Origin of the sequence: Burkholderia sp. AU45388 (genome assembly GCF_030481585.1) — a bacterium.
GTDB classification, from domain to species: domain Bacteria; phylum Pseudomonadota; class Gammaproteobacteria; order Burkholderiales; family Burkholderiaceae; genus Burkholderia; species Burkholderia sola.
Map to the genome: position 1 here is coordinate 1 of NZ_JAUJPV010000024.1, position 112,944 is coordinate 112,944.

The following is a 112,944-nucleotide window of genomic DNA, read 5'->3' on the forward strand; positions in this document are numbered from 1 at the left end:
CGAACGGCGACAGGTACGGGTTCGTGTAGCCCAGGCCCACCACGAAGCCGACCACGACCTGGTTGTTGTCCATGTGATACAGGAACGAGCCGCCGTACGTGTCCGACTTCAGCGGCCAGCCGGCCGTATGGATCACGAGGCCCGGCTTGTGCTTGGCCGGATCGATTTCCCACAGTTCCTTGATGCCGATCCCGTACGCCTGCGGATCGGCGTTCGCGTCGAGCTTGAACTTCGAGATCAGTTGACGACCGAGATGGCCGCGGCAACCTTCGGCGAACAGCGTGTACTTCGCGTGCAGCTCCATGCCGAGCTGGAAGTTCTCGGTCGGCTCGCCGTCCTTGCCCACGCCCATGTTGCCGGTCGCGACGCCCTTCACGGAACCGTCGTCGTTGTAGAGAATCTCGGCAGCGGGGAAGCCGGGGAAGATCTCCACGCCGAGCGCCTCGGCCTGCTGGCCGAGCCAGCGGGTCACGTTGCCCAGCGAGATCACGTAGTTGCCGTGGTTCTTGAAGTTGTCCGGCAGCGCCCAGTTCGGCGTGGTGACGGCGCTCTTCTCGGACAGGAACAGGAAGCGGTCTTCGCTCACCTCGACGTCGAGCGGCGCGCTGCGTTCCTTCCAGTCGGGAAACAGCTCGGTGATCGCGCGCGGGTCCATCACCGCGCCCGACAGGATGTGCGCGCCGATCTCGGAACCCTTCTCGAGCACGCACACGCCGATCTCGGTGCCTTTCTCGGCGGCCAGCTGCTTGAGCCGGATCGCCGCCGACAGCCCGGCGGGGCCGCCGCCGACGATCACGACGTCGTATTCCATCGATTCGCGCGGGCCGTATTGCTCGATGAGGCTTGCGGGGGTCATTGGCGTTCCTCTAACCGTTAGAATGCTTTTATTCGGGAGCGTATTGTCTGCGAAACGAAACGCTTGCCGCAACAACATGCAAGTAGATTAGCACGATCGTTCTATTTTTTGTGCTAGGGTAATGCCGCCCGGGCTGTGCCGCCCGGGCTGGCGCAACGACATCGAAAGGGGATGTGCAAATGGGTCGATCGATCAATCTGGAAGGCAAGGTCGCGCTGGTCACCGGCGCGTCGAGCGGCCTCGGGCAGCGTTTTGCGCAAGTGCTGTCGCAGGCGGGCGCGAAGGTCGTGCTCGCGAGCCGCCGCGTCGAGCGCCTGAAGGAGTTGCGCGCGGAGATCGAGGCGGCGGGCGGCGCCGCGCACGTCGTGTCGCTCGACGTGACGGACGTGCAGAGCATCAAGGCGGCCGTCGCGCATGCGGAGACGGAAGCCGGCACGATCGACATCCTCGTGAACAATTCGGGCGTGTCGACGATGCAGAAGCTCGTCGACATCACGCCGGCGGATTTCGAGTTCGTGTTCGATACGAACACGCGCGGCGCATTTTTCGTCGCGCAGGAAGTCGCGAAGCGGATGATCATGCGCGCGAACGGCGGCGGCAACGGCAAGCCGCCGTGCCGGATCATCAACATCGCGTCGGTGGCCGGGCTGCGCGTGTTCCCGCAGATCGGGCTGTACGCGATGAGCAAGGCCGCGGTCGTGCAGATGACGCGCGCGATGGCGCTGGAGTGGGGGCGCCACGGGATCAACGTGAACGCGATCTGTCCGGGCTATATCGATACCGAAATCAATCATTACCTGTGGGAAACCGAGCAGGGCCAGAAGCTGCAGTCGATGCTGCCGCGCCGGCGCGTCGGCAAGCCGCAGGATCTCGACGGGCTGTTGTTGCTGCTCGCGGCCGACGAGTCGCAGTTCATCAATGGCTCGATCATCTCCGCGGACGACGGCTTCGGCCTTGCGTGAGCGGATGACATTTCGCAACAAAGAAGACTGCAATGAGTGCAACTAGCGATTACTCCCCTGTTTTTGAGATGTCGATGCCGATCCGCTGGGGCGACATGGACGCATTCGGCCATGTGAACAACACGGTCTATTTCCGCTACATGGAGCAGGCGCGGATCTCGTGGTTCGAGCAGCTCGGCATTGCGGGCGGCAACGGCGAAGGGCAGGGGCCCGTCATCGTCACCGCGTCGATGGAGTTCCTCAAGCAGCTGCACTATCCGGGCGACGTGATCGCGAGGATGTCGGCCGCGAAGCCGGGCCGAAGCAGTTTCGACACCGGGTTCGAGCTCACGCGCGCGGACGATCCGCAGCATGTCTATGCACGCGGCAACGCACGTTGCGTGTGGGTCGACTACGCGCTCGGCAAGTCGGTGCCGCTGCCGCCCTTGCTGCGCGACACGATCGAGCACGCGCTGGCGACGAAAGTCGGCTGAGCGTGCATATCGACAGGCGGCGCGCACCGGGTCGCCGGTGGCGCGCCGGGCCGGTGGTGTCCGTCAATCGGCCGCCGTGTGCGGCCGATCGTCATTCGCGCGCCGCGACGCAAGGCGCGTTCACTGCCCGAGCAGGCGCTGCAGCAGCTCCGGCGTATTGTTCGTTCCGTATTTGCGCATCAGCCGCGCGCGGTAGATGTCGACCGTGCGCGAGCTGATGTCGAGCACGCGTCCGATCTGCTTGCTGGTCTTGCCGGTCGCGAGCTGCGCGGCGATCTCGCGCTCGCGCGGGGTCAGTTCGACCGCGACGCGGCGCGTCGCGCTCAAATCCTCGAAGGTCCAGACGCCGGCCGCGAGCGGCTCGGTGCGGTCGAGCGCGCGGCCCGTCACGTGGCACCAGAACAGTTCGCCGTCCGCGCGCTTCATGATTCTGTCATCCGAATAGACGCCGTTCGCGACCATCACGCGTGCGATGCGCTCGCCGATTCGCTGGAATTCGTCCGTGGACGGGTAGAGCACCGCATACGATTGTCCGATCAGGTCGGCCCGCGCGCAGCGAAAGATCGACGCGAGTGCGTCGTTGCAGTCCTCGATCACGCGGTCGCGCGACAGCACGAGGCCGAGCGGCGCGAGGTGGAAGGCGGTCTGGTAATCGAGATCGGGCATGGCGCGGGGGGCGGAGGGAAATGCTTATGTATTTTTGCGTATTGTGCCGCATCCGCGCCGCATCGTACCCTTTCAGGCATCTCGCGGCGTTCGTCGCGACATAAAAAGCGCGCCTCGACGCAGGCATCGCCGCGCATGCATAGAATGGTGCGGCGGGCTTGCGCCACGTGGCGCGTGAACCGGTTTTGCTGGTTTCCATAGAGGAAGGGACAACTGATGAACAAAGTCTATCCAAGCGCGGCTGCCGCGCTGGAGGGGATCGTCCGCGACGGACAGACCTTCGCGGTGGGCGGCTTCGGCCTGTGCGGCATTCCCGAGGCGCTGATCGCGGCGTTGCGCGATTCGGGCGTCAAGGGCATCACCTGCATCAGCAACAATGCGGGCGTCGACGGTTTCGGCCTCGGCCTGCTGCTGGAAACGCGCCAGATCAAGAAGATGATCTCGTCGTACGTCGGCGAGAACAAGGAGTTCGAGCGCCAGTACCTGGCCGGCGAACTCGAGCTCGAATTCACGCCGCAGGGCACGCTCGCCGAGAAGCTGCGCGCGGGCGGCGCGGGCATCCCCGCGTTCTTCACGAATACCGGCTACGGCACCGTGATCGCGGAAGGCAAGGAAACGCGCCAGTTCGGCGATCGCCACTACGTGCTCGAGCCGTCGCTGACGGCCGACGTCGCGCTCGTCAAGGCGTGGAAGGCCGACAAGTCCGGCAACCTCATTTACCGCCGCACCGCGCGCAACTTCAACCCGATGTGCGCGATGGCCGGCAAGATCACCGTGGTGGAGGTCGAGGAGATCGTCGAGAACGGCACGCTCGATCCGGATCAGGTTCATACGCCGGGGATCTTCGTGCAGCGCATCGTGCTGAATGCGACGCCGGAAAAACGCATCGAACAACGCGTCGTACGCGCGAAAGGAGACTGACATGGCCTGGAATCGTGACCAGATGGCCGCGCGCGCGGCGAAGGAACTGCAGGACGGCTTCTACGTGAACCTCGGCATCGGCCTGCCGACGCTCGTCGCGAACCACGTGCCGGACGGCGTCGAGGTGTGGCTGCAGTCGGAGAACGGCCTGCTCGGCATCGGCCCGTCGCCGACCGAAGACGAAGTCGACGCCGATCTGATCAACGCCGGCAAGCAGACCGTCACGACGCTGCCCGGTTCGTCGATCTTCTCGTCGGCCGATTCGTTCGCGATGATCCGCGGCGGCCACATCAACCTCGCGATCCTCGGCGCGATGCAGGTCAGCAAGCAGGGCGACCTCGCGAACTGGATGATCCCCGGCAAGATGATCAAGGGGATGGGCGGCGCGATGGACCTCGTCGCGGGGGTGGGGCGTGTCGTCGTGCTGATGGAGCATGTCGCGAAGGGCGACCAGCACAAGATCCTCGAGGCATGCAACCTGCCGCTCACGGGTGTCGGCGTGGTCGACCTGATCATCACCGATCTCGGCGTGATCGAAGTGACGCCGTCCGGGTTGAAGGTGCTCGAACTCGCCGACGGCGTGAGCGTCGACGAGATCCAGGCGAAGACGGGCGCGCCGCTCGACGTCAGCGCCGTGGCCTGAGCACTACCCTGGTGCATGACCTCGACGCCCCGCGTTCCCGACGGAACGCGGGGCGTTTTGTCATGCACGCACGTGTCACGCAATCGCGCCGCCGCCGTCGATCAGTACCGTCGAGCCGGTTGCATAAGGCGTGGCCGCCAGATACAGGATCGCGTTCGCGACATCCTCCGGCTGGCCGACCCTGCGCGCCGGAAGCCGCTGGGCGGCGCCCGCGTACATCGCGTCGCGGGCGTCGGGTGCGAGCTTGTCCCACAGCGGCGTCGCGATCAGGCCCGGCGACACGGTATTCACGCGAACCGGCGCCAGTTCGAGCGCCAGCCCGCGGGCGAGCGCCTCGAGCGCCGCGTTGATCGCGCCTTGCAGGACGGACGACGCGCTCGGCCGCCCGCTGAGGAAACCCGACACGAACGTCAGGGAGCCGCCTGGCGCGATATCGATCGCGCGGGCGATGCGATAGGCGCCCCAGAACTTGCTGTCCATCGCTGCCTGCGCGTCGGCCAGCGGCAACGCCCGGACCGGGCCCGTGGCCGTCTTCGCGGCTGAAATCACGACGTGGTCGAACCGGCCGGCGCGCGCGCAGAACGCGTCGACGTCCGCCGTATCGGTGATGTCGAGCGCTGCGGTCCGCACCTGCGCGCCCGGGATGGCGTCGACGTCGAACCTGGCCGGGTCGCGCGACGCGATCGTCAGATGCGCGCCGCGCCGCGCGAATGCCGTGGCGGTGGCGGCGCCGATGCCGGAGCTTCCGCCGACGACGAGTACGTTCTTTCCGTGGAGCGGATCGTTCATGGAAGTCATCTCCTGGATGATGAGTTAAACGGAATGAGCTGAGCGGAATCCGGTTAGATCGTTTCGGTCTCGCGCAGCGTCGACGGGCTGTGCAGCGCGAAGCGCGCGATGTCGTCCTTGCGCATGAAAGCGACTCCCGGGTGTGATCGAGCGTAGTGCAGGAAGGCGTCCCACGCGCGGACCATCTGCGGCGTGCCGCTGATCCGGTCGTGCGCGCTGATCGACATCAGTCTGCGCCGCTGTCCGGCTTCCGCGTACAACTGGTCGAAATCGAGCTTGATCTGCTCGAGGAACATCGTCGGCGAGTAGTTGCGGCCTTCGATCAGCAGGATGTCGTTGTTGCGCAGCGTGTACGGGACCACCGCGAAATCGCGACCGCCGACGAGCTCGATGAACGGTTCGTCGCGACTGACGTCGTCGATGTGATACAGGTAGCCGAGTTCCTGCAGCAGCGACAGCGTATGCGGCCCGCGCCGCAGCCAGTTGCAGTTGTAGCCGGTCGGGCGCTGGCCGGTCACCGCTTCGACCATGTCGCGCGCTTCGGTCAGGAAGCGGCGCTCGTCGTCGCGGCTCATCGTGAATTGCGCGCGCCACGTCGGGCCGTGCGCGGCGGCTTCGTGGCCGCGCGACACGATCTCGCGCGCCAGTTCGGGGTGCCGGCGCGCGGCTTCCCCGATCATGTGCGACGTCACTTTCACGCCGTGCCGGTCCCACAGATCGAGCAGCCGCGGAATGCCTTCCCGGTAGCCATACGCAAACCAGGTGGCCGAGGCGAGATCGACCGGCACCGACGGCGGGAACGCGACGGCCGGAAACGGGCTGTCCGCCCCCGTGGGCGGTTGACCGCCCGCCTCGAACTGCATCGAGATCGAGATCACGAGCCGCGCGCCGTTCGGCCAGAACGGCGTGGCGCCCGGTGTCGCGGGCGCCGGCGTCGGCGCGGCGGTGGCCGCCACGGACGTGCCCGCGGCCAGCGCGACGCCGGCCGCGAGCCCGGCGCCGGCCTGGGCCAGGAACGTGCGGCGCGGCAGAGGCGTCGCGGAAGTGTCGTTATCGTGAGTCATCGTTCCCTCCGTCAGCCGACGAGCCCGAGCTGACGCATCAGCGTCAGGTTGTCCTCGATGTGCCAGTTTTCGGCGATCCGGCCGTGGTCGATCCGATAGATATCGGTCGCGATGAAGTCGATCGCCTGCCCGCGCCCGGCCGTTCCGTTGAACGCCCCGGTGAAATGCCCGCGGAAATGCAGGTGCACGACGACCCGGTCGCCGGCGACGATCATCTGTTCGATGTCGCAGCGCAAGTCGGGGATCGCGCCGCGCATCGTGCTCGAGGCCGCGAGCGGCCCCGGTACGCCTTGTTCGCGGTCGGGCGGCAGCGTGCGGTCGGTGAAGTCGTCTGCGAGCGCGGCGCGGGCGAGCGCGGGGTCGCCGGTATTCCAGAAGCTGCCGTAGCGGCGCGCGGCCAGCACTTGTGCGCGGGCCTGCGCGGCCGGCAAGCCTGCCGCGACGGTCAGGGTGTGCGGCGCGACGAGATCGGCGGCATGGGCGGCGGCGGGCCAGAGCGCCACGACGCAAGCGGCTGCCGCGAATGCGTGCGCGACGGGGCGGGTGGCCGAACGAAGGCGGATCGACATGGTTTCGAGGGTCCTGTGAAAGCGTCAGGCGACGACGCGGAACAGGTATGGTAGGTTTCCGTTCTGAATGCAAATACGGGCAAAATGCGAATGGATTATTCGAAAAAAGGAAAGGTTGGGGTGAGGCGAGCGCTATGACGCTGATCGACGATTTCCCGGCGCTCGATACCTTCGCGCGGATCGTGTCCGCCGGCAGCCTGTCGGCGGCGGCGCGCGAGCTCGACCTGTCGTTGTCCGTCGTCAGCAAGCGGCTCGCGCATCTCGAGTCGCGGCTCGGCGTGCGCCTGCTGCACCGGACGACGCGGCAGCAAACGCTCACCGACGACGGCGCGCAGTTTCACGCGCAGGTGCTGCGCATCCTCGCCGAGATCGAGCATGCGGAAACGCTGATGCGCGATCGCCGTGGCACGGTCAGCGGCGTGCTGCGCGTGACGGCGCCTGGCGAGCTCGGCCGCCTGCGGATCGCGCCGCTTGTAGCGGCCTTTCAGCAGCGACATCCTCAACTGACCGTGCAATTGATGCTGACCGATACGGTCGTCGACCTGCTCGCATCCGACATCGACGTCGCCGTGCGGATCGGCAATCTTGCCGATTCGACGATGATCGCGCGCGAGCTGGCGCCGAATCATCGCGTGCTGTGCGCGGCGCCCGGCTATCTCGCGGCGCACGGGGCGCCGGCCCATCCGGCCGAGCTTCGTGCGCATCGATGCATCGTGATGGGCGACCAGCCGCGTGCCGAATGGCGGTTCGACGGCACGCAAGGCGGCGTGGCGGTCGAGGTGACGGCCGCGCTGCTGACCAACGACGGCGGCGCGGCGCGCACGCTGGCGCTCGAGGGCGCGGGTATTGCGCTGAAGTCGATCTGGGACGTCGGCGCCGATCTCGACGCCGGCCGGCTCGTACGCGTGCTGCCGGCCTTCGCGGCGTCCGCCGCGCCGCTGCATGCCGTCTATCCCGGCGGCCGTCACGTGCCGTTGCGCGTGCGGACGTTCGTCGATTTCCTGCGCGAGCAGTTGCGTGACGCGTGGCGCCGCCACGACTGAACCCGTTCCGGGTAGCGGGCCGGGTGCGTGGCGCCCCGTCATTCCGAAGCGGTTTACAATCGTTTGCATCGGGCGCCGCAAGCGTTGCCCCGCGCGTCGCCCCCCGTTCGACAGGATGCCAACGATGCCAACGACCCCAGCGAATCCCCCGGTTCCCCGCCAGCGGCGCGTGCAGTGCGCGAGCACGGCCGGCCTCCACCACGTCGCCTATACCGAGTGGGGCGACCCCGCGAATTCGCGCGTGCTCGTCTGCGTGCACGGCCTGACCCGCTCGGGCCGCGATTTCGACCGGCTGGCCGCCGCACTGTCCGATACGTATCGCGTCGTCTGCCCCGATGTCGCGGGGCGCGGCCGGTCGGACCGGCTGGCCGATCCGCGGCTCTATGCGATTCCGCAGTACGTGGCCGACATGGTGACGCTGATTGCCCGGCTCGACGTCGAATCGGTCGACTGGTTCGGCACGTCGATGGGCGGCCTGATCGGCATGGCGCTCGCCGGGCTGCCCGGTTCGCCGCTGCGCCGGATGATCGTCAACGACGTCGGCCCGCGCATCGAGCCCGATTCGCTGACGCGCATCGGCGAGTACCTCGGCGTGCAGCCGCGCTTTGCGACCGAGCAGGAGGGCGTCGACTATCTGACGTCGCTATCGCTGCCGTTCGGTGCGCTGAGCGCCGACGAGTGGCGCGAGATCAACGGGCCGTTGCTGCACGAACTGCCCGAAGGCGGCTGGACGATGCGCTACGATCCGCGCATCGCCGAGCCGTTCAAGGCGACGACGCCCGAACTGGCCGCGCTCGGCGAGGCCGCGCTGTGGCGCGCGATCGAGACGACGGACGCGACGCTGCTCGTCGTGCGCGGGGAGACGTCCGACCTGCTGTCGCGCGAGACGGCGGCCGAAATGGTCCGTCGCGGCCGGCATGTGACGCAGGTCGAGATTCCGGGTGCGGGCCACGCGCCGGCGTTCGTCAGCGCGGACCAGATTGCGCTCGCGCGGCGGTTTTTCGTCGAAGGCGACGCATAAACGCGTCATAATATGCAGTTCGGCGGCCCGCGGGCCGTGCCGCCGCCCGAATTCCTACCCATCACGACCGGAACATTCCATGGCAGTCATTCGTCACCACGTCGGGGCCCGTCTCTCCGAAACCGCGATCCACAACGGTACCGTGTATCTGGCCGGCCAGATCGCCGAAGACACCACGCAGGACATCCGCGGCCAGACGCGCGAAGTGCTCGGCCACATCGACCGCCTGCTCGCCGAAGCGAACAGCGACAAGGCGCATCTGCTGTCGGTGCAGATCTACATTTCGGATCTCGCAAACTTCGAAGGCATGAATGCCGAGTGGGACGCATGGGTCGCGCCGGGCAACACGCCGCCGCGCGCGACCGTCGAGGCGAAGCTCGCGGATCCGGCGCTGCTCGTCGAGATCGTGGTCGTCGCCGCGCAGCGGAGCTGAGCGTTATCCGACGATGACCGTAATCCGGCAGGCCGTGCAATGACCGAATCCGTTTCCGCTTCTCCCGTCGCGGCGCCGTCGTTCGACGACGTGCTCGCGTTCGTGCGCGAGCGGGCCGGCGACGCGCGCCTGTCGTCGGGCGAGCTGCTCGCCGATCACTCGGCCGGCACCGCGGCGATCATGCGCACGCTGAACGTCGATCCGCACGCGATGCAGGCCGCCGCGCTGTTCGTGCTGACGCCGCACCTGAGCGATCCCGAGCGCGAGCTGACCGAGCGTTTCGGCGACGAAGTCGCGCGGCTCGTGTCCGACGTGCGCAAGCTGTTGCGGCTCGGCACCGTCAGCCTGCGCGCCGCGCAGAACGCCGCGAGGCCCGACTCCGGGCGCGACGCGGCCGAAGAGCGGCGCACGCAGATCGAGGCGCTGCGCAAGATGCTGCTCGCCTTCGCGCAGGACATCCGCGTGGTGCTGATCCGGCTCGCGTCGCGGTTGCAGTCGCTGCGCTACTACGCGGCCGCGAAGCTGGATCCGCCGCCCGACGTCGCGCGCGAGACGCTCGAGATCTATGCGCCGCTCGCGAACCGTCTCGGTATCTGGCAACTGAAGTGGGAGCTCGAGGATCTCGCGTTCCGCTTCGAGGATCCCGTCACCTACAAGCGGATCGCGAAGCTTCTCGACGAGAAGCGCATCGAGCGCGAGGCGTACGTCACGCAGGCGATCGCGCGGCTGCAGCACGAGCTCGCGCAAGCGCACATCCAGGCCGACGTCAGCGGCCGGCCGAAGCATATCTACAGCATCTGGCGCAAGATGCGCGGCAAGGAGCTCGATTTCTCCGAGCTGTACGACGTGCGCGCATTCCGCGTGATCGTGCCCGACATCAAGGATTGCTACGCGGTGCTCGGCATCGTGCATCACCTGTGGCAGCCGGTGCCGAAGGAGTTCGACGACTACATCTCGCGGCCGAAGCCGAACGGCTACAAGTCGCTGCATACGGTCGTGATCGGCGACGACGGCCGCGCGTTCGAAGTGCAGATCCGCACGCAGGAGATGCATCGTTTCGCCGAGTACGGCGTCGCCGCGCACTGGCGCTACAAGGAGGCCGGCGCGCGCGGCTATGGCGGCCAGTTCTCGGCGAGTGACAAGTACGACGAGAAGATCGCGTGGCTGCGCCAGTTGCTCGCATGGAAGGACGACGTCGAGGACGGCACCGAGGTATCGGGCGACCAGGCGTGGGCGCAATTGCGCGAGACGTCGCTCGACGACGACCACATCTACGTGCTGACGCCGCAGGCGCGCGTGATCGCGCTGCCGCAGGGCGCGACGCCGGTCGATTTCGCGTATCACCTGCACAGCGAGCTCGGCCATCGCTGCCGCGGCGCGCGCGTCGACGGCGCGATGGTGCCGCTGAACACGTCGCTCGCGAACGGCCAGACGGTCGAGATCGTCGCGGTGAAGGAAGGCGGACCGTCGCGCGACTGGCTGAACCTGCAGCTCGGCTACCTGAAGAGTTCGCGCGCGCGGCAGAAGGTCCGCGCGTGGTTCAACTCGATCGAGCAGGAAGAAAACGTCGCGCACGGCCGCGCGCTCGTCGAAAAGACGCTGCAGCGCGAGGGCAAGACGTCGGTCAACCTCGACAACCTCGCCGCGAAGCTCGGCTTCAAGTCGCCCGAGGAACTGTTCTCGGTCGTTGGCAAGGAAGAATTCAGCCTGCGCAACGTCGAGCACGCGCTGTCCGACGCGCCGCCGCCGGAACCGGCGCCCGAGGCGCCGGCTGATTTCGAGAAGCGCAGCAGCGGCGCGAGCGTCGCGCACGGCGCGTCGACCGGCGTGCTGGTGGTCGGCGTCGACGCGCTGCTGACGCAACTGGCGCGCTGCTGCCGTCCGGCGCCGCCCGATCCGATCAGCGGTTTCGTCACGCGCGGCAAGGGGATGTCGATCCATCGCACCGACTGCCCGACGTTTCGCCGGATGGTCGAGCGCGCGCCGGAACGCGTGCTGCAGACGACCTGGTCGGCCGACGTGCTGGGCGGGCGCGGCGCATCCGTCTATCCGGTCGACCTGATGATCGAGGCGAGCGACCGGCAAGGGTTGCTGCGCGATATCTCCGAAGTGTTCGCGCGCGAAAAGATCAACGTCGTGGGCGTGAAGACGCAAAGCCGCCGCAATGCGGCATTCATGCAGTTCACGGTCGAGGTGTCGAATTCGGCGCAGGTGCAGCGCGCGTGCACGCTGCTCGGCGAGGTGCAGGGCGTCGTGCGGGCAGAGCGGAAATCCTGATGGGGTTGGATCCGCGTCGTTTTGCTGCGACCGCATAAAACACTTGCCAAGCCCGTAACCACTCCATATAATCTTAGCTTCTCTAGGCTCGTAGCTCAGTTGGTTAGAGCACCACCTTGACATGGTGGGGGTCGTTGGTTCGAATCCAATCGAGCCTACCAACGAATTGAGAATGCCCGGCCTCCGGGTGTTCAATGCAGTACACAACTCAACGCGAACAAGGCGAATACGGTTATGACACCGCGAACGTTGACCGAAACCACTTCGGAGCGACGCTAGTCGAGGAACGTTTTCGCCCTTTCAGTTTGAGTGAAGTATCGAATGCGGCCCCTCGAAAGCGGGGCCGCATTTTTTTTGTCGCGAATTTTTGACGCGTGAGTTTGATCTCGCGTACCTGGTCTGCCGCCCACTGTCGGCATCACGGAGATTGCTATGGTTTCGATACGCTTGCCTGACGGCTCAGTTCGACAATACGAGCATCCGGTGACAGTTGCCGAGGTTGCAGCCTCGATCGGTCCCGGCTTGGCGAAGGCTGCGCTGGGTGGCAAGCTCGATGGCGAGCTCGTGGATACGTCGACGGTGATCGACCGCGACGCATCGCTCGCGATCGTCACGGACAAGGATGCCGACGGCCTCGACATCATCCGCCACTCGACCGCTCACTTGCTCGCGTATGCGGTGAAGGAACTGTATCCGGACGCGCAGGTGACGATCGGCCCGGTAATCGACAACGGTTTCTATTACGACTTCTCGTACAACCGCCCGTTTACGCCGGAAGATCTCGAAAAGATCGAAAAGCGCATGCAGGAACTCGCGAAGAAGGACGAGCCGGTCACGCGCCGTGTCGTGTCGCGCGACGAGGCGGCCGGTTATTTCCGCAGCATCGGCGAGAAATACAAGGCCGAGATCATCGAATCGATTCCGCAAAGCGACGAAATCAAGTTGTACTCGCACGGCGGCTTCACCGATCTGTGCCGCGGTCCGCACGTGCCGTCCACCGGCAAGCTGAAGGTCTTCAAGCTGATGAAGGTCGCAGGCGCGTACTGGCGCGGCGATTCGAAGAACGAGCAGCTGCAGCGCATCTACGGCACGGCCTGGACGAAGAAGGAAGACCAGGATCAGTACCTGCACATGCTCGAGGAAGCGGAAAAGCGCGACCACCGCAAGCTGGGCAAGCAGCTCGACCTGTTCCACATGCAGGAAGAGTCGCCGGGCATGGTGTTCTGGCATCCGAAGGGCTGGGCGCTGTGGCAGCAGGTCGAGCAGTACATGCGCCGCCGCGTCAACGACGCCGGCTACCTCGAGATCAAGACGCCGATGATCATGGACCGCTCGCTGTGGGAGGCGTCGGGCCACTGGCAGAACTATCGCGAGAACATGTTCACGACGGAGTCGGAGAAGCGCGACTACGCGATCAAGCCGATGAACTGCCCGGGCCACGTCCAGGTGTTCAAGCACGGCCTGCGCTCGTATCGCGACCTGCCGCTGCGTTACGCGGAATTCGGCTCGTGCCACCGCAACGAGGCGTCGGGCGCGCTGCACGGCCTGATGCGCGTGCGCGGCTTCGTGCAGGACGACGCGCACATTTTCTGTACGGAAGACCAGTTCATCTCGGAATCGATCGCGTTCAACACGCTGGCCATGAGCGTGTACAAGGACTTCGGTTTCGATCACATCGACATCAAGCTGTCGCTGCGCCCCGACCAGCGTGCGGGCACGGACGAAACGTGGGATCGCGCCGAGCAGGGCTTGCGCGATGCGCTGACGGCCTGCGGCCTCACGTGGGAAGAATTGCCGGGCGAGGGTGCGTTCTACGGCCCGAAGATCGAGTACCACATCAAGGACGCGCTCGGCCGCTCGTGGCAGTGCGGCACGCTGCAGCTCGACATGGTGCTGCCGGAGCGCCTCGGTGCCGAGTACGTGGCGGAGGACAACAGCCGCCGCCGGCCGGTGATGCTGCACCGTGCGATCGTCGGGTCGATGGAGCGTTTCCTCGGCATTTTGATCGAGCACCACGCTGGTGCAATGCCGGTCTGGCTCGCGCCGTACCAGGCAATTGTGCTCAATATCGCCGCAAGTCAGGCGGAATATGCGCAGGCTCTGACCCAAACGTTGCAAAAACAAGGGGTTAGAGTGGCGGCCGATTTGCGCAACGAGAAGATTAGCTATAAAATACGCGAGCACACGCTGGAAAAGGTGCCTTATCTCCTCGTCGTGGGCGATAAGGAGCGTGATGCGCAAACGGTAGCCGTGCGTGCCCGTGGCGGCGTCGAACTTGGCGTAATGCCGGTCGAAGCCTTCGTTGAGCGTTTGCAGGAAGACCTGCGCTCGTTCAAGTAACCGCCCTGGCAGCGCGGCTCGTTTTTTTAATTTTTAGAGGAAACGTAACATCGCTACTGATAAGTCGTCGCACCGCATCAACGGTGAAATCACTGCGCCGGAAGTGCGCCTGGTCGGGATCGAGAACGAACCGCTCGGTATCGTAAAACTCGCTGACGCTTTCCGTAAATCGGAAGAACTGGATGTTGACCTGGTGGAGATCGCGCCGCAAGCGGTGCCGCCGGTTTGCCGTCTGATGGATTACGGCAAGTTCAAGTACCAGGAATCGAAGAAGCAGCACGAAGCGAAGCTGAAGCAGAAGGTCATCCAGGTGAAGGAAGTCAAGTTCCGCCCGGGTACCGATGACGGGGATTACAACGTCAAGCTCCGCAATCTCGTGCGCTTCCTCGAAGAGGGCGACAAGACGAAGATCACGTTGCGTTTCCGCGGCCGCGAAATGGCTCACCAGGAAATCGGTATGCGGATGCTGGAGCGTCTGCGCACGGATCTCGAGGAAGTCGGCCAAGTCGAGCAGATGCCGAAGATGGAAGGGCGCCAGATGATCATGGTGCTCTCGCCGAAGAAAAAGAAGTAACGGGCCCGCGCGCATCGCGCGCAGGTTCGACAGTGGTTCGGCGCGTTGCCCGGTCAGGGCGGCGCGCCAACGATGACGGCGGCTGCGCAAGCGGGCCGCCGTACACAAGTGGACTGGGTTTCGAAGGGCGGGTCAAGGGCGCAAGCCAACCGCACACCCATCGCCATCTAATAAACTGGAGTTGTTCGTCATGCCTAAGATGAAGACCAAGAAGAGCGCTGCAAAGCGCTTCGTGGTGCGTCCGGGCGGTACCGTCAAGCGCGGTCAAGCCTTCAAGCGTCACATCCTGACCAAGAAAACCACGAAGAACAAGCGCCATCTGCGCGGCGCAACGGCAGTTCACGATTCCGATCTGAACTCCGTCCGCGCGATGCTCCCGTTCGCGTAACCCCTCAACTGATACTCCAAGGAGAGAAACATGCCTCGAGTCAAACGTGGGGTAACCGCACGGGCCCGCCACAAGAAGATCATCAACCTGGCCAAGGGTTATCGCGGCCGCCGCAATAACGTCTACCGCATCGCCAAGCAGGCGGTGATGCGCGCTGGTCAGTACGCGTACCGCGATCGCCGCAACAAGAAGCGTGTGTTCCGCGCACTGTGGATCACGCGTATCAACGCGGCAGTTCGCCAGCACGACATGACCTACAGCGTGTTCATCAACGGCCTGAAGAAGGCGTCGATCGAACTCGACCGTAAGGTGCTGGCCGATATGGCGGTGTTCGACAAGGCTGCTTTTGCTGCGATCGTCAAGCAGGTGAAAGCCGCCGTTGCAGCCTAATTGCGAAATTAGCACTGCGTGGTTAGTTGCAGCGAGGTTCCGGTAGTCTCGGCCGCTGCAGCGAAAACGGGGCTCTTCCGAGCCCCTTTTTTGTTTGGCGAGGCCATTTCGCTCGCCAAGACCGAATGACGTTGGAAATGATGGGATCTATGGATCTGGACCAGATTGTCGCCGACGCGCAGCAGTCCTTCGAACAGGCTGCCGACATCACCACGCTCGAAAACGAGAAAGCCCGATTTCTCGGCAAATCGGGTGCGCTGACCGAGTTGCTCAAGGGCCTCGGCAAGCTCGATCCCGAAGCACGCAAGACCGAAGGCGCACGCATCAACGTCGCGAAGCAGCAGGTCGAAACCGCGCTCACCGCCCGTCGTCAGGCACTGGCCGACGCGCTGCTGAATCAGCGCCTCACCGCCGAAGCGATCGACGTGACGTTGCCGGGCCGCGGCGCCGGTGCAGGCAGCCTGCACCCGGTGATGCGCACGTGGGAGCGTGTCGAACAGATTTTCGGCTCGATCGGGTTCGATGTGGCCGACGGCCCCGAAATCGAGACCGACTGGTACAACTTCACGTCACTGAACAGCCCGGAGAACCATCCGGCGCGTTCGATGCAGGACACCTTCTACGTCGAAGGCAAGGATGCCGACGGCCGCCAGCTGCTGCTGCGCACGCACACGAGCCCGATGCAGGTGCGTTATGCGCGCATGAACCGTCCGCCGATCAAGGTGATCGCGCCGGGCCGCACGTATCGCGTCGACAGCGATGCGACCCACTCGCCGATGTTCAATCAGGTCGAGGGGCTGTGGATCGACGAAAACATCAGCTTTGCCGACCTCAAGGGCGTCTATACCGACTTCCTGAAAAAATTCTTCGAGCGCGACGACATCCTCGTGCGCTTCCGTCCGTCGTATTTCCCGTTCACGGAACCGTCGGCCGAGATCGACATGATGTTCGAGCAAGGCAAGAACGCCGGCAAGTGGCTCGAAATTTCCGGCTCGGGGCAGGTGCATCCGACCGTGATCCGCAACATGGGCCTCGACCCCGAGCGCTACATCGGTTTCGCGTTCGGCAGCGGCCTCGAGCGCCTGACGATGCTGCGCTACGGCGTCCAGGATCTGCGGCTGTTCTTCGAGAACGACCTGCGTTTCCTGCGCCAGTTCGCGTAACGCCGCTCGCCGCGCCGACCTGTGCCCGCGCACGCCCCGACGGACGTTTCCGCGGGGCCCGGGCGTCGATCTAACCTGTTTCGAACGTAGACATCCATGCAATTCCCTGAATCCTGGTTGAGAACCTTTGTCGACCCGCAGCTGACGACCGACGAGCTGTCGCACGCGCTGACGATGGCGGGGCTCGAAGTCGAATCGCTGAGCAAGGCTGCGCCGCCGACGTCGAAGATCGTCGTCGGCCGCGTGCTCGAAGTCGTCAAGCATCCGGATGCGGACAAGCTCAATGTCTGCCAGGTCGACGCCGGCACCGGCGCGACGCTGAACATCGTCTGCGGCGCGCCGAACGTGGCGCCCGGCATCAAGGTGCCGGTCGCGCTGGTCGGCGCGGAATTGCCGCCGGCGGAAGAGGGCGGCAAGCCGTTCGCGATCAAGCTGTCGAAGCTGCGCGGAGTGGAGAGCCAGGGGATGCTGTGCTCGGCGCGCGAGCTGAAATTGTCCGAGGATCACAGCGGGCTGCTGATCCTGCCGGAAGACACGCCGGTCGGCCAGGACATCCGCGAGACCCTCAATCTCGACGACACGATCTTCGAAATCAAGCTGACGCCGAACAAGGCCGACTGCCTGTCGGTGTTCGGTATCGCGCGCGAGACGGCCGCAATCACCGGCGCACCGCTGACGCCGGTCGACATCCGCCCGGTGAACGTCGAGCTCGACGACACGCTGCCGGTGCGCATCGCCGCGCCCGATCTGTGCGGCCGCTTCTCGGGGCGCGTGATCCGCGGCGTGAACGCGCATGCGAAGACGCCGCAGTGGATGGTGGAGCGCCTCGAGCGCTCGGGCCAGCGCAGCGTGTCCGCGCTCGTCGACATCTCGAACTACGTGATGTTCGAACTCGGCCGTCCGTCGCACGTGTTCGATCTCGACAAGATCCACGGCGGCATCGAGGTGCGCTGGGGCAAGCGCGGCGAATCGCTGAAGCTGCTCAACGGCAACACGGTCGAACTCGACGAAACGGTTGGCGTGATTGCGGACGATCGTCAGGTCGAAAGCCTGGCCGGCATCATGGGCGGCGACAGCACGGCCGTCACGCTCGATACGACCAACATCTATCTGGAAGCCGCGTTCTGGTGGCCGGACAGCATCCGCGGCCGCGCGCGCAAGTACAACTTCTCGACCGATGCGGCCCATCGCTTCGAGCGCGGCGTCGATTACGCGACGACCGTCGAGCACGTCGAGCGCATCACGCAACTGATCCTCGAGATCTGCGGCGGCAAGGCCGGCCCGGTCGACGATCAGGCGGTGAACCTGCCGCAGCGCGCGCCGGTGAAGATGCGCGTGTCGCGCGCGAACCGCATCATCGGCGTGAAGATCGACGCCGACGAGATCGCGAACATCTTCACGCGTCTCGGCCTGCCGTTCGAGCGTGAAGACGACGCGTTCCTCGTCACGCCGCCGTCGCACCGCTTCGACATCGAGATCGAGGAAGACCTGATCGAGGAAGTGGCGCGTATCTACGGCTTCGAGAAGATCCCGGCGCGGCCGCCGGTCGCGACGAGCGAAATGCGCGCGACCCACGAGACGCGGCGTTCGATCCACGACATCCGTCACGCGCTCGCCGCGCGCGACTACGCGGAAACGGTCAACTTCAGCTTCGTCGATGCGGAGTGGGAGCAGGATTTCGCGGGCAACGACCACCCGATCCGGCTGCTGAACCCGATCGCGAGCCAGCTGTCGGTCATGCGCACGACGCTGTTCGGCAGCCTGATCGCCGTGCTGCGTCACAACCTGAACCGGCGCGCCGATCGCGTGCGCGTGTTCGAATCGGGGCGCGTGTTCGTCGCCGATCCGTCGGTGAAGGCCGGTGAACTGGCGGTCGAAGGTCATGCGCAGCCGAAGCGCGTCGGCGCGCTGGCGTACGGTCCGGCATTCGACGAGCAGTGGGGCGTCGCGACCCGCGCGGTCGATTTCTTCGACGTGAAGGGCGATCTCGAGGCGTTGCTCGCGCCGGCGGCCGCGCGTTTCGTGAAGGCCGAGCATCCGGCCCTTCATCCGGGCCGCAGCGCACGCATCGAGGTCGATGGTTGCGCGGTCGGCTGGATCGGCGAGCTGCACCCGCGCCTGATGCAGAAGTACGAGCTGCCGCACGCGCCGGTGATGTTCGAAATCGACGCGGATGCGCTCACGGCACGTGCGCTGCCCGCGCCGACCGACGTGTCGAAATTCCCGCCGGTCCGTCGCGATATCGCCGTTGTCGTCGATCAGGCGGTCGAGGTTCAGGCACTTTTCGACGAAATGAAGAAGGCGCTGGCCGACGACGCCTGCCGATTCGTTCAGAAGGTTGTACTCTTCGACGAATTTCGTGCAAAATCAAATACTTCCGGTGGTCTTGCCGCGAACGAGAAGAGCCTTGCCTTCCGCGTGACGTTGCAGGACGCGGCTGGCACGCTGCAGGACGAGGTCGTCGATCAGGCGATCCAGACGCTGGTCGAGCGCATGGCTCGTGCTGGTGCGCGCCTGCGCGGCTAAGGAGAAGGCCCGCCCGCTCGCGGGCGGCTTTTTTCCATCGTAAGTTTTGATTCAACGCGCTGTATGGCAGATATGAACGACATGACCTCGAGTGAATTCGAAGCCCTCCTGACGGCGCAACGCAGCGCCATGAACCGCGACGCTTCGGCGCCGGCGTCCACCGAGACGCCGACGCTGACGAAGGCGGAACTGGCGGAGCTGCTGTTCGACAGCGTCGGGCTGAACAAGCGTGAAGCGAAGGACATGGTCGAGGCGTTTTTCGAAGTGATCCGCGATGCGCTCGAAAACGGCGAAAGCGTCAAGCTGTCGGGATTCGGCAATTTCCAGCTGCGCGACAAGCCGCAGCGTCCGGGCCGCAATCCGAAGACGGGCGAGGCGATTCCGATCGCGGCCCGCCGGGTGGTAACCTTCCACGCGAGCCAGAAGCTGAAGGCGCTGGTCGAAAACGGCGCGGAGTAAGACGCGCGCCGACGCCCCGCGCGGCCGCCGCGCACCCTTACCGACGGTTAACCGACGATGACCACCACGGTTGAGAAAGTCGTCTTGCCTCCGATTCCCGCGAAGCGCTACTTCACGATCGGCGAAGTCAGCGAGCTGTGCGGGGTCAAACCGCATGTGCTGCGTTACTGGGAACAGGAATTCACGCAGCTGCGGCCGGTGAAGCGGCGCGGCAATCGGCGGTATTACCAGCATCACGAAGTGCTGCTGATCCGGCGGATTCGCGAGTTGCTGTACGAGCAGGGATTCACGATCAACGGCGCGCGCAACCGGCTCGATTCGCCGGGCAGCGAGCGGGCCGCGGCGGAGCCGGTCGAATCCGATGTGCAGGCCGCCGAGGCGCGCGGCGCGGCCAAGTCGGGCGCCAACGTCGATGTGACCGCGTTGCGGCAGGCGTTGCTGGACGTGATCGACGGCCTGAAACACGGCTGAGCGCACGGCGTGCAGAATGCCTGGGAAAGCCCGGTTGGCGACCGCCACCGGGCTTTTTTCATGCGGATCGTGCCTGCGGATCAGCGCGATGCGAGCGGATTCTTCTGGCCCATGTCGACGACCAGCGTGCCGTCCGGCAGCATCCGCACCGAGCCCTGCGCGACCTGGTTGCGGTACCCGTACAGGTCGAACCGCATCGGGCCGGCCTCGGCCGAATTCCGGATCAGCGCGCGCACGTTCAGTTCGAGCACGTTGAACATCTTCATGTCGCCGCCTTCCATCCACATGTAGCTCGGCGCATCGATCTGCGGCCGCTTCGGCGCGGGCGCGCCCGCGGCGCGCCGGAACGTGAGGCGCAATCCGTCGCGCTCGACCGTCGCCTGGCTGAGCTTGCCGTTCAGCACGGGGGGCGGGAACACGGTGTACTGGTCGAGCACGAGCGTGTCGCCGCGCAATTCCGCGCCGCGCCGCCGCAGCGGTGTCAGCGACGAGAGCTCGATGCCGAGCGAGCGCAGCAGCGTCGCCTGCGGGATGCCGAGCACCGACACCTGCGACGGCTTGAATGCGAGGTGGCGGTCGTCGAGCACCGTCAGCGAGCCCTTCATGTCGGTCGGCAGCCAGACGCCCGGCACGTGATTCCACAGCTTGATGCCGCCCCGGACGCGCAGGTTCTGCCCGTCCGCGCTCAGTTGCAGGTCGTTCAGCGAACGCGGCGAATAGTCGAGCAGGTAGTCGTTGAAGAGCGCCGACATCGCCTTCCACGACTCGACGACCGTGCCGCCGAGAATGCGGATGTCGTACTGGTTCGGATCGTCGAGATCGACGGGTTCGCCGGCGCGCTTCGACACGAGTTCCACGTCGAGATCCTCGACATGAAAGCCGATATCGCCGGACAGGTTGAAGTCGACGTTGCGCAGATGGATCGTCGGGTTGCGGTTCGACACGTGCCGTTCGTTGAACGGCGTCGTCGACGTGCGCCGCATCGCGACCTTCTGCATGCCGGGCCGTGCGGCGTCCGCCGCGAGCGCGTACGCTTCCCAGTGCTGGCGCACGTCGCGCAGCGCACTTTGCTGCGCGGCGAGGAAGCTGTCGTTCAGGCGCGCGGCCGCGTTGCCGAGCAGCGCGCCGCTGGCCGGGCCCGCATACGAAGGCATCCGGATCGCCATCGCGCCGCTTTCGTCGAAGTTGAAGTAGCCGGCCGATACCTGGTCGCGATAGTGATACAGGTCGAACACGAACGTCTGGTCGCGCTTCGACGTGTCGAGCGGACCGATCAGGATGTCCGCGTTCATCGGCATCGAGCGCATAAACTTCACGTCGCCGCCGCGGATATACATGGCCTGCTGCGGCGCGTTCGCGGGCATCGCGAAGCCGGCATGCGTGCCGTCGTCGAGCGTCAGGTCGAGGCCCGCCGGCGTCACGCGCAAGGCGGTGATCGCGAGCTTCAGGCGCGGCGGCGGCATCAGCTTGTCGACCGCCATCACGAGATCGTCGCCGGCGAGTTGCGCGATCGGCGTCTGCACCTTCAGCAGATCGGCCATTTTCACGTTGGCCGCGCGCATCACCGGCTGCGCGTCGAGGCCCGACACGCGTACGCCGGTCGGGTGGAACACGAGCTGGCTGCCGTCGCGGATCGCGAGCGTGCCGGTCAGCGAGAACGGTACCCAGCCGTCGCGCTGCATCTCGCCTTGCAGATGGATCACGCCGTCGCCGGCCGATACCGCGAGCTTGCGCAGCGGCGCGTTGCGATAACCGAAGATGTAGGTGTTGAAGAGGGCGGTCAGCTTCGCGTTGTCGAGCGTGACCGTGCCTTCGTGCACGTCGATCTCGAAGCTCGTCGGATCGTCGAACACGATCGGTGCGCCGGCCTGCGTGGGCACGAGCGTGGCCGACAACTGATGAATGAAGAAGCCGAGATTGTTGACGACGCGGAAATCGACGTCGCGCAGGAACGTCATTGCGCCGTTCTGGCCCGAGTCGCGCAGCGTGAACGGGCGCGGCTGCGTGAGGCTGATCGACGCGAGCGACGGCACGGTGCGCGCGATTTGTTGCTCGCGCGCGAGGCGCTCGGCCTTCGTGCGCTCGATCTTCGTCGATGCGATGGACGTGTTGCTGTCGCGCTGCGCGGCCGATTCCGCGCAGCCGGCACACAGCAGCGCGAGCGCCAGCGCGCCGCAGCCGACCACGCGGGAGGTCGTGTGGGATCGCGGGGCGGCTCTGCGTCCCAAGCCGGCAACCCGGTCGAAAATTGCCAAAGGCGAGCGATGGCCGCGCCGGACCGCATTCCGCATCGTCTGTCTCCATGTCTTGTCTTGTCTTGATCGACGGCGGCGCGCGCCACTGCACGGCGCGAGCGTCGATGCCGTGCAGTGTGTCATAGCGCGCTAGAGCGGCGTTACCAAACAACGGGCGCCCGCGCGCGACGCGTCCGCGGGCTGTCTGGCAATGGATTCGTGGTGGATCGGCGGCCGGATCAAACGGTCGTTTGGTTTGTCCGGACGCCGGCCGGCGTCTTTCGATGCGCTGCTGAAAACCCACGGCCGGCGTTGGCCGTGCCGGTTTCACCGGATGCCGAAGCGGCGCGGCCCCGGGCATCGACGGATACGATCGGCCATGGCGGCGAGGTAAGATCGGCATCAGTGGCGGGATCGACATCACAATACGGCAGCCATCACGGGGAAGCGCCATGGACCTGAAGGAAGTCGATGTACTGGGTGCGGGGGTGGGCGATCACTGGTACTACGCGTCGAAGGCGAGCGCCATTCGCCGGTTCCTGGGCGCGTCGGGCGCGAACCGGATACTTGACGTCGGTGCGGGCTCGGGCTTTTTCTCGAAGCATTTGCTCGAGCGCACGCCGGCGACGGAAGCATGGTGTGTCGATACGAGCTACGCCGACGACAGCGACGGCGAGGCGGCCGGCAAGCCGATCCACTATCGGCGCTCCGTCGATCGATTCGACGCCGATCTCGTGTTGCTGATGGACGTGCTCGAGCATGTCGACGACGACGTCGGGCTGCTGACGCAGTATGTGAATGGCGCGCCTTCGGGCAGCCGGTTCCTGATCACGGTGCCCGCGTTCCAGTTCCTGTGGAGCGGCCACGACGATTTTCTCGAGCACAAGCGCAGGTACACGCTCGGCGGCCTCGAGGACGTGGTCCAGTGCGCGGGGCTCGACGTCGAGCACGGCGCCTATTATTTCGGCCTCACGTTTCCGCTCGCGGCCGCACTGCGGCTGGGTGAGCGGGCGCGTTCGCATCCGCGCGAGCCTGCGTCGCAATTGCGCCGTCATCATCCGTTCGTCAATGGCTTGCTCAAGACGATCTGCCGCATCGAGCTGCCGATGTTCCGCTTCAACCGCGTCGCGGGCCTGACGGTCATCTGCGTTGCGCGCAAGCGGTGACGGCGACGCGGGAGCGGTGCCGCAGATTGCTTGCATCGCTGCGATCGCGCCAAAAAATTTCACGAGAACATGCACAAAATGCATGCGACCCGTTCTAAATCGGGAAACTGTCTGTTATAATTTTTTTCTTTCGGGGCGTAGCGCAGCCTGGTAGCGTACCTGCATGGGGTGCAGGTGGTCGGAGGTTCAAATCCTCTCGCCCCGACCAGACAAGAACCCGCGTCAGTTCAAGCTGACGCGGGTTTTTTCTTGGCCGTCGCTTTTTTGCACATCGCAGCGCGGCCCCGGTAAAATGCAAGGTTGATCCACGGAAAGCGCCGTGATTTAGCGGAAGAGGATTCCCCGAACATGACTGATCTTCGTCTTACCATGCGGTTCGCTGCAGTGCTCGCCACCGGCGCGCTCGTCGCCGGTTGCGGTACGTCGTCGCCCACGAAAGTGGACTACAAGAGCGATTCGAAATCGAAGGAAGCGTCGCTCGCAGTGCCGCCCAACATGCTCGACGAGACGGCCGATCAGCGTTCGCTGCCGCCCCAGGGCGGCGCGACTTCCCTGTCCGCGCTCAAGCAGGTCCAGCAGGCCGCGCCGGCGCTGGACACCGTCGCGCCGGCCGTGGCCGGCATGCATATCCAGCGCGACGGCACCGAAAGCTGGCTCGTGATCGACGGCAAGCAACCGGCCGCCATCTGGCCGCAGGTTCGCCGTTTCTGGCAGGAGCAGGGCTTCCTGCTCGTCGTCGACCAGCGCGACAAGGGCGTGATGGAAACCGACTGGAACGAAACCCATCCGCAGATCAACGACGGCCTGATTCGCAGCGTGATCTCGAAGGCGATGGGCAATTCGTACGTGACGGCCGAGCGCAACAAGTACCGTACGCGTCTCGACTCGGCGCCGAACGGCGGCACCTACGTGTTCATCAGCCAGAAGGGGATGCGCGAGGCGATCACCGGCGCGAACAACGATTCGAGCAAGTGGGAGCCGAAGCCGAACGATCCGGCGCTCGAGACGGAATACCTGAAGCGGCTGATGGCCGTGCTCGCGCAGAACGAGCAGCGCGCGAAGAATGGCGAGCCGCCGATCGCGAACATCAAGGACAACGCGGTGCCGAAGGACAAGAAGGCCGATGCCGACGCGTCGTCGAAGGCCGCTGCGGCAATCGCCGCGCAGAACGTGTCGCGCACGTCGGCGCAAGGCAACGACGCGGCTGAAGCGGCCGTGCCGTCCGAAGTCACGCTCGGCGAGCCGTACGACCGGTCGTGGCTGCACGTCGGTCTCGCGCTCGATCGCGCGAACTTCACGGTCGACGATCGCGATCGCTCGAAGGGCCTGTATTTCGTGCGCTATGTCGATCCGAAGGATCTGAGCTCGGCCGAGCAGGGCTTCTGGAGCCAGCTGTTCCACGGCAAGAAGGAAAAGCAGGCGAAGCAGTATCGCGTCAACGTGAAGGCGCTCACGGCCGACCAGACGCGCGTCGCGGTTGTCGACGATGCGGGTGCGATCGACACGTCGTCGCCGGCTCGCCAGATCATGGGGTTGCTCGTGAATCAGCTCCGCTGATCCCGGCGTTTCCCGCACCCTCGAAAAGCCCGCCTTCGGCGGGCTTTTTTCATGGTCGCTCGGCAGCGTGGGCGATTGTGCGGGTGGTTCGGCTTAGCCTCGTGACGTTACGTAACGTCCGGGCGTTACGACGACAGAACACGTGTCACATTGTCGCCGATCTTAAAAATTGTCCTTTCAAATCAACGGAATGTCGCGCATGTCACGCCTGGCACGCAACCTGCTTTATAGGTTTGAATCGCTAGAACAGGGAGGTGGGCGTCAGCGTCCGGAGCGTGCGTCGCGTGCGCCGAACAACGGTCTCGACGCTTTCATATGCGGACGCGACAAGCGTCCGCGCAACAGATGACGATCCGCGCCAGCGTGCGGATCTCGATGGCCCCGTCGCCTATCCTCGTAGGGCGACGGTTTCGCCCGCGCTTCTCTGAAGCGCGGGCTATTTTTTTGGCGCCATCGTCATGCCCTATCGGCGGAGCCGATGCGGGCTACGGGATTCGCGTATTCTCGGACTTTTTGGGATGACGGAGGCGGGAATGGCGGAAATTGCAGTCGTGGCGCTGATCGTGGCGAAACCCGGCGCGGAGGAAAAACTGCGCACCGCGCTCGAGGGAATCGTCGAGCCGACCCGCAACGAAGCCGGCGCATTACAGTACGACCTGCACCGGGATCTGAAGGAGCCCGAGCGGTTCGTATTCGTCGAGCGTTGGGAGAGCGAGGAGGCGTTGGCTGCTCATGCGCGTTCCGCGCATATTCTCGCTTATCGCGAAGCGGCCGCGGACTGGATCGAGCGTTCCGAAATCCGCGTGCTGTCGAAGCTCGTCTGAGCGTGAGCCGGGCGGGGCGACCGGACGTGTCCGGTCGCGGCAGCGCGTCAGTGCGACGTGCCGGGTACGTCCAGGATCAGGATGATCGTCCAGTCGGCGTCGCCGTCATGGTGATACTGGCGCTCGGCAACGATGAACGGTTGCTGCTTGCCTTGCGGGCCGAGGAACAGCACGTCGCCCTCCATCGGCAGGCACTCGATCGGCGGCAGCGCGAGGAACGCGTCCGCCGAGCCGCGGGGCATCAGTTGCTTGATCTGGCGAGTGGCGGCTTCGGTCCACTCGATGTCGAGTTGAATGTTGCTCATGCTGTCCTCCGCACCGGGGTGCGCACGGGTGGAAAATTTCGGTGCGCGACTTTAGCACAGCGCGCAGGCGCCGCAACCAAAAAAGCCGAACCCGGTTGCCCGGATTCGGCTTTTCGCTGGTGCGGTGCCGCCGAACTTACTGGCTGGCAGCGTCTGCAGCCTTCGCCTTCTTGGCGGCCTTCTTTGCTGCTGCCTTGTGATGCGCGCCCTTCTTGCCGTGGTGATGCTCTTCCTGCGCCGCCGGCTGAGCCGCTTCGGCCGCTTGTTGCTGTTGCAGCGCTTGTGCGCGCTGCTCGATCTCGGCAATCTTCGCCGGATCGGTGATGGTTTGGATCTGCGTGCTCTCTTGCGCATACGCTGCGCCAGTCAGCGCCGACATCGCTACCAGGATAGCCAGGGACGTCTTCTTCATTGCTTTACCTCCGCTAAGTGGTGATGAACCCGAGTGTTGCCGTTTCGTCTGGCGACTGCAGTCGAGTGCGTGTCGAGTGTAACAAAAGTGACGGATCAATGTGCACCGGATCGTCGCACGACGCAAGGCCCCGTTGAAGTCGCGCAACACTTCGCGCACGTCGTCACGCGTCTGCCATCCGGGGCGGTGGCGCGATTTTCGCGCCGGTTTTCTCGGTGTCGTCAAAACCAGCCGAGCCAGCGATACACGTGGAATTGCGCGATTCCCACCAGCTCGTGCAGCGCCTGGTTGGCGTTGACCACATTGCGCCAGCGCGGCAGCCAGCCCGTCTGCGCGCGTCGGAGATTCGCATAAACGGGCTGTGGGTCGATGCCGAAACGGCGGAAATCGAGCAGGGCCCGGCGCATCTGATACGACGACGTGACGAGAATGCGCGCGTCGTCATACTGTGAGCGTAGTATAGATGCGGTGAATTTCGCGTTTTCGTAGGTCGTGCGGCTGTTCGGTTCGAGCACGAGGTCGGCGGGCGCCACGCCTTGCGCGACGAGCTGGCGCCCATAGACGGCCGCCTCCGTGTCGCCGTGATGTTGCGGGTCGCCGCCCGACATCACGACGGTGCAGCGCGCGGCTTGCTGCCGGCACGTGCGATAGAGCGCCGCGACCTTGCGGATGCGCGCAGCGCCGTCGGGCGGTGGTTGCAATCCGGTGTCGGTGCGGTGCGTGCCGGCGCCGATGAGGATCAGCGTGGTGCGCCCATGCATGTCGGGGCGCTCGACCGGCGTGACGCCGGCCTCGGTCCAGGCGATCAGCGGCGCCGCGAGCCAGCCCGTCGCGAGCAGCCAGAACAGCGCCGCGGCGGCGATCGAAATGGCTCGACGCTGCTTGCGGCAGAGCATGAAAGCGGTGAAGAGAAGTACAAATGAATCGAACAGAATCAATTTGATTGGGGTATGGTGTCTTTTTATGGACGGCTGACGATACGGCCCTGACGCGATGCCGAACAACGTCGGCCTCCAGAACCGGTGGCGGTTTCGGCGGGCGGAGACCCCGCCCGGCGCGCCGCTTCGCATTGTCGCTGCACTTTAAGAAAGAATCGAGATGGCCACGTATTCCAACGAAGCGGTGCTCGACGCATTGAGACGAGTGCAGTACCGCCAGGTACCGTGGGCACGCCGCCCGGGCGTGTTCGAGTATCTCCGGTCGCTCGGGCTGATGGACACGGTCAGGCAGAAGACCGTCGCCCCCGCACCGGGCTTTCATGCCCCGGTCGACATTGCCATACTGACCGACAGCGGTCGAGCCGAATTCTCGCGCCTCGAGCAGGCCGAGAAATTACTTTCCTGGACTGATCGCCGCATGGACGACTACGCGTTGAGCGAAGCGAGCGCCGTGGCGATTCTCGAAAGCCGCCTGTAGCGGGCTTCATCCCTCCCAACACCACGTAGCTGCGATGCAAAAAAAAGCCCGTATCGCGAGGATACGGGCGTACCGGATACTTTTGCTGCTGCCACGCTGTGCTCATGGCAACGATGTGACTCGCCGCATGCGGCGCAGTTCCCCGATGCGGGCACTTTCTTTGGCGAAATCTCGAAACCGGCAGGACTACGGATGACGCGACATGCCCGGCGGCTGTGAGCCGATCCGCGCCCGCGCGTTGCTGGCGATGTCGCCGCGCAAGTCGCCGCGCGGCACGGTTTGCCGGCTGGCCGGGTTGGCGGCCGGGGGCTGGCGGAGGCTGTTGCGGTGATCCTGCTGGCGATGGGGCGGCTTCACGCGATCGTCGGCATGGGTCGGAGCGGCGAGCGCCACGGAAACGACAATGCCGCATGCAGCGAGCAGTGACATTGTTTTCATGGCGGGGCTCCCTCTCAAGCCGTCCGTGCGGCCTGTTGATATGACGCTAAGGTAAGCGTGGGAGTGCAGGCTTGCTGTAAATATTGGTAAATAGATGTTTCGCGGCGCGACAACGGTAATCGACGGCAATGCATGCGACGCAACCAGGTCGCATCGCAGAAAGACGGCGGGCGGCCGAAGCCGCCCGATCGAGCATTCGTTACGCCATCTTGACGGGCGCGCGCCAGGATTCCGGATTGGTCCAGAAGGCGCCGCGCAGCCGGTCGCGGCTCGGCGGGGCGGGCGGCTTCGCCGCGCTTGCGCCGATGCGTCCGCGCAGCGAGATTTGCCGGCCGCTCGTGCCGAGTCGTTTCACGATTTCGGCGAGCGTGCCGTCAGCCTGCCATTCGTCGAAGCGGCGGCGGCAGGTCGGCGGGGACGGATAGCGGCCCGGCAGTTTCGACCAGCCTTCACCCGTCGACAGCACCCACAGCACGGCGTTGACCACCGACCGGGCTTCCACGCGGGGACGGCCGCGCCGCTCACTGCGCGCGGGCTCCGAGCAAAACAGACCCTCGACCAGCGCCCACTCGTTATCTCTCAAATCGTCGAACAGCATCATGTCCTCACCTCAGCGAAGCTAACTCCGGTGCGCTGCCCTGCGCCGCGCACTCTTCAAGCACTCGATCGTCGAGTGCCGGGTGGGGGCGTCCGGTTGGCCGGCAGCGGCGTTTCTGCTCTTCCGTCCGACGTAACCTGCACCCTGTGCGCAAGGTAATGCACGAAGCGTGCCATGTCGGAGGTGAATCCCTCGAGAGCCGCTTGGCAGCGAGCTAACGGCTAAGTCAGCTAGGGGCGTATAAGACGCCAAAATAACCCGTCAGCAAATCGGGACAATCACCAATCTTGTGCAATTCGCCCATGTCACGTGCGTTTGCGAATCTATTGCACCGCAGCGAAACATGGACGGCGGGGGCCGGATTCGCTCACCCCGGACGGCGTCGCACATTAGAATCACGCATCGATATCGGCGATTGATGAGGTCGGGACATGAACGTTACGCTGCGCCAGCTTCGCGTGTTCATCGAGGTCGCGCGGCTCAAGAGCTTCAGTCGGGCGGGGGACGAGATCGGGCTTACGCAGTCCGCGGTCAGCCGTTGCGTGCGTGAGCTCGAGGCCGAACTCGGGTTGAAGCTGATCGACCGGACGACCCGCGACGTGCAACTGACCGACGTCGGCGGAAACCTGATCGCGAGCGTGTCGCGCCTGCTCGACGATCTCGACGACACGCTGCGCGAGATTCGCGAGATTGGCGAGCAGCGTCGCGGGCGCGTGATCGTCGCGGCAAGCCCGACGATCGCATGCAGGTTGATGCCGCGCGTGGTGGCGTCGTGCGAGCGCCAGTTCCCGTTCGTGACGCTCGGCCTGCGCGACGACGTACAGAGCGACGTGCTGCGCAAGGTGAAGTCGAGCGAAGCCGACTTCGGCGTCGTGATCGGGCCGCTGACGGTCGGCGATCTCGTCTGCGAGCCGCTGATGACCGATTCGTTCTGCCTCGTCGCGCGCGCCGACCATCCGCTCGCGGCGCGGGCCGAGGTGCCGTGGACGGCCCTGGACGGCGAGCGCCTGGTGCTGCTCGATCATGCGTCGGGCAGCCGGCCGCTGATCGATGCGGCGCTGGCCACGCATCGCGTCAACGCGACGGTCATGCAGGAGCTCGGGCATTCGGCGACCGTGTTCGGGCTGGTCGAGGCCGGTGTGGGCGTGAGCGTGCAGCCGTGGCTGTCGCTGCCGCTACCCGCCGGCTCGACGCTCGTCGCGCGGCCGCTCACGCCGCGCACCGAACGCACCGTCGAGCTGGTGCGCCGCCGCGACCGGTCGTTGTCGCCCGCCGCGCAGGCGATCTGGGAGCTGGTGCGGCAGATGCCGGCGCGGGCCGAGGATCTCGACTGACGCGCATCGGCGTGCGCTGGTCCGGCTTGCCGGCCGGTACACTACGCGGATCGTGTTCCTCGGTGGTGGCTCTCGATGACGCATTCCGAAGGTTCTTTCCCGGCGAACGACGTGCCGGCGGCGCGCACCGCGGTGCACGCGCTGCGCCCGTCGCTGATCCGCGAGGTCGCGAACGCCGGCTTCGGCGTGCCGGACATGCTGCCGTTCTGGTTCGGCGAATCCGATCGCGTGACGCCGGCCTTCATCCGCGACGCCGCGGCGGCGGCGCTGCGCGATGGTGCGACGTTCTACACGCACAATCTCGGCACCGCGCCGCTGCGCGACGCGATCGCGGCCTACGTCGGCGCGCGTCACGGCGCGACGGCGGCCGACACGGTAGCCGTGACGAGTTCGGGCGTGAGTGCGCTGATGCTGGCCGCCCAGATGCTGGTCGGGCCGGGCGAGCGTGTCGTCGCGGTCACGCCGCTGTGGCCCAATCTCGTGGAGATTCCCAAGATTCTCGGCGCGCAGGTCGATTGCGTGCCGCTCGACTACGGCGACGCGGGCTGGCAGCTCGATGTCGGTCGGCTGCTCGCGGCGCTGACACCCGATACGCGGATGCTGCTGATCAACTCGCCGAACAACCCGACCGGCTGGACGATGTCGCGCGACGATCAGCAGGCCGTGCTCGCCCATTGCCGTCGTCACGGCATCTGGCTGGTCGCCGACGAGGTGTATGAGCGGCTTGCATTCGACGAGGGCGGCGCGCCGTCGTTTCTCGACATCGCGTCTCGCGACGAGCGCGTCGTGGTCGTGAATTCATTCTCGAAAGCATGGGCGATGACGGGCTGGCGGCTCGGATGGCTGATTGCGCCGGCGTCGGTGATGGGCGATTTGTCGAAGCTCGTCGAATACAACACGTCGTGTGCGCCGGGCTTCGTGCAGGCAGCGGCCGAGGTCGCGTTGCGCGACGGCGAGCCGTTCGTGCGGTCGTTCGTCATGGCGCTGCGCGATGCGCGCGACCACCTGGTCGCCGCGCTGCGGACGCTGCCGGGCGTCGAGGTGCCGCCTCCGCCGGGCGCGATGTACCTGTTCCTGCGGCTGCCGGGCGCGGCCGACAGCCTCGCGTTCTGCAAGACGCTGGTGCGCGACGCGGGGCTCGGCCTGGCGCCCGGGCGCGCGTTCGGCCCGGAGGGAGAAGGGTTCGTGCGCTGGTGTTATGCGTGCGATCCGGCGCGGCTCGACGCGGGCGTCGAGCGGCTGCGCCGGTTCCTGGCGCATGGCGCGGGCGTCCGCTGAAGCGGGGACGGAGCGGGCGCGCCGGCCGGGCGGCGGCCTGTTCCGCTCATCTTTACGCACCGGGCAATTTTGCGTAATATGGCGCTCAGTCACGCGGTTCCGTCGTTGAGCCGTGCTGTTCCGTCCGGTTTGGGCCTGGCCTGAAGTTGTTGGTTCGCCGCCCCCGGTTCGTGCTCCCATCAATATGACCGATCAGAATCGGGCGAGCGCGTCTTCCGTTCCTTTCGTCTGTTTGTTGATCCGGTTCGTTTGACCACAGGGTCTGGCCTAGCTGCATGAATACCCAAGAGGCGAAGATCGTCCTCGAGACTGCTTTGATCTGCGCGCAGGAACCGCTGAAGCTCGGCGATTTGCGCAAGCTCTTTGCCGACGGCGTGTCGGCTGACACGGTCCGCACGTTGCTCGAAGATCTGAAACAGGATTGGTCCGGTCGCGGTGTCGAACTGGTGGCGCTGGCGACCGGATGGCGCTTTCAGAGCAAGCCGGCGATGCGTCATTATCTGGATCGCCTGCATCCCGAGAAGCCGCCGAAATATTCGCGCGCGGTGCTCGAAACGCTCGCGATCATCGCGTACCGGCAGCCCGTCACGCGCGGCGACATCGAAGAGATTCGCGGCGTCACGGTCAATACGCAAGTGGTCAAGCAACTCGAGGACCGCGGCTGGATCGAGGTGATCGGTCATCGCGACGTGCCGGGGCGTCCGGCGCTGTATGCGACGACCAAGCAGTTTCTCGACGATCTCGGCCTGAAGGCGCTCGACGACCTGCCTGCGCTCGAAGAGCCGGCCGCGAACATCGAGGCCGCGCTGCTCGCGCAGCAGGCGATGGATTTCGATGGCGACATGCCGGCGGCCGACGTGCCGCAGGCGCTGGCGGATGAAGCGCCCGCCGGCGAGTCGGCCGAAGAAGGGGCCGACGTCGCGTCGACGCAGGAAATTCCGAGTCGCGATACGCTCGATGCTGATCGTGGGCAAGCGGAGCAGACGGAACGGGTGGGCACCGAAGCAGTGCCGACCGATGTGCAGCCCGAGCCGCAGCGTGCGGATTGGAGCGAGGAAGATCGCAAGCCGGCCGCCGAAGCGGCTGCCGGAGACGGGGCGGAAGCGGCCGGCGACATGTCCGGCGAGGCCGATCAGGCCGACGCCTCCCGTGCCCGTCCTGCGGACGACGAGACGCTGGACGACACGTCCGACAGTCTCGCGGATGCCGTACGAAGCGCCAGTGCGCCCATCGGCGCCGACGCGCTTCCGGACGACGAAGCAGAACCCGAACAGCGTCGCGCCTGATCGCGGCCAACTTCTTGCCGCGCCCGCGCCGGGCGCGAGACCTGACATTTTGAGGTTGTTTTGACAGATATCCACGATATTGAATCGTCCGCGCCTGCCGTGCAGGCAGCGCGTGCCGACGATGCGCCGGAGCAGGATGCTTCGGCCGCGGGTGGCGACGAGCGTCCCCGCCGCGGTCTGCGGCGCGGCCCGCGTAGCCTGATCGCGCGGCGTCGCGCGGCGGCCAAGTCGAAGGGCGCCGAAGGCGAGCAGCCGGGCGCCGAGGGTGCGGAGGCGCAGCCGGCCGACGCTGCCGACGCGCAGCCGGCCCGTGCGCCGCGCAAGGAAGGCGCGGCCAAGGGCGGTCGCAAGCCGGCCGCCAAGCGCGAAGGCGCGGCCAAGGGCGGGCAGGGCGGCCAGGGCCGTCGCGGTGCGCCGAAGGCCGAAGGCGGCCCGGCGAAGGCAGCGGACGGCGATGCGTCCCAGGACGAACTGTTCGCATACGTGACGTCGCCCGCCTTCGACGCGGACAACTCCGCGGGGGGGGGCGGCGTACGTGCGCCGATGCTGCGCCGCGGCCGCGCCCAGCCCGCGAACAAGCGCGTGCTGTCGCCGGACGACGACGCGCCGAAGCTCCACAAGGTGCTGGCGGAAGCGGGCATGGGTTCGCGCCGCGAAATGGAAGAGCTGATCGTCGCCGGCCGCGTGTCGGTAAACGGCGAGCCCGCGCACATCGGCCAGCGGATCATGCCGACCGACCAGGTGCGGATCAACGGCAAGCCGGTCAAGCGCAAGCTGCCGAACAAGCCGCCGCGCGTGCTGCTGTATCACAAGCCGACGGGCGAGATCGTCAGCCACGCGGATCCGGAAGGCCGTCCGTCGGTGTTCGACCGTCTGCCGCCGATGAAGACGGCGAAATGGCTTGCAGTGGGCCGTCTCGACTTCAATACCGAAGGTCTGTTGATGCTGACGACCTCGGGTGATCTCGCGAACCGCTTCATGCATCCGCGTTACAGCGTCGAGCGCGAGTACGCGGTGCGTGTGGTCGGCGAGCTGGCCGAAGGCATGCGGCAGAAGCTGCTGCACGGCGTCGAGCTCGACGACGGTCCGGCGAATTTCCTGCGCATCCGCGATGGCGGCGGCGAAGGCACGAACCACTGGTATCACGTCGCGCTGGCCGAGGGCCGCAACCGCGAAGTGCGCCGGATGTTCGAGGCGGTCGGCCTGATGGTGAGCCGGCTGATCCGTACGCGTCACGGCCCGATTCCGCTGCCGCGCGGCCTGAAGCGTGGCCGTTGGGAAGAGCTCGACGACGCGCAGGTGCGCAAGCTGATGGCGACCGTCGGCCTGAAGGCCCCGACCGAGGAAAAGGGCAAGCGCGGCGGCGCCGGTCCGACCGAGCGTCGCCAGCCCGATCCGATGGAGACGTCGATGGGCTTCATCAGTCGCGAGCCGGTGCTGACGACGCATGGGCAACTCGACCAGCCGCGTCGCGGCGGTGGCCGACGCGGCGGGCCGGGCCTGCCGGGCCTGAGCGGCTACGGCAGCCTGCCGGTCACGCCGTCGGGTTACGGCAATCGCCCGGGCGGGGGCCGTGATGGCAACCGCGCGGGCGGCGGTCGCGATGTCGACGGCAATCGCGCGTCATATGGCGCAGGCCCGAAGCGCGATGGCGCGGGCGGCAAGCGCGGCGGCAGCAAGGGCGGCGGCAATCGCAATCCGAACGGCAATCGTGGCGAAGGCGCCGGCAACGGCGGCCCGCGCGGCGGTCAGCGTCCGCAGCGCAGTCGTACGCGCAGCCGCTGAGCGTCTATTAATTGATTGGCGTGCGGCGGCGCTACGCCGCCGATTCGTCGGCTGGCCGGCGTCCGGCCGGTCGGGGCGATCGGCGCATTGCGTTGGCGGGTTTGGCTGCATCCATGTCGCGTGCCGCGACAGCGATGATCACCGGTGCGGTAGGGTGTTACCGGTCGATCGGGCAGCTCGATTTCGCATTTTCGGTCCGTAAAGGCCGCCGGCGCGCTGCTGTTACCGGCTGGCTTGGCGTTTGCGCCAAAAATCGCTATAATCGCGGAGTCGCTGGGCGTACGGATTCAATGTGCGGCTCAGGTGCGACCACCAGTAAGAAGATGGGCGTTCCGCCCATTTTTTTTTGCTGAAACGGTTTGGCATCTCGGGTAGCGCTTCCTGCGCCGGCTAAGGCGCGCGCCCGCGGGTGAATCGCGAGCGGCGGGCGCGAACACCTGAGAGGACACTGTGCAACTGACGGAACTGATAGAAACCACGGTCACCGGGCTCGGCTACGAGCTGGTGGAACTCGAGCGCACCGGGCGCGGCATGCTTTGCATCTATATCGATCAGCCTGCCGGCATCTCGCTCGAAGATTGCGAAAAGGTTACGCGTCAGCTCCAGCACGTCTTGACGGTCGAAAACATCGATTACGAACGGCTCGAAGTCTCGTCCCCGGGGCTCGACCGCCCGTTGAAGAAGCTGGCCGACTTCGAGCGCTTCGCCGGCAGCGAAGTTTCCGTGACCTTGAAAAAGCCGCTGGACGGGCGCAAGACGTACCGGGGCATTCTGCACGCGCCGAACGGCGAAACGATCGGTTTGGAATTTGAGGGGAAGAAGGGCGAGGCAGCCATGCTGGATTTCACGCTGGCCGATATCGACAAAGCCCGCCTGATTCCGCAAGTTGACTTTAGGAGCCGCAAATAATGAGTCGCGAAGTGTTGATGCTGGTGGATGCGCTGGCGCGCGAGAAAAACGTCGACAAGGATGTGGTGCTGGGCGCCCTCGAGGCTGCGCTCGCGTCCGCTTCCAAGAAGCTGTTCGACGAAGGCGCCGAAATCCGCGTCCATATCGATCGCGAAAGCGGCGAGCACGAAACCTTCCGTCGCTGGCTCGTCGTGCCCGACGAGGCAGGCTTGCAGGAGCCGGATCGCGAGATCCTGCTGTTCGAAGCACGTGAGCAGAATCCCGACGTCGAAGTCGGCGAGTATGTCGAGGAACCCGTTCCGTCGATCGAATTCGGTCGCATCGGCGCGCAGGCCGCGAAGCAGGTGATCCTGCAGAAGGTGCGCGACGCGGAGCGCGAGCAGATCCTGAACGACTACCTCGAGCGTGGCGAAAAGATCATGACGGGCACGGTGAAGCGCCTAGACAAGGGCAACTTCATCGTCGAATCGGGTCGTGTCGAGGCGCTGCTGCGCCGCGACCAGTTGATCCCGAAGGAAAACCTGCGCGTGGGCGACCGCGTGCGTGCATATATCGCGAAGGTCGACCGCACCGCGCGCGGCCCGCAAATCGAACTCTCGCGCACGGCGCCCGAGTTCCTGATGAAGCTGTTCGAGATGGAAGTGCCGGAAATCGAGCAGGGCCTGCTCGAGATCAAGGCGGCCGCCCGCGACCCGGGCGTGCGCGCGAAGATCGGCGTCATCGCGTACGACAAGCGGATCGATCCGATCGGCACCTGCGTCGGCATCCGCGGTTCCCGCGTGCAGGCCGTGCGCAACGAGCTCGGTGGCGAAAACATCGACATCGTGCTATGGTCGGAAGATCCCGCCCAGTTCGTGATCGGCGCGCTCGCGCCGGCAGCCGTCCAGTCGATCGTCGTCGATGAAGAAAAGCATTCGATGGACGTCGTCGTCGACGAGAACGAGCTGGCTGTCGCGATCGGCCGCAGCGGTCAGAACGTGCGCCTTGCCGGCGAACTGACCGGCTGGCAGATCAACATCATGACGCCGGATGAATCCGCGCTGAAGCAGGGCGAAGAGCGCGACCGGCTGCGTGCGCTGTTCATGGCGCGTCTCGACGTCGACGAAGAAGTTGCCGACATCCTGATCGACGAAGGCTTCACGAGCCTCGAAGAAATCGCGTACGTGCCGCTCAACGAAATGCTCGAAATCGAGGCGTTCGACGAGGACACCGTGCACGAACTGCGCAACCGCGCACGCGACGCGCTGTTGACGATGGCCATCGCGAACGAAGAAAAGGTCGAGAACGCAGCGCTGGATCTCAAGAGCCTCGACGGCATCACGCCGGAGCTGCTCGCGAAGCTGGCCGAACACGGCGTGCAGACGCGCGACGATCTCGCCGAACTGGCTGTAGATGAACTGGTCGACATGACCGGAATGGAAGAGGATGCCGCTAAGGCGTTGATCATGAAAGCACGTGAACATTGGTTCCAGTGAGAAATGACCATGGCGCACTGATTTGATGGCGGCCGTATGGCCTGACCCGATGCTAACCGCAAGGAATCGGTCCTTGCACTAAGAGGAATGAATGGCGAGTAACAACGTAGCCCAATTTGCCGCGGAACTGAAAATGCCTGCTGGTGTGCTGCTCGAACAGCTGCAGGCAGCGGGCGTCCAGAAAGCGAGTGAAGACGATGCGCTGTCCGAAGCGGACAAGGCGCGTCTGCTCGATCATTTGCGCAAGTCGCACGGCGCAACCGACGGCGACAAGCGCAAGATCACGCTGACCCGCAAGCATACGTCGGAGATCAAGCAATCTGACGCGACGGGCAAGGCTCGCACCATTCAGGTCGAGGTCCGCAAGAAGCGTACGTTCGTCAAGCGCGACGACGTGGCAGAAGGTGCGGAACCGGGTCAGGCGCAGGTCGCCGAAGCGGACGACGATGCAGAACTGAAGCGTCGCGAGGAAGAGGCGCGCCGCGAGGCCGAGCTGCTCGAGAAGCAGGCGCAGGAACTGCGCGAGCGCCAGGAACGCCTGGAGCGCGAGGAAGCCGAACGCCGTGCCCGCGAGGAAGCGGCCGAGGCCGAGCGCCGTCGCGCCGAGGAAGAAGCGGCGACGAAGCGTGCCGCCGCGGAAGCCGCCGCGGCCCAGCAGCAGGCGGCAGCGCAGCAGGCTGCTGCTGCCGAGCAGGAAACGGCGCCGACGCAGTCCGCGCAGGACGAAGCACGCGCGGCCGCCGAACGCGCGGCCCAGCGCGAAGCGGCGAAGAAGGCCGAGGACGCTGCCCGCGAGGCAGCCGACAAGGCGCGCGCCGAGCAGGAAGAGATCAGCAAGCGTCGCGCGGCGGCGGAAGCCGAAGCACGCGCGATCCGCGAAATGATGAACACGCCGCGCAAGGCCGTGGTCAAGGCAGTCGAGCCGCCGAAGCCGGTCGAGCCGCCGAAGCCGGCTGAAGCGAAGGGCACGCTGCACAAGCCGGCGAAGCCGGAGGGTGCGCAGGCGCGTCCGGCCGTGAAGAAGCCGGCCGGTGCGGCGGCTCCGGCTACCACGCAGGCGCCGGCAGGTGCGGGTGACCGCAACAAGAAGCCGGGCGCAGGCAAGGGCGGCTGGCAGGACGACGCATCGAAGCGCCGCGGCATCAAGACGCGCGGCGACTCGAGCGGCGGCGTCGACCGCGGCTGGCGCGGCGGCCCGAAGGGTCGCGGCCGTCACCAGGACAGCTCGACGTTCCAGGCGCCGACCGAACCGATCGTTCGCGAAGTGCACGTGCCGGAAACCGTGTCGGTTGCCGATCTCGCGCACAAGATGTCGATCAAGGCCTCCGAAGTCATCAAGGTGATGATGAAGATGGGCCAGATGGTCACGATCAACCAGGTGCTGGACCAGGAAACGGCGATGATCATCGTCGAGGAATTGGGCCACCGCGCGGTTGCGGCGAAGCTGGACGATCCGGAAGCGCTGCTCGTCGAAGGCGAAACCGGTACCGATGCGGAGCAATTGCCGCGTCCGCCGGTCGTCACGGTGATGGGTCACGTCGACCACGGCAAGACCTCGCTGCTCGACCACATCCGCCGCGCGAAGGTTGCAGCGGGCGAAGCGGGCGGCATTACGCAGCACATCGGCGCTTACCATGTCGAAACGCCGCGCGGCGTCATCACGTTCCTCGATACGCCGGGTCACGAAGCGTTCACGGCAATGCGTGCACGCGGCGCTAAGGCGACGGACATCGTGGTGCTGGTGGTGGCAGCCGACGACGGCGTGATGCCGCAGACGAAGGAAGCGATCGCCCACGCGAAGGCGGGTGGCGTGCCGATCGTCGTCGCGATCAACAAGATCGACAAGCCGGACGCGAACCCCGATCGCGTCAAGCAGGAGCTGGTCGCGGAAGGCGTCGTGCCGGAAGAGTACGGTGGCGATTCGCCGTTCGTGCCGGTGTCGGCCAAGACGGGTGCGGGCATCGACGATCTGCTCGAGAACGTGCTGCTGCAGGCCGAAGTGCTGGAACTGAAGGCGCCGGTCGAAGCGCCGGCCAAGGGCATCGTGATCGAAGCGAAGCTCGACAAGGGTAAAGGCCCGGTCGCGACGATCCTCGTGCAGTCCGGTACGCTGAACCGCGGCGACATCGTGCTGGCGGGTACGGCCTACGGCCGCGTCCGTGCGATGCTCGACGAGAACGGCAAGCCGACGAAGGAAGCCGGCCCGTCGATCCCGGTCGAAATCCAGGGTCTGTCGGAAGTGCCGGGTGCGGGCGAGGAAGTGATCGTGCTGCCGGACGAGCGCAAGGCGCGTGAAATCGCGCTGTTCCGTCAGGGCAAGTTCCGCGACGTGAAGCTCGCGAAGCAGCAGGCCGCGAAGCTGGAAAGCATGCTCGAGCAGATGGGCGAAGGCGAAGTGCAGAACCTGCCGCTCATCATCAAGGCCGACGTGCAGGGTTCGCAGGAAGCGCTCGTGCAGTCGCTGCTCAAGTTGTCGACCGACGAAGTGCGCGTGCAGATCGTGCACAGCGCGGTGGGCGGCATCAGCGAAAACGACGTCAACCTCGCGACGGCATCGAAGGCGGTCATCATCGGCTTCAACACGCGTGCGGATGCTCAGGCACGCAAGCTGGCCGAGGCGAACGGCATCGATATCCGCTACTACAACATCATCTACGACGCAGTGGATGAGGTGAAGGCGGCGATGTCGGGCATGCTGGCGCCGGAGAAGCGCGAGGTCATCACCGGCATGGTCGAGGTGCGTCAGGTGTTCAAGGTACCGAAGATCGGCACGGTCGCCGGCTGTATGGTGACGGACGGTATCGTCAAGCGCTCGTCGTCGGTGCGCGTGCTGCGCAACAACGTCGTGATCTTCACGGGTGAACTCGAATCGCTGAAGCGCTTCAAGGACGACGTGAAGGAAGTGAAGCAAGGCTTCGAGTGCGGTATGTCGGTGAAGAACTTCAACGACATCGTCGAAGGCGACCAGTTCGAAGTCTTCGAAGTGACCGAAGTCGCGCGTACGCTGTAATCGTCGCGCATCGGCTCATGGGCGGGGCAGGCTTGGGCCTGTCCCGCCCATTTTCATGGTGGCGTGCCGAAAACGGCCGCTGCTTCATCCTGATAAACGGATCACGGATCGATCATGTCCAGGAAACGTACTTCCCCCAATCGCAACGTTCAGATCGCCGACCAGATTCAGCGCGATCTGTCCGAACTCATCATGCGCGAGGTCAAGGATCCGCGCATTGGCATCGTGACCATCCAGAGCGTGGAACTCACGCCGGACTATGCGCACGCGAAGGTCTACTTCACGGCGCTCACCGGCGATCCTGAAAAGACGCAGGAGGCGCTGAACCATGCGTCGGGTCACCTGCACAACCTGCTGTTCAAGCGCCTGCACATCCATACGGTGCCGACGCTGCATTTCCACTACGACCAGACGATCGAGAAGGCCGTCGAAATGTCGCGCCTGATCAAGGAAGCGAACTCGACGCGTGCGAAGGACGACGACGAGGCCGACGCGCCTGCCAAGGACGACTGAGCTCGACGGGCCTATGACGAATGCAGCACCCCAACGTCCGCGCGTGCCCCGGCGCGTGCTGGACGGCGTTCTCCTGCTGGACAAGCCGGTCGGCCTGTCCAGCAACGATGCGCTGATTCGCGCGAAGCGCCTGCTTCTCGCGAAGAAGGCCGGCCATACCGGCACGCTCGATCCGCTGGCTTCGGGTCTGCTGCCGTTGTGTTTCGGCGAAGCGACCAAGTTTTCGCAGGATCTGCTCGACGCCGACAAGACCTATGAAGCGACGATGCGTCTCGGGCAGCGCACGGCCACCGGCGACGCGGAAGGCGACGTGATCGACTCGCGGCCGGTCGAATGCGATCGTGCGGCGGTGGAAGCCGCGCTCGTACGCTTCACCGGCGACATCGTGCAGATCCCGCCGATGTATTCGGCGCTCAAGCGCGACGGCAAGCCGCTGTATGAATACGCACGCGCGGGCCAGACCGTCGAGCGGGAAGGTCGCAACGTGACGATCCACTTGCTCGAACTGCTCGCCTGCGAGCTGCCCGACGTGACGTTTCGCGTGACCTGCAGCAAAGGCACGTATGTGCGTACGCTGGCCGAGGATATCGGCGAGACGCTGGGTTGCGGCGCGCATCTGACGATGCTGCGTCGCACGGGCGTCGGCGCGCTGACGCTCGAGCATGCGGTGACGCTCGATGCGCTGTCGGACGCTGCTGAATCGGCGCGCGATGCGTGGCTGCAGCCGGTCGATGCGCTGCTGTCGACGTTTCCGCTGGTGCGCCTCGACGAAGCCGCCGCGAAGCGCTTTCTCCACGGGCAACGCCTCCCGCTGTCGGCGCTTGATTCGATCGATGCGGCGGAAGGGGAGCGCGTGCGCGTGTACGACACAACGCGGTTGCTCGGCGTCGCGCGCAAGGCGAACGGCGTGCTCGCACCGGAACGGCTCGTCGTGACGGCTGAGTGATGCGAGGTGCGCAAGCGCCGTCGTCGAAACGAAAAACCCCGGTCGAAATCGACCGGGTTTTTTGTTGGGTGCGTTGCCTTGAACGTGGCGCTCAGTGTGCGGCCGATGCCGCCGCACCCGCATCGCCGCCGCCCGCGCGTTCGGGCTTCGTGATCCAGATCAGTCCGATCAGCAGCACGAAGATCGCCGCAGAAATGTAGAACAGATCGTTCACGCCGAGCTGCGCGGCCTGCTGCGTGGCCATGTTGTTGATCAGGCCGTGTGCCTGCTCCCGCGTGAGCCCGAGATTGCCCATCTGGGTGACGGCCTGGTTGAACGTCGGGTTGTACGGGTTCGCCTGCTCGACCAGTTGCGCGTGATGGAAGTTGTTCCGATGATCCCACGCGGTCTGGAAGATCGACGTGCCGATGCCGCCGCACATGATCCGCACGAAGTTCGACAGGCCGGACGCTGCGGGAATACGGTGGCCGGGCAGGCCGGACAGCGTGATCGATACCAGCGGGATGAAGAAGCCGGCCATCGCGATGCCTTGCACGAGCGTCGGCAGCGTCAGCGACCATTCGTCGACGCCGGTCGTGTAGCGCGACCGCATCCAGAAGCACAGCGCGAACGTGAGGAACGATGCCGTCGAGATGAAGCGCGGATCGGTGCGCGGCAGATACTTCCCGGTGAGTGGCGACAACAGGATGGCGAACAACCCGACCGGCGCCATCACGAGGCCGGCGTCGGTCGCGGTGTAGCCGATCTGCGTCTGCAGCCACAGCGGCAACAGTACGAGGTTGCCGAAGTACAGGCCGTATCCGATCGACAGCGCGATCGTCCCGCCGGTGAAGTTCCGCATGCGGAACAGCGACAGGTCGACGACCGGGTGCTCGGCGGTCAGCTCCCAGATCACGAAGAACGCGAAAGCAATGACAGCGGTCAGCGCGAGCACGACGATCGTCGTCGACGCGAACCAGTCCAGGTCCTTGCCCTTGTCGAGCATGATCTGCAGCGAGCCGACCCAGACGACCAGCAGCGCGAGGCCCACGCCGTCGATCGGCGCACGGCGCACGGCCGACTCCCGACTGCGGTAGATCACCCACGTCGCGGCGGCGGCGGCGATGCCAACCGGGATGTTGACGTAGAAGATCCACGGCCACGAATAGTTGTCCGAGATCCAGCCGCCGAGAATCGGGCCCGCGACGGGGGCGATCAGCGTCGTCATCGCCCATAGTGCGAGCGCCATCGGCGCCTTCGCGCGCGGATAGCTCGATAGCAGGAGCGCTTGCGACAGCGGAATCATCGGGCCCGCGACGGCGCCCTGGAGCACGCGCGACGCGAGCAGGAACGGCAGGCTCGGCGCCAGCCCGCACATCCACGACGAGATGACGAACAGGATGATCGATGCGAGGAACAGACGGACTTGCCCGAAACGATCGGTCAGCCAGCCGGTCAACGGCACCGAGATTGCGTTCGCGACCGCGAACGACGTGATGACCCACGTGCCCTGGTCGGACGACACGCCGAGGTCGCCCGAGATGGTCGGGATCGCGACGTTCGCGATGGACGTGTCGAGCACGTTCATGAACACCGCGAGCGATACCGCGATCGTCCCGAGCAGGAGTTGCCCGCCCTGCAGGGGCGGGTGGGAGACAGGAGCCTGTGCCATGTCGGTTGTCTTTCCGAAGTCGGAACGGTTACATCATTTTCGCGGCGCTGCCTTGCTTCGCCGCGACCGGCGTCGATGCATTGCCGCCGGCGTTCTCGGCGATGATGCGCGCGATTTCGGCGTCGGCTTCGTCGCCGTATTTCGCGAATACATTGGTCTCGTAGACGGTGTTCGGCGCGTTGACGAGCTGGTCGCCGCGTTCGTCCTTGATGTCCACGTCGACCTGCATCGACAGGCCGATGCGCAGCGGATGCTTGTCGAGTTCCTTCGGGTCGAGCTCGATTCGCACCGGCAGGCGCTGCACGACCTTGATCCAGTTGCCGGTCGCGTTCTGCGCCGGCAGCAACGAGAACGCCGAACCCGTGCCGGCCGAGAAGCCGACGACCTTGCCGTGGTACGTGACCGACGAACCGTAGATGTCGGCCGTCATCTCGACCGGCTGGCCGATGCGCATGTGCTTCAGCTGGACTTCCTTGAAGTTCGCGTCGACCCACACGGCATTGAGCGGCACCACCGACATCAGCGGGTTGCCGGGCGACACGCGCTGGCCGACCTGCACCGAGCGCTTCGCGACGTAGCCGGTGACCGGCGCCGGCAGCACGTTACGCGCGTTGGCGAGGTACGCGTCGCGCACCTTCGCGGCGGCGGCCATCACGTTCGGGTGCGATGCGATCGTCGTGTTCGCGGTCAATGCGCGATTCGATGCGAGTTGCTGCTGCGCGGCGTCGACCGATGCCTGCGCGGCCTTCACCGCGTCGCGGGCGTGCGAGATTTCTTCCTGCGACACGGCGCCCGTTTGCGCGACGGCGAGGCGGCGACGCAGGTCGTCCTGCGCCTTCGACAGATCGGACTGGCGCAGCGCGACTTGCGCGCGATACTGGTCGTCGTTGACGAACAGGCCGCGCACCTGGCGCACCGTCTGCGCGAGGTTCGCTTCCGCCTGCTGCAGCGCGACCTGCGAATCGGCCGGATCGAGCACGACGAGCGGATCGCCGGCCTTGACCGTTTGCGTATCGTCCGCCTTCACGGCGATCACGGTGCCGGTGACTTGCGGTGTGATCTGCACGACGTTGCCGTTCACGTACGCGTCGTCGGTGTCTTCATGGAAGCGAGCGACGAGGAAGTAGTACAGGCCGTATGCGATGGCCGCGATCACGATGACCGCGACGAGCAGCGTCATCATTCGTTTGCGCTTGCCGTTGTTCTGCGGCTGCGCGCTGGCGGCGTTTTGTTGGTCGCTCATGGCGATTTTCTCCGTCCGTTATTTCGAGTGTCTGCGTAGTGGTGGCGCCGGCTCAGTTGGCGGCTTGTTTGGTCGGCGTGGCGGCGTCGGGCGCGGCGAGCGGCGTGCCGGTCGCGTCGAATCCGCCGCCGAGCGCCTTGATCAGCGCGAGCTGCATGTCGCGGCGACGCATCTTCAGGTTGGTCACCGTCTGCTCCGATGCGAGGCGGTTGCTGTCCGCCGTCAGCACCTGCAGTTGCGGCGACAGGCCGGCCTTGTAGCGGATGACCGCGAGATCGTACGCGCGCGTCGATGCGTCGAGCGCACGTTGGGCGTCGCCCATCTGGCGATCGACCGCACGGATCGACGCGACCTGCGTCGCGACGTCGTTCAGCGCGCTGATCAGCGTCTGGTTGTAGTTCGCGACCGACAGGTCGAAATCGGCGTAGCGGCCTTTGAGCTGGGCGCGCAGCGCGCCGGCATCGAAGATCGGCAGGTGGATCGCCGGGCCGAACTGCGCCTGGCGGCTCGCGAAGTTCAGGAATTTGCCCCAGCCGAACGCATCGAAGCCGAAACCGGCTGCGAGGTTCACGTTGGGGTAGAACTCGGCCTTCGCTTCCTTCACGTCGTGCATCGCGGCCTCGACCTGCCAGCGCGCGGCGACGATGTCGGGGCGGCGCGACACGAGATCCGCCGGCAGGTTGCCGGGCAGCGTGACGTCGCCGCTCGGGTTCATCACGGGCGCCGCGATCTGCAGGCCGCGATCCGGGCCCTTGCCGAGCAGCGCGGCGAGCTGGTAGCGCACCGTCGTGATCTGGCCGTCGAGGTCCGACAGCGAAGCCTGGGTCGTCGCGATGTTGCCGCGGGCCGTCTGGCGTTCGACGTTGGTGTCGAGGCCGGCCGAGACGCGGCCGTCGGTGATCTTGCCGACCGTTTCGCGGTTGGTGATCTCGCGCTGCGCGATGTCGCGCAGCGCGTAGAGCTGCGCGAGCGAGTTGTAGGTGCGCGCGACCGACGACGCGAGCGTGATGCGCGCCTGCTGCATGTCGGCTTCGGCGGCCTTTTCCTGCGACACGGCCGTGTGCAGGCGTTCGCGGTTCTTGCCCCACAGGTCGAGTTCCCACGAGGCGCTGGCGAGCGCATTGTTCTCGCTGTACCACTGGCCGCCGTACGGGGGCGGGAACAGCGCGTTCGACGAATACAGCTCGCGCGTCCACGAATAGCTGGCTTCGGCCTTCGGCATCAGGTTCGAGCGGGACGATTCGATGTACGACGAGGCTTTCGCGATGCGCGCCTGCGCCTGTGCGATCGACGGGTTGCCCTGCAGCGCTTCGTCGATCAGCTTCGGCAGTTGCGGATCGCCGAACTGGCTGGCCCAGTCGAGCGCCGGCCACTGGCCGCCCTGGGCCGGCAGGCTCTGGGCGGATTCGAATTGCGACGCGGCGGCGATCTGCTTGTCGCTCTTGATGCCGATGTAATTCGCGCAGCCCGCCAGCGCCAACGCGGCGACCGCGGCGGCGACGGCGGCGCGGCACGACCCGGCGCGCACGGACAACGGGGAGGTTTTCATCGCGCTAACCTCTGACTCGGAATGAATGATGGACACTGCAAGGATTTCCTTACATTAATCTGTCAAAAGTAATTGTTATGGCAACTATTACGTGACGCTACCGCCGGCCGTCTCGCAATAGTTGCTGAGAATGCGGCGCAGCATGCTCTTCAGGAACCCGACTTCTTCCGGCGTAAACCCGTCCAGCACCTGGTCGAGCACGCTGCGAAAAATGGGCGGTAACCGTTCGGCCAGCGCACGGCCTTCGTCGGTGAGTTCGAGGCGCACGACGCGCCGGTCCTCGATGCTGCGCACGCGAGACAGCAGGCCGCGTTTCTCGACCCGGTCGAGCAGGCGCGTGACCGCGCTTGCGTCGATTCCGTATTCGCGCGCGAGTTCGGCAGCTGTCGAGCACCTGCCGACCGCGATCATGAACAGCATGCTCGCCTGGGTGCCCGTGATGCCTAGCTCTTCCTGCGTGCGCTGCGTGACGAGGTTGGTCATCACGGACTTCACGCGCGACATCAGATAGCCGACGCTGTCGTTCATCTGATACGTGGACAGCGACGAAACGGGCGGTGGGGTAGGAGAATCCGACATAAAACCCTGAAGCTGCAATAGTTGACTAGGCAGCAGTATAGGCACAATTGCTTGCCGCGGCAAATGTTAATCGAACGGCAAAACGCGTGCTCTGTCCGGCGAGAATCCCTTATTTCGATAAGGTCTTTCGTTCGGCCACGGTGGGGGAAGCCGGTTGGTTGGTTCGGGAAAGGAGGCCGGGATAGCCCGTTTTGCTGCGTTGCAACGCGCGGGTCAGCTCTCGCCACGCGCACGTGCTATAATTTGTGGCTCTTCAAGCTGCAACGCGCGCGCTCCGTGAAAAACGAGCGCGCGCGTTTGCGCGTTCAAACGATTTCCAGGTTTCTATGACCCGCGCCCTTCGCAATATCGCCATCATCGCCCACGTCGACCACGGCAAGACCACGCTCGTCGACCAACTGCTCCGCCAGTCCGGCACCTTCCGCGACAACCAGCAGATTGCGGAGCGGGTGATGGACTCGAACGACATCGAAAAAGAGCGCGGGATCACGATTCTCGCGAAGAACTGCGCGGTCGAATACGAAGGCACGCACGTCAACATCGTCGACACGCCGGGGCACGCGGACTTCGGCGGCGAAGTCGAGCGTGTGCTGTCGATGGTCGATTCGGTGCTGCTGCTCGTCGACGCGGTCGAAGGCCCGATGCCGCAAACGCGCTTCGTCACGAAGAAGGCGCTCGCGCTCGGCCTGAAGCCGATCGTCGTCGTCAACAAGATCGATCGTCCGGGCGCGCGGATCGACTGGGTGATCAACCAGACCTTCGACCTGTTCGACAAGCTCGGCGCGACCGAGGAGCAGCTCGACTTCCCGATCGTCTACGCATCGGGCCTGAACGGCTACGCGTCGCTCGACCCGGCCGCGCGCGAAGGCGACATGCGCCCGCTGTTCGAGGCGATCCTCGAGCACGTGCCGGTTCGCCCGGCCGATCCGGAAGCGCCGTTGCAGCTCCAGATCACGTCGCTCGACTATTCGACGTACGTCGGCCGGATCGGCGTCGGCCGCATCACGCGCGGCCGCATCAAGCCGGGCCAGCCGGTCGTGATGCGCTTCGGCCCGGAAGGCGACGTGCTGAACCGCAAGATCAACCAGGTGCTGTCGTTCAAGGGCCTGGAGCGCGTGCAGGTCGAATCGGCCGAAGCGGGCGACATCGTGCTGATCAACGGTATTGAAGACGTCGGCATCGGCGCGACGATCTGCGCGGTCGACACGCCGGAAGCGCTGCCGATGATCACCGTCGACGAGCCGACGCTGACGATGAACTTCCTCGTCAACTCGTCGCCGCTCGCCGGCCGCGAAGGCAAGTTCGTGACGAGCCGCCAGATCCGCGATCGTCTGATGAAGGAACTGAACCACAACGTCGCGCTGCGCGTGAAGGATACCGGCGACGAAACGGTGTTCGAAGTGTCGGGCCGCGGCGAACTGCACCTGACGATTCTCGTCGAGAACATGCGCCGCGAAGGCTACGAGCTGGCCGTGTCGCGTCCGCGCGTGGTGATGCAGGAAATCGACGGCGTGCGTCACGAGCCGTACGAGCTGCTGACGGTCGACGTCGAAGACGAACACCAGGGCGGCGTGATGGAAGAGCTGGGCCGCCGCAAGGGCGAAATGCTCGACATGGCGTCGGACGGCCGCGGCCGTACGCGTCTGGAATACAAGATCTCGGCACGCGGCCTGATCGGCTTCCAGAGCGAATTCCTGACGCTCACGCGCGGCACGGGCCTGATGAGCCACATCTTCGACTCGTACGCACCGGTCAAGGACGGCTCGGTGTTCGAGCGCCGCAACGGCGTGCTGATCTCGCAGGACGACGGCGCGGCGGTTGCCTACGCACTGTGGAAGCTGCAGGATCGCGGCCGCATGTTCGTGAAGCCGGGCGACGCGCTGTATGAGGGCATGATCATCGGCATCCACAGCCGCGACAACGATCTCGTCGTGAACCCGATCAAGGGCAAGCAGCTGACCAACGTGCGTGCGTCGGGTACCGACGAAGCCGTGCGTCTCGTGCCGCCGGTCCAGATGTCGCTGGAATACGCGGTCGAATTCATCGACGACGACGAACTCGTCGAAGTGACGCCGCAGTCGATCCGCCTGCGCAAGCGCTTCCTGAAGGAGCACGAGCGTCGCCGCGCGAGCCGCGAGGGCGCGGTCGACTAAGCATCGACTGTTCCCGCGCACGATGAAAGAGGCTGCCTTCGGGCAGCCTTTTTTGTATCCGCGCGTCGCGGAGCCGGAGTGTCTGAAAAACACTGTTCCCGCGGGTCGCGGCAATTCGGCAAAACCCCGCCGCACGGTGCTTTCAGGCACATTTCGCCGTGAACTCCGGTATCGGTTCTGTGATATGCTGCGCGCACGCAAGTTTTAGGTCCTTCCAAGCAAGACTTGATTCGCAATCCGCTAAACGGTCAGGCCGTGTCGCGGAAGGTTGAGTAACCCGCTATTTCTCGAGAAGCTCGAAGAAAGGTGAGCGTAAAATGTCAGATGTAATGAAGCAGTTCCAGCTGAACTCCTATCTGTTCGGCGGCAATGCTTCGTACGTTGAAGAACTGTACGATGCATACCTCAACAATCCGGCGTCGGTGCCGGAGAACTGGCGAGAGTATTTCGACGCGCTGCAGAACGTGCCCGCGACGGACGGCTCGAACGCCAATGACGTCGCTCACTTCCCGATCGTCGAATCGTTCGCCGAGCGTGCGAAGGCCAATGCCTTCATCCCGCGCGAAAGCACGAGCAATCTCGCGACCGCACGCAAGCAGGTGCACGTCCAGTCGCTGATCAGCGCCTACCGCTTCCTCGGCTCGCAATGGGCCAACCTCGATCCGCTGAAGCGTCGCGAACGTCCCGCCATTCCCGAACTCGAACCGGCTTTCTACGACTTCTCCGAAGGCGACCTCGACCAGACGTACAGCGCAAGCAACCTGTACTTCGGCTTCGACCAGGCTTCGCTGCGCGACATCGTCAAGGGCCTGCGCGACACGTACTGCGGCACGATCGGCGCCGAGTACATGTACATCAGCGATCCGGAACAGAAGCGCTGGTGGCAGGAGCGTCTGGAGTCGACCCGCGCGACGCCGTCGTTCTCGATCGACAAGAAGAAGCACATCCTGAATCGCCTGACGGCCGCCGAAGGCCTCGAGCGCTACCTGCACACCAAGTACGTCGGCCAGAAGCGCTTCTCGCTCGAAGGCGGCGAAAGCTTCATCGCGGCGATGGACGAAGTCGTCCAGCACGCGGGCAAGAGCGGCGTGCAGGAAATCATCATCGGCATGGCTCACCGCGGCCGTCTGAACGTGCTCGTCAACACGCTGGGCAAGATGCCGGCCGACCTGTTCGCCGAATTCGAAGGCAAGCACGTCGACGACCTGCCGGCCGGCGACGTGAAATACCACAAGGGCTTCTCGTCGGACGTGTCGACGGAAGGCGGCCCGGTCCACCTGTCGCTCGCGTTCAACCCGTCGCACCTCGAAATCGTGAACCCGGTGGTCGAAGGTTCCGCGAAGGCACGGATGGACCGTCGCGGCGACGAAGACGGCCTGCAAGTGCTGCCGGTGCAGATCCACGGCGACGCGGCCTTCGCCGGCCAGGGCGTCGTGATGGAAACGCTGAACCTCGCGCAGACGCGCGGTTACGGCACGCACGGCACGCTGCACATCGTCATCAACAACCAGATCGGCTTCACGACGTCCGACCCGCGCGACGCGCGCTCGACGCTGTACTGTACCGACGTCGTCAAGATGATCGAAGCGCCGGTGCTGCACGTGAACGGCGACGATCCGGAAGCCGTCGTGCTCGCGATCCAGATCGCGATCGACTACCGGATGCAGTTCCACAAGGATGTCGTGATCGACATCGTCTGCTTCCGCAAGCTGGGTCACAACGAGCAGGACACGCCGGCGGTCACGCAGCCGCTGATGTACAAGAAGATCGCGCAGCACCCGGGCACCCGTGCGCTGTACGCCGAGAAGCTCGTGCAGCAGGGCGTGATCACCGCGGAAGACGCCGACAACTACGTGAAGGCGTACCGCAAGGCGATGGACGACGGCCACCACACCGTCGATCCGGTCCTGTCGAACTACAAGAGCAAGTACGCGGTCGACTGGGTTCCGTTCCTGAACCGCAAGTGGACGGACGCAGCCGACACGGCCGTGCCGCTCGCCGAACTGAAGCGCCTCGGCGAACGCATCACGACGGTCCCGGAAAACTTCAAGGTTCACCCGCTCGTCGAGCGCGTGATCAACGACCGCCGCAACATGGCGCGCGGCGACCAGCCGCTCGACTGGGGCATGGGCGAACACCTCGCGTTCGCGTCGCTCGTCGCATCGGGCTACTCGGTGCGCCTGACGGGCCAGGACTCGGGCCGCGGCACGTTCACGCACCGTCACGCGGTGCTGCATGACCAGAACCGCGAACGCTGGAACGACGGCACGTACGTGCCGCTGCAGAACATCGCCGACGGTCAGGCGAAGTTCACGGTGATCGATTCGGTGCTGTCGGAAGAAGCGGTGCTGGGCTTCGAATACGGTTACTCGACCGCCGAGCCGAACACGCTCGTGCTGTGGGAAGCGCAGTTCGGCGACTTCGTCAACGGCGCGCAGGTCGTGATCGACCAGTTCATCTCGTCGGGCGAAGTGAAGTGGGGCCGCGTGTCGGGTCTCACGATGCTGCTGCCGCACGGCTACGAAGGCCAGGGGCCGGAACACTCGTCCACGCGTATCGAGCGTTTCCTGCAACTGTGTGCCGACCACAACATGCAGGTCGTCCAGCCGACGACGCCGGCGCAGATCTTCCACCTGCTGCGTCGCCAGATGATCCGCCTGTTCCGCAAGCCGCTGATCGTCGCCACGCCGAAGTCGCTGCTGCGTCACAAGGAAGCCGTGTCGGACCTGTCGGAACTGGCGAAGGGCTCGTTCCAGCCGGTGCTGGGCGAAACCGACGGCGGCATCGACGCGAAGAAGGTGAAGCGCGTGCTGGCATGCTCGGGCCGCGTGTACTACGACCTCGTCGCGCACCGCCGCGAAGCGAAGGCGAACGACGTCGCGATCATCCGTATCGAGCAACTGTATCCGTTCGCGCACAAGCAGTTCGAAGCCGAAATGAAGAAGTACGAGAACGCGACGGAAGTGGTCTGGGTGCAGGACGAGCCGCAGAACCAGGGCCCCTGGTTCTACGTCGAGCACCACCTGAAGGAAGGCATGAAGGAAGGGCAGAAGCTGGCATACAGCGGCCGTCCGGCTTCGGCCTCGCCGGCGGTTGGCTACTACGCGAAGCACTACGAGCAGCAGAAGGCCCTGATCGAAGGTGCATTCGGCCGCCTGAAGAGCGCATCGATCGCGAAATAACCGACGTCAAGCGAAACGGGAAGGCGCGCGGCGCTTTCCCGTCCCTTTTGGCCCCCGGGCGCGTCGCGCGCCGCACCGGCCGAAAGAATCGCACGAACCTCGTCATACCCCAGATTAAGCATCCAGGAAAATCACATGGCTATCGTAGAAGTCAAAGTCCCCCAGCTTTCCGAGTCGGTATCGGAAGCCACCATGCTGCAGTGGAAGAAGAAGCCGGGCGAAGCAGTCGCGCAGGACGAAATCCTGATCGAGCTCGAGACCGACAAGGTCGTGCTCGAAGTGCCGGCGCCGGCCGCGGGCGTGCTCGCGCAAGTGCTGCAGAACGACGGTGACACCGTCGTTGCCGACCAGATCATCGCGACGATCGACACCGAAGCGAAGGCAGGTGCCGCCGAAGCAGCGGCAGGCGCGGCCGAAGTGAAGCCGGCGGCAGCACCCGCTGCAGCCGCACCGGCAGCCCAGCCGGCCGCCGCAACCGCGTCGAGCTCGGCTGCTGCATCGCCGGCCGCGTCGAAGCTGCTGGCCGAGAAGGGCCTGTCGGCAGGCGACGTCGCAGGTTCGGGCCGCGACGGCCGCGTTACCAAGGGCGACGCGCTGGCCGCAGGCAGCGCACCGAAGGCTGCTCCGGCCGCCGCACCGGCGAAGACCGCCGCCGCGAAGCCGGCGCTGCCGGAAGTGAAGGTGCCGGCGTCGGCAGCGACCTGGCTGAACGACCGTCCGGAACAGCGCGTGCCGATGTCGCGCCTGCGTGCGCGGATCGCCGAGCGCCTGCTCGAATCGCAGCAGACCAACGCGATCCTGACGACGTTCAACGAAGTCAACATGGCTCCGGTCATGGAACTGCGCAACAAGTACAAGGACAAGTTCGAGAAGGAACACGGCGTGAAGCTCGGCTTCATGTCGTTCTTCGTGAAGGCGGCCGTGCACGCGCTGAAGAAGTTCCCGCTCGTGAACGCGTCGATCGACGGTAACGACATCGTCTATCACGGCTACTTCGACATCGGTATCGCGGTCGGTTCGCCGCGCGGCCTGGTCGTGCCGATCCTGCGCAACGCGGATCAACTGAGCCTCGCCGAGATCGAGAAGAAGATCGCCGAATTCGGCCAGAAGGCGAAGGACGGCAAGCTGTCGATCGAGGAAATGACGGGCGGTACGTTCTCGATCTCGAACGGCGGCGTGTTCGGCTCGATGCTGTCGACCCCGATCATCAACCCGCCGCAGTCGGCCATCCTCGGCGTGCACGCGACGAAGGAGCGTCCGGTCGTCGAAAACGGCCAGATCGTGATCCGCCCGATCAACTACCTCGCGCTGTCGTACGACCACCGCATCATCGACGGCCGCGAAGCCGTGCTGTCGCTCGTCGCGATGAAGGATGCGCTGGAAGATCCGGCACGTCTGCTGCTCGACCTGTAAGCCGAGTCTCACTGCATCGACCCGTTCCGCAGGTTCGCGCCTACGCGCGAACCTGCGGGCGTACAAGTGGAAAGGATTGTCATGTCCAAGGAATTTGACGTCGTCGTGATCGGCGCCGGCCCCGGCGGCTACATCGCCGCGATTCGCGCCGCGCAGCTCGGCAAGACCGTTGCCTGTATCGAGAAGTGGAAGAACCCGGCCGGCGCGCTGAAGCTCGGCGGCACCTGCCTGAACGTGGGCTGCATCCCGTCGAAGGCGCTGCTCGCATCGTCGGAAGAGTTCGAGAACACGTCGCATCACCTGGCCGACCACGGCATCACGGTCGACGGCGTGAAGATCGACGTCGTGAAGATGCTCGGCCGCAAGGACGCGATCGTCGAGAAGATGACGAGCGGGATCGAGTTCCTGTTCAAGAAGAACAAGATCACCTGGCTGAAGGGCCATGGCAAGTTCACCGGCAAGACCGACGCCGGCGTGCAGATCGAAGTGAGCGGCGAGGGTGAAACCGAAGTCGTCACCGCGAAGAACGTGATCATCGCGACGGGTTCGAAGGCGCGTCATCTGCCGAACATTCCGGTCGACAACAAGATCGTGTCGGACAACGAAGGTGCGCTGACGTTCGACTCGGTGCCGAAGAAGCTCGCCGTGATCGGCGCGGGCGTGATCGGCCTCGAGCTCGGCTCGGTGTGGCGCCGCCTGGGTGCCGACGTGACGGTGCTCGAAGCGCTGCCGGCGTTCCTCGGCGCGGCCGACGAAGCCCTCGCGAAGGAAGCGGCGAAGCTGTTCAAGAAGCAGGGACTCGACATCCATCTCGGCGTGAAGATCGGCGACGTGAAGACGACCGCGAACGGCGTGTCGATCGCCTACACGGACAAGGACGGCAACGCGCAGACGCTCGACGCCGACCGCCTGATCGTGTCGGTCGGCCGTGTGCCGAACACCGACAATCTCGGCCTCGAGGCCATCGGCCTGAAGGCGAACGAGCGCGGCTTCATCGACGTGGACGACCACTGCCGCACGGCGGTGCCGAACGTCTACGCGATCGGCGACGTGGTGCGCGGCCCGATGCTCGCGCACAAGGCGGAAGACGAAGGCGTGCTGGTCGCGGAAGTGATCGACGGCCAGAAGCCGCACATCGACTACAACTGCATTCCGTGGGTGATCTACACGTACCCGGAAATCGCATGGGTCGGCAAGACGGAGCAGCAGCTGAAGGCGGAAGGTCGCGAGATCAAGACGGGCAAGTTCCCGTTCTCGATCAACGGCCGCGCGCTCGGCATGAACGCGCCGGACGGTTTCGTGAAGATGATCGCGGACGCGAAGACCGACGAGCTGCTCGGCGTGCACGTGATCGCGGCGAACGCGTCGGACCTGATCGCGGAAGCCGTGGTGGCGATGGAGTTCAAGGCGGCGTCGGAAGACATCGCCCGCATCTGCCATCCGCACCCGTCGATGTCGGAAGTGATGCGCGAAGCGGCGCTCGCCGTCGACAAGCGCTCGCTGAACAGCTGAGCGCGGTATAGCGCCGGCCGGCCACCGGCTGGCGCAACCGTCTCATGACGAGGGCGGGCGGGTTTTCCCGCTCGCCTTTGTTTTTTCCGGTTTGCCCTGATGAACGTCACCGAATACTACACATGCGAGTTGACCACGCGCGGCTATCAGTCCGATCCCGCTCAGCGCGCGGCCGTCGATCGCCTGCAGCGCTGTTTCGACGAATGGGTCGACTACAAGGCGCGCCGCTCGAACGCGTTCAAGAAGCTCATCAATCACCCGGATCTCCCGCGCGGCGTCTACATGTGGGGCGGTGTCGGCCGCGGCAAGAGCTTCCTGATGGACAGCTTCTACGCGGTGGTGCCCGTGCAGCGCAAGACACGCCTGCATTTCCACGAATTCATGCGCGAAGTGCACCGCGAGCTCGAGGAGCTGAAAGGGCAGGCCGATCCGCTCGACGAACTCGCGCGACGCATCGCGAAACGCTATCGGTTGATCTGCTTCGACGAGTTCCACGTATCGGACATCGCCGACGCGATGATCCTGTATCGCCTGCTCGACCGCCTGTTCAACAACGGCGTGCAGTTCGTGATGACGTCCAATTACGATCCCGACGACCTGTATCCGGACGGCCTGCATCGCGACCGCATGCTGCCGGCGATCGCGCTGATCAAGGAAAAGCTCGACGTGCTCAACGTCGACGCGGGGGTCGACTATCGTCAGCGCACCCTTGCGCAGGTGAAGATGTATCACACGCCGCTCGGCGCGGAGGCCGATCGCGAACTGCGACATGCATTCGGCAAGCTCGCGGCCGTGCCCGACGAGAGCCCGATCCTGCATATCGAGAAGCGCGAGCTGAAGGCGCTGCGCAAGGCGGACGGCGTCGTGTGGTTCGATTTCGCGACGCTGTGCGGCGGCCCGCGTTCGCAGAACGATTACCTCGAGCTGGCGAGTCGCTTCCATGCGATCGTGCTGTCCGAGGTGCCGCAGATGTCGCCGCGGATGGCGTCGGAAGCGCGCCGTTTCACTTGGCTCATCGACGTACTGTACGACCACAAGGTCAAGTTGCTGATGTCCGCGGCGGTGCCGGCCGAGGCGTTGTACGTCGAAGGGCCGATGGCCAACGAATTCGCGCGTACGGTCTCGCGCATCGTCGAGATGCAGTCGAAGGAGTATCTCGAAACGCCGCGCCGCATCGTCGATACGTCGTTGACCTGAGCCGCTTGCCGGCTCGGGCAATTAGCGGCATTTAAACGTCAATTTCGGTTAGATTTCGCCGATCTCCGGGTATTTTCGGATTTGTCTTATATTCATCGTTGAGGTGAGCCGATATTGTGGTGTCATGGTTATTAAGGCTGGAGATGTCCATGACACCGTATCGCGATTTGACCGACCAAGAATGGCGCTGCGTCGCGCCGCTTCTGCCCGAAATGCAGCCGCGCACCGAGTTGCGCGGCCGGCCGTTAGCCAATACGCGGGCCGTGCTCAACGGTGTGCTCTGGGTGATCTACAGTGGCGCGACATGGTCGGCCATGCCGCGCCGTTACCCGTCGTATCAAACATGTCATCGCCGTTTCAAGGTGTGGCATGAAACGGGCACGCTGATGAACGTGATGCGTGAACTCTATGGCGACGCCGGCATGAATCTGTGCAATGAACTGTCCGCGCGGATGCGCAAGCACACGCAATCGAAGGCGGCGGAGGCGCGTAGCAACGCGGCGCCCGCATATCGTGCGCCGGGTAGCTATGCATCGGATGCAATGAAGCACGCGGCATGAGGGTCATCGTTTTTTCGTTGCGCGCGCACCAAAAGAAATCGGCCTGGCGACGTCGTCGCAGGCCGATTTTTCATTGAACCGCGCTCAGCTGAGCCGCGCGTTCTGACGCGTATGGCGTTATTGCTGGCGAACCCAGGTTTGCGACCGGCCCAGCAGCGACACGCCGATGTAGCCGCGCACCACGAGCTTCTGGCCGCCGTCTTCAAGCGTCATCTTGCACTTGTAGACCTTGCCGTTCTCCGGGTCGAGGATGTTGCCGCCGTCCCAGTGGTCGCCGTCCTTCTTCATCGCCTTGATGATCGTCATGCCCTTGATGAGCTGATCCTTGCGCTCGTCCGTGCACGCGGTGCAGCGGCGATCGGGCGTATCGTTCGCGCCGAGGCCCTTGACGACCTTGCCCGTCAGCGCGCCGTCGCCGTCCTCGGCGATCTGCACGAGCGCCTTCGGTTGATGGGTGTTGTCGTCGATCGTTTGCCACATGCCGATCGGGCTGTCGGCTTGTGCGAACGTGGGGGCTGCGCACGCGAGCAGGGCGCCGGCGATGGCGATCGCCCGCAACGGGCGGGTCAGTCGAATCATTGTCATCCTCCTTGTTTTGCATGTCTGTTCGATTCGCTCGCACGACCGTCTGCATGGGGCGGGCATGTTGCGAGCTTCGCCAGAATACGTGAAACCGCACGCTGCGTTTGATAGAGGGGACTCTAATCGAAACGACCAGCATGACGCTGGCCGTTCGTGACTTTGGTGACCGATCAGTTGAGCTGATAAGAGAATGCGGCGTTGATGCGCGGGCTGCGTGACGCGCTTTCGACCGGCGCATCGCCGACCGGTTTGGCGACGTTCAGGTCGAGGCTGTAGTAGCGGCTGTCCGTGAGCCGCACGCCGATGCCGACCGACGACATGCGGTTCGGCGAGGGCGTGCCCGCGTGCAGATACACGCGCGCCATGTCGTATGCGATGTACGGCGTGATCGATTTCAAATACGTCCAGCCCGGTGTGAAGCCGCGGTTGATTTCCAGCGACATCCCCCAGCCCGAGTCGCCCGACGTTTCGCCCGGCTGGTAGCCGAGCGCGTAACGGGTCGAGCCGAACGAGATCTGTTCGGACGTCGGCAGCGAGTCGGGACTGTATTGCCCCGTCAGCGACACCGACGTGCCGATCCGGAACGGCCATTCGTTCGTCTGCGTGAAGGTCGCGCCGGTGCGAACGAAGGTCAGCGAGATCGGGTCGTCATAGTTTATTGTAGTGCCGCCGTTCGTACCGATCTGCGACTTCGATGCACCGAGGATGTCGAATGCCTTGGCGACGTTGACGCTCAATTTTTGCACCTGCTTCGGCTGAACACTCGTGTAGTCAAGCTGCAGTTGAAGAACACGAACCTGCGACCGGTTGTCGAGCGTCGCCCCGTTGATCTTGTTCTGGTAGCGGTCCTCGTTGTGCGACGCATAACCCGACACGGTGCCGAGCAGGCTGCGCTGATTGTTCAGCAAGATCGGATAGGAAGCCGAAAGACCCAGTTTCTCGTTCTTGACGGTGCGCTCGACGGTCGAAGGCAATCCCGGGTTGTCGGTCGGCTTGCCGCGATACGTGCTGGCATCGAGGCGCGTGATCAGGCCGTTGCTGCCGACCGGCACCGCGCCGCTGAACGCGAAGTAGGTCTGCTTGTCGCGTCCCGGCGGCGCGAGCGCCGAAATGCTCAACTGTTCGCCGAACCGCGTGAGGCCGTTTTCGGTCGCGGTGATGAGGCCCTGGACGCCCGGGTGGTTGAAGTCGATCCCCGTGCTGACGTTGAACGGCTTGCGATCGACCGCGAGTTCGAGCGTCGTCGCACCGTCGGTGGTCTGCGGCGGCGGCACGTTCGCCTTCACCGTGAGGCCTGGCAGCAGTCCAAACGTGTTCACGTAGCGTTCGAACGTCGCGCGGCGCAGCGGGCGATCGTCCGTGATGTGGGCAGCAATCGCGCGAATCTTCGGTTCCATCGCGCCGGGTTTGCCGGTGACCTTGACGTCCGACACATAGCCTTCGACCACCGTGATGCGCACGACGCCGTTCTCGAACGTCTGCGCGGGAACGAACGCGAACGACAGCGCGTAGCCGCGTTCCTGGTACAGCTTCGTCACGCCGTTGGCGGTTTCGATCAGCTCGCCGATCGTAATGTCCTTGCCGACGAGCGGCGTGAAGCGGCGCGTGATTTCCTCGAACGGTATCGACTTCACGCCTTCGACCTGAAACGTCTTCGGCGTCAGGTGCCGCGACAGCAGCGCCTGCAATTGCGGCGCCTGCGGCGCGACCTGAACGGTGACGTTCGGGCCCGTCTTCGGTGCGTTGATCTGGGGAAGGGAGTCGAGCGGATTGCCGCCGACGCGCGTTTGCGCCTGTACCGTGCCTGCCGCCGCGATGGCGAGCAGCATCATCCATCTGTCGAGTCTGGATTTCATTGTTCTTCCTCGTAGGCCTTGCTTTTCGTCTTCTTTGTAATGCCGGCGCGCGACATCTGGGTGTCGCGCGCCGCGTGCCGCCATGCCGGTTGTGTTCGTACGGCTGCGCCATTCGCTCCGGCTGCGATGGCGCGACCGTCCTCCTTACTTGCCGACGCTACCCAACGTACCCAGCAACCCCGTGACCGGTGCCAGCAGGCCCGTCGAACCGCTGCCCGACGATGCCGAACCCGACACGCTGCCGACCAGCGACGTGACCGGCGCGAGCGGGCTCGAGCCCCCGGATCCCGCTGCGCCGCCTACTGCTCCGGTGACAGTATTCAGCAAACCGGTGACGGGCGCGAGAGGGTTTGCACTGCCTGCGCCGCCCGTTGCGCCGCCGAGCGTACCCGTGACCGTCGACACGAGATTCGTGACCGGCGCGAGCGGACCGCTGCCCGAGCCGCCCGTTGCACCGCCGACTGCGCCCGTGAGCGAGCCGAGCGGCGTCGAGCCGAGACCCGACAGCAGGCCGCCGAGCGGGTTCGTCGAACCGGAACCCGACGACGAGCCGTTCTGGACGGTTGCCGTCGAGCCGCCGACGAGGCTCGTGATCAGGCCGGGAATCGGTGCCGCGCCGTTCGGGCCGTTCGGATTGACGAGGCCGCCGGTGTTGGTCACGGTATTGCCGACCGCGCTCACGAGCTGGCCGACGTCGCCGACGAGCGGCTGGCTCGACGTGCTGCCGACCTGCTTGCCGGCCGAGCTGATGGCGCCGCCGATCTGGCCGAGCAGGCCCGACACGGGTTGGCCGAGGCCGGTCGTCGTGCCGACCTGCTGCGTGACCTTGCCGGCGGTGATCACGAGCGGGGTGATCGCCGAGCTGATCGGCTGCGTGACCTGCTGCACGGCGCCCGACGACAGCGTCGAGCCGATCGTCGTGCCGGCGGCCGTCAGGCCGTTGGCGACCGTGTCGAGTACGGTGCCGACCGGCGTCGTGACCGGCGCGAGCGGCGCCAGGGGGCCCGTGCCCAGCGCCTTGACGGTCGAGCTCAGGCCGGACACCGTGTTGCTGGTCGCGCCGACGACGTTGCCGAGACCGGCCACCGTGGTGCCGACCGGATCCTTCGTCGAGCCGATCTGCCCCAGCCCGTTGCTCACGGCATCGGCCGCCGCGCCGACGATCGTGCCGGTGCTGGACAGCGTGCTGCCGACACCCTTCGTCACGCCGTCGCCGAGGCCTGGCAGGCTGATGTTGCCGACCGTGCTGCCGAGGTCCGTGGCCGTCTGGCCGACCGTGCTGATGACACCCTTGGTGCCCGTCGGCGAGCCGCTGGTACCGCTCGTGCCGGACGTGCCGCTCGTGCTCGGGTTGTTGTTGTCGTTGCTGCTGGTCGGCGGCGAGCTGACGCCGCCACCGCCGCAGGCGGCCAGCAGGCACGCTGCGGCGAAGGCGGTGAGGGGCGCGCGCCACTGGCGCAGGGCGACCGTCGTGATGGAACGTTGCTGGGACATGATGGGCTCCTCGCTGTCTTTTCGATGGATGGATGTCGGATTACTTGTGCGTGCCGCCGAGCAGGCCGCCGATCAGCGACGTGACGGGCGCAAGCAGGTTCGACGACGAACCCGAGTTCGTGACGGTACCCGTGCCGCCACTCAGCGCCGGTGCGCCGACGGTGCTCGTCACCGTGGAGACGGCGTTCGTGACCGGGGCGAGCGGGCTGCTGCCTGCGGCGCCACCCGTGACGCCACCGAGCGCACCCGTGACCGCGCCGAGGAGACCCGTGACCGGCGCGAGCGGGCTGCCGCTGGTGCCGCCCGTTGCGCCGCCGAGCGCGCCGGTGACCGTCGAGACGAGGCCGGTAACCGGTGCGAGCGGGCCGCTGCCGCCGCCCGTTGCGCCGCCGAGCGCGCCGGTGACCGTCGAGACGAGGCCGGTAACCGGTGCGAGCGGGCCGCTGCCGCCGCCTGTTGCGCCGCCGAGCGCGCCGGTGACCGTCGAGACGAGGCCCGTGACCGGTGCGAGCGGGCCGCTGCCGCCGCCTGCTGCGCCGCCCAGTGCGCCGGTGACCGTCGAGACGAGGCCCGTGACCGGTGCGAGCGGGCCGCTGCCGCCACCCGTTGCGCCGCCGAGTGCGCCGGTCACCGTGGAAACGAGACCCGTGAGCGGGGCGAGCGGGTTGGTCGCCCCGCCGGTGCTGCCCGTGAGCAGGCCGCCGACGGCCTTCACGGTGTTGCCCGTCGACGAGACGGTGCCGCCGAGGCCCGTGGTGACCGGGTTGCCGCCCGTCGACGCGAGCAGGGCGCCGGCCTGGTTCAGGCCGTTGCCGATCGTGCCGAGCAGCGTGTTGACCGGTGCGCCGAGGCCGGTTGCCGCGCCGATCGTCTGGGTCGTCTGGCCGACCATCGTCGTGATCGGCGTGATGGCCGAGCTGACCGTTTGCGTGACCTGCTGGATCGGGCCGGTCGACAGCACGTTGGTGAGCGTGGTGCCGCCGTTCGACACGGCGCCGCCGAGCGTCGATACGAGGCCGCCGACGGCGCCCGTGACCGGCGCGAGCGGCGACAGCGGGCCGCTGCCGAGGCTCGTGACCAGATTGCCGGTTTGCGTGACTGCGCCGCCGAGCTGATTGACCACGCCGCCGGTGCTGGCGACGGTGGTGCCGACGGGATCCTTCGTCGCACCGAGCTGGCCGAGTCCGCTGCCGAGGCCGTTGCCCAGCGCGGTGACCGCGCCGCCTACGCTTTGCACGATGCCGCCCGCGGCTTGTGTCGTGGCGGGATTGACGCCCGGCAGCGACTGGCCGGCGATGACGGTGCCGAGGCCCGACACGGTGCCGCCGGCATTCGTGATGATGTTGCCGCTTTGTGCGAGGACAGTTCCCACGGCGTTCGACGAGATACCCGAGGTGCCGGACGTACCGCTCGTGCCCGAGGTTCCGCTGGTGCCCGACGTGCCGCTCGTACCCGAGGTGCCGCTGGTGCCGGACGTGCCGCTTGTGCCGCTCGTGCCCGAGCTGCCGCTGGTGCCCGAGCTGCCGCTGGTGCCGGAGGTACCGCTCGTACCCGAGGTGCCGCTCGTGCCGTTGCCGCCCGACGTGGAGATCGTATCGCCGCCGCCCGAGCTGGAGCCGCCGCTGACGCCCTTGCTGATCGAACCGGAGCCGCCGCACGCGGAGAGGGAGAGCATGGCTGCAACGGTGGCCGCGATCAGAGTCGTCCGGAACACGCCATGAGGGATAACCTTAATGTCCATTTCTTCCTCGCATTAAAAATGTGTTGTGAACTGCGTTGTGTTGAGTGATGCGAGGACTACTCTGCAACTGTCGTGCCATTTCGCTGCCCGACGGGTCGACAACAGGTTTTAAACGAGGCAATTCCTTGTCGGAAAAGGGGGTTACGGAAACTGAAAGATTGTTGAATCTGTTTAAGAGCGGATGAATGAGAATGGTTTCGGTTGTTTCGTAACGTAACGTCGCAACATTGGCGTTACGCGTGCGGCGTAACGTGGGTCCCGCGCAGGCTTGGTGGACACGACAATGGTTTTACTGATGGATTAGGCGTGCACATCTAACCTATCGTAAATCCTATGTGTAAGTCGTACCGAAACGCCGTACAAATACATCGTGCTCCTGGTCTTTTTTCCCGTCAGAGCGGTTAAAAGAGGTTGGAACTTAAATACGATCGGATATAGAATCGGGAGCAGATGTAAGGAAATGTACGGTTCGGTACACTACGTTCGAGGAGGAGCGCTATCGCGAATGTTAACTTGCATCAAATCGTGAGCAATGCCCTTCGGGGCGACCTATAAAGAAAGCGCACCCGGTCGACGTTACAGCAGATGTGGCGAACGGTTGGGGCAAACGGCCAGATATGCGGGGATGTATACGTATAAAGGCCAGAAAACGTAAATACAGGCACGAGGAATAAAATGAAAGCAATCATCAAGCGTTTCCTTAAGGAAGAAGACGGGGTTACCGCAGTCGAGTACGGTCTCATCGCCGGACTTATCGCAGTCGCTCTCGTGACCGCCATGACCACGTTGACGGGCGGCATCACCGGGGCGTTCAGCTTCATCGCGAGCCAGCTGCCGAAGGCATAACGAACGAGCTTTGCTCATTTCCCTGTTGTCAGGGGCGCGGATTGCTTCGGCAATCCGCGCGGTAAGTTTTGCCGTTCGGGGCGTAAATGATCCTGCTAACTGGCGTCGGGGTTTTCCTCGCGTGGGCGACGCTCGTCGCGCTCGCGGACATCCGACATAGGCGCATACCGAATTCACTGGTGATCGGTGGATGCGTATCCGCATTTGTGCTCGTCGGACATAATCCATTCGGCATATCCCTGAATCAGGCGTTCATTGGCGTACTCGTCGGCTTTCTCGCTCTTTTCCCGTTTTTTGTACTGCGCGTCATGGGTGCCGCGGACGTCAAGGTATTCGCGGTACTGGGCGCGTGGTGCGGCCCGCATGCGTTGCTGTGGCTCTGGATCGTCGCGAGCCTGTTGGCATTTGCGCATGCGGGCACGCTGGTCTTCGTCACCCGTACGCCAGTGTCGGCACTGTGGCAGCGGCGTTCCCCGACGATGCAGATCGCCCGTTTCCCGGCCTCGCCGTATGCCGCGTTTCTCGTGATTCCCGCGGTGCTGTGGTGCGTGTACCGGATCGCGACCGGGGGAATGCAATGACGGTGGTTCGTCCGGTATCCGGGATGCGGCGTCGCGAGCGCGGCTCGACGGCGATCGAATTTGCACTGATGCTGCCGGTGTTTTTCCTGATCCTGTACGCGATCATCACGTACGGGATGATCTTCGCGGCCCAGCAAAACCTGACGCTTGCCGCAACGGAGGGCGCGCGTGCTGCGTTGAACTATCAGCAGGTCGGTGCGGCCATGTCGGTGCAGGCCGCGCAGCAGGCCGCGCTGGCGGCGCGGGCCCAGGCCGCATGCACGGCCGCGACGAACCTGACCACCTGGCTGAAAGGGTCGACATGCTCGCCCACGCGGCAAGGCACCTGTTCGTACGACGCGACGATGCTGTGCGTACAGATCACGCTGACCTACCCGTACTCGCAGAGCCCGCTGATTCCGTCGTTCCCGCTGCTCGGTTCGCTGTTGCCGGTGCCGTCGACACTCACCGGAACCGCGATGGTGCAGATCAGCCCGGTCAACATCATATAGACGGCAGCGACGGCGTCGTGCCGGGTCGAGGGCGCCTATTTGCCGACGTTGCGCGGAGAATTCAATCGTGAGTAGCGGGGAAACATAACAACATCATGGCCAACAACCTGACGAAGATCATTGCGGGCTTGCTGATCGCGATCGCGATCCTGCTCGGCGTCTATGCGTGGATGCTCGGTCGCAAGCCGGCCGACGTGGCACCGGTTGCGGCGACGGTCGCGACGCAGAGCGTGCCGGTGGTCGTGACGACGCGGACGTTGCAAGCCGGCCAGCCGATTCCGGCCGATGCGCTGAAGGTCCAGCAGTCGACCGCCGCGCCGCAGGGGGCGTTCGCCGATCCGCTTCAACTGGTCGGCCGCATCCCGGCAGCGGACATTCCCGCGCAGGCGGCCGTCGTCGCGAGCGCATTGTCGTCCGGCCTCGCCGAGCAGATCGCACCGGGAGAGCGCGCCGTGGCGATCAAGGTCGACGAGACCAACGCGGTCGGCAACCGCGTGCGACCCGGCAACTATGTCGACGTGTTCGTGAATCTGAAGCGCGACGGCACCGGTGTGGCGATCGGCGGGACGTCGACGGCCGAGATCGTGAATACGCAGGCGCGGCTGCTGATGTCGAAGGTCCGCGTGCTGTCGTTTGGCGATGCGACGACGGAGCGGGACAGTTCGAACGGCTCGGTGATCGGCACGCGGACCGCGGTGCTGGCCGTGCCCACGGCGCAAGTCGATGCGCTGACGCTCGCCGAGCAGAGCGGCCGGCTCGTGCTCGCGCTGCGTAGTCCGCGCGACGACGACGTCGCGGCGCAAACCGTCGCGGTTCGCGTCGGCGACGACAAGAGCCCGTCGGCGCTTGCCGCAGCCGGCATGATGCTGAGCGAGTTGTCGAAGAGCGCGACGATGGCGCCGGCGCCGCGTGCGGCGCCGCGGGTGGTCGCGCGGCATCCGGGCGGCGGCAGCATCGAAGTGATTCGGGGTGGGCGAACCGAAACGGTCGCTTATTGAGCGGGACGAAGACGGCAAAACAATGAAAAAGAAACTGATTGGTTTGGCTATTGCATTGAGCGCACTGGCGATGCCGCCGCTGTCGGATGCGGCCGACACGAGCAGCACGATCAGCCTTGCGGTCGGCGCGCAGCGCCAGCTTGCGACGGGGCGGGCGCTGCAGCGGGTCGCGGTCGGCGATCCGTCGGTGGCCGACGTGCTCGTCGTGAAGGGTGGGCGCGGAGGCGTGCTGCTGGTGGCGAAGAATGCCGGTGCGACGAACGTGATGATCTGGGAGCGCGGCCGCGACGAACCGACCGTCTATAACGTTAACGTCACGAGCGGTGCGGCGCGGGCACTGCTGGATGGCACGTCGCCGAGCGTGAACACGTACGGCGGCGCGACGGTGATCGGCGGTGCGGCCGGAACGCTCGACGGGCATCAGCGGGCAATCCATGCGGCGAAGACGGTCGCCGGCAAGGAGGGGACGACGCTCGATGCGTCGACGATCTCCGGCAAGAACGTCGTGCAGGTCGACGTGCGTGTCGTCGAATTCAGCCGTTCGGTGCTGAAGCAGGCGGGCCTGAACTTCTTCAAGCAGAGCAACGGCTTTGCATTCGGGGCCTTCGCGCCGACGGGGCTGACATCGATTACCGGTACGCCGGGCGGCGGTTCGCTCACCTACAACGCGAACGTGCCGATTTCGTCGGCGTTCAACCTCGTGGTCAATTCGGTGTCGCACGGATTGTTCGCAGACCTGTCGATTCTCGAGGCGAACAACCTGGCCCGCGTGCTCGCGCAGCCGACGCTCGTCGCTTTGTCCGGTCAGAGCGCGAACTTCCTCGCGGGCGGCGAGATTCCGGTGCCGGTGCCGCAATCGCTCGGCACGATCTCGATCGAATGGAAACCCTATGGCGTCGGGCTCACGGTCACGCCGACCGTGCTGAACCCGCGGCGAATCGCGCTGAAGGTCGCGCCCGAGTCGAGCCAGCTCGACTTCGTCCATTCGATCACGATCAACGGCGTGCAGGTGCCGGCGCTGACGACGCGGCGCGCGGATACGACGGTCGAGCTCGGCGACGGCGAGAGCTTCGTGATCGGTGGCCTGATCGACCGCGAGACGACATCCAACGTCAACAAGGTGCCGTTCCTGGGCGATCTGCCCATCATCGGCGCGTTTTTCAAGAATCTGAGCTACCAGCAGAACGACAAGGAACTCGTGATCATCGTGACGCCGCATCTCGTTGCACCGATCGCGCAGGGAGCGCCGTTGCCGGCGACGCCGGGCGAACTGTCCGAGCAGCGCGACGGTCCGGTGTGGCGTTCGTATCTGGGCGGCATGGCATCGCCGGACGCGGGGCCGGGGTTCTCGAAATGAGCGCGCCGAATCGTTACCGGACCGCGCAGGCCGTCGCGCACGACGCGATGCCTTGCTGCATGGGGAGTATCCAAGATGAATGCGAGAACCTATTCTTTGGCTGAGCCCGCCGTCACCGACTACTTTGTCTGTGCATCCGCGCTCGCGGAGCATGTGCACTGGTTGTCGCAATCGCTCGTGTCCGCCGGTGCGGTCGAAGGCGTGCCGCTCGACGGCGCCGCGCTGTCGCAGCGTATCGGCGTGCTGAATCCGGCACTGGTGTTCATCGACTTTTCCGGTGATTGCGCGGCGGCAAGTACGGTGGTCGCCGCGGTACGTGCGGCGCATCCGGGCGTGCCGGTCGTCGCACTGGGCTCGCTCGCGCAACCGGAAGGGGCGCTCGCCGCGCTGCGCGCGGGCGTGCGCGATTTCGTCGATTTTTCCGCGCCGGCCGACGAGGCGCTGCGGATCACGCGCGTATTGCTCGACAACGTCGGCGAGCCGGCCAATCGCCACGGGAAGGTCGCCGCGTTGCTCGGCGCACGCGCCGGAATGGGCGTGAGCACGCTCGCCGCGAACCTGTCGGTGCTGATGCAGCGGCGGCCGGCCGACCCGGCACGCACGGCGGCGCTGCTCGATCTCGGGCTGCCGGCCGGCGATGGCGCGTTGTTTCTGAACACGCGCTGCGAATTCCATTTCGTCGAGGCCGTGCGCAACCTGCGCCGGATCGACCGCACGTTCGTGACGACCGCGCTCGCGCGTCATTCGAGCGGCGTCGCGCTGACGACGCTGCCGCCGAATCTCGCGGAGTTGCGCGACGTGGCGACGGCGTCGTGCGCGGCGTTGCTGAACCGGCTGCGCGCGTTCTTCGATCATCAGATCGTCGATCTCGGCGGCTTCCCGAATCGCGAATTCATCGCGCAGGTCGTGAACCTGGCGGACGAAGCATGGCTGGTGTGCGACCAAGGCGTGGCATCGGTGGTATCGGCGGTCGAGATGCTGGACGGGTTGCGCGAGGCAGGCGCGGCGACCGACCGGATACGGCTCGTCGTCAACCAGTTTGACGCCGAGCTCGGGCTGATGCCCGCGCAGATCGCCGAACGGCTCGACCTGTCGCTGGTCGCGACGCTGCCGTCGCGGCGCGTGTCGATCGGGCATGCGGCGAACCAGGGCAAGCTGATCGCCGAGGTCGCGGAACGCGATCCGTACGTCCGTGCGCTCGGGCCGCTGGTCGAGCGCCTCGCGGGCGCGCCGGCGCACGGAGCGACACAGCGTGCGGCCGGCGGCCTTTCGGCGCTCAGGCGAATCATTCAATCCTCAACGAAGCGGTCGTAAGCGATGCCACACGACATTCAATTTGCCGACGGCGCAGCGCCGTTCTCGCAAACGCAACAGTTCCACGACATCAAGAATGCCGCGCACGAGCATCTGCTCACGCGGATCGAGGAGCTGGGTGCCGAATTCGGCCGGTGGTCGCGACAGGCGATCAACCAGTTCGTCGATCTCGAAATCGACAGCTTCGTGCGGCTGCGGCGCATCCCGCTCAACGAGAGCGAGGTGCGCGCGGTAGCCGAGGCGCTGACGAAGGAGCTCGCCGGCTTCGGGCCGATCGAAGACCTGTTGGCGGACCCGGATGTCGAGGACATCCTGATTAACGGCTACAACGACATCTACGTGTCGCGCCACGGGATCCTGTCGAAGCTGCCGATCCGCTTCACCGACAACGCGCATCTGCTGCGGATCGTGCGACGGATTCTCGCGCCGGTCGGCCGGCGGCTCGACGAATCGAACCCGATGGTCGATGCCCGGCTACCCGACGGAGGGCGGGTCAACGTCGTGATCGAACCGCTGTCGATCGACGGCCCGGTCGTGTCGATCCGGAAGTTCCGCAAGGACCCGCTGAAGCCCGAGGATCTGCTGGGCAACGGCACCTACAACGAGGAAATCGGCCGGTTGCTCGAGGCCGCTGTCGATGCGCGCTGCAACGTCCTCGTGTCGGGCGGCACCAGTTCGGGCAAGACGTCGCTGCTGAACGCGCTGGCGTTCCACATCCCGATGGCGGAACGCGTCGTGACGATCGAGGATACGGCCGAACTGTCGTTGAATCACCCGCACGTCGTGCGGCTCGAGAGTCGTCCCGGCGGATTCGACGGCAGCGGCATCGTGACGATTCGCGACCTGCTGCGGAACACGCTGCGGATGCGGCCGGACCGGATTATCGTCGGCGAAGTGCGCGGCGGCGAAGTGCTCGAAATGCTGCAGGCGATGAATACCGGCCACGACGGATCGATGGGCACGGTGCACGCCAGTTCGCCGCGCGAATGCCTGTACCGGCTTGAGATGCTGGCCGGTTTCGCAGGTTTTCAGGGCACAGAAGCAAGCCTGCGGCGGCAGATCGCCAATGCGATCGACTTCATCGTGCAGATCGGGCGGCTCTCCAACGGCCGCCGCCGCATCCTGTCGATCACCGAAGTCACCGGCATGTCGGACAACATCGTATCGACGCAGGAGCTGTATCGCTACGAGGCGCGCGTCACGCCGGAGGGCGAAGAGATCGATCATTGGGAATCGCTCGGTATTCATCCGCATTCGCCGAAGCTGGCACGTTTCCGCAGCACGCTGGTGTCGTCTGGCGGCAGTGGGTTCGGTGGCCACTTCGGGCGAGGCGGAGGCTTCAATGTCTAGCGCCACCTTGCTCGCGCTGATGTTCGCGTTGATCTGCGCGGCGGCCGGGTTGCTGCTGTGGCGCGCAAGCCAGGTGCGGGCAGGGCGTGCGCATGCGCAGCGGTTCTTCGACAGCCGGGTGGGACAGGGCGCGCGCGCCGCGGCCGCAGCCGGCGAAACGCGCACCGCGCGCGCGCCGGCGGCCGGTACGGCGAATGCACAGGATCCCGAACAGAGGTTCGCGCGCTGGCGCGCGTCGGCGTTCGGTGCGTGGGCCGTGCTGTCCGACCGTGCGGGCCTCGATGAAGTGCGCACCGGCTTCATGCTGGCGCTCGTGGTCCTCGGGCTGCTCGCGTTGTGGGCCGGCATGGCGGGCGGCGTGATCGCCGCGGTGGCCGCGGTCGTTGCGGGCAGTGTGCTCATCGTGTTGTGGATCACGTCGCGCGTTAGCCGGCGCCGCCTGAAGATCGTCCGTCAGTTGCCGTCGTTTCTCGACGGGATCGTGCGGCTCGTCACGCTCGGGAACAGCGTGCCGGCGGCGTTCCAGTCGGCGCTTCAGACGGCCGAGATGCCGCTGCGCCGCTGCCTCGACGACGTGTCGCGGATGCTGCGCTCCGGTGTCGAGATCGATCGCGCGATGCTGCACATCGCGCACACTTACCGTATCCGCGAATTCGAACTGGTCGGTGCGGTGCTGCGTCTGTCGGTCCGCTACGGCGGGCGGGCGGACGTGATGCTCGACCGGATGTCGACGTTCATGCGCGATCTCGAGCAGGCGGAACGCGAACTGGCCGCGATGTCGGCCGAAACGCGGCTGTCCGCATGGGTGCTGGCGCTGTTGCCGATCGCGGTAGGCAGCTTCGTCATCGCCACGAGCCCGCGCTACTTCACGACGATGTGGAGCGACGAAAACGGGCGGCAGATGGTTTATCTGGCGTTCGTGCTGCAGGCGGTCGGTGGTTTCTGGCTGTACCGGATCGCGCGGCTGAGGTGAAGCGATGGATGCAAACCGTCTAGGCGCACTTGCGCTGGTGCTCGGATCGGTCGGCGTGCTGCTGCTCGCCGCGCTCGCGATCGTCCGCATCGTGCTCGTGCAGCGTGCCGAGCGCGCGCTGGTGGATGCGCTCGATCGCCGGGCGGCGGCGGTCGAGGCGGCCGCCGCGCGCGCCGGTGCCGCGGAGCCTGCGCGCGACGCGGCGCCGCCTGCGGCGCAGCGCGTCCGTTTCGCGGGGCTGCGCGAACGCTTCGAAGGCGTCGGGATGCGCTGGCTCGAGACCGGCTTCAGCAGGTATCTGATCGCCGACGAAGATCGCCAGTTGCTCGAGCAGTGCGGTTTCGTCGACGTGCGCGCCAGAGCGCTGTTCGTCGGTGCGCGCATCGTCTGCGCGATCCTGCTGCCGGCGCTCGCCGTGCTGGTACTGATCGGTCGCGGACAGCAGACACGCTGGCCGTTGTGGATCTCCGTCGCGCTCGTGACCGGCTATATGCTGCCGAAAATCTACGTGCGGCGACGTGCGACCGCGCGCCGGCGCAGCATTGTGGCCGAACTGCCGCTGCTCGTCGACATGTTGCGACTGCTGCAGGGCGTCGGCCTGTCGCTCGACCAGAGTATCCAGGTCGTTACGCACGATTTTCAGACGATGTTGCCGGTGCTGTCGTGGGAACTCGGCGTCGCGCAACGGCAGTTCGCGGCCGGGCGCACGCGCGAGCAATCGCTGCAACGCCTCACGAGTAGTTTCGACAACGAGGATCTACGCGCGATCGTGCGCTTGCTGATTCAGGTCGACAAGCATGGCGGCGCGGTGCAAGAGCCGCTGAAACAATTCGGCGACCGTCTGCGTGAAGGGCGTCGCGCGACGCTGCGCGAACAGATCGGCCGCCTGACGGTGAAGATGACCGGCGTGATGATCGTCACGCTGTTGCCGGCGCTGTTGATCGTGACTGCGGGGCCCGGGATCATGACCGTGCTGTCCGCGCTCGCCGCGTTTCAGCACTGATGCGGCATGAGGGGAAGGAGCGACACAAGATGAATCGATTGGGGCGGGTTCGCACGATTGCAGGCGCGGCGGCGTGTGCGTTGCTGGCCAGCGGGTGCGCGATGTTCAAGGAGTCCGGATACGGAATCGGTGCGCAGGCCGAACGCGGCGCGTTGATGCAGGCCGCCGCCGACAAGAACGCGCCGCCCGATACGCCGGGCATGTATCTGGGTCTGATCGAACGGATGCAGGCGCAGGGGCTGTATTTTGCGTCGCTCGCGCACATCGATCAGTACGAGAAGCAATATGGAGTATCGCCGGACACGATCCTGCTGCGTGCCGACGCGTTGCGCGCGACCGGCCAGTACGACGCCGGCGTGGCCGCCTATACCCAATTGCTGACGACGCCGCTCGCCGCGCGTGGCTATCGCGGGCTGGGCCTGACCGCCGGCGCCCGTGGCGATTTCGCGCTGGCCGCGCAGCAACTCGCACAGGCAACGGCGCTTGCGCCGACCGATGCGGCGACGTTGTCCGACCTCGCGTATTCGAAGATGCGCGAAGGCGATCTGGCGGGTGCGCGCGTGCCGCTGCTGAAGGCGGCCGAACTCGAACAGAAGAACCCGAAGATCCTCAGCAACTTCGTGCTTTACCTGCTCGCGACCGGTCATGCGAAGGACGCGCGGCGGCTGATGGATCAGCAGAAGCTGTCGCCCGCGGTGCGCAGCCAGATTCGCGACGACGAGACGAAGGTCGCGGCTGCGATGCGCGCGAAGCAACGCGCTACCGCCTATGCGCCGGCCAATGTGTCCGTGCCGTCGGTGGCGAGTAGCGACAATCTGGATCTTGCCGTGCCGCTGCTGCAGCGTTTCGCGCGATAACGATATCCACGGAGGCCATCATGTTTCACCTTTCCTCAATCCGCGTGCGGGCCGTGTGCATCGCGTTCGCATGCTCGCTGGGGGCGGGCGTCGTGCATGCGCAAAGCGACGCGCCGGCGTCCGAAATCGGTCCTGCGACGAACGCGTTGCTCGACCTGCAGCGCTCGAATCGCGCGGCCGCCACGCCGCAACCGATCGACGGCGCGGCTGGCACGTTCGCCTATCAGCGCTATATCGACTCGTTCAAGACGCCGATTCCACAGTGGTTCGGCACGATGTCGGCATCGGGCGGCGGTAACGGCGGCGGCGGCAGCGGCGGACTGTCCGGTGGCGATCTCGCGCGCTGACGGAGCACAACGGTGACTACCCGGCACAGTGGCGGCACGATCCGTCGCGCGTCACGACAGCGGGGCGCGTTCTCGGTGATGGCAATCATCGCAACGCTGATCGCCATCACGACGCTGGGCGCCATTGGCGTCGGTAATCTCTTTTACCAGCGTCGGGACGTGCAGCGGATTGCCGACATGGCCGCGCTCGCGGCCGTGCAGCGGATGGACGACGCCTGTTCGCAGCCGACTGCCACCGCGACCAGCAACGCGCGGTCGAACGGGCTCAACGCGTCGAACGGCGACACGATCAACATCGAGTGCGGCCGTTGGGATACGTCGGCCAACCCGGCACCCAGCTACTACGCTGCCGCGACATCCGGGACCACGCAATTGAACGCGGCCAAGGTAATCGTCACGCGTCAGGTGCCGTTCTTCTTCGTCGGACCGCCGCAAACGGTGTCCGCGGTATCGACCGCGCGTTCGACGAACATCGATACGTTCTCGGTCGGCGCAACCCTGGCCGCGCTTGGCGGGGTCGGTTGCTCGGGCGGATCCGCGCCGGCGTCCGGCAATCCGGGGCTCGTCAACGGGCTGGTCAGTGCGCTGCTCGGCGCCGCCCTGGACCTGAACATCGCATCGTATCAAGCGCTTGCATGCACGAACGTGACGGTCGGCGACCTCGTCGTGGCGGCGGGTGTCGGGACGGTCGATCAACTGCTCGCGCTGAAGCTCACGTTGCCGCAACTGATCCAACTGACGGTGAACGCAGCCACGAAGACGACCGTCGCGAACGCAAGCCTGCAGGTGAGCATTGCTACGCTGCAAGCGATTTTGAACGCGAACATTCCGGGCACGTCGATCGGGCTCGGCGGCGCGGGCGGGTTGCTGAACGTCGCGCTCGCGGATACGCAGGCGGCGCTCAACGCGCAGGTGGATTTGCTTGATCTGCTGATGGTCGGCGCGGAGATCGCGGCGACGGGCAAGCCGGCCGTGACGGTCAACGTGCCGTCGCTGAATCTCGGCGGCCTGACGGGGACGCAATTGCAGGTGCAGATCATCAGCCCGCCGTCGATCGGCGTCGGCGAGGGCGGGAAGGACCCGGCGACGGGAACATGGCGGACGAAGGCGTCGACGGCGGCGGTGGGCGTGTATCTGAATGTCGATCTTGGTACCGCGCAGTTACCGCTGCTGGGCGCTTTGCTGGCGGTGCTGAACGTGAACGTCGATGTCAATCTGCCGATTTATCTTCAGGTAGGTACCGGCACCGCGACGTTGAACTCGACGCAATGCGCTTCCACGCAGGCGGCAAGCACGGTAGTCATTACCGCGCAACCGGGCGTGGCCAATCTGTGCATCGGCAAGCCGCCGCTCGATTCGTTCGGCAAAATCAGCCTGTCGTCGAATTACAGTTGTACATCGCCGGCACAGATCATCAACTCCAATGTTCTCGGGCTGGCCCAGTTGACAGTGTCCATGTCCAACATATCGGTTCAGGTCCAGGGCGCGTCTCAATCGCATACGTTCAGTGGCGTACCGGGGATCGATGCGAATTATTGGACAGTGAACTCGAATGCGCTCGGCTCGGCGCTCAGCTCGGCGTTGACGCAACTCGCGGCTGCGAATATCACCGTCAATCTCGGCCTGTTCGGCGCCAACATCCTGACGGTCCCGGGGAACTTCGTCTCCACATTGCTCACGTTTTTGACCAGTCTGCTCGACCCGCTCCTGTCGAGTCTTGACGCAGTCCTCGTTCCGCTGCTGAATCTCCTCGGCGTCCAGGTCGGCGCGGCGACGGTCCATCAGATCTCGCTCAATTGCGGGGTCGCCCAAACGGTTTACTGAAGAAGCAGATCAGATGAGAAATACGCCCGCAATCGAAGAGCTCGACCTGTACGTCTGGGAAGGCAAGGCGGACATCGTCGACCGCGTCGCCCGGTGCATGGCGAGCTTCGACGTCGAAGTGATCCGCGCCGACAACGCGACGGTCTCGCCCGAGCGCGCCGCGATGCGGCGGTCGCTGGCGATCATCAGCGTGACGATGATCGAAGGCGGCGCGGCATTCCTGCGCGACTGGCAGGCCAATATCGGCATGCCGGTCGTCTGGGTCGGCGCGGCGCGCGACCACGACGCGTCGCAGTATCCGCCCGAGTACTCGCACATCCTGCCGCTCGACTTCACGTGCGCGGAACTGCGCGGGATGATCGGCAAGCTCGTCACGCAACTGCGCGCGCACGCCGCCGAAACGTTGCAGCCGTCGGAACTCGTCGCGCACTCCGAATCGATGCAGGCGCTGCTGCACGAAGTCGATACGTTCGCCGACTGCGACACCAACGTGCTGCTGCACGGCGAAACCGGCGTCGGCAAGGAGCGCATCGCGCAACTGCTGCACGAAAAGCATTCCCGCTATCGGCACGGCGAGTTCGTACCGGTGAACTGCGGCGCGATTCCGGATGGCCTGTTCGAATCGCTGTTCTTCGGCCATGCGAAAGGGTCGTTCACGGGCGCGGTTGTTGCGCATAAAGGCTATTTCGAGCAGGCGGCCGGCGGCACGCTGTTCCTCGACGAAGTCGGCGATCTGCCGCTGTACCAGCAGGTGAAGCTGCTGCGCGTGCTCGAGGACGGCGCGGTGCTGCGCGTGGGCGCGACGGCGCCGGTCAAGGTCGATTTCCGTCTGGTCGCGGCGAGCAACAAGAAGCTGCCTCAACTGGTGAAGGAAGGGCTGTTCCGCGCCGATCTCTACTACCGGCTCGCGGTGATCGAGCTGAGCATCCCGTCGCTGGAAGAGCGCGGTGCGGTGGACAAGATCGCGCTGTTCAAGTCGTTCGTCGCCCAGGTGGTCGGCGAGGAGCGGCTCGCCGAGTTGTCCGACCTGCCGTACTGGCTCACGGATTCGGTGGCGGACAGCTATTTCCCCGGCAACGTGCGCGAACTGCGCAACCTCGCCGAGCGCGTCGGCGTGACGGTACGGCAGACGGGCGGCTGGGATGCCGCGCGGCTGCAGCGGCTGATCGCGCATGCACGCAACTCGGCCCAGCCGGTGCCGGCAGAGAGTGCGGCCGAAGTGTTCGTCGATCGCAGCAAATGGGACATGAACGAGCGCAACCGTGTGATCGCGGCGCTCGATGCAAACGGTTGGCGACGTCAGGACACGGCCCAGCAACTCGGCATCAGCCGCAAGGTATTGTGGGAAAAAATGCGCAAATACCAGATCTTCGACGAAGAGCCCGAGACCCGCGAAAGCGAGTAATTAATGAGATAAAATCGCGTTGAATTACAACGACTCGGGCGGGAATAGAACTTCATGAGCCATATGACGGGGTTGGGGCGGGTGAGCGTATTGCTCGCCCTGGTAGGAGGCATGCAAGGCGCGTTCGCGCAGGGGCTGGCAGGCAGCGATTCATCGGCGGTGCAGCCGGCGTCGGCGCCGGTGGCCGCGATTCCGGTGATCGATTCGCAGGCACAGACGTCGGTGCAGCCGCAGGCCGGCGAGTCGACGGGGCCGAGCACGGTCGACGATTTGCAGCGCCAGATCCAGGCGCATTCGCTGACGGAAATGCGCACGAGCTACAACGGCAGCTACGGTGCGAGCCTGCTGTTCAACGTCAAGGACGGTGCGTACTTCGTCGCGCTGTTCCAGCAGAAGGCATTCTGGCGCGTGATCAAGACGTACAACGAAGCGCGGGCGGAAGCGATCTATCGCGACTTCTCGCGCCAAGCGGAGCGGCTGGCCGTCGACGAACTGCGCGCGGCGAAGCTGGAATCGCAGAAGGCGCAGATGGACAAGCAGATCGAAGTCGCGCAGGACCGCGCGCGGCGTCTGCAGGCGGACATCTCGATCGCCCGCCAGCAGCAGGCGGCGGTGGCGGATCGCCAGAAGAGCGTGCGGAGCGAAACCGCGACGCTGCAGGCACAGCAGGCTGAACTTCAGTCGCAACTGCGGGCGTTGCAGCAGCAAGTGCGTTCGCTGCAGCGCGAGGCCGACGCGGGCCTGCCGACGACGGCACGCTGAACCCGGTAACGGCGGCAACGCGGCGACGTGCCGCGCCGGCCGCACCAGTGAAAAGGGCAAGCCGGTTGGCTTGCCCTTTTTGTTTTACTGGCCGTCCGGCACGATTCGCCGGCGGCGCGTCACGATCACCGGCCCGTTGCCGCTGCGGGAATCCGACGGCGCGGTGTTGCCGGAGGCGTCGCCGGTGTCGCGCGGCGCGCCGTAGCTTTCGCGCGGTTCACGCGGCTCGCGCGGTGCGCCGTAGCCTTCGCGCGGCTCACGCGAGCCGTAACCCTCGCGGGGTTCGCGCGAACCGTAGCTTTCACGCGGCTCGCGCGAGCCGTAGCCGCCGTCGCCGCGCGATTCGCGCGGGCCGCCGTGCGAGCCGTACGGGCTGTGACCGCCGCCTTCACGGCCGCCGGGGCGACCACCGGTGCGCGGGCCGCGGGGGCCGCCGCCGCCCGGGCGCGAGCCGCCCGTGTCGAGCTGGATCGTGGAAATCGCGCGCTTGTAGATGCCTTGCAGACCCACGGGGGTGCGCAGCATCACCAGATACTGGTCGAACGACTCGATACACCCCGTCAGACGAATGCCGTTGACGAGATAGATTTCAACACGCTTACGTTCCTTGCGCGCCGAATTGATGAAGTCGTTTTGCGGATGGGATTCTGCGGGATTGGCCATTGAGGTGCGGCAGGAGCCTGCGTCAGAGAATATGTTGTGCGTGTGTGTGGCGTGTTCGTCCACAAGGCGTTTGGCGGAATTCTACCCTGTTCGATAGGGGAGCGCGCAGTCGCGATTGTGTCGAACCGTAACCCACTATAGACGTTCCGGCGCATTTTCGCGATTAGGCCGAACGGCCGAAGCCGTTTCGTCACGCTGCGTTACGGCTCTCGCAACCCCGTATCACCTTGGTGCGCGCGCCGCGCTTACATTGGTCGCGCGAGCCGGGCGGGCCGGCTTATCAGGGATGCGGAGCATGAACAAGAGGCAAGTGGCAGCGGTGATCGGGAGCATGGCGTGGCTCGTTTCCGGTAGTGCAATGGCGGGGCATGTCGACCTGTCGGTCGGCATCGGCGTACCGGTCGCTCCGGTCTATGTCGAGCCGGCGCCGGTCTATGTGGCGCCGCCGCCCGCCGCCGTCGCCTATCCGGGCTACGGGTATGGCTATGACGGCGATGACGACGACGATTGCTACCGCAAGTGGCGCAAGCACCATGACAACTGGCATCGGCACCACGACGACGATGACGATTGAGCCCGTGGCGCCCGCCGCCGACGCACGTCAGAACGCGTAGTCGGGGTTTTTCGGGTCGAATGAGGTGTCGTCGAGGGGCGTCGGCGCGATTTTCTCGATGACGATCCGCTCGAAGATCCTGCCGTCGTTGTCATAGGATTCGACGGTCCGGAAATAGGGAGCATGCAGGTCGAGCCCCAGCACTTCCTTTTTCGCATAGAACTGCGGCCGGCCGGTCGGCGTTTCATAGGTGAGCGCGACGACGCGCACGCCGTCGATCGTTTTGGCCTCCACATCGGTCGGCCGTTGCACGCCGGCTTCCACGTATTTCTTCCCTTCGGCCAGGTACAGGTTGGCGATGAACTCGGTGCCGAGATCCTTCACCTGATGATTCGACTGGGCGCGCGCCAGCGCGCCGTCGATCGCCGTCCACAGCGGGATCTTGCCGAGCAGGCCGCCGAGGTGGCCGTACATCTCGTCCTTGCGCTGCGTCGTGTCGTAGATGATTTCCTGTCCGGCGTGCGCGCCGCCCGGCAGCCATTTCGCATACACGCGCAGCGGCTCGCGGGTCGTCTTCACGAGCATGCGGTCGGGCGTGTCGGGCCATTTTCCGTTGATGCGCTCCTGGCGCACCATCGTGAACTGGTAGGACGGATAGCCGTTCGGGCCGTTACGGATGTAGAGCGGCACGGCGAGCGGATCGAGCGCCTTGAAGAGTGCGGTGAGCGTCGCGTCGTCGAGTTGCGCGAGCGTGCCGCGCTGGGCCGCCGTGCGCAGCCAGCGCGCCTGTTGCGCAACCGGCTCGTGCGTGATCTTCGCGAGGTCCGCGGGCAGTGCGACCGCCTGCGCCGCGCTCGCGGCGCCGGTGGTTTCCTGTGCGTGCAGCCCGGCTTGCGCGAGCGACAGCGCGCACGCGACGGCCGCCACGGCGGCACGCCGCGCGCGGCGTTTCATTCCTTCGTTCATCGACAGCGTCTCCCGGAGCGATGGATCGTTCAGCCTTGCTTCGCGGCCTTGAATTTGGCGAGTTCCTCGTCGCGCAATGCGCGGCGCAGGATCTTGCCGACGTTCGTCTGCGGCAGCGCGTCGCGGAACTCGACGAATTTCGGCATCTTGTAGCCGGTCAGGTTCTTGCGGCAGTGCGCGAGCACGTCCTCGGCCGTCAGCGACGGATCGCGCCGCACGACGAACACCTTGATCCGTTCGCCCTGGACCTCGTCCGGAATGCCGATCGCCGCGGCTTCGCTGATGCCGGGATGCATCACGAGCACTTCCTCGATCTCGTTCGGATAGACGTTGAAGCCCGACACGAGGATCATGTCCTTCTTGCGGTCGATCAGGCGGATGAAGCCGCGCTCGTCCATCACGCCGATGTCGCCGGTGGCGAGCCAGCCGTCGGCGTCGATCACCTTCGCCGTCTCGTCGGGTCGCTGCCAGTAGCCGCGCATCACCTGCGGGCCATGCACGCACAGCTCCCCCGGCTCGCCGATCGCGGCCCAGGTGCCGTCCTCGCGGCGAAAGCGCACGACGGTCGACGGCGCGGGCAGCCCGATCGAACCGCTGAACGCGGCCATGTGGTTCAGGTCCACGGGATTCATCGTGACGATCGGCGAACACTCGGTGAGGCCGTAGCCTTCGACCACCGGCCGGCCCGTCACCTGCTGGAAGCGTTCGGCGACCGCGCGCTGCATCGCCATCCCGCCCGCCATCGCGAGCTTGAGCTTCGAGAAGTCGCGCTGGCGGAATTCCTCGTTGTCGAGGAACGCGTTGTACAGCGTGTTGATGCCGGTGATCCCCGTGAACGTCTCGTGGCGGATGATCTTCATCACCATCTTCATGTCGCGCGGGTTCGCGATCAGGATGTTGCGCCCGCCGAGCCCCATGAAGATGAACGCGTTCACCGTCAGCGAATAGATGTGATAGAGCGGCAGCGGCGTGAGCACGGTTTCGACGTCGCCCGACACCTGGTCGGCGATCCAGGCCTTCGCCTGCAGCAGGTTCGCGATCAGGTTGCCGTGCGTGAGCATCGCGCCTTTCGCGACGCCGGTCGTGCCGCCCGTGTACTGCAGGAACGCGAGATCGTCGCGCGTGGTCTGCACCGGCTGCGGCTTGCCGCGCGCGCCGAGCGCAAGGGCGGAGCGCAGCCGGATCGCCTGCGGCAGGCGGTAGTCCGGCACGAGCTTCTTCACGTGCTTCAGCACGAAATTGATCAGGCGTCCTTTCGCGTTGAAGCCGTCGGCGAGCAGGTCGCCGAGCGCCGTGACGACGATGTGCTTCACCTGCGTTTCCGGCAGCGCGTCCTGCAGCGTGCGCGCGAAGTTCTCGAACACGACGATCGTCTGCGCGCCGCTGTCCTTCAACTGATGCGCGAGTTCGCGCGCGGTGTAGAGCGGATTCACGTTGACGACGATCGCGCCGGCCTTCAGCGTGCCGAACAGCGCGACCGGATACTGGAACGTGTTCGGCAGCATGATCGCGACGCGGTCGCCGGGTTTCACGCCAACGCTTTGCAGATACGACGCGAATGCGTCGACCTTCTGCGCGAGCGTGCGGTAGGTCATCGACGCGCCGGCGCTCACGTAGGCGACGCGGTCGGCGAAGCGGGTCGTGCATTCGTCGAAGAACTGCACGAGCGACGCGTATTGCGTGACGTCGATCTCGTGCGGAACGCCGGGCGGGTACGACGCGTACCAGACGGCGTCGGTGTTCGGCGGAATCTGGGCCGAGGTGGTTGCTGCGGAAGATGACATGACGTGTCTCCGGTCTTGGCTTTCGGTGCGGGCCCGCGCGTCAGCGCCGGCCCATGCCCCGTGCTTCGCGGCTGGTCGACGCGGGCGTCTCGAGACGCCGCGCCCGACCGCGCGTATCAATCAAATCATGAACAGGAAGCCGCGCGTGGCCTCGCGCGCTCAGTTCGTGGAATGCAGCGTGGCCGCCTCGGCGGCTGGCGTGCCCGACTGCGGCAGCCCGAACGCTTCGCTCGCGCCCGCGTCGTCGAGCACCGCCGCGAAGATCGACAGTTGCGCGCTGTCGGGCATCGGCGCCTTCAACGCGGCGACGATCAGCGACGACAGCCGCGCGATCATCTGCACGTCGTTCATCGTGCGGCCTTGCGAGAACTCGTCGATCAGGCTTTCCGTCTCGGCGCCCGCGAGCGCGCCCGACAGCGCGCCGATCGCGAAGTGCAGCCGCCAGCCGAGCTCGGTGCGCGGCAGGTGCGGCAGCGCGCGCTGGAACGCGTCGAAGAAGCGGCCCGCGACGCTCGCGTAATGCGCGGTCAGGAAGTTGCGCACGAACGGCGAAGGATCTGTGTACGCACGACCGATCAGCCGCAGGAATCCGGGGCCGCCGCGTTCGGGATTGCGCGATGCCTTCAGCGCCGGAATGAACATCGCGCCGAGCACGTGCTCGCACGTGATGTGCGTGCCGAGTTGCGCATCGAAGCGGTCGAGGATGCCGAGGCGTTCCTGGTTCAGCTGGTCGAGCCGACGCGACAGCATCGCGTGGATCAGCGCTTCCTTGCTGCCGAAGTGGTAGTTGACCGCGGCGAGATTGACCGTCGCGCGCGACGTGATCTGCCGCATCGACATCGCTTCGAAGCCATGTTCGATGAACAGGTCCTCGGCCGCATCGAGAATGCGCGCCTTCGTCCCGCCGGTCTGCCGCGTGCCGGATGACCGTGCCCCAGACGGCCGTCCCGCGGATGGCCGCCCCTCCTGACTTACTGCCATGTTCCGCCTCCCATGCCGGTTTCCCGGCCGCGAACAGGTGATTTGATTATCTGATTCAAACAGTCGTTTTTATTAAGATAAAAAATCGCGGGCGGACCGGGCAAGCGCGGAATCTGGATCAATTCCTCTAGTTCGATGTGCAGGTGCGGAAAGCGCGGCACCCGCGCCCGGCCGGGCGGGGTGCGCGCGATGACGCGGTGCCGCAACGTGCGGGTTCACCCGGCGGTGGTACGCGTATTGACCGATTGCGTCATGTCGATGCCGCGCCGTTCGCGGCTGAACAGGATCAGCACGGCGATCGCGACGGCGACGATGCCGGCCACGAGTGCGAGCGCGAAGCTGTAGTTGTTACCGTTCGACACGGCGAGCGACGCCTGTATCGTCGCGTTGCCCGACGCGAGCAGGTTGCCGAGCTGGTAGACGACACCAGGGAAGGTCGCGCGGATCTCGTCGGGCGAGATCTCGTTCAGGTGAACCGGTATCACGCCCCACGCGCCCTGTACCGAGATCTGCATCAGGAACGCGCCGGCGGCGAGTGCGACCGGGCCGCTCGAGAACGCCCACAGCGGCAGCACGGGCAGCGCGATCAGCGCGGCGATGAAGATCGCGCGGCGCCGGCCGATCCGCTCCGAGATCGAACCGAACGACAGGCCGCCGACGATCGCGCCGACGTTCAGCACGATCGTGATCCACGACACGGTATGCGGGTCGAAGTGATGCTGTTCGCGCAGGAAGGTCGGATAGAGATCCTGCGTGCCGTGCGAGAAGAAGTTGAACGCGGTCATCAGCACGATCGCGTAGATCGTGAGCTTCCAGTTCTGCTTCAGCGTGGCGCCGAGGCTCGGGCGCGCTCGCTTCTCCATCTGTTTCCAGGCCGGCGATTCGGGCACGTGCGCACGCACGTACAGCACGAGCAGCGCCGGCAGCACGCCGACCATGAACATCCCGCGCCAGCCGATGGTCTGGTAGAACAGGCCGAACACGACCGACGCGAGCAGATAGCCGCTCGGGTAGCCGGCCTGCAGCAGCCCGGACACGAAGCCGCGCGCGTGGGTCGGCACGGTCTCCATCGTCAGCGCGGAGCCGACGCCCCATTCGCCGCCCATCGCGATGCCGAACAGCGCGCGCAGCACGAGCAGCGCGGTCAGGCTCGGCGCGAAACCCGACGCAAGCTCGAGCAGCGAATAGCACGCGATGTTGATCATCAGCGTGGGGCGGCGACCGAAGCGGTCGGCGAGCCGGCCGAAAATCAGCGCGCCGAGCGGGCGCATCGCGAGCGTCAGCGTGAGCGCGAACGCGACGGCGGGGATCGTCGACGCGAATTCCGCGGCGATGTCCTTCAGCACGAAAACCATCAGGAAAAAATCGAATGCATCGAGCGTCCAGCCCAGGTAGGCGGCGATCGTGACGTTGCGTTGCTCGCGGGTCCAGCTCATGTGCGGGTCTCCTCGTTGGCTTGCGCGCTCGCGATGTGCATGCGGATGCCGGCCCGGCGCGCGCGCGGCGCGGGGCACTGATCGAGTGTAGGCTTGCGCGCCGTGCGATGTGGGGCGCGATAACCGCGAATCGGGAATAATCCCTATGAAATGCACTGTTTCGGAAACGGAAACGGAGCCGCGCGAGGTGCGCGACAGGTCTCTGTATCATTCCGGAAGGCTTTTTGTATCAGTTCTGTAATGCGCTCGCTGTGCGTCGTCACCGAATCAGGAGTCCCGATGACCGACCGTTCCGCCGACACGTTGCCCGTGCTCGAAACCGCACGGCTGTGGCTGCGTCCGCGCGTGCTGGCCGATCTCGATGCATGCATCGAGATGGATCGCGATCCCGAGGTCACGCGCCACATCGCGGGCCCGTGGCACGACCCCGACGAGCATCGCCGCTTCGTCACGCACCGGATCACGCGCGACTATCCGCCGGGCCTCGGCTACTGGTCGATCTTCGAGAAGGCCGCGCCCGAGGTGTTCATCGGCTGGATCCTGCTGATTCCCGACTACAAGGACGGGTCGCGCGACGTCGAGATCGGCTGGCGGCTCGTGCGTGCGACGTGGGGGCGCGGCATCGCGAGCGAGGCCGCGGCGGCCGTCGTGCGGCACGCGTTCGACACCGTGCGCCTGCCGCGCGTGATCGCCGACATCGCGGAGGCCAACAGCGGCTCGCTGAACGTGGCGCGCAAGCTCGGGATGCGGCGGGTGAGCATCGTGCACGACGGCATGCCATACATTCGGCATCGTCTCGAACGCGACGATCTGCGCGCGTAGCGCGGCGTCGTGCACGCGGCAGATGTCGGAGATCGTCGACCGAGCGCGCATCGCGATCACGACGGATTAACGGCGCGCGCGTTCAGGAGTATCGTTGCCGGAATTTCGCTACATGGGGTACGACCATGGCACTCGGCAACGACGTTCATCTCATTCCCGTCAGGCTCGACGCGCTGCGTCCGACCCAGATGACGGTCGGCTATCGCGAGGTCAAAGCGAAGCGCAAGCACTGGAAGGCGCTGAACAAGCGCGCCCGCAGGGCCGCGATCGAATCGCACTGGTTCCCGGCCGTCCTCGGCCCGGACGGGTTGCACTACATCACCGATCACCACCATCTCGGCCTCGCGCTGATCGAGGAGGGCGAGTCGCAGGTGAACGCGATGCTGCTGAAGGATCTGTCGTGGCTCGACGACACGATTTTCTGGCGGATGATGGAACACAACCAGTGGGTGCATCCGTTCGGCCCTGACGGCTCGCGGCGCGACTATGCGCATTTGCCGAAGGTGCTGACGGGCCTCGAGGACGATCCGTACCGCAGCCTCGCCGGCGAGTTGCGCACGGCGGGCGGCTACGCGAAGGACGCGACGCCGTTCAGCGAATTCCTGTGGGCCGACTATCTGCGCCAGCACGTGTCGCTCGATCAGATCCGCAAGAATTTCGCGAAGGCGCTCGATGTCGCGCTGCATCGCGCGCACGACCAGGATGCGCGCTATCTGCCCGGCTGGTCGGGCGTGATTGCCGTCAAACCCTGACCGGCGCATGGCGCGCACCGCCTCATGACGATCGCTCCGATCCGCCCCGACACCGGCCCGCAGCATCCGGACCATTTCGCGACGATCGACGCGCCGGCCGTGCCGCGCACGCGGCGCGTCGGCCTCGATGCGCTGGCCGGTCTGTCGATCGCCGGCCTGCTGATTCCGGAGGCGGTCGCGTATGCGGGGCTCGCCAACCTGCCGCCGCAGGCCGGCCTGATCGCACTGCTGTCGGGGCTGGTCGTCTATGCGCTGACGGGCAGCAGCCGCTTCGCGATCGTGTCGTCGACGTCGTCGTCGGCCGCGGTGCTCGCGGCGACCGTGCTCGCCGAATCGGGGATGGCGCTGGCCGCGCAGCTCGCGCTGGCGGCGGCGCTCGTCGCGATGACGGGCGTGCTGTTCATCCTGGCTGGCGTCGCGCGGCTCGGCGGCATGTCGGATTTCGTCGCGCGGCCGGTGCTGCGCGGCTTCACGTTCGGGCTTGCGCTGACGATCGTCATCAAGCAGCTGCCGAAGATTCTCGCGATCTCCGTGCAGCACAGCGATGCGCCGCACGTCGTGCTCGACCTGTTCGCCGGCGCGCCGCACGCGAATCTCGCGAGCGTCGTGCTCGGCGCGACGGCACTCGCGCTGCTGTTCGTGCTCGGCCGCAGCTCGCGCGTGCCGGCGACGCTCGTCGTGATCGTGCTGTCGATCGCGGCGGGTTACGCGATCGACTGGCAGCGGTACGGAATCGCGATCGTCGGCCATATCGACTTCCGGCACGTCGAATTCGGCCTGCCGCATCTCGACCGGAATGCGTGGATGCAGACGGTCGAACTCGCCTTCGCGCTGATGCTGATCCTCTATGCGGAATCGTACGGATCGATCCGCAATTTCGCGCTGAAGCACGGCGATACCGTGTCGCCGAACCGCGACCTCGTAGCGCTCGGCTGCGCGAACCTCGTGTCGGGCCTGTTGCACGGGATGCCGGTCGGCGCCGGTTATTCGGCGACGTCCGCGAACGAGGCGGCCGGCGCACAGTCGCGCGTGGCCGGCCTGTGGGCGGCCGGCGTGGTCGCGCTGATCGTCTGGCTGCTGCTGCCGCAACTTGCGCGCACGCCCGAGCCGGTGCTCGCGGCGATCGTGATCTTCGCGGTCAGCCATTCGCTGCATCCGTCCGTGTTCCGGCCGTACTGGGCCTGGCATCGCGACCGGCTCGTCGTGATCGCGGCGCTGCTCGCGGTGCTCGTGCTCGGCGTGCTGCACGGGCTGCTCGCGGCCATCGGCGTGAGCCTGCTGCTGACGCTGCGCAAGTTGTCGGAGCCGAACGTCAGCGTGCTCGGCCGGTTGCGCGACAGCCACGATTTCGTCGACGTCGCGAGCCATGCCGATGCGAAGCCGGTGCCGGGCGTGCTGATCGTGCGGCCCGAGGCGCAGTTGTTCTTCGCGAACGCGGACCCGATGCTCAATCGCGTGCGGGCGCTGATGAAGGCCGCGCCGGACACGCATACCGTGATGCTGAGCCTCGAGGAAACGCCCGATGTCGACGGCACGACGATCGAATCGTTGCGCACGTTCGCGGCCGAATGCGCGGCGCGCGGGCTGCGGCTCGCGCTGGTCCGGCTCAAGGTGCACGCGCTGCATGCACTGCGCCGCGCGGCGGACGGTACGCTGCACGACGACGCGATGTCGGAACTGAGCGTCGATGAAAGCCTGCAACTGCTGCAGGCCGGCAGGCCGCCGAACGGCAGGGACGGCAGCGGCGGCACGAACGCCGCGTGACGGCGCGGCGCGTCGGCGCCGTCTATTGCGAAAGCGCGGCGCTGGCGGCGGTACGCTCGATCATGTCGGTCACTTCCGCGGCCGTCGGCGCATAGGCGCCTGCGTGTTCACAGGCGACGGCCGCGCACGCGGCCGCGTAGCGCAGATGCTCGGCGTCCGTCGCGTCGGGCCGCGCAAGCTGGCTCGCGAGCCAGCCGCCGATGCTCGCATCGCCGCAGCCGACCGTATCGGCCACCTCGGTCGGGAACGCGGGTTGGAACAGCACGGTATCGCGATGCAGCAACTGCATGCCGGCTGCGCCGCGCGTGACGAGCATCGTCGCGTCGGGCGCCCATGCACGCAGTTGCGCGAGCGCGGCCGCTTCGTCGAGTTCGGGAAACAGCCCGCGCAGATCTTCGTCGGATACCTTGATCCAGTCGGCAAGCGCGGTCAGCCGGCGCAGCGTGTCGCGATACGACGGCGCGGCCATCGGCGCGCGGAAGTTCGGATCGAACGAGATCCGCTTGCCGGCGGCGCGCGCGGCCTGCGCGAGCGCGATCAGGCGCGACGCGAGCGGCTCGCGCACGACGCCGAGCGAGCCGACGTGCACGATGTCGGCCGCATCGAACGCGCCTGCCGGCAAGTCGGCCGGATCGAACGCGAGATCGGCGCTGTTTTCGCCGATGAAGAAATAGTCGGGCGGCTGCTTCGACACGACCATCGCGAGCAGCGGCGCGCGGTCGACCTGCCGGATGAAGCGCATGTCGAGCCCTGCATCGGCGCTCTTGCGCATCAGCTCGTCGCCGAAGGTGTCGCGGCTGACCGTGCCGGCGAAGGCCGTCGGCACGCCGAGTCGCGCGCCGACGCGCGCGACGTTCCAGCACGAGCCGCCGGCGACGCTGTGCCAGTGCTGCGCGTCGTCGCGAATGAAATCGGTCAGCGCTTCGCCGAAAACGATCAGGCGGGGAAACGTCGTCGTCATGTTGATACCTTGTGCCGCGGCGTCGCGCGCGGCCGTGCGGCGGTTGATCTGAATCTGAACAGGCGGGCAGTGCGGGCCGTCGCGCGCGGCGACGCGGCCCGGCACCGCCCGGCCTCGCGGGCGGGCGGCGCGATCGCCGCGATCAGCGCGGCGAACTCCAGCCCTTGTAGGTCTTCACGTTGTCGCGCGTGACGAGCGTCGGCTCGATCAGGATCATCGGATTGGCCGGCTTCTGGCCGTTCATGATCCCGTAGCCGACGTTGACGGCCTGCTGCGCCATCGCCCACGGATCCTGGCTCGACGACGCCTGCACGAGCGTGTTCGACTTGAGCGCGACCTCGATGTCCGGCGCGCCGTCGACCGACGTGATCACGATGTTCGGGCGGTTCAGCTGTTTCGCCGCGAGATCGCTGCCGATCGCCTGCGGGTCGTTGATCGTGAACACGCCGTCGAGCTTCGGAAAGCGCGTCAGGTAGCCCTGCATCGCGTTCATCCCGCCTTCGCGCGAGCCCTTGCCGTCCTGGTCGCTCGACAGCAGCTTGATGCCCGGGTTCTTCGCGAGTACGGCCTTGCAGCCGTTCACGCGATCGATCACGGCCGACACCTGCGGCCCGTTCTCGATGATCACGTTGCCCTTGCCGTTCAGCTTCTTCGCGAGGTAGTCGCACGCGAGTTCGCCGGCCTTCACGTTGTTGGTCTGCACGGTCGCGTTCGCGCCGGCCGCGGCGACGTCCACCGCGACGACCGTGATGCCGGCCGCCTGCGCCTTCTTCACCGCCGGCTCGATCGCCTTGGGGTCGGTCGCGTTGAGCAGGATCATGTCGACGTGCGCGGAGATGAAGTTGTCGATCTGCGTGAATTGCTTGTTCAGGTCGTAGTCGGCCGATACGGCCGTGACCTTCGCATTCGGGTTGAGCTGCTTCGCGCGCGCTTCGGCGCCTTTCACGATCGTGACGAAGTACGGATTGCCGAGCGACCCGACCGTGACGCCGATCGATTTCAGCGGCTTGTCGGCTGCGTGGGCGGCGGCGGCGCCGAAGGCGAGTGCGCAGGCGACGGCGGTCAGGGCGGCGGTGTGCTTGAACATGTCGTTGTGTCTCCGAGAGGTCTGTTGGTGAACGCGCGCAGGAGGACCTGCCTGCGCGCCGATGGTTGAACGATGAGGGAAGGGAGTCAAGTACGGGCCGAGTCGCGCTGGCGATAGCGATCGAGCGCGACCGCGCCGATGATCACCAGCCCCTTGATGATGTACTGCCAGATGTCGGACACGCCGAGCAGCACGAGGCCGTTGGTCAGCACCGCGATGATCAGCGCGCCGATCAGCGTGCCGACGATCGAGCCGACGCCGCCGACGAAGCTCGTGCCGCCGAGGATCACCGCGGCGATTGCGTCGAGCTCGTACGACTGGCCGAGCTGCAGACCGTTGGCCGCATACAGGCGCGCGGCCGACATCACCGCGCCGAGCCCGGCGAGCAGGCCCGACGCCGCATACACGAACATCTGGATCGCCCGCACGTTGATGCCCGACAGGCGCGCGGCCTCCGGGTTGCCGCCGACCGAATAGATCCGCATCCCGAGCACCGTGCGGCGCAGGATGAACCACGAGATCGCGATCACCGCGCACGCGATCACGACGAGCCACGGCACGCCGAGGATCGAGCCGTTGCCGATGAACGCGAACGGCAGTTGCGGGTTGAACACGGTCGTGTCGTTGCCGATCAGGCGCGCGACGCCGCGCACGGCCGTCATCGCGCCGAGCGTGACGATGAACGGCGGCAGGCGCAGGAACGAGATCAGCCCGCCGTTGATCGCGCCGAACACGAGGCCGACGACGAGCGCGAACGGCACGCCGAGCCAGCCCCAGCCGGGAATGGTCGACGCGATCAGCGCCGCGACCGCCGCGGCGGCGAGCACCGAGCCGACCGACAGGTCGATGCCGCCGGTCAGGATCACGAAGGTCATGCCGGCGGCGAGCACGATGTTGATCGACGCCTGCTGCGTGACGATCGACAGGTTCTGCAGCGTGAAGAAGCCGTCGGTCAGGAAGCCGAAACCGACGCACAGGACCAGCAGCACCGGCAGCATGCCGGCCGTGCGGATCAGCGATTGCATGCGGGCGCGATGATCGGCGCCGCGCATTAGGGGCGTGCGGTTGGCGACCGGGTGGGCGGTCGCGGAAGCGAGGTTCCGCTGCTTGGTCGGGTTGATCATTTCGGTAGCCTGAATGTGAGAGTGAAATGAAAAGGGGCGGCGCTCAGTGCGCGTCGGCCAGTTCGGCCTGCGAGCCGGTGGCGAGCGCGATGATCGCTTCCTGCGTGATCGGCGTATGCGTATGTCCGCCGAGTTCGCCGGCGATCTCGCCTTCGCGCATTACGAGCACGCGGTCGGCGACGCCGATGATTTCCGGCAGTTCGCTCGAGATCACGATCACGCCCACGCCGGCACGGGCCAGTTCGTTGATGATCCGGTAGATCTCGGATTTCGCGCCGATGTCGACGCCGCGGGTCGGTTCGTCGAGGATCAGTACGCGCGGCTTCGTCTCGAGCAGGCGCGACAGCAGCACTTTCTGCTGGTTGCCGCCCGACAGCGCGCCGACGTTGACGTTCGCGTGCGGGACGCGGATCGACAGCGATGCGATGGCGTCGCGCGCGCGTTCGGCGCCGCGCGCGAGGTCGAGCGCACCGAGCCGCGCATCGCGGTTGCACACCGAGATGTTGATGTTGTCGCGCACGCTCATGTCGAGGAACAGGCCCTGGCGCTTGCGGTCCTCGGTCAGGTAGACGAGCCCCGCGTCGATCGCGTCGCGCGGCGAGTGCGCGCCGAACGTACGCTCGCCCAGCTTCACGTCGCCGCGCGCGCGCGGCTCGGCCCCGAAGATCAGCCGCGCGAGCTCGGTGCGGCCCGCGCCGACGAGCCCCGCGATGCCGAGCACCTCGCCGGCGTGCAGGTCGAGGCTGCAGCCACGCACGCGCGCGTCGTCGGCGATGTCGCGGACCGACAGCAGCAGGTGGCCGGGGTCGTACGGCGCGTGCTCCTTCTTGTAGAAGCCGGAGATGTCGCGGCCGACCATCATCGCGACGAGCCGCTCGGCCGACAGCGCTTCGCGCTCCAGCGTGCCGACGTAGGTGCCGTCGCGCAGCACCGACACGCGATCGGACAGTTCGTAGATCTCCGCCATCCGATGGCTGATGTAGATGATCGCGAGACCTTCCTCGCGCAACTGACGGATCAGGCTGAACAGATGCTCGGTTTCGCGCGACGACAGCGGCGTGGTCGGTTCGTCCATCACGAGGATGCGGGCGCGGGTGTGCACGGCGCGTGCGATTTCGACGAGCTGCTGCTCGGCGATCGACAGTGTGTCGACGAGCGTGTCGGGGCCGAACGGGGCGCCCAGGCGCGCGAGCACGTCCTGGCAGCCGCGCGCCATCGCCGCGCGATCGATCGTGCCCCAGCGCCGGTTGCCGCGGCGCAGTTCGCGGCCGATGTAGATGTTTTCCGCGACGGTCAGGTTCGGCGACAGGCACAGCTCCTGGTAGATCACCGCGACGCCGGCATCGCGCGCGGCGAGCGGGCCGTCGATGTCGATGCGTTGGCCGTCGATCAGGATCTCGCCGCCGGCGTCGGCGCGGTAGGCGCCCGACAGGATCTTCATCAGCGTCGATTTGCCCGCGCCGTTCTCGCCCATCAGCGAATGGATCTCGCCGGGGTAGACGGTGAGGCTGACGTTGTCGAGCGCGCGCACGGCCGGGAACGTCTTGCTGATTCCGCGCATCTCGAGCAGCGGGCGGGGCGACTCAGAACGCGACATGGTGGACCTCCTGCAAATCGGTGCGGGCGCCCTTGAGGATGCCGGCCCGCGGAGAGAAGTTGAAAAACATCGGCAGCGTGGCGGCGCCGATCGCGCCGGCGTCGGCGCCGAACGTGCCGCGCACGAGTACCGGCGTGCCGCGCGCCTCGGGCGCGGTGGCCACCAGCGCCGCGCGCAGGCGGGTCGTGACCGCGTCGAGCAGGCCCGCGTCGGTGTCGGCGTCGAGCACGACCACCGGCGCGTCGATCACGCACAGCACCGCGCGCAACGCCGGCGCGAGCGCGTCGACGCAGTCGTCGATCCATTCGTCGACGGCCGGCAGGCCGCGGGCGATGCAGGCTTCGAGATCGGCGCGATTCTCGACCGTCTCGCCGTGATGGCGCAGGTGGCGCACGAGCGCATGCAGCGATGCGCGCGCGAGCAGGATGTCCCACTGGCCGCGCGGCGGCGGCGCGGACGCCAGCCGGCTCGGCGGCACCGGGATCACCGCGATGTCGCCGGCATTGCCGGTCACGCCGCGCAGGCAGTCGCCGTCGATCGCGATTCCGCCGCCGATCGCCGGCCCGATGAACAGGTAGACGAAGTCGTCGCACTGCCGGCCGTACCCGTAGAACAGTTCGGCGATCGCGGCCGCGTTGCCGTCGTTTTCGCCGAATACGGGCAGCGACAGCGTGCGGCCGAGATCGGCCGCGAAATCGACGTCTTCCCACGCGCGGAACGTGTCGGGCGCGAGGCCGAGCTCGCGCATCCACGCACCGAGGTTGTACGGCTGCGCGACGCCGACGCCGGTCAGGCGCGCGCGTTCATGGTCGGGGAGCAGGGCCTGCATCGCGTCGATGTCGTGACGCACGATCTCGAGCACGTCGGCCGGTGCGGGGAGCAGCGTGTCGTGCGAGCGGCGGCCGAGCACGTCGCCCGCGAAGTTGACGAGCGCCGTCTCGATGCGCATCCGGTCGAGATGGACGCCGATGCCGAACGCGCCGCGCGGATCGAGGCGGATCAGCGACGCGGGCTGGCCGCGCTGGCCTTCGGTGCGGCCAGCGAATTCGATCAGCTTCGCGTCGGCGAGGGACGCGATGATGCTGCCGACCGCCGTCCCCGTCATGCTCGCGAGACGGGCGAGATCGGCCTTCGACGCGCTGCCGGCGCGGCGCAGCGTCTTCAGCAGCAGGCGCTCGTTGTAACGGCGCACGTTGGCCGAATTGCTTCCCTGGCCGGAGTGCGGGCTTCTCATGGCGTCTCCTTCCATGTCGCACCGCTCGGCGGCGCATTAAATAAATCACGTTGATTTATTTAACCGCGTGAGCGGCGGCCTGTCAGCCTAGGGAAATCCCGGTTTTTTGTTCTGCGACGGACGTTTCATGCCGCAGCGAAGTGAAGGGGCGCGATGCGGTCGTTAAGCGGATCGGCGGTGTGCGGCGGCTGAAGTGGGGCGGTACGGGTGTGGCAGGACGATATGCGTTGCGTCCGCGATGCGGAAATTCCGTCAACGCACCCGATTTTGCGAGGGGGCTGGAAATGAAAAAAGGCCGGCATAAAGCCGACCTTTTCAAAAACAGATGGTGCCCAGGAGAGGACTCGGTCACAAGCGCGACCCCGGCTGCGCTTGCAAGCGCAGCCTTTCGAGTCCTCGCGCAAAGCGCGCAGGCGCTTTGCTTCCTGGGCTCGAAATGAAAAAAGGTCGGCTTTCGCCGACCTTTTTTATAAATCGAGTGGTGCCCAGGAGAGGACTCGAACCTCCACGATGTTGCCACCGCTAGGACCTGAACCTAGTGCGTCTACCAATTCCGCCACCTGGGCACGTTTTGCAGTAGCTGCTTGCTGCAAAGAAGCGAAATTATAGCGTGTCTTTCGGGGCTGTCAACACTATTTGAGTGTCGCAAGCGAAAATAGTTGAGTGGGTCGGGCAGGGCGATCGATGTGCCGATCGGTTTGCGGCGACGCGAATCATCGATGTCGGTGCGTGTACCGTGCAGTCCGGGGCTGGAAATGAAAAAAGGCCGGCATAAAGCCGACCTTTTCAAAACAGATGGTGCCCAGGAGAGGACTCGAACCTCCACGGTGTTGCCACCGCTAGGACCTGAACCTAGTGCGTCTACCAATTCCGCCACCTGGGCACGTTTCGCTTCTTGCTGCGATGCGAAGACCGCTATTTTAGCGTGTCGGCAGAGTCTGTCAACACAATTTCATCCGGCGCGGTAAAAATAGGGCGCGCGTTGCGTAGCGGGCCGTAGCCGACCGTCACGCGCCGACCGGCTCCGCGCGCCTCGTCGTGAAATTCCAGCGCTGTGCCTGGCTGGTATCGACGCGGGCGGGCAGTAGCCCGGCCGCAAGGAACGTGTCCGTGATCTTCTGCTGTTGGCCAAAGTTCCGCGCGACCACCGCACGCACGAGATAGCTGCTTCGCGCGTTCGCGCGCTCGATGGTCTTCGCGTCGAGTCCCCAGATTGGCGCGAGGGTGGCGGCGGCCTCCTGCTGATGCTCGTGCAGCCATGTGCCCGCCTGCGACAACTGATCGAATACGATCTGGACGACGTCGGATCGCGCGGCGGCGAAGCTGCTCGATGCGAGGTGCTAGTGCCGGTACGACGCGAGTCCGGTGCCGTCGGCCAGAATCCGTACGTCGGGATTCCGGTCGACCGACGCGACATAGGGATCCCACGTGATCCATGCGTCCGCACTGCCGCGTTCGAATGCGGCGCGGCCGTCGGGTGTCAGGTAATGAAGCGCCACGTCGGCGGGCGCGAGCTTCGCGCGGGCGAGCGCCGCAGGCAGCAGGTAGTGGCTGCCGGCCGCCTTCGTGACCGCGATGCGCCGGCCGTTGAGATCGGCGAGCGTGCGTAGCGCGCTGTCCTGCTTGACGACGATCGCCGCGCCTCCGGCGAAGGCGCCTCCTGCGCGACGTACACGAAACGCGCATGCGCGGCCTGCGCGAAGACAGGGACCGTATCGGCCACGTCCGCACTGAAGTCGATGGCGCCGACGTTGAGCGCTTCGGTCAGCGGCAATCCGCTCGCGAATTCATGCCATGACACGCGCAGGCCGGGCGGCGTCAGCGCCTGCGCGAGCGTGCCGCGCGTCTTGAGCAGCGTGATCGGCGTCGACGACTTCTGATACCCGATGCGCGGCGTGGCCGGTGCGTTCTCGGCGTGCGCGCGAACACCGGCGGCAGCGCGGCCCGCGGCCAGCATCGCGTGTGCGAATGCGCGGCGGTTCATCGACGTCATGGAGGGGCGCCTCGTTGGATGCGTCGAAAGCGAGGCGGCCAACGTAACAACGGGGAGGGCGATTGATAACCGATTCATTCTGCTATCGATCTAAGCGGCCGACATAAAGGCCGAAGACGGACACTCGCGATGCCAGCGCCGAAATGAAAAAAGGCCGGCATAAAGCCGACCTTTTCAAAACAGATGGTGCCCAGGAGAGGACTCGAACCTCCACGATGTTGCCACCGCTAGGACCTGAACCTAGTGCGTCTACCAATTCCGCCACCTGGGCACGTTTTGCAGTAGCTGCTTGCTGCAAAGAAGCGAAATTATAGCGCCCCAATTATGCCTGTCAACACTTTTTTGCGATGCATCGCAAACCGGCTGCCGCCGCGCGTGCCGGCGGCATTCCCGTCATTTGGCGACACAAGGCGGGTGATAGAATGACCCGCCGCCGTCAATATAGAACTGTCTGACGGACACCTCTATGTTGATGCCGTGCACCATCGGTCAACGCAACGAGAACAATCATCGACAAACCCTTGAGCAAATATCCGTACCCCATTCCGAGCCGTGAAGAGATTCTCGGCGTGCTGCGTACGAGCGACGCGCCGCTGGCCGCCAACGACATCGCCGAAGCCCTGTCGATCAAGCGGCAGGAGCGCGAGGGGTTCTTCCGGCGTGTCGCCGCGATGGAGCGCGACGGCCAGATCCGCCTCGACAAGCGCGGCCACTATCAGTTGACCCATCCGTCGAATTTCGTCGCGGGACGCGTGCAGGGGCATCGCGACGGCTACGGGTTCGTGATCCGCGACGACGGCCAGGACGACCTGTTCTTGCCGAACGGCGAAATGCAGAAGGTGATGCACAACGACCGCGTCCTCGCGCGGATCGTCGGCTACGATCGCCGCGGCCGTCCCGAAGGGCATGTCGTCGAAGTCACCGAGCGCGCGAACAAGCGCGTGATCGGCCGCCTGCTGAACGAGAACGGCGCGTTGATCGTCGCGCCGGAAGACAAGCGCATCGGCCACGACATCCTGATCACGCAGAACGTGAAGAAGGCGAAGGTCGGGCAGGTCGTCGTCGTCGAGCTGACCGATTTCCCGAGCCGCCATTCGCAGCCGCTCGGCCGTGTCGTCGAAGTGCTCGGCGATATCGACGATCCGGGCATGGAAATCGAAATCGCGGTGCGCAAGTACGGCGTGCCGCACGAATTCAGCCAGCCGGCGCTCGACGAGGCCGCCGCGCTGCCCGACAAGGTGCGGCCGGCCGACCTGCGTTTCCGCGTCGACCTGCGCGACGTGCCGCTCGTGACGATCGACGGCGAGGACGCCCGCGACTTCGACGATGCCGTCTACTGCGAGCCGGTCAAGGTCGGCCGCGGCGACGGCTTCCGGCTGATCGTCGCGATCGCCGACGTGTCGCACTACGTGCAGCCGGGCAGCGGGCTCGACGCCGACGCGCTCGAGCGCAGTACGTCGGTCTACTTCCCGCGCCGCGTGATCCCGATGCTGCCGGAGAAGCTGTCGAACGGCCTCTGTTCGCTGAACCCGCAGGTCGACCGCTGCGTGCTTGCGTGCGACATGGTGATCACCGCGCGCGGCGAGATCAAGGCATACCAGTTCTATCCGGCGGTGATCCATTCGGCGGCGCGCCTGACGTACACCGAAGTCGCGGCCGTGCTGTCGAACACGAAGGGGCCGGAGGCCGCGCGCCGCGCCGACCTGCTGCCGCACCTGCAGGATCTGTACGGCGTCTACAAGTCGCTGTTCGCCGCCCGCCAAAAGCGCGGCGCGATCGACTTCGACACGACCGAGACCTACATCGTCTGCAACTCGCAGGGCAAGATCGAGCAGATCGTGCCGCGTCAGCGCAACGACGCGCACAAGCTGATCGAGGAATGCATGTTGGCCGCGAACGTCTGCGCGGCCGATTTCCTGAAGCGCAACAAGCATCCGGGCCTGTACCGCGTGCACGCGGGGCCGACGCCGGAGAAGCTCGAGAACCTGCGCGCGTTCCTGCGCGGGATGGGCCTGTCGCTCGGCGGCGGCGACAAGCCGCATGCGAGCGACTACGCGGCGCTGATGGCGCAGATCCGCGACCGGCCGGACGCGCAGATGCTGCAGCCGATGCTGCTGCGCTCGATGCAGCAGGCGGTCTACAGCCCGGACAACATCGGCCACTTCGGTCTCGCATACGAGGCGTATGCGCACTTCACGAGCCCGATCCGCCGCTATCCCGACCTGCTCACGCACCGCGCGATCTACGCGATCCTGTCGGGCAAGAAATACACGCCGAAGGCGCCGGAAGGCTTCGAGCTGAATACCGCGCTGTCGCCGCGCGCCCGCGCGATGCAGCAGGCCGACGATGAAGCGCGCGGCCGTTCGCGTTCGAACACGGCGATCTGGGAAGAGCTCGGCCTGCACTGCTCGGCGAACGAGCGTCGCGCGGACGAGGCGTCGCGTGACGTCGAAGCGTGGCTCAAGTGCTACTTCATGCGCGACAAGCTCGGCGAGGAGTACGGCGGGATGGTGAACGGCGTGACGTCGTTCGGCATCTTCGTGCAGCTCGACACGCTGTTCATCGAAGGGCTCGTGCACGTGACGGAGCTCGGCTCGGACTACTTCCAGTACGACGAGATCAAGAACGAGCTGCGCGGCGAACGCACGGGCATCCGCTATCGCCTGTCGGATCGCGTGCGCGTGCAGGTGAGCCGCGTCGATCTCGATGCGCGCAAGATCGATTTCCGCCTCGTGCGCGATACGCCGGTGAAGGCGCCGCGTCCGTCGCCCGCGCCGGCTGCCGGCGGCGATCGCAACGGCAGCGGCCCGCGCGTGCGTGCGCTGCCGCCGGTCGAGGAAGCCGCGCCGCGTCGCAAGACGGCCGCGAGCGCGCCGAGCGTCGCGGTGAAGGAAGCGCGCGCCGCGCGTGGCGCCGCGAAGAAGAAGGGCGGCGGTGGCGGCGGCGCACCCGCGAAGAAGGCCCGCGCCCGCAAGAAGTATTGAGCGTTCGGGGCGGCCTACGCGCACGCCCTGCAGTATCGAGAGACGCCGCGTCACCGGTCATCGGCCGGCCACGCGGCGCTTTCCTTTTCCATGGATCGCGGCTGCGCATGTCGCGCGGCCGCACGTTTGATCGAAGGTTGTTCCAGTCATGTCACGTCTGAAGGTTCTTTACGGTTTTCATGCGGTGACCGCACGTTTGCGGCACGATGCATCGACGGTGGCGGAGGTGCTGTACGACCAGACGCGCCGCGACCGCCGCATGCAGGACTTCCTGCACACCGCGAAGGAAGCGGGCGTGCGGCTGATCGCGGCCGACGAAACGCGCCTGTGGGGCCTCGCACATACCGAGCGCCACCAGGGCGTCGTCGCGCGCGTCGAGGACATGCCGCTCGCGCAGAACCTGTCCGAGCTGCTCGACGGCATCAACGGGCCGGCGCTGCTGCTCGTGCTCGATGGCGTCACCGATCCGCACAACCTCGGCGCGTGCCTGCGGGTCGCCGATTCGGCCGGCGCGCATGCGGTGATCGCGCCGCGCGACCGCGCGGTCGGCCTGAACGCGACCGCGGCCAAGGTGGCGAGCGGGGCGGCCGATACGGTGCCGTACATCACGGTGACGAACCTCGCCCGCGCGCTGCGCGAGCTGAAGGAAGCCGGCGTGTGGATCATCGGCACGTCGGACGAGGCATCGGCGACGCTCTACGAGACGAAGCTCGACGGCCCCGTCGCGCTCGTGATGGGCGCGGAAGGCGAAGGCATGCGCCGGCTCACGCGCGACACCTGCGACGAAGTGATGAGCATCCCGATGGCCGGCAGCGTGGAAAGCCTGAACGTGTCGGTCGCCAGCGGCGTGTGCCTGTACGAAGCCGTGCGCCAGCGGCGCGTGAAGGGCTGAGCCCGCGGCTGCCCTCGGCACCGTCCGTCCCGCGCGCGATGCGCGGGCGTCGAATGACCCGAACGACGCGTGCCGCGATGCAATGCGGCACGCGACTCTGCGGAACCCGCGACCGATGACCCTGTTTCGTGTTGGCGTCTCCTGCGCCGTGCTGGGCCTGCTGGCGGCCTGCACGTCGCCGTCGCTCGTCGAACGCGGCACCTACTATGCCGACACGAGCCTGCATGCGCGCGGCGCCGATTCGCGGATCCGCTTTCTCGTGATGCATTACACCGAAAGCGACGAGACGAAATCGCTGCGCACGCTGACCGGCGAATCGGTCAGCGTGCATTACGTCATCCCGCCGCAGCCACGCACCGAGCGCGGGATGCCCGTCGTCTACCAGCTCGTTCCGGAATCTCGGCGCGCGTGGCACGCGGGCGTCAGCGAGTGGCAGGGCACGACCGAGCTGAACGCGGTGTCGATCGGCATCGAGAACGTGAACCGCGGCCCGCTCGACGCGCAGCAGCGCACCTGGCAGCCGTATCCGCCCGAACAGGTCGACGCGCTGATCCGCCTGTCGAAGGACATCGTCGCGCGCTACGGGATTCCGCCGACGCGCGTGGTCGGGCACAGCGACATCGCCCCGCAACGCAAGATCGATCCCGGCCCGCTGTTTCCGTGGCATGCGCTCGCGCAAGCCGGCGTCGGCGCATGGCCGGACGACGCGACCGTCGTCGCGCGGCTCGGCGGCCGCGACCCGCACGCGCCGGTCGACGTGCGCGAGCTGCAGCTCAAGCTCGCGCGCTACGGCTACGACGTGCCGACCGACGGCGTGCTCGACGCGCGCACGCGGCGCGTGTTCGCGGCGTTTCAGATGCATTTCCGGCCGTCCGATTACGCGGGCAATCCGGACGCGGAAAGCGACGCGATCGCCCAGGCGCTGCTCGACAAGTACTTCCCCGGCACGCCGGCGACGGACCCCGCACCGGCGGCCGACACGCGCTGAATACGTGGCGCGTATCGCACGCCGAAAAACGCGGGGGCGTCGGCCGACTCCGGTAAACTGGCGGCTTTTCGCCATCCCGCAGCATTACCACGCCATGACTCAAGACGAACTCAAACGCCTCGTCGGCCAGGCCGCCGCCGATTACGTGATCCAGAACGTGCCGGAAGGCGCCGTGATCGGTGTCGGCACCGGCTCGACCGCCAACTGCTTCATCGACGCGCTCGCCGCCGTCAAAGCGCGCTATCGCGGCGCCGTGTCGAGCTCGGTCGCCACGACCGAACGCCTGAAATCGCACGGCATCAAGGTGTTCGACCTGAACGAGATCGACTCGCTTCAGGTGTACGTCGACGGCGCCGACGAGATCGACGCCGGCGGCGCGATGATCAAGGGCGGCGGCGGCGCGCTGACGCGCGAGAAGATCGTCGCGTCGGTGGCCGACACGTTCGTCTGCATCGCCGACGCCAGCAAGCGCGTGCCGGTGCTCGGCGCGTTCCCGCTGCCGATCGAGGTCGTGCCGATGGCGCGCACGGCGATCGGCCGGCGCGTGACCGCGCTCGGCGGCGTGCCCGTGCTGCGCGTGACGAAGGACGGCGCGCCCTACATCACCGACAACGGCAACGAGATCATCGACGTGAAGGGCCTGCAGATCGCCGATCCGCGCGGTTTCGAAGCGCAGGTGAACGCATGGCCGGGCGTCGTGACGGTTGGCCTGTTCGCCGAACGCGGCGCGAATCTGTGCTTGCTCGGCACGGAAAACGGCGTTGAAACCATCGTTTATCCGGCTGGCTGAAACTGAATGAGAAGCAGTCCGTAATGGCGCGGTATCGGCCGTCATGGATTGGATGGTTAAATCTTGTGGAAACCGGGGTCCGGCAAGCGCGGCGCGCTTCCCGGGCCTTTTTTTTAGCCGTATAAATCACCTCGTTCAGAAGAGGGATAACCCTGTCAGGTGTTTACCAGATAGCGAAATATCGTCGAACTCATCAACTTATAGATCATAAGAACAGAGTAGTAACCAGGGCCGGCGGAACTGCGGAGCAGGTGTTCGCAAATCGACGCACGGGGAGGTGTCATGGAGCAGGGCAAAGACCGGTCACTGGTCGCCAAAGTGATGGATGGGCTTGTCGCGGGTATCGTCGAGGACAAGTACGGCGGCATCTTGCCGCCGCAGGACGTGCTGTCGAAAGAGTTCGACGTGAGCCGCACGGTCATGCGGGAAGCGTTGTCGATGTTGCTTGCGCGCGACATGCTCGACGTGCGGCCGAAAGTGGGTACGCGCGTGCGGCCGATGCGCGACTGGCGGATGATCGACGAAGACGTCGTGAGCTGGCGATTCCGGGCAAAACCCGATCCGCAGTTCATGCGCGACGTCATCGAATTCCGGATGCTGATCGAACCACGTGCGACCGCGCAGGCGGCGGTGCGTGCGACGGCGGCCGACATCGCGGGCATTCGCGAAGCGTTCGATGCGTTCAAGGTGCTGCAGCCGGGCGACACCGGCTACGACACGGCGGACGAGCTGCTGCATACGCGGATCGTCCAGGCGAGCGGCAACCAGTTCTTCCAGCAGATGGCGGCGATCGTGCGCGGCGCGGTGCGTCTCGTGAATCCGCGCGTCGTGCAGAAGGAAGGTGCGCACGACATCGCGGTGAAGGCGCATGCGCGCGTCGTCGATGCGATCGAGCGGCGCGACCCGCGCGAAGCCGAAGCGGCGTCGCTCGCGCTGATCGATTTCAGCGCGGACGAGATTTCGCGCGATTTCTCGGTCGACGTGCCGGTGCGCGCCTGACGCCGCGCGTGTCGTTCATCCGTGTGCCGCCGGGCCGTTTATCATGACGGCCGGCCGGCAGCGTGCCGGCAACCGTCATACGACCGACACGGAAGATCAGGATGAACGACAACGACCATCGCCCGGTGCGCTTCGGCATCGTCGGTGCAGGCAGCATTGCGCGCCGCTTCGCGCAAAGCCTCGCGCACGTGCCGGGCGCCACGCTCGCCGGCGTCTGGGCCCGCCGCGCCGACGCAGCGGCCGCCTTCTGCGAGACATACGGCGGCACGCCTGCCGCGCGCCTCGACGCGCTCCTCGCGAGCGACATCGACGCGGTCTACATCGCGACGCTCCATGACAGTCACGCGCAGTACACGCTGGCCGCGCTGGCTGCCGGCAAGGCCGTGCTGTGCGAGAAACCCGCGGCGCTGAACGCCGCGCAACTCGACACGGTGCTGCACGCGGCGCGCGCCGCCGGGCTGCTCTTCATGGAGGCGATGAAGCCGCCATTCTTCCCGCTGTACCGTCAACTGCGTGCGCACCTGCGTGACGATCCGATCGGCGAGATCCGGCTCGTGCGGGCGGGCTGCGCCTCGTCGTCGGTGCCGGACGACCATTCCGTCTATCGGCTCGATCGCGCGGGCGGCGCGCTGCTCGATATCGGCATCTACGAGGCATTTCTCGCCGTCGACTGGCTCGGCGCGGCGCGCGACGTGCAGACGCTCGGCCGCGTCGGCGCGACGGGAGTCGACCTGTTCGCGAGCCTGAACAGCGTGCACGCGAACGGCGGGATCGCGCAGCTCTTTTGCGGGCTCGACGTGATGGGGCGCGGCGACGCGCTGATCGCCGCGGCCGGCGGCCACGTGACGATTCACGAGAAGTGGTGGAACCCCGAGCGTGCGACGATCCGCTATGCGGACGGGCGCACCGTCGAACTCGACGCACCGGCCGCGGGCGGCGGGCTGAACTACGAAACCGCGCATTTCTGCGACCTGTTGCGCGCGGGCGAGACCGAAAGCCCGATCATGACGCACGACCATTCGCGGCAGATGATCGCGATGACCGATGCGGCGCGCGCCGTGCTCGGCGTGCGCTATTCGGGCGAATAGACGGAACAGGCGGGAAGGACAGCGCCCGGCCCGCGAGCGCGGCCCGGCGCAACGGCGCGGCTCAGTGCCGCGACGGCAGCGACAGGCGCTTTTCGTACCAGCGCTGCACCCATTCGAGGATCTGGCACAGGATCCAGTACACGGCCGCGGCGGCGAGATAGAGCGGCAGCGGCTGATAGGTTGCCGCGATCACTTCCTGCGCGCTGCGCAGCAGTTCGGTCACGGTGATCACCGACACGAGCGACGTGTCCTTGATCAGGCTGATCAGGCTGTTCGACAGGCTCGGCACCGCGATGCGCAGCGCCTGCGGGCCGATCACGTAGCGCAGCGTCTGCCCCCACGACAGCCCGAGGCTGTACGCGGCGAGCCACTGGCCGCGCGCGATCCCGTTGATCGCGCCGCGCATGCTTTCCGACATGTAGGCCGCGACGTTCGCGGACAGCGCGATGACGCCGGCCGGCGTCGGGTCGAGCGAGATGCCGAGGCTCGGCAGCCCGTAATAGATGACGAAGATCTGCACGAGCAGCGGCGTGCCGCGCATCAGGCTCACGTACGCGCGCGCCAGCCACGCGAGCGCATTGACCCAGATGCGCTCGAAGCCGTCGAGCGCTTCGCTCTGCCGGATGCCCATCATCGCGAGCACGACGGCGCCAAGCAGGCCGAACACCATCGACAGCACGGCGAACTTGACGGTCAGTACGGCACCTTGGGCGAGCACCGGCAGCGATTGGACGAGCAGGGACGTTGTCGACATGGAATACGAAGCGAATGCGTGCGCGAAAGCGCAATCATAAACCGGACCGATAAAACAAAGGGCGGCATCGTTGCGGATGCCGCCCTTTCCGGCCCGCCGTCAGGCGGGAAATGCAGGCGTGCTTACTTGATCGGTTTCGTCACGTCGATGCCGAACCATTTGTCGGAGATCTTCGTGAACGTGCCGTCGGCCTCGAGTTGCGTCATCGCGTCGTCGATCGCCTTCTGGAACTTCGGGTTGCCCTTCTTGAACGGGATGCCCGACGGGTTCGCCGAACCGACGTTCGCGCCCGGGCGCAGCGGCAGTTGGGAATTCTTCGTCAGGTACGCGAGCATCAGGCGGTCGTTGAGCGCCGCGTCGAGGCGGCCGGCCGAGAGATCGCGCAAGTACTCGGGCGCGCCCGGGTACGTCTTCACGTCGATGCCCGGCACCGATTTCGCCATGTCCATGTAGTTCGTGCCGAGCGCGACGCCGAGCTTCTTGCCCTTCAGATCTTCCAGCGACTTGAACTCGCGCGTGTCGTCCTTGCGCTGGATCAACTGCGCGGACGAGTACGTGTACGCGGGCGAGAAGTCGAGCGTTTCCTTGCGCTTGTCGGTGATGCCGACCTGGTTGGCGATCACGTCGAACTTGCCGGCCTGCAGGCCCGCGATGATGCCGCTCCATTCGGTCGTCACGAATTCGGCCTTCACGCCGAGCTTCGCGGCGACGGCCTTCGCGATGTCGACGTCGAACCCGACGAGTTCGCCTTGCGGGTTCTTCGAGTTGAACGGCGGGAACGTGCCTTCGAGGCCGACGCGCAGCGTGCCGCGTTGTTTGACCTGGTCGAGGAGGTCCGCCGCGTGGGCGGTTGCCGCAGCGAACGACGTGCCGATCACGCCGGCCACCAGCAGCTTCTTCAACAGCGAAAATTTCATCGTGTGTGTCCTTGCCCTGTGCGGGTCAATGATTCTGATCGTGAAGCGAGGATAGCAAAAACGCTATCGATGGCTAAATATAGTTTGCTTATGGCTATATTACGCGGTGCGTTCGCGGGCGATCGCCTTCACGCATTCGGACACGAGCGCCGGGCCGCGATAGATGAAGCCGGTATAGAGCTGGACGAGCGCCGCGCCGGCCGCCAACTTCGCGCGGGCGTCCTCGCCCGAGAAAATGCCGCCGACGCCGATGATCGGCACGTCGTCGCCGACTTCGGCGCGCAGCTTGCGGATCACCTCGTTCGACGCGTCGAACACGGGGCGGCCCGACAGGCCGCCGGCTTCGTCCGCGTGCGGCAGGCCCTGGACGGCCGCGCGCGACAGCGTCGTATTGGTGGCGATCACAGCTTCGATCTTGTGGCGCAGCAGCGTGTCGCCGATTTCCTTCACCTGTTCGTCGTCGAGATCGGGCGCGATCTTCAGCGCGAGCGGCACGAGCTTGCCGTGCAGGTCGGCGAGGCGCTGTTGCTTGTCCTTCAGCGCGGCGAGCAGCGCGTCGAGCTCGCCCGCGCCCTGCAACTGGCGCAGGTTCTTCGTGTTCGGCGACGAGATGTTGATCGTCACGTAGCTCGCGAACGGGTATACGCGCTCCAGGCAGTACAGGTAATCCTCCGCCGCGCGTTCGATCGGCGTGTCGGCGTTCTTGCCGATGTTCAGGCCGAGGATGCCGCGATAGCGGGCGGCCTGCACGTTCTTCACGAACTGGTCGACGCCGTGGTTGTTGAAGCCCATCCGGTTGATCAGCGCTTCGGCCTGCGGCAGCCGGAACATCCGCGGGCGCGGGTTGCCGGGTTGCGGGCGCGGCGTGACCGTGCCGACCTCGATGAAGCCGAAGCCGAGCGCCGCGAGGCCGTCGATGGCCGCGCCATCCTTGTCCAGGCCGGCCGCGAGGCCGACCGGGTTGCGGAACGTGAGCCCCATCACGGTGCGCGGCGCGTCGGGCACGCGGGCCGACAGCGCGCAGGCGAGGCCGGTGCGGCCGGCCGCGCCGAGCGCGCGCAGCGTAAGGTGGTGAGCGTCTTCCGCATCCATTTTGAACAGGGATGCGCGGGCCAGCGGATAGAGGGAACTGAACACGGGAATGGGGCGGACGGCCGAAATGAATGACAACCCGCTATTTTACCGGGAGTTGCGCGGCACGGGCGTGCTTCGCTTCGTAGCCGCCGCGACGCGGGTCAGCCCGAGCCGGAATGCCCGCCCGGCAACGGCGCGCGTGCGAGCGCCGCGTCGACGGGCGGCAGGTCGACCCGTTCCGGGTCGAGCGTCTTCCAGCGGCCGTCGATCAGCCCTTCGAGCGGGTGGAAGTTCGCCTTGTAGGCCATCTTCGGGCTCTCGCGGATCCAGTAGCCGAGGTAGACGTAGGGCAGCCCGAGGCTTTTCGCCTGTTCGATCTGCCACAGGATGTTGTAGGTGCCGTAGCTCGTGTGCCGGTCGTCGGGCTCGAAGAACGTGTAGACCGACGACAGCCCGTCGCCGAGGATGTCGATCATGCTGACCATCCGCAGTTTGCCGGGTTCGCCGCCCGGTGCGTCGAGGTCGCGGAATTCGACGAGGCGCGAGTTGATCCGGCTTTGCAGCAGGAACTGTTCGTACTGGTCGCGGCTGTCGCGATCCATGCCGCCGCCCGCGTGGCGCGCGGACTGGTAGCGCATGTAGAGCGCGTAGTGCTCTTCGTCGTAGTGCAGCGGTGACACCGTCGCGACCAGCGTGCGGTGCCGCTTCCACATCCTGCGCTGCGTGCGCGTCGGCGCGAACTCGCCGACCGGCACGCGCACCGGCACGCAGGCGCGGCAGCCGTCGCAGTACGGACGATACGTGAAGACGCCCGAGCGGCGGAAGCCGGCCTTCACGAGTTCGGTATAGATGTCGGAGTTGATCAGGTGGCTCGGCGTCGCGACTTGCGAGCGTGCGATGCGGCCGTCCAGATAGCTGCACGGATAGGGCGCCGTTGCATAGAATTGCAGCGCCGAAAGCGGTGAAAGCGGCAGCTCAGTCGGATGAGTCATGGGCAGCTCTCGATGCAGGGAAGGAGTGCCGCGCTAGCGCTCGCCCCCGGTGGGCGCCGCCGTTTCGGCGGGGCTCGTCAGCGTGGCGAGCACGCGCTTGTCGAACTGCCACGGGATCGGCGGTTCGGCTGCCGCGCGGCGCACGTGAGCGACAAAGGCCTTGCGTGCGATCTCGCGGCCGCCGAGCGACGCTAGATGCGACGTATTCTGTTGGCAGTCTATCATTTCCAGCCCCTGCTCGCGAAGGTGCGCGATGAGCGCGGCCAGCGCGATTTTCGACGCATCGGTCACGTCCGCATACATCGACTCGCCGAAAAACATCCGGCCGAACGACACGCCATAGAGGCCGCCGACGCGGCGTCCGTCGTGCCACGTCTCGATGCTGTGCGCGTTGCCGGAGCGGTAGAGCGACGTGTAGGCGTCGATGATCTCGGCGGTGATCCAGGTGCCGCGCTGCCCGCGGCGCGGCGCCTGCGCGCACGCGCGCATCACGCCGGGAAAGTCGTGATCGACGCGTACTTCCCAACCCGGTTCGCGCAGGACGCGCTTGAGCGTCTTGCGCAGCGACGGCGATACCTTGAATTCGGCCGGCACGAGGATCATGCGCGGGTCGGGGCTCCACCACAGCACCGGCTGGCCGTCCGAGTACCACGGGAAGATGCCGCGCTGGTAGGCGTCGATGAGGCGCGACGGCAGCAGGTCGGCGCTCGCGGCGAGCAGCCCGGGCGCGCCGGTCGCGGGGCCGAGCGCGCGTTCGATGGACGGAAACGGATCGTCCGGGCCGAGCCAGGGAACCATGGGTAGGGCTCAGCCGTTGCGCAGCGAGCGGAAGATGTCGCCGGTGTGCACGCCGTAGTCGCCGGCGGCGCGATCCGCGAAGAAGAAGCGCAGCGTCTGGCTGACGGTCGGGAACGCGATCTCGTCCCACGGGATGTCGGCTTCGTCGAACAGTTTCACTTCGAGGCTTTCCTCGCCGGCTTCGAAACCCGGATCGGTGAGCCGCGCAAGGTAGAACAGGTGGACCTGGTGCACGTGCGGCACGTTGAGCAGCGTGAACAGGTTCTGCACTTCGACGCGCGCGCCGGCTTCCTCGAGCGTTTCGCGCGCGGCGGCTTCCGCGGTGGTCTCGCCCATTTCCATGAAACCCGCCGGCAGCGTCCAGAATCCGTAGCGCGGTTCGATCGCGCGGCGGCACAGCAGGATCTGGTCGCCCCAGACCGGCACCGTGCCGACGACGTTGCGCGGATTCTGATAGTGGATCGTGCCGCAGTGATCGCAGACGAAGCGCTCGCGGTTGTCGCCAGGCGGAATGCGCGCAAGGACTTCGTGACCGCAGACGGAGCAGAATTTCATGTCGAGTGGAAGGGACGAGGTGATGCGAGTGTATCACCGGCCCGCGGCATTCTTGAACGCCGCGCGCATGCGGCGGCGTGTCGGGAGAAACGGCGGGAGAGTGCGCGAAGAAGGCGGGAAGCCCGGGCGCGCAAAAACAAAAAGCCCGGCGCGAAGCCGGGCTTTTTGCGAAATTCTGGACGGTTGGTTGCGGGGGTAGGATTTGAACCTACGACCTTCGGGTTATGAGCCCGACGAGCTGCCAGACTGCTCCACCCCGCGTCCGTCGAAGAAATGAATTATATGGGCTAACCAGGATGCGCGCAACTGTTTTCTGACAATCGCGTCGCGAGCGCGGGTGGGGCCGGTACGGGGAGGCGCGTGCGCTAGAATCGAGCGGTTTGTGTCGCCATCCCGGCAGCGGCCTTGCGCGATCGCATCGGCGCCGCTGCGACTCTCATTACTGCATCGACGGATTCATGGACATCGCTCACGATCTGCAATCGATCGGCGCGCAGGAACAGGCGCTCGTGTTTCCCCATTTCGACCCGGCCCGCGCGTGGGCGCTCGGCAACCGGATGCATGCGCTCGCGACGTCGCGCGGTCATGCGATCGCGATCGACATCGTCACGTTCGGCCAGCCGCTGTTCTATGCGGCGCTCGCCGGCGCGACGCCGGACAACGCCGACTGGGTGCGCCGCAAGCGCAACGTCGTCGCGCATTTTCGCCGCAGCTCGTACGCGATCGGCCTGCGCATGCAGCAGGCCGGCGCGACGCTCGCGGACAAGCACGGGCTGCCGGCCGCCGACTATGCGTCGCACGGCGGCTCGTTTCCGCTGACCGTCGCCGGCGCCGGCGTGATCGGCTCGATCACCGCGTCCGGGCTGCCGCAGCGCGCGGACCACGAGTTCGTCGTCGAAGCGCTGTGCGCCGAGCTCGGTCACGACTACGCGGTACTGGCCCTCGCAAGGAGCTGAGCGATGCAAGTGCCCGGTTACGCATGGCTCGCGATCGCGATCGTCGCGGAAGTGATCGGCACGTCCGCGCTGCGCGCGGCGGACGGCTTCACGCGCTTGTGGCCGTCGGTGCTCGTCGTCGCCGGTTACGGCGTCGCGTTTTACTGCCTGTCGCTCACGTTGCGCACGATGCCCGTCGGCATCATCTATGCAGTGTGGTCGGGCGCCGGCATCGTGCTGATCACGCTCGTCGCGATGCTGCTCTATCGCCAGGTGCCGGACGTGCCGGCGGTGATCGGCCTCGGGCTGATCGTCGCCGGCGTCGCGGTGCTGAATCTGTTCTCGAAAATGCAGGCGCACTGAGCGTGCGACTGCCGTTTGCCGGATGATCTTCATGACCGATTCTTCTTCCGCCGCCGTTTCAGCCGAATCTGCCCAGCCCGACGTGGTCGCGTATGTCGCGAACCGCATCGGCTTTCTCGAACTGAACCGGCCGAAGGCGCTGAACGCGCTGTCGGTCGGCATGATCCGGCTGATGCAGCAGGCGCTGGACGCGTGGCGCGGCGATCCCGACGTCGTCGCGGTCGTCGTGCACAGCCCGCATCCGCGCGCGTTCTGCGCGGGCGGCGACGTGCGCTTCTTTCACGACGCGTGGCAGCGCGGCGACCGCGATGCGGTCGACACGTTCTTCATCGAGGAATACACGCTGAACCATGCGATTTTCACGTATCCGAAGCCGTACATCGCGCTGATGCACGGCGTCGTGATGGGCGGCGGCATGGGGATTTCGCAGGCGGCGCGGCAGACGGGCGGCCTGCGCGTCGTGACCGACTCGACGAAGATGGCGATGCCCGAAACGCGCATCGGCCTGTTCCCGGACGTCGGGATGAGCTGGTTTCTCGCGCGCACGCCCGGCGCGATCGGCCGCTATCTGGCGGTGACCGGCGCGACGCTCGACGCGGCCGGCGCGCTGTACGCGCAACTCGCCGACGTCTATCTGCCCGATGCCGCGCTGCCTGCGCTGCTCGACACGCTGCGCACCGCGCGCATCGACAGCGGCGCGCAGGCCGTCGCCTGCGTGACCGACGCGGCTGCCGCGCACAAGGTCGTGCCGACGCCCGACACGTCGGCGCTTGCGGACGCGCGTGCCGGGATCGACCGGCATTTCGCGCAGCCGGACATCGACGCGATCCTTGCGTCGCTCGACGCCGAGCAGGATTGCGCGGCGGTCGACGGGTGGGTCGAGAAAGCGACGCACGCGATGCGCGAGCAACTGTCGCCGCTGTCGATGGCCGTGTCGCTCGAAGTCGTCGAACGCGCGCGCGGCGCGACGATGGCCGATTGCCTGCGGCGCGATCTCGATCTCACGCGCTCGACCTTCGCGCGCGGCGACGTGATCGAGGGCGTGCGCGCGCTGATCGTCGACAAGGATCACCAGCCGGTGTGGCGTTTCAAGTCGGCTGCCGACGTCCGGCGCGCCGACGTGCTCGCGATGTTCGACAGCCCGTGGACGCCCGACATCCATCCGCTGCGCGAGCTGAAGGACTGACGTCGATCGGGCTGACCCGCGCGGTCGATCGACGCGCGACCCGGAAACGAAAAGGCCGCGTGCATCATGCACGCGGCCTTTTTCATGGAAATCGGTCTGCCTGAGGCCGAAGGGCGCGCCGCCCGCGCCGGCGTTAGTCGTCGCCCGCGTCGTCCGACATGAACGCGCGCATGAACACGAGCGCACCGAATCCCCACACCGCATTCGCCGCGAACCCCGACGCGAGCACGGGCATCATGTTGCCCGACGGCCAGATGCCGCGCAGCGGATCGATCGCGAACACGCGGGCGGCCGTCAGCACGATGCCGCCGAACACGAGCGCGCCGATCCACGATGCTTCGCGTTCCGGCGACACGCGCAACAACCACGCCATCGGAATCGCCCAGCACGCGCTGATCAGCGCATTCGCGACAAATTCAGGAATGCCGAGCGGCGCGAACGGCTGTGTCGAGAAGCCGGTTGCGGCGATCAGGTCGGCCGTGTGAAGCAGGGCCAGCGTGGCCTCGCGGAAGAACAGGGCGGCCAGGAAGCCGGACAGGAAGGGCAGGATGACTTTCTGCATCGATGAGTGCACCGCAGGCGCGCACGGCCGGGGCCGGGCGCGCGGAGTTATTCGGATAGGTGCGCCATTATAGGGCCCGGCCGCGGCGATATTCGCTCCAGCGTCGTGCTAATCACGAAAGCGGAAAACCTAAGCTCAAAAAAATCGTTCCAAAGCCCTGTACCGATCCCTAGACTGATTTCCCAGCAACAGCCGTGCAATCGCGTCCTCGTCCGCGGCACGGCCTGACCGGCGAGCCATCCCGATTCGAATGCACACCATGCATGCGTCGCTCATCCGCGACGCGAGCAGGGCGATGTTTTTTCAAATTTCGGCAGTGACAGTCAAGCAGGAGCAGCAGATGAATGTGTTCTGGTTTATCCCCACGCATGGCGACAGCCGCTATCTCGGCACGGCCGAAGGCGCGCGCGCCGCGGACTACGATTACTTCAAGCAGGTGGCCGTGGCGGCCGACACGCTTGGCTACGACGGCGTGCTGCTGCCGACCGGCCGTTCCTGCGAGGATGCGTGGGTCGTCGCGTCGAGCCTGATTCCGGCGACGCAGCGCCTGAAGTTCCTGGTCGCGGTGCGCCCCGGGATCGCTTCGCCGGGGCTCGCCGCGCGGATGGCCGCGACGTTCGACCGCCTGTCGGGCGGCCGCCTGCTGATCAACGTCGTCACGGGCGGCGATGCGGCCGAGCTCGAAGGTGACGGCCTGTTCGCCGATCACGACACGCGCTACGAGATCACCGACGATTTCCTGAACATCTGGCGCGGGCTGCTCGCCGCGTCGCACGACAACGGCGGATTCGACTATATCGGCAAGCACCTGCAGTCGAAAGGCGGCAAGGCGCTTTATCCGCCCGTGCAGCATCCGCATCCGCCGCTGTGGTTCGGCGGCTCGTCGCCGGCCGCTCACGCGATTGCCGCCGATCACATCGATACCTATCTGACTTGGGGCGAGCCGCCCGAGGCCGTCGCGAAGAAGATCGCCGACATCCGCGCCCGTGCCGACGCGCGCGGTCGCCAGATCAAGTTCGGCATCCGGCTGCACGTGATCGTGCGCGAGACCGAGGACGAGGCGTGGCGCGACGCCGAGCGGCTGATCAGCCGGCTCGACGACGACACGATCGCGCGTGCGCAGCAAGCGTTCGCGAACATGGATTCGGAAGGCCAGCGCCGGATGGCCGCGCTGCACGGCGGCAAGCGCGGCGGCCGCGAGGCGCTCGAGGTCTATCCGAACCTGTGGGCCGGCGTGGGGCTCGTGCGCGGCGGCGCCGGCACGGCGCTCGTCGGCAATCCCGAACAGGTCGCCGAACGCATGCGCGAATACGCGGACCTCGGCATCGAGACGTTCATCCTGTCCGGCTACCCGCACCTCGAGGAATCGTATCGGTTCGCCGAACTCGTGTTCCCGCTGATCAATGGGAAGGGCGTCGAGAAGGCGGCCGGTCCGCTGTCGGGGCCGTTCGGCGAGATCGTCGGCAACAACTATCTGCCGAAGACGAGCCAGAGCTGAGCGACGGAGGCTAGCGATGACAACGAAAACGTCGACGGCGGGCGTCGCCGTGGCCGCCCGCGCGTGGCGCGGCGTCGCGCCGTGGCTCGTGCCGCTCGCGTTGCTGATGGTGTGGGAAGTCGGTGCGCGCAGCGGCTGGCTGTCGACCCGCGTGCTGCCCGAGCCGGTGGCGGTCGTGCGCGCCGCGTGGTCGCTCGTGACCTCGGGCGAAATGTGGGCGAACGTGAAAGTGAGCACGTGGCGCGCGCTGTTCGGCTTCGCGATCGGCGGCGGCGTCGGCCTCGCGCTGGGGCTTGCGACCGGGCTGTCGAAGGCCGCCGAGATCGCGCTCGACTCGACGATCCAGATGATCCGTAACATCCCGGCGCTCGCGATGATTCCGCTCGTGATCCTGTGGTTCGGCATCGACGAGAAGGCGAAGCTGTTCCTCGTCGCGCTCGGCGTGTTTTTCCCCGTCTACATCAATACGTATCACGGAATCCGCTCGGTCGACGCGAACCTGATCGAGATGGCGAAGAGCTACGGCGTGCGCGGCTTCGCGCTGTACCGCGACGTGATCCTGCCTGGCGCGTTGCCGTCGATCCTCGTCGGCGTGCGTTTCGCGCTCGGGCTGATGTGGGTGATGCTGATCGTCGCGGAAACGATCTCCGCGCAGTCGGGCATCGGCTACATGACGATGAACGCGCGTGAATTCCTGCAAACCGACGTGGTGGTGGTCGGCATCCTGCTGTACGCGGTGCTCGGCAAGCTGGCCGATGTGCTGGCGAAATGGATCGAGCGCGTGACGCTGCGCTGGCATCCCACCTATCAATCAGGAGCAAAGGCATGAATGCGACGACTTCGGCGGCCGCCTACGGCCCGCTCGCCGGCGCAGACCTCGAGGCCGAGCTGGCGCAGGCCCGCGTCGCGGACGGCGATGCGCGCGACGCGGCGATCCTCGGACGTGACGGCAGCGCATCGGTCGTGCCGCTCGCGCGGCGGCGCGCCAGCGGCCCGGCATCCGACGACGCGGTCACGCTGTCGGGCGTCAGCAAGCGCTTCGGCGCCCGCACGGTGCTCGACAACGTCGAGCTCGACATCGCGCGCGGCAGCTTCGTCGCGATCGTCGGCCGCAGCGGCTGCGGGAAATCGACGCTGCTGCGTCTCGTCGCGGGACTCGAGCAGCCGAGCAGCGGCGGGCTCGTAACGCGCGGCGAGGACGGCGGCGCGCTCGATACGCGGATCATGTACCAGGATGCGCGCCTGCTGCCGTGGAAGACCGTGCTGCAGAACGTGATGCTGGGCCTCGGCCGCGGCGCGCGCGACCAGGCCCGCGCGGTGCTCGACGAAGTCGGGCTGCTGGAACGCGCGAACGACTGGCCCGCGCAACTGTCGGGCGGGCAGCGGCAGCGCGTCGCACTGGCCCGCGCGCTGGTGCACCGGCCGCAACTGCTGCTGCTCGACGAGCCGCTCGGCGCACTCGATGCGCTGACCCGCATCGAAATGCATGCGCTGATCGAACGCCTGTGGCGCGAGCAC

100 protein-coding genes, 6 tRNA genes and 2 pseudogenes (1 of these 108 only partly in view) are annotated in these 112,944 nt (G+C 66.0%); 67 read left to right on the forward strand and 41 right to left on the reverse strand.

The window, feature by feature from the left end; genetic code table 11:
* Positions 1-856: NAD(P)/FAD-dependent oxidoreductase (locus QZM72_RS28660; RefSeq protein ID WP_301739763.1), on the reverse strand; the 856-nt coding region annotated here is incomplete at its 3' end.
* A gap of 179 nt (positions 857-1,035) precedes the next feature.
* Between QZM72_RS28660 and QZM72_RS28665 the strand changes: the two genes are divergently transcribed.
* Positions 1,036-1,818 (forward strand): SDR family oxidoreductase, encoded by a 783-nt coding sequence (locus QZM72_RS28665; RefSeq protein ID WP_089467273.1) that lies wholly within the window; start codon positions 1,036-1,038, stop codon positions 1,816-1,818.
* A gap of 32 nt (positions 1,819-1,850) precedes the next feature.
* A complete protein-coding gene (locus QZM72_RS28670) occupies positions 1,851-2,291 on the forward strand; it encodes a thioesterase family protein (protein ID WP_089434924.1) in 441 nt (146 codons plus the stop codon).
* A gap of 120 nt (positions 2,292-2,411) precedes the next feature.
* Here QZM72_RS28670 and QZM72_RS28675 read toward each other — a convergent pair whose 3' ends face one another.
* The gene (locus QZM72_RS28675) at positions 2,412-2,957 is read right to left on the reverse strand and encodes a LuxR C-terminal-related transcriptional regulator (RefSeq protein WP_089467274.1); all 546 of its coding nucleotides are present in this window, start codon (positions 2,955-2,957) and stop codon (positions 2,412-2,414) included.
* A gap of 216 nt (positions 2,958-3,173) precedes the next feature.
* Here QZM72_RS28675 and QZM72_RS28680 point away from each other — a divergent pair, with 216 nt between their 5' ends.
* Together QZM72_RS28680 and QZM72_RS28685 are read left to right on the forward strand one after the other, a co-directional pair.
* A complete protein-coding gene (locus tag QZM72_RS28680; RefSeq protein WP_034184003.1) occupies positions 3,174-3,878 on the forward strand; it encodes a CoA transferase subunit A in 705 nt (234 codons plus the stop codon).
* A gap of 1 nt (position 3,879) precedes the next feature.
* On the forward strand, positions 3,880-4,521 hold the full coding sequence (locus tag QZM72_RS28685; protein ID WP_089467276.1) for a CoA transferase subunit B: 642 nt from the start codon (positions 3,880-3,882) through the stop codon (positions 4,519-4,521).
* A 75-nt stretch (positions 4,522-4,596) separates the two neighbouring features.
* Here the strand turns inward: QZM72_RS28685 and QZM72_RS28690 are convergent, their stop codons facing one another.
* From QZM72_RS28690 to QZM72_RS28700, 3 genes are read right to left on the reverse strand one after another with little or no spacing between them, the layout of a single operon-like run.
* Entirely contained in the window at positions 4,597-5,310 is a 714-nt protein-coding gene (locus QZM72_RS28690) for an SDR family oxidoreductase (RefSeq protein WP_089467277.1), read from the reverse strand.
* 53 nt (positions 5,311-5,363) lie between these two features.
* Positions 5,364-6,374 carry a polysaccharide deacetylase family protein gene (locus QZM72_RS28695; protein WP_301739764.1) on the reverse strand — a complete coding sequence of 337 codons (1,011 nt, stop codon included), beginning with the start codon at positions 6,372-6,374 and terminating at the stop codon, positions 5,364-5,366.
* Between the two features lie 11 nt (positions 6,375-6,385).
* Positions 6,386-6,943, reverse strand: coding sequence for an ester cyclase (locus tag QZM72_RS28700; RefSeq protein ID WP_301739765.1), 558 nt, complete (start codon positions 6,941-6,943; stop codon positions 6,386-6,388).
* A 134-nt stretch (positions 6,944-7,077) separates the two neighbouring features.
* On the opposite strand from QZM72_RS28700, the gene QZM72_RS28705 reads away from it, so the two are divergent.
* From QZM72_RS28705 to QZM72_RS28765, 13 genes are all read left to right on the forward strand, one after another.
* A complete protein-coding gene (locus QZM72_RS28705; protein WP_089467280.1) occupies positions 7,078-7,986 on the forward strand; it encodes a LysR family transcriptional regulator in 909 nt (302 codons plus the stop codon).
* 124 nt (positions 7,987-8,110) lie between these two features.
* Positions 8,111-9,007 (forward strand): alpha/beta fold hydrolase, encoded by an 897-nt coding sequence (locus QZM72_RS28710; RefSeq protein WP_175974452.1) that lies wholly within the window; start codon positions 8,111-8,113, stop codon positions 9,005-9,007.
* 79 nt (positions 9,008-9,086) lie between these two features.
* Positions 9,087-9,440: a RidA family protein gene (locus QZM72_RS28715; RefSeq protein ID WP_006486103.1), complete on the forward strand. Its 354-nt coding sequence runs from the start codon at positions 9,087-9,089 to the stop codon at positions 9,438-9,440.
* 39 nt (positions 9,441-9,479) lie between these two features.
* Positions 9,480-11,717: a bifunctional (p)ppGpp synthetase/guanosine-3',5'-bis(diphosphate) 3'-pyrophosphohydrolase gene (locus QZM72_RS28720; protein ID WP_301739766.1), complete on the forward strand. Its 2,238-nt coding sequence runs from the start codon at positions 9,480-9,482 to the stop codon at positions 11,715-11,717.
* An 84-nt stretch (positions 11,718-11,801) separates the two neighbouring features.
* Positions 11,802-11,878 (forward strand) — tRNA-Val (locus QZM72_RS28725).
* 271 nt (positions 11,879-12,149) lie between these two features.
* Positions 12,150-14,057, forward strand: coding sequence for a threonine--tRNA ligase (gene thrS, locus QZM72_RS28730; RefSeq protein WP_089467283.1), 1,908 nt, complete (start codon positions 12,150-12,152; stop codon positions 14,055-14,057).
* 49 nt (positions 14,058-14,106) lie between these two features.
* A complete protein-coding gene (gene infC / locus QZM72_RS28735; RefSeq protein WP_071734130.1) occupies positions 14,107-14,631 on the forward strand; it encodes a translation initiation factor IF-3 in 525 nt (174 codons plus the stop codon).
* Positions 14,632-14,821: 190 nt separating this feature from the next.
* A complete protein-coding gene (gene rpmI / locus QZM72_RS28740; protein ID WP_004191477.1) occupies positions 14,822-15,019 on the forward strand; it encodes a 50S ribosomal protein L35 in 198 nt (65 codons plus the stop codon).
* Between the two features lie 30 nt (positions 15,020-15,049).
* Positions 15,050-15,409, forward strand: a complete 360-nt coding sequence (gene rplT / locus QZM72_RS28745) for a 50S ribosomal protein L20 (protein WP_004192938.1) — start codon at positions 15,050-15,052, stop codon at positions 15,407-15,409.
* Positions 15,410-15,558: 149 nt separating this feature from the next.
* Positions 15,559-16,572, forward strand: coding sequence for a phenylalanine--tRNA ligase subunit alpha (gene pheS / locus QZM72_RS28750; RefSeq protein WP_179233384.1), 1,014 nt, complete (start codon positions 15,559-15,561; stop codon positions 16,570-16,572).
* 96 nt (positions 16,573-16,668) lie between these two features.
* Positions 16,669-19,098: a phenylalanine--tRNA ligase subunit beta gene (gene pheT, locus QZM72_RS28755; protein ID WP_089467284.1), complete on the forward strand. Its 2,430-nt coding sequence runs from the start codon at positions 16,669-16,671 to the stop codon at positions 19,096-19,098.
* 72 nt (positions 19,099-19,170) lie between these two features.
* Positions 19,171-19,557 carry an integration host factor subunit alpha gene (locus QZM72_RS28760; RefSeq protein WP_006486093.1) on the forward strand — a complete coding sequence of 129 codons (387 nt, stop codon included), beginning with the start codon at positions 19,171-19,173 and terminating at the stop codon, positions 19,555-19,557.
* A 57-nt stretch (positions 19,558-19,614) separates the two neighbouring features.
* Positions 19,615-20,028 carry a MerR family transcriptional regulator gene (locus QZM72_RS28765; protein WP_301739767.1) on the forward strand — a complete coding sequence of 138 codons (414 nt, stop codon included), beginning with the start codon at positions 19,615-19,617 and terminating at the stop codon, positions 20,026-20,028.
* Positions 20,029-20,108: 80 nt separating this feature from the next.
* Here the strand turns inward: QZM72_RS28765 and QZM72_RS28770 are convergent, their stop codons facing one another.
* A complete protein-coding gene (locus tag QZM72_RS28770; RefSeq protein ID WP_301739768.1) occupies positions 20,109-22,319 on the reverse strand; it encodes a hypothetical protein in 2,211 nt (736 codons plus the stop codon).
* Between the two features lie 395 nt (positions 22,320-22,714).
* Here QZM72_RS28770 and QZM72_RS28775 point away from each other — a divergent pair, with 395 nt between their 5' ends.
* From QZM72_RS28775 to QZM72_RS28790, 4 genes are all read left to right on the forward strand, one after another.
* Positions 22,715-23,428 (forward strand): bifunctional 2-polyprenyl-6-hydroxyphenol methylase/3-demethylubiquinol 3-O-methyltransferase UbiG, encoded by a 714-nt coding sequence (locus tag QZM72_RS28775; protein WP_089467287.1) that lies wholly within the window; start codon positions 22,715-22,717, stop codon positions 23,426-23,428.
* 131 nt (positions 23,429-23,559) lie between these two features.
* Positions 23,560-23,636: transfer RNA gene (locus QZM72_RS28780), tRNA-Pro, on the forward strand.
* Positions 23,637-23,776: 140 nt separating this feature from the next.
* On the forward strand, positions 23,777-24,985 hold the full coding sequence (bamC, locus tag QZM72_RS28785) for an outer membrane protein assembly factor BamC (protein WP_089467291.1): 1,209 nt from the start codon (positions 23,777-23,779) through the stop codon (positions 24,983-24,985).
* Between the two features lie 533 nt (positions 24,986-25,518).
* Positions 25,519-25,809, forward strand: a complete 291-nt coding sequence (locus QZM72_RS28790) for a putative quinol monooxygenase (protein WP_301739769.1) — start codon at positions 25,519-25,521, stop codon at positions 25,807-25,809.
* Positions 25,810-25,856: 47 nt separating this feature from the next.
* On the opposite strand, the gene QZM72_RS28795 is transcribed toward QZM72_RS28790, so the two are convergent.
* The 3 genes from QZM72_RS28795 to QZM72_RS28805 form a co-directional block, all read right to left on the reverse strand.
* Positions 25,857-26,114 (reverse strand): hypothetical protein, encoded by a 258-nt coding sequence (locus tag QZM72_RS28795; RefSeq protein ID WP_034184019.1) that lies wholly within the window; start codon positions 26,112-26,114, stop codon positions 25,857-25,859.
* 136 nt (positions 26,115-26,250) lie between these two features.
* Positions 26,251-26,526 (reverse strand): hypothetical protein, encoded by a 276-nt coding sequence (locus QZM72_RS28800; protein ID WP_089467292.1) that lies wholly within the window; start codon positions 26,524-26,526, stop codon positions 26,251-26,253.
* A gap of 221 nt (positions 26,527-26,747) precedes the next feature.
* Positions 26,748-27,464 (reverse strand): YdcF family protein, encoded by a 717-nt coding sequence (locus QZM72_RS28805; RefSeq protein WP_301739802.1) that lies wholly within the window; start codon positions 27,462-27,464, stop codon positions 26,748-26,750.
* Positions 27,465-27,624: 160 nt separating this feature from the next.
* Between QZM72_RS28805 and QZM72_RS28810 the strand changes: the two genes are divergently transcribed.
* Positions 27,625-27,942 (forward strand): hypothetical protein, encoded by a 318-nt coding sequence (locus QZM72_RS28810; protein ID WP_089467294.1) that lies wholly within the window; start codon positions 27,625-27,627, stop codon positions 27,940-27,942.
* Positions 27,943-28,128: 186 nt separating this feature from the next.
* Here the strand turns inward: QZM72_RS28810 and QZM72_RS28815 are convergent, their stop codons facing one another.
* Both QZM72_RS28815 and QZM72_RS28820 read right to left on the reverse strand, forming a co-directional pair.
* Positions 28,129-28,380, reverse strand: a complete 252-nt coding sequence (locus QZM72_RS28815) for a hypothetical protein (protein WP_301739770.1) — start codon at positions 28,378-28,380, stop codon at positions 28,129-28,131.
* Between the two features lie 211 nt (positions 28,381-28,591).
* Positions 28,592-28,978: pseudogene (locus QZM72_RS28820) on the reverse strand (transposase); the annotation flags it as partial.
* A 431-nt stretch (positions 28,979-29,409) separates the two neighbouring features.
* On the opposite strand from QZM72_RS28820, the gene QZM72_RS28825 reads away from it, so the two are divergent.
* The 9 genes from QZM72_RS28825 (at position 29,410) to truB (ending at position 41,514) form a co-directional block, all read left to right on the forward strand.
* Positions 29,410-30,312 carry a LysR family transcriptional regulator gene (locus QZM72_RS28825; RefSeq protein WP_301739771.1) on the forward strand — a complete coding sequence of 301 codons (903 nt, stop codon included), beginning with the start codon at positions 29,410-29,412 and terminating at the stop codon, positions 30,310-30,312.
* A gap of 75 nt (positions 30,313-30,387) precedes the next feature.
* Entirely contained in the window at positions 30,388-31,590 is a 1,203-nt protein-coding gene (locus QZM72_RS28830) for a pyridoxal phosphate-dependent aminotransferase (protein WP_301739772.1), read from the forward strand.
* 275 nt (positions 31,591-31,865) lie between these two features.
* Positions 31,866-32,876: an SMC-Scp complex subunit ScpB gene (gene scpB, locus QZM72_RS28835; protein WP_089467298.1), complete on the forward strand. Its 1,011-nt coding sequence runs from the start codon at positions 31,866-31,868 to the stop codon at positions 32,874-32,876.
* A gap of 60 nt (positions 32,877-32,936) precedes the next feature.
* A complete protein-coding gene (gene rluB, locus QZM72_RS28840; protein WP_301739773.1) occupies positions 32,937-34,661 on the forward strand; it encodes a 23S rRNA pseudouridine(2605) synthase RluB in 1,725 nt (574 codons plus the stop codon).
* Between the two features lie 450 nt (positions 34,662-35,111).
* Positions 35,112-35,570 carry a ribosome maturation factor RimP gene (rimP, locus tag QZM72_RS28845; protein WP_006476167.1) on the forward strand — a complete coding sequence of 153 codons (459 nt, stop codon included), beginning with the start codon at positions 35,112-35,114 and terminating at the stop codon, positions 35,568-35,570.
* Complete coding sequence (gene nusA, locus QZM72_RS28850; RefSeq protein ID WP_059499058.1) at positions 35,570-37,045, forward strand: transcription termination factor NusA; 1,476 nt, start codon at positions 35,570-35,572, stop codon at positions 37,043-37,045. Before rimP ends, nusA begins: the two co-directional genes overlap by 1 nt.
* Positions 37,046-37,136: 91 nt before the next feature.
* Positions 37,137-40,055, forward strand: a complete 2,919-nt coding sequence (gene infB, locus QZM72_RS28855; protein WP_089467300.1) for a translation initiation factor IF-2 — start codon at positions 37,137-37,139, stop codon at positions 40,053-40,055.
* A 114-nt stretch (positions 40,056-40,169) separates the two neighbouring features.
* Positions 40,170-40,568, forward strand: a complete 399-nt coding sequence (gene rbfA / locus QZM72_RS28860; protein WP_034190142.1) for a 30S ribosome-binding factor RbfA — start codon at positions 40,170-40,172, stop codon at positions 40,566-40,568.
* 13 nt (positions 40,569-40,581) lie between these two features.
* Complete coding sequence (gene truB / locus QZM72_RS28865) at positions 40,582-41,514, forward strand: tRNA pseudouridine(55) synthase TruB (RefSeq protein WP_301739774.1); 933 nt, start codon at positions 40,582-40,584, stop codon at positions 41,512-41,514.
* 91 nt (positions 41,515-41,605) lie between these two features.
* On the opposite strand, the gene QZM72_RS28870 is transcribed toward truB, so the two are convergent.
* The 4 genes from QZM72_RS28870 to QZM72_RS28885 form a co-directional block, all read right to left on the reverse strand.
* Entirely contained in the window at positions 41,606-43,165 is a 1,560-nt protein-coding gene (locus QZM72_RS28870; protein WP_089467302.1) for a DHA2 family efflux MFS transporter permease subunit, read from the reverse strand.
* Between the two features lie 28 nt (positions 43,166-43,193).
* The gene (locus QZM72_RS28875) at positions 43,194-44,408 is read right to left on the reverse strand and encodes an HlyD family secretion protein (RefSeq protein ID WP_089467303.1); all 1,215 of its coding nucleotides are present in this window, start codon (positions 44,406-44,408) and stop codon (positions 43,194-43,196) included.
* A gap of 52 nt (positions 44,409-44,460) precedes the next feature.
* A complete protein-coding gene (locus tag QZM72_RS28880) occupies positions 44,461-45,957 on the reverse strand; it encodes an efflux transporter outer membrane subunit (protein ID WP_301739775.1) in 1,497 nt (498 codons plus the stop codon).
* An 87-nt stretch (positions 45,958-46,044) separates the two neighbouring features.
* The gene (locus QZM72_RS28885) at positions 46,045-46,536 is read right to left on the reverse strand and encodes a MarR family winged helix-turn-helix transcriptional regulator (RefSeq protein WP_089467305.1); all 492 of its coding nucleotides are present in this window, start codon (positions 46,534-46,536) and stop codon (positions 46,045-46,047) included.
* 326 nt (positions 46,537-46,862) lie between these two features.
* On the opposite strand from QZM72_RS28885, the gene typA reads away from it, so the two are divergent.
* The 6 genes from typA to QZM72_RS28915 all read left to right on the forward strand — a co-directional run bounded on the left by typA (position 46,863) and on the right by QZM72_RS28915 (position 56,553).
* Positions 46,863-48,689, forward strand: a complete 1,827-nt coding sequence (gene typA, locus QZM72_RS28890) for a translational GTPase TypA (RefSeq protein WP_006476159.1) — start codon at positions 46,863-46,865, stop codon at positions 48,687-48,689.
* Positions 48,690-49,006: 317 nt separating this feature from the next.
* Entirely contained in the window at positions 49,007-51,871 is a 2,865-nt protein-coding gene (locus QZM72_RS28895; RefSeq protein WP_301739776.1) for a 2-oxoglutarate dehydrogenase E1 component, read from the forward strand.
* A gap of 135 nt (positions 51,872-52,006) precedes the next feature.
* Entirely contained in the window at positions 52,007-53,284 is a 1,278-nt protein-coding gene (odhB, locus tag QZM72_RS28900; protein WP_301739777.1) for a 2-oxoglutarate dehydrogenase complex dihydrolipoyllysine-residue succinyltransferase, read from the forward strand.
* An 81-nt stretch (positions 53,285-53,365) separates the two neighbouring features.
* Positions 53,366-54,796 (forward strand): dihydrolipoyl dehydrogenase, encoded by a 1,431-nt coding sequence (lpdA, locus tag QZM72_RS28905; RefSeq protein WP_301739778.1) that lies wholly within the window; start codon positions 53,366-53,368, stop codon positions 54,794-54,796.
* A 99-nt stretch (positions 54,797-54,895) separates the two neighbouring features.
* Positions 54,896-55,993, forward strand: a complete 1,098-nt coding sequence (gene zapE, locus QZM72_RS28910; RefSeq protein WP_301739779.1) for a cell division protein ZapE — start codon at positions 54,896-54,898, stop codon at positions 55,991-55,993.
* Positions 55,994-56,142: 149 nt separating this feature from the next.
* Positions 56,143-56,553, forward strand: coding sequence for a transposase (locus QZM72_RS28915; protein WP_179233385.1), 411 nt, complete (start codon positions 56,143-56,145; stop codon positions 56,551-56,553).
* A 117-nt stretch (positions 56,554-56,670) separates the two neighbouring features.
* Here QZM72_RS28915 and QZM72_RS28920 read toward each other — a convergent pair whose 3' ends face one another.
* The 4 genes from QZM72_RS28920 to QZM72_RS28935 all read right to left on the reverse strand — a co-directional run bounded on the left by QZM72_RS28920 (position 56,671) and on the right by QZM72_RS28935 (position 62,226).
* Positions 56,671-57,132, reverse strand: coding sequence for a DUF2147 domain-containing protein (locus tag QZM72_RS28920; protein WP_089467310.1), 462 nt, complete (start codon positions 57,130-57,132; stop codon positions 56,671-56,673).
* 173 nt (positions 57,133-57,305) lie between these two features.
* The gene (locus QZM72_RS28925; RefSeq protein WP_089467311.1) at positions 57,306-58,991 is read right to left on the reverse strand and encodes a ShlB/FhaC/HecB family hemolysin secretion/activation protein; all 1,686 of its coding nucleotides are present in this window, start codon (positions 58,989-58,991) and stop codon (positions 57,306-57,308) included.
* A 144-nt stretch (positions 58,992-59,135) separates the two neighbouring features.
* Positions 59,136-60,485, reverse strand: a complete 1,350-nt coding sequence (locus QZM72_RS28930) for a collagen-like triple helix repeat-containing protein (RefSeq protein WP_089467312.1) — start codon at positions 60,483-60,485, stop codon at positions 59,136-59,138.
* Between the two features lie 40 nt (positions 60,486-60,525).
* Complete coding sequence (locus tag QZM72_RS28935; RefSeq protein ID WP_089467313.1) at positions 60,526-62,226, reverse strand: collagen-like triple helix repeat-containing protein; 1,701 nt, start codon at positions 62,224-62,226, stop codon at positions 60,526-60,528.
* A 675-nt stretch (positions 62,227-62,901) separates the two neighbouring features.
* On the opposite strand from QZM72_RS28935, the gene QZM72_RS28940 reads away from it, so the two are divergent.
* From QZM72_RS28940 to QZM72_RS29005, 14 genes are all read left to right on the forward strand, one after another.
* Positions 62,902-63,072 (forward strand): Flp family type IVb pilin, encoded by a 171-nt coding sequence (locus QZM72_RS28940; protein WP_089467315.1) that lies wholly within the window; start codon positions 62,902-62,904, stop codon positions 63,070-63,072.
* 86 nt (positions 63,073-63,158) lie between these two features.
* Positions 63,159-63,653: a prepilin peptidase gene (locus QZM72_RS28945; protein WP_089467316.1), complete on the forward strand. Its 495-nt coding sequence runs from the start codon at positions 63,159-63,161 to the stop codon at positions 63,651-63,653.
* Positions 63,650-64,144, forward strand: a complete 495-nt coding sequence (locus QZM72_RS28950) for a TadE/TadG family type IV pilus assembly protein (RefSeq protein WP_089467317.1) — start codon at positions 63,650-63,652, stop codon at positions 64,142-64,144. The genes QZM72_RS28945 and QZM72_RS28950 overlap by 4 nt, the downstream gene beginning before the upstream one ends.
* 95 nt (positions 64,145-64,239) lie before the next feature.
* The gene (cpaB, locus tag QZM72_RS28955) at positions 64,240-65,142 is read left to right on the forward strand and encodes a Flp pilus assembly protein CpaB (protein WP_089467318.1); all 903 of its coding nucleotides are present in this window, start codon (positions 64,240-64,242) and stop codon (positions 65,140-65,142) included.
* A 22-nt stretch (positions 65,143-65,164) separates the two neighbouring features.
* Entirely contained in the window at positions 65,165-66,499 is a 1,335-nt protein-coding gene (locus QZM72_RS28960) for a type II and III secretion system protein family protein (protein WP_301739780.1), read from the forward strand.
* Between the two features lie 75 nt (positions 66,500-66,574).
* A complete protein-coding gene (locus tag QZM72_RS28965) occupies positions 66,575-67,813 on the forward strand; it encodes a fimbrial protein (RefSeq protein ID WP_089467320.1) in 1,239 nt (412 codons plus the stop codon).
* Between the two features lie 3 nt (positions 67,814-67,816).
* The gene (locus QZM72_RS28970) at positions 67,817-69,163 is read left to right on the forward strand and encodes a CpaF family protein (RefSeq protein WP_089467321.1); all 1,347 of its coding nucleotides are present in this window, start codon (positions 67,817-67,819) and stop codon (positions 69,161-69,163) included.
* Positions 69,156-70,136 (forward strand): type II secretion system F family protein, encoded by a 981-nt coding sequence (locus QZM72_RS28975; protein WP_301739781.1) that lies wholly within the window; start codon positions 69,156-69,158, stop codon positions 70,134-70,136. Before QZM72_RS28970 ends, QZM72_RS28975 begins: the two co-directional genes overlap by 8 nt.
* Positions 70,137-70,140: 4 nt before the next feature.
* Complete coding sequence (locus QZM72_RS28980; protein ID WP_301739782.1) at positions 70,141-71,139, forward strand: type II secretion system F family protein; 999 nt, start codon at positions 70,141-70,143, stop codon at positions 71,137-71,139.
* Positions 71,140-71,168: 29 nt separating this feature from the next.
* Positions 71,169-71,996: a pilus assembly protein gene (locus QZM72_RS28985; protein WP_089467939.1), complete on the forward strand. Its 828-nt coding sequence runs from the start codon at positions 71,169-71,171 to the stop codon at positions 71,994-71,996.
* Positions 71,997-72,016: 20 nt separating this feature from the next.
* Entirely contained in the window at positions 72,017-72,343 is a 327-nt protein-coding gene (locus tag QZM72_RS28990; RefSeq protein WP_301739783.1) for a DUF3613 domain-containing protein, read from the forward strand.
* Between the two features lie 12 nt (positions 72,344-72,355).
* Entirely contained in the window at positions 72,356-74,167 is a 1,812-nt protein-coding gene (locus QZM72_RS28995) for a TadG family pilus assembly protein (RefSeq protein ID WP_301739784.1), read from the forward strand.
* Positions 74,168-74,180: 13 nt separating this feature from the next.
* Entirely contained in the window at positions 74,181-75,572 is a 1,392-nt protein-coding gene (locus QZM72_RS29000) for a sigma 54-interacting transcriptional regulator (protein ID WP_089467326.1), read from the forward strand.
* Between the two features lie 54 nt (positions 75,573-75,626).
* Complete coding sequence (locus QZM72_RS29005) at positions 75,627-76,334, forward strand: DUF2968 domain-containing protein (RefSeq protein WP_089467327.1); 708 nt, start codon at positions 75,627-75,629, stop codon at positions 76,332-76,334.
* An 84-nt stretch (positions 76,335-76,418) separates the two neighbouring features.
* Here QZM72_RS29005 and hfq read toward each other — a convergent pair whose 3' ends face one another.
* Positions 76,419-76,997: an RNA chaperone Hfq gene (gene hfq / locus QZM72_RS29010; RefSeq protein ID WP_089467328.1), complete on the reverse strand. Its 579-nt coding sequence runs from the start codon at positions 76,995-76,997 to the stop codon at positions 76,419-76,421.
* Positions 76,998-77,292: 295 nt separating this feature from the next.
* Here hfq and QZM72_RS29015 point away from each other — a divergent pair, with 295 nt between their 5' ends.
* Positions 77,293-77,571 (forward strand): hypothetical protein, encoded by a 279-nt coding sequence (locus tag QZM72_RS29015; RefSeq protein ID WP_301739785.1) that lies wholly within the window; start codon positions 77,293-77,295, stop codon positions 77,569-77,571.
* Between the two features lie 27 nt (positions 77,572-77,598).
* Here the strand turns inward: QZM72_RS29015 and QZM72_RS29020 are convergent, their stop codons facing one another.
* From QZM72_RS29020 to QZM72_RS29035, 4 genes are all read right to left on the reverse strand, one after another.
* Positions 77,599-78,516: a DUF1571 domain-containing protein gene (locus QZM72_RS29020; protein ID WP_301739786.1), complete on the reverse strand. Its 918-nt coding sequence runs from the start codon at positions 78,514-78,516 to the stop codon at positions 77,599-77,601.
* Positions 78,517-78,545: 29 nt separating this feature from the next.
* Positions 78,546-80,300, reverse strand: coding sequence for an AMP-binding protein (locus QZM72_RS29025; RefSeq protein WP_301739787.1), 1,755 nt, complete (start codon positions 80,298-80,300; stop codon positions 78,546-78,548).
* Between the two features lie 159 nt (positions 80,301-80,459).
* The gene (locus QZM72_RS29030) at positions 80,460-81,281 is read right to left on the reverse strand and encodes a TetR/AcrR family transcriptional regulator (RefSeq protein WP_089467331.1); all 822 of its coding nucleotides are present in this window, start codon (positions 81,279-81,281) and stop codon (positions 80,460-80,462) included.
* Between the two features lie 215 nt (positions 81,282-81,496).
* Positions 81,497-82,717 (reverse strand): MFS transporter, encoded by a 1,221-nt coding sequence (locus QZM72_RS29035; RefSeq protein ID WP_301739788.1) that lies wholly within the window; start codon positions 82,715-82,717, stop codon positions 81,497-81,499.
* Positions 82,718-82,996: 279 nt separating this feature from the next.
* On the opposite strand from QZM72_RS29035, the gene QZM72_RS29040 reads away from it, so the two are divergent.
* From QZM72_RS29040 to QZM72_RS29050, 3 genes are all read left to right on the forward strand, one after another.
* Positions 82,997-83,539: a GNAT family N-acetyltransferase gene (locus QZM72_RS29040; RefSeq protein WP_089467940.1), complete on the forward strand. Its 543-nt coding sequence runs from the start codon at positions 82,997-82,999 to the stop codon at positions 83,537-83,539.
* A gap of 125 nt (positions 83,540-83,664) precedes the next feature.
* Positions 83,665-84,291, forward strand: coding sequence for a ParB-like protein (locus QZM72_RS29045; protein ID WP_301739789.1), 627 nt, complete (start codon positions 83,665-83,667; stop codon positions 84,289-84,291).
* 24 nt (positions 84,292-84,315) lie between these two features.
* Positions 84,316-86,055, forward strand: a complete 1,740-nt coding sequence (locus QZM72_RS29050) for a SulP family inorganic anion transporter (RefSeq protein WP_301739790.1) — start codon at positions 84,316-84,318, stop codon at positions 86,053-86,055.
* Between the two features lie 22 nt (positions 86,056-86,077).
* Here QZM72_RS29050 and QZM72_RS29055 read toward each other — a convergent pair whose 3' ends face one another.
* From QZM72_RS29055 to QZM72_RS29095, 9 genes and pseudogenes are all read right to left on the reverse strand, one after another.
* Complete coding sequence (locus QZM72_RS29055; RefSeq protein ID WP_301739791.1) at positions 86,078-87,016, reverse strand: carbohydrate kinase; 939 nt, start codon at positions 87,014-87,016, stop codon at positions 86,078-86,080.
* Between the two features lie 142 nt (positions 87,017-87,158).
* Positions 87,159-88,103 carry an ABC transporter substrate-binding protein gene (locus QZM72_RS29060; protein WP_089467335.1) on the reverse strand — a complete coding sequence of 315 codons (945 nt, stop codon included), beginning with the start codon at positions 88,101-88,103 and terminating at the stop codon, positions 87,159-87,161.
* An 86-nt stretch (positions 88,104-88,189) separates the two neighbouring features.
* A complete protein-coding gene (locus tag QZM72_RS29065) occupies positions 88,190-89,227 on the reverse strand; it encodes a ribose ABC transporter permease (RefSeq protein ID WP_011545296.1) in 1,038 nt (345 codons plus the stop codon).
* 43 nt (positions 89,228-89,270) lie between these two features.
* Complete coding sequence (locus tag QZM72_RS29070) at positions 89,271-90,824, reverse strand: sugar ABC transporter ATP-binding protein (RefSeq protein WP_301739792.1); 1,554 nt, start codon at positions 90,822-90,824, stop codon at positions 89,271-89,273.
* Complete coding sequence (locus tag QZM72_RS29075; RefSeq protein ID WP_301739793.1) at positions 90,811-92,058, reverse strand: ROK family protein; 1,248 nt, start codon at positions 92,056-92,058, stop codon at positions 90,811-90,813. Before QZM72_RS29075 ends, QZM72_RS29070 begins: the two co-directional genes overlap by 14 nt.
* 479 nt (positions 92,059-92,537) lie before the next feature.
* Positions 92,538-92,624 (reverse strand) — tRNA-Leu (locus QZM72_RS29080).
* A 230-nt stretch (positions 92,625-92,854) separates the two neighbouring features.
* Positions 92,855-92,941 (reverse strand) — tRNA-Leu (locus QZM72_RS29085).
* A 124-nt stretch (positions 92,942-93,065) separates the two neighbouring features.
* Positions 93,066-94,051 (reverse strand): annotated as a pseudogene (locus QZM72_RS29090) (aliphatic sulfonate ABC transporter substrate-binding protein).
* A gap of 184 nt (positions 94,052-94,235) precedes the next feature.
* A tRNA-Leu gene (locus QZM72_RS29095) sits at positions 94,236-94,322 on the reverse strand.
* Positions 94,323-94,572: 250 nt separating this feature from the next.
* On the opposite strand from QZM72_RS29095, the gene rnr reads away from it, so the two are divergent.
* From rnr to QZM72_RS29125, 6 genes are all read left to right on the forward strand, one after another.
* Positions 94,573-97,035 (forward strand): ribonuclease R, encoded by a 2,463-nt coding sequence (gene rnr, locus QZM72_RS29100; RefSeq protein ID WP_089467337.1) that lies wholly within the window; start codon positions 94,573-94,575, stop codon positions 97,033-97,035.
* 148 nt (positions 97,036-97,183) lie between these two features.
* On the forward strand, positions 97,184-97,927 hold the full coding sequence (rlmB, locus tag QZM72_RS29105; RefSeq protein WP_089467338.1) for a 23S rRNA (guanosine(2251)-2'-O)-methyltransferase RlmB: 744 nt from the start codon (positions 97,184-97,186) through the stop codon (positions 97,925-97,927).
* A 115-nt stretch (positions 97,928-98,042) separates the two neighbouring features.
* Positions 98,043-98,915, forward strand: a complete 873-nt coding sequence (locus QZM72_RS29110) for an N-acetylmuramoyl-L-alanine amidase (RefSeq protein ID WP_301739794.1) — start codon at positions 98,043-98,045, stop codon at positions 98,913-98,915.
* 94 nt (positions 98,916-99,009) lie between these two features.
* Positions 99,010-99,705: a ribose-5-phosphate isomerase RpiA gene (rpiA, locus tag QZM72_RS29115; protein WP_301739795.1), complete on the forward strand. Its 696-nt coding sequence runs from the start codon at positions 99,010-99,012 to the stop codon at positions 99,703-99,705.
* A gap of 282 nt (positions 99,706-99,987) precedes the next feature.
* Positions 99,988-100,704, forward strand: coding sequence for a FadR/GntR family transcriptional regulator (locus QZM72_RS29120; protein WP_089467341.1), 717 nt, complete (start codon positions 99,988-99,990; stop codon positions 100,702-100,704).
* 101 nt (positions 100,705-100,805) lie between these two features.
* Entirely contained in the window at positions 100,806-101,792 is a 987-nt protein-coding gene (locus QZM72_RS29125; RefSeq protein WP_089467342.1) for a Gfo/Idh/MocA family protein, read from the forward strand.
* A 61-nt stretch (positions 101,793-101,853) separates the two neighbouring features.
* On the opposite strand, the gene QZM72_RS29130 is transcribed toward QZM72_RS29125, so the two are convergent.
* The 7 genes from QZM72_RS29130 to QZM72_RS29160 form a co-directional block, all read right to left on the reverse strand.
* On the reverse strand, positions 101,854-102,546 hold the full coding sequence (locus tag QZM72_RS29130; protein ID WP_006484207.1) for an amino acid ABC transporter permease: 693 nt from the start codon (positions 102,544-102,546) through the stop codon (positions 101,854-101,856).
* A gap of 122 nt (positions 102,547-102,668) precedes the next feature.
* Positions 102,669-103,463 carry a cystine ABC transporter substrate-binding protein gene (locus tag QZM72_RS29135; protein WP_089467343.1) on the reverse strand — a complete coding sequence of 265 codons (795 nt, stop codon included), beginning with the start codon at positions 103,461-103,463 and terminating at the stop codon, positions 102,669-102,671.
* Positions 103,464-103,562: 99 nt separating this feature from the next.
* Entirely contained in the window at positions 103,563-104,600 is a 1,038-nt protein-coding gene (locus QZM72_RS29140) for a quinone-dependent dihydroorotate dehydrogenase (protein ID WP_089467344.1), read from the reverse strand.
* A 98-nt stretch (positions 104,601-104,698) separates the two neighbouring features.
* Positions 104,699-105,529, reverse strand: coding sequence for an arginyltransferase (locus tag QZM72_RS29145; RefSeq protein WP_069621413.1), 831 nt, complete (start codon positions 105,527-105,529; stop codon positions 104,699-104,701).
* A gap of 33 nt (positions 105,530-105,562) precedes the next feature.
* On the reverse strand, positions 105,563-106,327 hold the full coding sequence (gene aat / locus QZM72_RS29150; protein WP_089467345.1) for a leucyl/phenylalanyl-tRNA--protein transferase: 765 nt from the start codon (positions 106,325-106,327) through the stop codon (positions 105,563-105,565).
* A 9-nt stretch (positions 106,328-106,336) separates the two neighbouring features.
* Positions 106,337-106,882 (reverse strand): NUDIX hydrolase, encoded by a 546-nt coding sequence (locus QZM72_RS29155; protein ID WP_006476111.1) that lies wholly within the window; start codon positions 106,880-106,882, stop codon positions 106,337-106,339.
* A gap of 184 nt (positions 106,883-107,066) precedes the next feature.
* Positions 107,067-107,143, reverse strand: a tRNA-Met gene (locus QZM72_RS29160).
* A 197-nt stretch (positions 107,144-107,340) separates the two neighbouring features.
* On the opposite strand from QZM72_RS29160, the gene QZM72_RS29165 reads away from it, so the two are divergent.
* Genes QZM72_RS29165 through QZM72_RS29175 form a run of 3 tightly spaced genes read left to right on the forward strand, consistent with a single transcriptional unit; the run spans position 107,341 to position 109,366 of the window.
* A complete protein-coding gene (locus QZM72_RS29165) occupies positions 107,341-107,838 on the forward strand; it encodes a heme-degrading domain-containing protein (protein ID WP_069621415.1) in 498 nt (165 codons plus the stop codon).
* 3 nt (positions 107,839-107,841) lie between these two features.
* Positions 107,842-108,180 carry a multidrug efflux SMR transporter gene (locus QZM72_RS29170; RefSeq protein WP_089467346.1) on the forward strand — a complete coding sequence of 113 codons (339 nt, stop codon included), beginning with the start codon at positions 107,842-107,844 and terminating at the stop codon, positions 108,178-108,180.
* Positions 108,181-108,211: 31 nt separating this feature from the next.
* A complete protein-coding gene (locus QZM72_RS29175; protein WP_089467943.1) occupies positions 108,212-109,366 on the forward strand; it encodes an enoyl-CoA hydratase/isomerase family protein in 1,155 nt (384 codons plus the stop codon).
* 133 nt (positions 109,367-109,499) lie between these two features.
* On the opposite strand, the gene QZM72_RS29180 is transcribed toward QZM72_RS29175, so the two are convergent.
* Positions 109,500-109,928: a hypothetical protein gene (locus QZM72_RS29180; RefSeq protein WP_089467347.1), complete on the reverse strand. Its 429-nt coding sequence runs from the start codon at positions 109,926-109,928 to the stop codon at positions 109,500-109,502.
* A gap of 340 nt (positions 109,929-110,268) precedes the next feature.
* Here QZM72_RS29180 and ssuD point away from each other — a divergent pair, with 340 nt between their 5' ends.
* The 3 genes in view from ssuD to QZM72_RS29195 are tightly spaced (at most 16 nt apart) and all read left to right on the forward strand, a layout consistent with a single transcriptional unit that may run on beyond the window.
* Positions 110,269-111,426 (forward strand): FMNH2-dependent alkanesulfonate monooxygenase, encoded by a 1,158-nt coding sequence (gene ssuD / locus QZM72_RS29185; protein WP_301739796.1) that lies wholly within the window; start codon positions 110,269-110,271, stop codon positions 111,424-111,426.
* 16 nt (positions 111,427-111,442) lie between these two features.
* On the forward strand, positions 111,443-112,255 hold the full coding sequence (ssuC, locus tag QZM72_RS29190) for an aliphatic sulfonate ABC transporter permease SsuC (RefSeq protein WP_301739797.1): 813 nt from the start codon (positions 111,443-111,445) through the stop codon (positions 112,253-112,255).
* Positions 112,252-112,944 carry the 5' portion of an ATP-binding cassette domain-containing protein gene (locus QZM72_RS29195; protein WP_301739798.1) on the forward strand. The gene runs 267 nt beyond the window's last position, so 693 of the gene's 960 nt are visible here — the first part of the coding sequence; the start codon lies at positions 112,252-112,254; its stop codon lies beyond the right edge, outside the window. The genes ssuC and QZM72_RS29195 overlap by 4 nt, the downstream gene beginning before the upstream one ends.

Bases quoted from the DNA above. Each gene is read 5' to 3' on its own strand.
- QZM72_RS28690 (WP_089467277.1), bottom strand. From the start codon at position 5,310: ATGAACGATCCGCTCCACGGAAAGAACGTACTCGTCGTCGGCGGAAGC.
- rplT (WP_004192938.1), top strand. From the start codon at position 15,050: ATGCCTCGAGTCAAACGTGGGGTAACCGCACGGGCCCGCCACAAGAAG.
- QZM72_RS28980 (WP_301739782.1), top strand. From the start codon at position 70,141: ATGGATGCAAACCGTCTAGGCGCACTTGCGCTGGTGCTCGGATCGGTC.
- QZM72_RS28915 (WP_179233385.1), top strand. From the start codon at position 56,143: ATGACACCGTATCGCGATTTGACCGACCAAGAATGGCGCTGCGTCGCG.
- QZM72_RS29130 (WP_006484207.1), bottom strand. From the start codon at position 102,546: ATGTCGACAACGTCCCTGCTCGTCCAATCGCTGCCGGTGCTCGCCCAA.
- QZM72_RS29125 (WP_089467342.1), top strand. From the start codon at position 100,806: ATGAACGACAACGACCATCGCCCGGTGCGCTTCGGCATCGTCGGTGCA.
- QZM72_RS28810 (WP_089467294.1), top strand. From the start codon at position 27,625: ATGGCCACGTATTCCAACGAAGCGGTGCTCGACGCATTGAGACGAGTG.
- QZM72_RS29000 (WP_089467326.1), top strand. From the start codon at position 74,181: ATGAGAAATACGCCCGCAATCGAAGAGCTCGACCTGTACGTCTGGGAA.
- QZM72_RS28795 (WP_034184019.1), bottom strand. From the start codon at position 26,114: ATGAGCAACATTCAACTCGACATCGAGTGGACCGAAGCCGCCACTCGC.
- QZM72_RS28975 (WP_301739781.1), top strand. From the start codon at position 69,156: ATGTCTAGCGCCACCTTGCTCGCGCTGATGTTCGCGTTGATCTGCGCG.
- QZM72_RS28970 (WP_089467321.1), top strand. From the start codon at position 67,817: ATGCCACACGACATTCAATTTGCCGACGGCGCAGCGCCGTTCTCGCAA.
- bamC (WP_089467291.1), top strand. From the start codon at position 23,777: ATGACTGATCTTCGTCTTACCATGCGGTTCGCTGCAGTGCTCGCCACC.
- QZM72_RS28870 (WP_089467302.1), bottom strand. From the start codon at position 43,165: ATGGCACAGGCTCCTGTCTCCCACCCGCCCCTGCAGGGCGGGCAACTC.
- QZM72_RS28960 (WP_301739780.1), top strand. From the start codon at position 65,165: ATGAAAAAGAAACTGATTGGTTTGGCTATTGCATTGAGCGCACTGGCG.
- QZM72_RS29035 (WP_301739788.1), bottom strand. From the start codon at position 82,717: ATGAGCTGGACCCGCGAGCAACGCAACGTCACGATCGCCGCCTACCTG.
- QZM72_RS28770 (WP_301739768.1), bottom strand. From the start codon at position 22,319: ATGCGGAATGCGGTCCGGCGCGGCCATCGCTCGCCTTTGGCAATTTTC.
- ssuD (WP_301739796.1), top strand. From the start codon at position 110,269: ATGAATGTGTTCTGGTTTATCCCCACGCATGGCGACAGCCGCTATCTC.
- QZM72_RS28925 (WP_089467311.1), bottom strand. From the start codon at position 58,991: ATGAAATCCAGACTCGACAGATGGATGATGCTGCTCGCCATCGCGGCG.
- QZM72_RS28675 (WP_089467274.1), bottom strand. From the start codon at position 2,957: ATGCCCGATCTCGATTACCAGACCGCCTTCCACCTCGCGCCGCTCGGC.
- QZM72_RS29015 (WP_301739785.1), top strand. From the start codon at position 77,293: ATGAACAAGAGGCAAGTGGCAGCGGTGATCGGGAGCATGGCGTGGCTC.
- QZM72_RS28680 (WP_034184003.1), top strand. From the start codon at position 3,174: ATGAACAAAGTCTATCCAAGCGCGGCTGCCGCGCTGGAGGGGATCGTC.
- hfq (WP_089467328.1), bottom strand. From the start codon at position 76,997: ATGGCCAATCCCGCAGAATCCCATCCGCAAAACGACTTCATCAATTCG.
- infB (WP_089467300.1), top strand. From the start codon at position 37,137: ATGGCGAGTAACAACGTAGCCCAATTTGCCGCGGAACTGAAAATGCCT.
- ssuC (WP_301739797.1), top strand. From the start codon at position 111,443: ATGACAACGAAAACGTCGACGGCGGGCGTCGCCGTGGCCGCCCGCGCG.
- QZM72_RS28950 (WP_089467317.1), top strand. From the start codon at position 63,650: ATGACGGTGGTTCGTCCGGTATCCGGGATGCGGCGTCGCGAGCGCGGC.
- QZM72_RS29055 (WP_301739791.1), bottom strand. From the start codon at position 87,016: ATGACGACGACGTTTCCCCGCCTGATCGTTTTCGGCGAAGCGCTGACC.
- truB (WP_301739774.1), top strand. From the start codon at position 40,582: ATGACGAATGCAGCACCCCAACGTCCGCGCGTGCCCCGGCGCGTGCTG.
- QZM72_RS29005 (WP_089467327.1), top strand. From the start codon at position 75,627: ATGAGCCATATGACGGGGTTGGGGCGGGTGAGCGTATTGCTCGCCCTG.
- QZM72_RS28895 (WP_301739776.1), top strand. From the start codon at position 49,007: ATGTCAGATGTAATGAAGCAGTTCCAGCTGAACTCCTATCTGTTCGGC.
- odhB (WP_301739777.1), top strand. From the start codon at position 52,007: ATGGCTATCGTAGAAGTCAAAGTCCCCCAGCTTTCCGAGTCGGTATCG.
- QZM72_RS28875 (WP_089467303.1), bottom strand. From the start codon at position 44,408: ATGAGCGACCAACAAAACGCCGCCAGCGCGCAGCCGCAGAACAACGGC.
- cpaB (WP_089467318.1), top strand. From the start codon at position 64,240: ATGGCCAACAACCTGACGAAGATCATTGCGGGCTTGCTGATCGCGATC.
- pheT (WP_089467284.1), top strand. From the start codon at position 16,669: ATGCAATTCCCTGAATCCTGGTTGAGAACCTTTGTCGACCCGCAGCTG.
- QZM72_RS28815 (WP_301739770.1), bottom strand. From the start codon at position 28,380: ATGAAAACAATGTCACTGCTCGCTGCATGCGGCATTGTCGTTTCCGTG.
- QZM72_RS28880 (WP_301739775.1), bottom strand. From the start codon at position 45,957: ATGAAAACCTCCCCGTTGTCCGTGCGCGCCGGGTCGTGCCGCGCCGCC.
- QZM72_RS28765 (WP_301739767.1), top strand. From the start codon at position 19,615: ATGACCACCACGGTTGAGAAAGTCGTCTTGCCTCCGATTCCCGCGAAG.
- zapE (WP_301739779.1), top strand. From the start codon at position 54,896: ATGAACGTCACCGAATACTACACATGCGAGTTGACCACGCGCGGCTAT.
- rpiA (WP_301739795.1), top strand. From the start codon at position 99,010: ATGACTCAAGACGAACTCAAACGCCTCGTCGGCCAGGCCGCCGCCGAT.
- QZM72_RS28720 (WP_301739766.1), top strand. From the start codon at position 9,480: ATGACCGAATCCGTTTCCGCTTCTCCCGTCGCGGCGCCGTCGTTCGAC.
- QZM72_RS29025 (WP_301739787.1), bottom strand. From the start codon at position 80,300: ATGTCATCTTCCGCAGCAACCACCTCGGCCCAGATTCCGCCGAACACC.
- rpmI (WP_004191477.1), top strand. From the start codon at position 14,822: ATGCCTAAGATGAAGACCAAGAAGAGCGCTGCAAAGCGCTTCGTGGTG.
- QZM72_RS28945 (WP_089467316.1), top strand. From the start codon at position 63,159: ATGATCCTGCTAACTGGCGTCGGGGTTTTCCTCGCGTGGGCGACGCTC.
- QZM72_RS28665 (WP_089467273.1), top strand. From the start codon at position 1,036: ATGGGTCGATCGATCAATCTGGAAGGCAAGGTCGCGCTGGTCACCGGC.
- QZM72_RS28775 (WP_089467287.1), top strand. From the start codon at position 22,715: ATGGACCTGAAGGAAGTCGATGTACTGGGTGCGGGGGTGGGCGATCAC.
- typA (WP_006476159.1), top strand. From the start codon at position 46,863: ATGACCCGCGCCCTTCGCAATATCGCCATCATCGCCCACGTCGACCAC.
- QZM72_RS28930 (WP_089467312.1), bottom strand. From the start codon at position 60,485: ATGTCCCAGCAACGTTCCATCACGACGGTCGCCCTGCGCCAGTGGCGC.
- QZM72_RS29040 (WP_089467940.1), top strand. From the start codon at position 82,997: ATGACCGACCGTTCCGCCGACACGTTGCCCGTGCTCGAAACCGCACGG.
- QZM72_RS29135 (WP_089467343.1), bottom strand. From the start codon at position 103,463: ATGAAATTTTCGCTGTTGAAGAAGCTGCTGGTGGCCGGCGTGATCGGC.
- QZM72_RS28705 (WP_089467280.1), top strand. From the start codon at position 7,078: ATGACGCTGATCGACGATTTCCCGGCGCTCGATACCTTCGCGCGGATC.
- QZM72_RS28940 (WP_089467315.1), top strand. From the start codon at position 62,902: ATGAAAGCAATCATCAAGCGTTTCCTTAAGGAAGAAGACGGGGTTACC.
- QZM72_RS28965 (WP_089467320.1), top strand. From the start codon at position 66,575: ATGAATGCGAGAACCTATTCTTTGGCTGAGCCCGCCGTCACCGACTAC.
- QZM72_RS29145 (WP_069621413.1), bottom strand. From the start codon at position 105,529: ATGACTCATCCGACTGAGCTGCCGCTTTCACCGCTTTCGGCGCTGCAA.
- QZM72_RS28700 (WP_301739765.1), bottom strand. From the start codon at position 6,943: ATGTCGATCCGCCTTCGTTCGGCCACCCGCCCCGTCGCGCACGCATTC.
- QZM72_RS29170 (WP_089467346.1), top strand. From the start codon at position 107,842: ATGCAAGTGCCCGGTTACGCATGGCTCGCGATCGCGATCGTCGCGGAA.
- QZM72_RS29180 (WP_089467347.1), bottom strand. From the start codon at position 109,928: ATGCAGAAAGTCATCCTGCCCTTCCTGTCCGGCTTCCTGGCCGCCCTG.
- QZM72_RS29045 (WP_301739789.1), top strand. From the start codon at position 83,665: ATGGCACTCGGCAACGACGTTCATCTCATTCCCGTCAGGCTCGACGCG.
- QZM72_RS29165 (WP_069621415.1), top strand. From the start codon at position 107,341: ATGGACATCGCTCACGATCTGCAATCGATCGGCGCGCAGGAACAGGCG.
- QZM72_RS28790 (WP_301739769.1), top strand. From the start codon at position 25,519: ATGGCGGAAATTGCAGTCGTGGCGCTGATCGTGGCGAAACCCGGCGCG.
- QZM72_RS28695 (WP_301739764.1), bottom strand. From the start codon at position 6,374: ATGACTCACGATAACGACACTTCCGCGACGCCTCTGCCGCGCCGCACG.
- QZM72_RS28885 (WP_089467305.1), bottom strand. From the start codon at position 46,536: ATGTCGGATTCTCCTACCCCACCGCCCGTTTCGTCGCTGTCCACGTAT.
- QZM72_RS28985 (WP_089467939.1), top strand. From the start codon at position 71,169: ATGAATCGATTGGGGCGGGTTCGCACGATTGCAGGCGCGGCGGCGTGT.
- QZM72_RS29060 (WP_089467335.1), bottom strand. From the start codon at position 88,103: ATGTTCAAGCACACCGCCGCCCTGACCGCCGTCGCCTGCGCACTCGCC.
- QZM72_RS28825 (WP_301739771.1), top strand. From the start codon at position 29,410: ATGAACGTTACGCTGCGCCAGCTTCGCGTGTTCATCGAGGTCGCGCGG.
- QZM72_RS28935 (WP_089467313.1), bottom strand. From the start codon at position 62,226: ATGGACATTAAGGTTATCCCTCATGGCGTGTTCCGGACGACTCTGATC.
- QZM72_RS28715 (WP_006486103.1), top strand. From the start codon at position 9,087: ATGGCAGTCATTCGTCACCACGTCGGGGCCCGTCTCTCCGAAACCGCG.
- rbfA (WP_034190142.1), top strand. From the start codon at position 40,170: ATGTCCAGGAAACGTACTTCCCCCAATCGCAACGTTCAGATCGCCGAC.
- QZM72_RS29020 (WP_301739786.1), bottom strand. From the start codon at position 78,516: ATGAACGAAGGAATGAAACGCCGCGCGCGGCGTGCCGCCGTGGCGGCC.
- aat (WP_089467345.1), bottom strand. From the start codon at position 106,327: ATGGTTCCCTGGCTCGGCCCGGACGATCCGTTTCCGTCCATCGAACGC.
- QZM72_RS28920 (WP_089467310.1), bottom strand. From the start codon at position 57,132: ATGATTCGACTGACCCGCCCGTTGCGGGCGATCGCCATCGCCGGCGCC.
- pheS (WP_179233384.1), top strand. From the start codon at position 15,559: ATGGATCTGGACCAGATTGTCGCCGACGCGCAGCAGTCCTTCGAACAG.
- nusA (WP_059499058.1), top strand. From the start codon at position 35,570: ATGAGTCGCGAAGTGTTGATGCTGGTGGATGCGCTGGCGCGCGAGAAA.
- rlmB (WP_089467338.1), top strand. From the start codon at position 97,184: ATGTCACGTCTGAAGGTTCTTTACGGTTTTCATGCGGTGACCGCACGT.
- lpdA (WP_301739778.1), top strand. From the start codon at position 53,366: ATGTCCAAGGAATTTGACGTCGTCGTGATCGGCGCCGGCCCCGGCGGC.
- QZM72_RS28830 (WP_301739772.1), top strand. From the start codon at position 30,388: ATGACGCATTCCGAAGGTTCTTTCCCGGCGAACGACGTGCCGGCGGCG.
- QZM72_RS29155 (WP_006476111.1), bottom strand. From the start codon at position 106,882: ATGAAATTCTGCTCCGTCTGCGGTCACGAAGTCCTTGCGCGCATTCCG.
- QZM72_RS29030 (WP_089467331.1), bottom strand. From the start codon at position 81,281: ATGGCAGTAAGTCAGGAGGGGCGGCCATCCGCGGGACGGCCGTCTGGG.
- QZM72_RS29065 (WP_011545296.1), bottom strand. From the start codon at position 89,227: ATGATCAACCCGACCAAGCAGCGGAACCTCGCTTCCGCGACCGCCCAC.
- QZM72_RS28710 (WP_175974452.1), top strand. From the start codon at position 8,111: ATGCCAACGACCCCAGCGAATCCCCCGGTTCCCCGCCAGCGGCGCGTG.
- QZM72_RS29110 (WP_301739794.1), top strand. From the start codon at position 98,043: ATGACCCTGTTTCGTGTTGGCGTCTCCTGCGCCGTGCTGGGCCTGCTG.
- QZM72_RS28800 (WP_089467292.1), bottom strand. From the start codon at position 26,526: ATGAAGAAGACGTCCCTGGCTATCCTGGTAGCGATGTCGGCGCTGACT.
- scpB (WP_089467298.1), top strand. From the start codon at position 31,866: ATGAATACCCAAGAGGCGAAGATCGTCCTCGAGACTGCTTTGATCTGC.
- QZM72_RS29075 (WP_301739793.1), bottom strand. From the start codon at position 92,058: ATGAGAAGCCCGCACTCCGGCCAGGGAAGCAATTCGGCCAACGTGCGC.
- QZM72_RS28685 (WP_089467276.1), top strand. From the start codon at position 3,880: ATGGCCTGGAATCGTGACCAGATGGCCGCGCGCGCGGCGAAGGAACTG.
- QZM72_RS29050 (WP_301739790.1), top strand. From the start codon at position 84,316: ATGACGATCGCTCCGATCCGCCCCGACACCGGCCCGCAGCATCCGGAC.
- QZM72_RS29175 (WP_089467943.1), top strand. From the start codon at position 108,212: ATGACCGATTCTTCTTCCGCCGCCGTTTCAGCCGAATCTGCCCAGCCC.
- QZM72_RS28990 (WP_301739783.1), top strand. From the start codon at position 72,017: ATGTTTCACCTTTCCTCAATCCGCGTGCGGGCCGTGTGCATCGCGTTC.
- QZM72_RS29120 (WP_089467341.1), top strand. From the start codon at position 99,988: ATGGAGCAGGGCAAAGACCGGTCACTGGTCGCCAAAGTGATGGATGGG.
- QZM72_RS29070 (WP_301739792.1), bottom strand. From the start codon at position 90,824: ATGTCGCGTTCTGAGTCGCCCCGCCCGCTGCTCGAGATGCGCGGAATC.
- QZM72_RS28670 (WP_089434924.1), top strand. From the start codon at position 1,851: ATGAGTGCAACTAGCGATTACTCCCCTGTTTTTGAGATGTCGATGCCG.
- thrS (WP_089467283.1), top strand. From the start codon at position 12,150: ATGGTTTCGATACGCTTGCCTGACGGCTCAGTTCGACAATACGAGCAT.
- QZM72_RS28760 (WP_006486093.1), top strand. From the start codon at position 19,171: ATGAACGACATGACCTCGAGTGAATTCGAAGCCCTCCTGACGGCGCAA.